This is a genomic window from Faecalibacterium langellae (assembly GCF_002549775.1).
GTDB classification, from domain to species: domain Bacteria; phylum Bacillota; class Clostridia; order Oscillospirales; family Ruminococcaceae; genus Faecalibacterium; species Faecalibacterium langellae.
In genome coordinates this window covers 1-101,283 of record NZ_NMTR01000006.1, presented here as the reverse complement: position 1 = coordinate 101,283, position 101,283 = coordinate 1, and the positions used below count along the sequence as shown (strand labels likewise).

101 protein-coding genes, 1 tRNA gene, 1 pseudogene, 1 riboswitch and 1 other annotated feature are annotated in these 101,283 nt (G+C 57.0%); of the genes and pseudogenes, 71 read left to right on the top strand and 32 right to left on the bottom strand.

The annotated features are described in order from the left end of the window. Positions 1-193 (top strand): hypothetical protein (locus CGS49_RS14285; protein WP_207653396.1); only part of this gene is annotated, 193 nt, incomplete at its 5' end. A gap of 106 nt (positions 194-299) precedes the next feature. Here the strand turns inward: CGS49_RS14285 and CGS49_RS03150 are convergent. Together CGS49_RS03150 and CGS49_RS03145 are read right to left on the bottom strand one after the other, a co-directional pair. Then, positions 300-1,568 carry a GHKL domain-containing protein gene (locus CGS49_RS03150; protein WP_097800474.1) on the bottom strand — a complete coding sequence of 423 codons (1,269 nt, stop codon included), beginning with the start codon at positions 1,566-1,568 and terminating at the stop codon, positions 300-302. Beyond that, the gene (locus CGS49_RS03145) at positions 1,565-2,263 is read right to left on the bottom strand and encodes a LytR/AlgR family response regulator transcription factor (RefSeq protein ID WP_097800473.1); all 699 of its coding nucleotides are present in this window, start codon (positions 2,261-2,263) and stop codon (positions 1,565-1,567) included. The genes CGS49_RS03150 and CGS49_RS03145 overlap by 4 nt, the downstream gene beginning before the upstream one ends. A gap of 179 nt (positions 2,264-2,442) precedes the next feature. Between CGS49_RS03145 and CGS49_RS03140 the strand changes: the two genes are divergently transcribed. The 5 genes from CGS49_RS03140 to CGS49_RS03120 all read left to right on the top strand — a co-directional run bounded on the left by CGS49_RS03140 (position 2,443) and on the right by CGS49_RS03120 (position 6,669). Then, the gene (locus tag CGS49_RS03140) at positions 2,443-3,030 is read left to right on the top strand and encodes an accessory gene regulator B family protein (protein ID WP_097800472.1); all 588 of its coding nucleotides are present in this window, start codon (positions 2,443-2,445) and stop codon (positions 3,028-3,030) included. 12 nt (positions 3,031-3,042) lie between these two features. Next, a complete protein-coding gene (locus tag CGS49_RS14120) occupies positions 3,043-3,213 on the top strand; it encodes a hypothetical protein (protein ID WP_179859011.1) in 171 nt (56 codons plus the stop codon). Between the two features lie 131 nt (positions 3,214-3,344). Continuing rightward, a complete protein-coding gene (locus tag CGS49_RS03130; RefSeq protein WP_005943373.1) occupies positions 3,345-3,626 on the top strand; it encodes a hypothetical protein in 282 nt (93 codons plus the stop codon). A gap of 232 nt (positions 3,627-3,858) precedes the next feature. Further along, positions 3,859-4,596, top strand: coding sequence for a DUF3658 domain-containing protein (locus CGS49_RS14400; RefSeq protein ID WP_223387800.1), 738 nt, complete (start codon positions 3,859-3,861; stop codon positions 4,594-4,596). Positions 4,597-4,794: 198 nt separating this feature from the next. Further along, a complete protein-coding gene (locus CGS49_RS03120; protein WP_242975343.1) occupies positions 4,795-6,669 on the top strand; it encodes a recombinase family protein in 1,875 nt (624 codons plus the stop codon). Here the strand turns inward: CGS49_RS03120 and CGS49_RS03115 are convergent. Further along, the gene (locus CGS49_RS03115; protein WP_097800471.1) at positions 6,611-7,315 is read right to left on the bottom strand and encodes a Bax inhibitor-1/YccA family protein; all 705 of its coding nucleotides are present in this window, start codon (positions 7,313-7,315) and stop codon (positions 6,611-6,613) included. The two genes, CGS49_RS03120 and CGS49_RS03115, sit on opposite strands and share 59 nt — an antisense overlap. Before the next feature lie 110 nt (positions 7,316-7,425). On the opposite strand from CGS49_RS03115, the gene hemW reads away from it, so the two are divergent. Next, positions 7,426-8,508 carry a radical SAM family heme chaperone HemW gene (gene hemW, locus CGS49_RS03110; RefSeq protein WP_097800470.1) on the top strand — a complete coding sequence of 361 codons (1,083 nt, stop codon included), beginning with the start codon at positions 7,426-7,428 and terminating at the stop codon, positions 8,506-8,508. A 52-nt stretch (positions 8,509-8,560) separates the two neighbouring features. Here hemW and CGS49_RS03105 read toward each other — a convergent pair whose 3' ends face one another. Next, entirely contained in the window at positions 8,561-9,136 is a 576-nt protein-coding gene (locus CGS49_RS03105) for an ATP-binding cassette domain-containing protein (protein ID WP_097800469.1), read from the bottom strand. Next, positions 9,130-9,903: an ABC transporter permease gene (locus CGS49_RS03100; protein WP_097800468.1), complete on the bottom strand. Its 774-nt coding sequence runs from the start codon at positions 9,901-9,903 to the stop codon at positions 9,130-9,132. The genes CGS49_RS03105 and CGS49_RS03100 overlap by 7 nt, the downstream gene beginning before the upstream one ends. A 672-nt stretch (positions 9,904-10,575) precedes the next feature. Here CGS49_RS03100 and brnQ point away from each other — a divergent pair. The 19 genes from brnQ to CGS49_RS03000 all read left to right on the top strand — a co-directional run bounded on the left by brnQ (position 10,576) and on the right by CGS49_RS03000 (position 30,344). Next, the gene (gene brnQ, locus CGS49_RS03090) at positions 10,576-11,847 is read left to right on the top strand and encodes a branched-chain amino acid transport system II carrier protein (protein WP_097800466.1); all 1,272 of its coding nucleotides are present in this window, start codon (positions 10,576-10,578) and stop codon (positions 11,845-11,847) included. 10 nt (positions 11,848-11,857) lie between these two features. After that, on the top strand, positions 11,858-12,268 hold the full coding sequence (locus tag CGS49_RS03085; RefSeq protein WP_097800465.1) for a peptide deformylase: 411 nt from the start codon (positions 11,858-11,860) through the stop codon (positions 12,266-12,268). A 382-nt stretch (positions 12,269-12,650) separates the two neighbouring features. Continuing rightward, positions 12,651-13,532, top strand: a complete 882-nt coding sequence (locus tag CGS49_RS03080; protein ID WP_097800464.1) for a DUF6017 domain-containing protein — start codon at positions 12,651-12,653, stop codon at positions 13,530-13,532. A gap of 5 nt (positions 13,533-13,537) precedes the next feature. After that, the gene (locus CGS49_RS03075; protein ID WP_097800463.1) at positions 13,538-14,023 is read left to right on the top strand and encodes a PcfB family protein; all 486 of its coding nucleotides are present in this window, start codon (positions 13,538-13,540) and stop codon (positions 14,021-14,023) included. Then, positions 14,020-15,885, top strand: coding sequence for a VirD4-like conjugal transfer protein, CD1115 family (locus tag CGS49_RS03070; RefSeq protein ID WP_097800462.1), 1,866 nt, complete (start codon positions 14,020-14,022; stop codon positions 15,883-15,885). The genes CGS49_RS03075 and CGS49_RS03070 overlap by 4 nt, the downstream gene beginning before the upstream one ends. Positions 15,886-15,888: 3 nt before the next feature. Next, the gene (locus tag CGS49_RS03065) at positions 15,889-16,104 is read left to right on the top strand and encodes a Maff2 family mobile element protein (protein WP_097800461.1); all 216 of its coding nucleotides are present in this window, start codon (positions 15,889-15,891) and stop codon (positions 16,102-16,104) included. 73 nt (positions 16,105-16,177) lie between these two features. Further along, positions 16,178-17,041 (top strand): VirB6/TrbL-like conjugal transfer protein, CD1112 family, encoded by an 864-nt coding sequence (locus CGS49_RS03060; protein WP_242975341.1) that lies wholly within the window; start codon positions 16,178-16,180, stop codon positions 17,039-17,041. Between the two features lie 12 nt (positions 17,042-17,053). Beyond that, entirely contained in the window at positions 17,054-17,608 is a 555-nt protein-coding gene (locus CGS49_RS03055) for an MT-A70 family methyltransferase (RefSeq protein WP_097800459.1), read from the top strand. Between the two features lie 4 nt (positions 17,609-17,612). Beyond that, positions 17,613-20,369 (top strand): VirB4-like conjugal transfer ATPase, CD1110 family, encoded by a 2,757-nt coding sequence (locus tag CGS49_RS03050; RefSeq protein ID WP_097800458.1) that lies wholly within the window; start codon positions 17,613-17,615, stop codon positions 20,367-20,369. A 19-nt stretch (positions 20,370-20,388) separates the two neighbouring features. Further along, on the top strand, positions 20,389-21,066 hold the full coding sequence (locus CGS49_RS03045) for a hypothetical protein (protein WP_097800457.1): 678 nt from the start codon (positions 20,389-20,391) through the stop codon (positions 21,064-21,066). Continuing rightward, positions 21,059-22,081: a DNA cytosine methyltransferase gene (locus CGS49_RS03040; RefSeq protein WP_097800456.1), complete on the top strand. Its 1,023-nt coding sequence runs from the start codon at positions 21,059-21,061 to the stop codon at positions 22,079-22,081. The genes CGS49_RS03045 and CGS49_RS03040 overlap by 8 nt, the downstream gene beginning before the upstream one ends. Then, entirely contained in the window at positions 22,078-24,069 is a 1,992-nt protein-coding gene (locus tag CGS49_RS03035) for a C40 family peptidase (RefSeq protein ID WP_097800455.1), read from the top strand. The genes CGS49_RS03040 and CGS49_RS03035 overlap by 4 nt, the downstream gene beginning before the upstream one ends. 14 nt (positions 24,070-24,083) lie before the next feature. Next, entirely contained in the window at positions 24,084-24,527 is a 444-nt protein-coding gene (locus tag CGS49_RS03030) for an XF1762 family protein (protein ID WP_097800454.1), read from the top strand. Between the two features lie 150 nt (positions 24,528-24,677). After that, entirely contained in the window at positions 24,678-25,277 is a 600-nt protein-coding gene (locus CGS49_RS03025) for a phosphoadenosine phosphosulfate reductase (protein WP_430407816.1), read from the top strand. Beyond that, positions 25,264-25,521 carry a DUF4315 family protein gene (locus tag CGS49_RS03020; protein ID WP_006058365.1) on the top strand — a complete coding sequence of 86 codons (258 nt, stop codon included), beginning with the start codon at positions 25,264-25,266 and terminating at the stop codon, positions 25,519-25,521. Before CGS49_RS03025 ends, CGS49_RS03020 begins: the two co-directional genes overlap by 14 nt. Next, positions 25,511-26,212 (top strand): DUF4366 domain-containing protein, encoded by a 702-nt coding sequence (locus tag CGS49_RS03015; protein WP_097800452.1) that lies wholly within the window; start codon positions 25,511-25,513, stop codon positions 26,210-26,212. The genes CGS49_RS03020 and CGS49_RS03015 overlap by 11 nt, the downstream gene beginning before the upstream one ends. Further along, the gene (locus CGS49_RS03010; RefSeq protein WP_097800451.1) at positions 26,205-28,289 is read left to right on the top strand and encodes a type IA DNA topoisomerase; all 2,085 of its coding nucleotides are present in this window, start codon (positions 26,205-26,207) and stop codon (positions 28,287-28,289) included. Before CGS49_RS03015 ends, CGS49_RS03010 begins: the two co-directional genes overlap by 8 nt. A gap of 13 nt (positions 28,290-28,302) precedes the next feature. Further along, positions 28,303-30,150: an antirestriction protein ArdA gene (locus CGS49_RS03005; RefSeq protein WP_097800450.1), complete on the top strand. Its 1,848-nt coding sequence runs from the start codon at positions 28,303-28,305 to the stop codon at positions 30,148-30,150. Beyond that, entirely contained in the window at positions 30,147-30,344 is a 198-nt protein-coding gene (locus CGS49_RS03000; protein ID WP_097800449.1) for a hypothetical protein, read from the top strand. The genes CGS49_RS03005 and CGS49_RS03000 overlap by 4 nt, the downstream gene beginning before the upstream one ends. A gap of 175 nt (positions 30,345-30,519) precedes the next feature. Here the strand turns inward: CGS49_RS03000 and CGS49_RS02995 are convergent, their stop codons facing one another. The 5 genes from CGS49_RS02995 to CGS49_RS02975 all read right to left on the bottom strand — a co-directional run bounded on the left by CGS49_RS02995 (position 30,520) and on the right by CGS49_RS02975 (position 34,336). Then, positions 30,520-31,395, bottom strand: coding sequence for a BRO-N domain-containing protein (locus CGS49_RS02995; protein WP_097800448.1), 876 nt, complete (start codon positions 31,393-31,395; stop codon positions 30,520-30,522). A gap of 249 nt (positions 31,396-31,644) precedes the next feature. Then, positions 31,645-32,004 (bottom strand): DUF6050 family protein, encoded by a 360-nt coding sequence (locus tag CGS49_RS02990; protein ID WP_097800447.1) that lies wholly within the window; start codon positions 32,002-32,004, stop codon positions 31,645-31,647. A 103-nt stretch (positions 32,005-32,107) separates the two neighbouring features. After that, complete coding sequence (locus CGS49_RS02985; protein ID WP_097800446.1) at positions 32,108-33,454, bottom strand: relaxase/mobilization nuclease domain-containing protein; 1,347 nt, start codon at positions 33,452-33,454, stop codon at positions 32,108-32,110. Continuing rightward, the gene (locus CGS49_RS02980; RefSeq protein WP_097800445.1) at positions 33,415-33,744 is read right to left on the bottom strand and encodes a plasmid mobilization protein; all 330 of its coding nucleotides are present in this window, start codon (positions 33,742-33,744) and stop codon (positions 33,415-33,417) included. Before CGS49_RS02980 ends, CGS49_RS02985 begins: the two co-directional genes overlap by 40 nt. 235 nt (positions 33,745-33,979) lie before the next feature. Continuing rightward, a complete protein-coding gene (locus CGS49_RS02975; protein WP_002584957.1) occupies positions 33,980-34,336 on the bottom strand; it encodes a helix-turn-helix transcriptional regulator in 357 nt (118 codons plus the stop codon). Positions 34,337-34,734: 398 nt separating this feature from the next. Here CGS49_RS02975 and CGS49_RS02970 point away from each other — a divergent pair, with 398 nt between their 5' ends. The 6 genes from CGS49_RS02970 (at position 34,735) to CGS49_RS02940 (ending at position 39,467) form a co-directional block, all read left to right on the top strand. Then, a complete protein-coding gene (locus tag CGS49_RS02970; RefSeq protein WP_003431289.1) occupies positions 34,735-34,920 on the top strand; it encodes a cysteine-rich KTR domain-containing protein in 186 nt (61 codons plus the stop codon). A 16-nt stretch (positions 34,921-34,936) separates the two neighbouring features. Next, entirely contained in the window at positions 34,937-35,920 is a 984-nt protein-coding gene (rlmN, locus tag CGS49_RS02965) for a 23S rRNA (adenine(2503)-C(2))-methyltransferase RlmN (RefSeq protein WP_002584956.1), read from the top strand. A gap of 473 nt (positions 35,921-36,393) precedes the next feature. Next, on the top strand, positions 36,394-36,831 hold the full coding sequence (locus tag CGS49_RS02960; protein ID WP_002604474.1) for a sigma-70 family RNA polymerase sigma factor: 438 nt from the start codon (positions 36,394-36,396) through the stop codon (positions 36,829-36,831). Further along, positions 36,815-37,057 (top strand): helix-turn-helix domain-containing protein, encoded by a 243-nt coding sequence (locus tag CGS49_RS02955; RefSeq protein ID WP_002604473.1) that lies wholly within the window; start codon positions 36,815-36,817, stop codon positions 37,055-37,057. The genes CGS49_RS02960 and CGS49_RS02955 overlap by 17 nt, the downstream gene beginning before the upstream one ends. A 462-nt stretch (positions 37,058-37,519) precedes the next feature. Next, entirely contained in the window at positions 37,520-37,693 is a 174-nt protein-coding gene (locus CGS49_RS02945) for a transposon-encoded TnpW family protein (protein ID WP_158094644.1), read from the top strand. A 91-nt stretch (positions 37,694-37,784) separates the two neighbouring features. After that, positions 37,785-39,467 carry a recombinase family protein gene (locus CGS49_RS02940; protein ID WP_087187166.1) on the top strand — a complete coding sequence of 561 codons (1,683 nt, stop codon included), beginning with the start codon at positions 37,785-37,787 and terminating at the stop codon, positions 39,465-39,467. Between the two features lie 100 nt (positions 39,468-39,567). Here CGS49_RS02940 and CGS49_RS02935 read toward each other — a convergent pair whose 3' ends face one another. From CGS49_RS02935 to CGS49_RS13870, 5 genes are all read right to left on the bottom strand, one after another. Continuing rightward, positions 39,568-40,434, bottom strand: coding sequence for a carbohydrate ABC transporter permease (locus tag CGS49_RS02935; protein WP_097800444.1), 867 nt, complete (start codon positions 40,432-40,434; stop codon positions 39,568-39,570). 1 nt (position 40,435) lies between these two features. Further along, positions 40,436-41,419 carry a carbohydrate ABC transporter permease gene (locus tag CGS49_RS02930; protein ID WP_097800443.1) on the bottom strand — a complete coding sequence of 328 codons (984 nt, stop codon included), beginning with the start codon at positions 41,417-41,419 and terminating at the stop codon, positions 40,436-40,438. Between the two features lie 84 nt (positions 41,420-41,503). After that, on the bottom strand, positions 41,504-42,943 hold the full coding sequence (locus CGS49_RS02925; RefSeq protein WP_097800442.1) for a twin-arginine translocation signal domain-containing protein: 1,440 nt from the start codon (positions 42,941-42,943) through the stop codon (positions 41,504-41,506). Between the two features lie 93 nt (positions 42,944-43,036). Further along, complete coding sequence (locus CGS49_RS02920) at positions 43,037-44,038, bottom strand: LacI family DNA-binding transcriptional regulator (protein ID WP_097800441.1); 1,002 nt, start codon at positions 44,036-44,038, stop codon at positions 43,037-43,039. A 51-nt stretch (positions 44,039-44,089) separates the two neighbouring features. Beyond that, entirely contained in the window at positions 44,090-44,593 is a 504-nt protein-coding gene (locus CGS49_RS13870; RefSeq protein ID WP_143405798.1) for a hypothetical protein, read from the bottom strand. On the opposite strand from CGS49_RS13870, the gene CGS49_RS02915 reads away from it, so the two are divergent. The 7 genes from CGS49_RS02915 (at position 44,564) to CGS49_RS02890 (ending at position 53,050) form a co-directional block, all read left to right on the top strand. Further along, positions 44,564-46,999: a glycoside hydrolase family 94 protein gene (locus CGS49_RS02915; protein WP_097800440.1), complete on the top strand. Its 2,436-nt coding sequence runs from the start codon at positions 44,564-44,566 to the stop codon at positions 46,997-46,999. The genes CGS49_RS13870 and CGS49_RS02915 overlap by 30 nt on opposite strands. A 137-nt stretch (positions 47,000-47,136) precedes the next feature. Continuing rightward, positions 47,137-47,243, top strand: a riboswitch (TPP riboswitch). A gap of 310 nt (positions 47,244-47,553) precedes the next feature. Beyond that, positions 47,554-48,069, top strand: coding sequence for an energy coupling factor transporter S component ThiW (thiW, locus tag CGS49_RS02910; RefSeq protein WP_097800439.1), 516 nt, complete (start codon positions 47,554-47,556; stop codon positions 48,067-48,069). Positions 48,070-48,084: 15 nt separating this feature from the next. Then, complete coding sequence (gene thiM / locus CGS49_RS02905) at positions 48,085-48,906, top strand: hydroxyethylthiazole kinase (RefSeq protein ID WP_097800438.1); 822 nt, start codon at positions 48,085-48,087, stop codon at positions 48,904-48,906. Further along, a complete protein-coding gene (gene thiE / locus CGS49_RS02900; RefSeq protein ID WP_097800437.1) occupies positions 48,893-49,531 on the top strand; it encodes a thiamine phosphate synthase in 639 nt (212 codons plus the stop codon). The genes thiM and thiE overlap by 14 nt, the downstream gene beginning before the upstream one ends. Positions 49,532-49,736: 205 nt before the next feature. Beyond that, positions 49,737-51,047, top strand: a complete 1,311-nt coding sequence (thiC, locus tag CGS49_RS02895; protein ID WP_097800436.1) for a phosphomethylpyrimidine synthase ThiC — start codon at positions 49,737-49,739, stop codon at positions 51,045-51,047. A 250-nt stretch (positions 51,048-51,297) separates the two neighbouring features. Further along, positions 51,298-51,435, top strand: coding sequence for a hypothetical protein (locus CGS49_RS14115; protein WP_179859010.1), 138 nt, complete (start codon positions 51,298-51,300; stop codon positions 51,433-51,435). Positions 51,436-51,667: 232 nt separating this feature from the next. Continuing rightward, positions 51,668-53,050, top strand: a complete 1,383-nt coding sequence (locus CGS49_RS02890; RefSeq protein WP_097800435.1) for an alanine/glycine:cation symporter family protein — start codon at positions 51,668-51,670, stop codon at positions 53,048-53,050. Positions 53,051-53,101: 51 nt separating this feature from the next. Here the strand turns inward: CGS49_RS02890 and CGS49_RS02885 are convergent, their stop codons facing one another. Beyond that, positions 53,102-53,515, bottom strand: a complete 414-nt coding sequence (locus tag CGS49_RS02885) for a hypothetical protein (RefSeq protein WP_097800434.1) — start codon at positions 53,513-53,515, stop codon at positions 53,102-53,104. Between the two features lie 302 nt (positions 53,516-53,817). On the opposite strand from CGS49_RS02885, the gene CGS49_RS02880 reads away from it, so the two are divergent. Together CGS49_RS02880 and CGS49_RS02875 are read left to right on the top strand one after the other, a co-directional pair. Then, a tRNA-Tyr gene (locus tag CGS49_RS02880) sits at positions 53,818-53,902 on the top strand. 152 nt (positions 53,903-54,054) lie between these two features. Beyond that, entirely contained in the window at positions 54,055-54,306 is a 252-nt protein-coding gene (locus tag CGS49_RS02875) for a DUF6061 family protein (protein WP_097800433.1), read from the top strand. Between the two features lie 98 nt (positions 54,307-54,404). Here CGS49_RS02875 and CGS49_RS02870 read toward each other — a convergent pair whose 3' ends face one another. The 4 genes from CGS49_RS02870 to CGS49_RS02855 form a co-directional block, all read right to left on the bottom strand. Then, the gene (locus CGS49_RS02870; protein WP_242965863.1) at positions 54,405-54,581 is read right to left on the bottom strand and encodes a hypothetical protein; all 177 of its coding nucleotides are present in this window, start codon (positions 54,579-54,581) and stop codon (positions 54,405-54,407) included. Between the two features lie 17 nt (positions 54,582-54,598). Beyond that, on the bottom strand, positions 54,599-55,864 hold the full coding sequence (locus CGS49_RS02865) for a plasmid recombination protein (RefSeq protein WP_097800431.1): 1,266 nt from the start codon (positions 55,862-55,864) through the stop codon (positions 54,599-54,601). A gap of 466 nt (positions 55,865-56,330) precedes the next feature. Continuing rightward, a complete protein-coding gene (locus CGS49_RS02860; RefSeq protein ID WP_097800430.1) occupies positions 56,331-57,647 on the bottom strand; it encodes a DNA primase family protein in 1,317 nt (438 codons plus the stop codon). A 73-nt stretch (positions 57,648-57,720) separates the two neighbouring features. Beyond that, entirely contained in the window at positions 57,721-58,329 is a 609-nt protein-coding gene (locus tag CGS49_RS02855; RefSeq protein ID WP_097800429.1) for a CHC2 zinc finger domain-containing protein, read from the bottom strand. Positions 58,330-58,463: 134 nt separating this feature from the next. On the opposite strand from CGS49_RS02855, the gene CGS49_RS02850 reads away from it, so the two are divergent. The 5 genes from CGS49_RS02850 (at position 58,464) to CGS49_RS02830 (ending at position 61,988) form a co-directional block, all read left to right on the top strand. Next, positions 58,464-59,408, top strand: coding sequence for a helix-turn-helix domain-containing protein (locus tag CGS49_RS02850; RefSeq protein WP_242975339.1), 945 nt, complete (start codon positions 58,464-58,466; stop codon positions 59,406-59,408). After that, positions 59,392-60,057, top strand: a complete 666-nt coding sequence (locus CGS49_RS02845) for a sigma-70 family RNA polymerase sigma factor (protein WP_097800427.1) — start codon at positions 59,392-59,394, stop codon at positions 60,055-60,057. Before CGS49_RS02850 ends, CGS49_RS02845 begins: the two co-directional genes overlap by 17 nt. A 64-nt stretch (positions 60,058-60,121) precedes the next feature. Then, complete coding sequence (locus CGS49_RS02840) at positions 60,122-60,652, top strand: RNA polymerase sigma factor (RefSeq protein WP_097800426.1); 531 nt, start codon at positions 60,122-60,124, stop codon at positions 60,650-60,652. Further along, on the top strand, positions 60,645-61,334 hold the full coding sequence (locus CGS49_RS02835; RefSeq protein ID WP_097800425.1) for a DUF4367 domain-containing protein: 690 nt from the start codon (positions 60,645-60,647) through the stop codon (positions 61,332-61,334). Before CGS49_RS02840 ends, CGS49_RS02835 begins: the two co-directional genes overlap by 8 nt. A gap of 180 nt (positions 61,335-61,514) precedes the next feature. Beyond that, positions 61,515-61,988 carry a hypothetical protein gene (locus CGS49_RS02830; RefSeq protein WP_143405797.1) on the top strand — a complete coding sequence of 158 codons (474 nt, stop codon included), beginning with the start codon at positions 61,515-61,517 and terminating at the stop codon, positions 61,986-61,988. A 151-nt stretch (positions 61,989-62,139) separates the two neighbouring features. Here CGS49_RS02830 and CGS49_RS02825 read toward each other — a convergent pair whose 3' ends face one another. Continuing rightward, a complete protein-coding gene (locus CGS49_RS02825; RefSeq protein WP_097779587.1) occupies positions 62,140-62,496 on the bottom strand; it encodes a hypothetical protein in 357 nt (118 codons plus the stop codon). A gap of 233 nt (positions 62,497-62,729) precedes the next feature. Between CGS49_RS02825 and CGS49_RS02820 the strand changes: the two genes are divergently transcribed. The 3 genes from CGS49_RS02820 to CGS49_RS02810 are packed head-to-tail and all read left to right on the top strand — an operon-like array spanning position 62,730 to position 65,297. Further along, positions 62,730-63,035, top strand: coding sequence for a type II toxin-antitoxin system RelB/DinJ family antitoxin (locus CGS49_RS02820; protein WP_097779588.1), 306 nt, complete (start codon positions 62,730-62,732; stop codon positions 63,033-63,035). Beyond that, the gene (locus tag CGS49_RS02815) at positions 63,032-63,352 is read left to right on the top strand and encodes a type II toxin-antitoxin system RelE/ParE family toxin (RefSeq protein WP_055187107.1); all 321 of its coding nucleotides are present in this window, start codon (positions 63,032-63,034) and stop codon (positions 63,350-63,352) included. Before CGS49_RS02820 ends, CGS49_RS02815 begins: the two co-directional genes overlap by 4 nt. Before the next feature lie 13 nt (positions 63,353-63,365). Continuing rightward, the gene (locus CGS49_RS02810) at positions 63,366-65,297 is read left to right on the top strand and encodes a recombinase family protein (RefSeq protein ID WP_343215852.1); all 1,932 of its coding nucleotides are present in this window, start codon (positions 63,366-63,368) and stop codon (positions 65,295-65,297) included. A gap of 13 nt (positions 65,298-65,310) precedes the next feature. Here the strand turns inward: CGS49_RS02810 and CGS49_RS02805 are convergent. From CGS49_RS02805 to CGS49_RS02795, 3 genes and pseudogenes are all read right to left on the bottom strand, one after another. Continuing rightward, positions 65,311-66,456, bottom strand: a pseudogene (locus CGS49_RS02805) (MATE family efflux transporter); the annotation flags it as partial. A 49-nt stretch (positions 66,457-66,505) separates the two neighbouring features. Further along, positions 66,506-66,958, bottom strand: coding sequence for a MarR family winged helix-turn-helix transcriptional regulator (locus CGS49_RS02800; protein WP_097800422.1), 453 nt, complete (start codon positions 66,956-66,958; stop codon positions 66,506-66,508). Between the two features lie 259 nt (positions 66,959-67,217). Next, on the bottom strand, positions 67,218-68,507 hold the full coding sequence (locus tag CGS49_RS02795) for an O-acetylhomoserine aminocarboxypropyltransferase/cysteine synthase family protein (RefSeq protein WP_097800421.1): 1,290 nt from the start codon (positions 68,505-68,507) through the stop codon (positions 67,218-67,220). 1,040 nt (positions 68,508-69,547) lie between these two features. Here CGS49_RS02795 and CGS49_RS02790 point away from each other — a divergent pair. Next, positions 69,548-70,285: a transglycosylase domain-containing protein gene (locus tag CGS49_RS02790; protein WP_097800420.1), complete on the top strand. Its 738-nt coding sequence runs from the start codon at positions 69,548-69,550 to the stop codon at positions 70,283-70,285. A gap of 170 nt (positions 70,286-70,455) precedes the next feature. Here CGS49_RS02790 and CGS49_RS02785 read toward each other — a convergent pair whose 3' ends face one another. The 3 genes from CGS49_RS02785 to CGS49_RS02775 all read right to left on the bottom strand — a co-directional run bounded on the left by CGS49_RS02785 (position 70,456) and on the right by CGS49_RS02775 (position 75,239). After that, positions 70,456-73,719 carry an FtsX-like permease family protein gene (locus CGS49_RS02785; protein WP_097800419.1) on the bottom strand — a complete coding sequence of 1,088 codons (3,264 nt, stop codon included), beginning with the start codon at positions 73,717-73,719 and terminating at the stop codon, positions 70,456-70,458. A gap of 4 nt (positions 73,720-73,723) precedes the next feature. Further along, on the bottom strand, positions 73,724-74,428 hold the full coding sequence (locus tag CGS49_RS02780; protein WP_097800418.1) for an ABC transporter ATP-binding protein: 705 nt from the start codon (positions 74,426-74,428) through the stop codon (positions 73,724-73,726). A 172-nt stretch (positions 74,429-74,600) separates the two neighbouring features. After that, positions 74,601-75,239, bottom strand: a complete 639-nt coding sequence (locus CGS49_RS02775) for a transcriptional regulator, IclR family protein (RefSeq protein WP_097800417.1) — start codon at positions 75,237-75,239, stop codon at positions 74,601-74,603. A 326-nt stretch (positions 75,240-75,565) separates the two neighbouring features. Between CGS49_RS02775 and ftsH the strand changes: the two genes are divergently transcribed. After that, positions 75,566-77,398, top strand: a complete 1,833-nt coding sequence (ftsH, locus tag CGS49_RS02770) for an ATP-dependent zinc metalloprotease FtsH (RefSeq protein ID WP_097800416.1) — start codon at positions 75,566-75,568, stop codon at positions 77,396-77,398. 85 nt (positions 77,399-77,483) lie between these two features. On the opposite strand, the gene leuB is transcribed toward ftsH, so the two are convergent. The 4 genes from leuB to CGS49_RS02750 all read right to left on the bottom strand — a co-directional run bounded on the left by leuB (position 77,484) and on the right by CGS49_RS02750 (position 82,220). Beyond that, positions 77,484-78,557 (bottom strand): 3-isopropylmalate dehydrogenase, encoded by a 1,074-nt coding sequence (leuB, locus tag CGS49_RS02765; RefSeq protein WP_097800415.1) that lies wholly within the window; start codon positions 78,555-78,557, stop codon positions 77,484-77,486. Positions 78,558-78,620: 63 nt separating this feature from the next. After that, entirely contained in the window at positions 78,621-79,109 is a 489-nt protein-coding gene (gene leuD / locus CGS49_RS02760; protein ID WP_097800414.1) for a 3-isopropylmalate dehydratase small subunit, read from the bottom strand. Positions 79,110-79,127: 18 nt separating this feature from the next. After that, the gene (leuC, locus tag CGS49_RS02755; RefSeq protein WP_097800413.1) at positions 79,128-80,387 is read right to left on the bottom strand and encodes a 3-isopropylmalate dehydratase large subunit; all 1,260 of its coding nucleotides are present in this window, start codon (positions 80,385-80,387) and stop codon (positions 79,128-79,130) included. 180 nt (positions 80,388-80,567) lie between these two features. Beyond that, positions 80,568-82,220 carry a 2-isopropylmalate synthase gene (locus tag CGS49_RS02750; RefSeq protein WP_097800412.1) on the bottom strand — a complete coding sequence of 551 codons (1,653 nt, stop codon included), beginning with the start codon at positions 82,218-82,220 and terminating at the stop codon, positions 80,568-80,570. Positions 82,221-82,361: 141 nt separating this feature from the next. Continuing rightward, positions 82,362-82,631: a binding site (T-box leader), on the bottom strand. A 129-nt stretch (positions 82,632-82,760) separates the two neighbouring features. Here CGS49_RS02750 and CGS49_RS02745 point away from each other — a divergent pair. The 20 genes from CGS49_RS02745 to CGS49_RS02650 all read left to right on the top strand — a co-directional run bounded on the left by CGS49_RS02745 (position 82,761) and on the right by CGS49_RS02650 (position 99,451). Continuing rightward, the gene (locus CGS49_RS02745) at positions 82,761-83,390 is read left to right on the top strand and encodes an S-layer homology domain-containing protein (protein WP_097800411.1); all 630 of its coding nucleotides are present in this window, start codon (positions 82,761-82,763) and stop codon (positions 83,388-83,390) included. A gap of 245 nt (positions 83,391-83,635) precedes the next feature. Beyond that, positions 83,636-83,863, top strand: a complete 228-nt coding sequence (gene acpP / locus CGS49_RS02740; RefSeq protein ID WP_097800410.1) for an acyl carrier protein — start codon at positions 83,636-83,638, stop codon at positions 83,861-83,863. Between the two features lie 11 nt (positions 83,864-83,874). Continuing rightward, entirely contained in the window at positions 83,875-84,747 is an 873-nt protein-coding gene (accD, locus tag CGS49_RS02735) for an acetyl-CoA carboxylase, carboxyltransferase subunit beta (RefSeq protein ID WP_097800409.1), read from the top strand. Continuing rightward, positions 84,744-85,697, top strand: a complete 954-nt coding sequence (locus CGS49_RS02730; RefSeq protein ID WP_097800408.1) for an acetyl-CoA carboxylase carboxyltransferase subunit alpha — start codon at positions 84,744-84,746, stop codon at positions 85,695-85,697. Before accD ends, CGS49_RS02730 begins: the two co-directional genes overlap by 4 nt. Beyond that, positions 85,694-86,653, top strand: coding sequence for a beta-ketoacyl-ACP synthase 3 (locus tag CGS49_RS02725; protein ID WP_097800407.1), 960 nt, complete (start codon positions 85,694-85,696; stop codon positions 86,651-86,653). The genes CGS49_RS02730 and CGS49_RS02725 overlap by 4 nt, the downstream gene beginning before the upstream one ends. 153 nt (positions 86,654-86,806) lie before the next feature. Continuing rightward, the gene (locus CGS49_RS02720) at positions 86,807-87,742 is read left to right on the top strand and encodes a DUF561 domain-containing protein (RefSeq protein WP_097800406.1); all 936 of its coding nucleotides are present in this window, start codon (positions 86,807-86,809) and stop codon (positions 87,740-87,742) included. Beyond that, on the top strand, positions 87,736-88,803 hold the full coding sequence (locus CGS49_RS02715; RefSeq protein ID WP_097800405.1) for an NAD(P)H-dependent flavin oxidoreductase: 1,068 nt from the start codon (positions 87,736-87,738) through the stop codon (positions 88,801-88,803). The genes CGS49_RS02720 and CGS49_RS02715 overlap by 7 nt, the downstream gene beginning before the upstream one ends. Continuing rightward, entirely contained in the window at positions 88,800-89,732 is a 933-nt protein-coding gene (gene fabD / locus CGS49_RS02710; protein ID WP_097800404.1) for an ACP S-malonyltransferase, read from the top strand. Before CGS49_RS02715 ends, fabD begins: the two co-directional genes overlap by 4 nt. Beyond that, complete coding sequence (fabG, locus tag CGS49_RS02705) at positions 89,729-90,478, top strand: 3-oxoacyl-[acyl-carrier-protein] reductase (RefSeq protein WP_097800403.1); 750 nt, start codon at positions 89,729-89,731, stop codon at positions 90,476-90,478. Before fabD ends, fabG begins: the two co-directional genes overlap by 4 nt. Before the next feature lie 14 nt (positions 90,479-90,492). Continuing rightward, the gene (gene fabF / locus CGS49_RS02700) at positions 90,493-91,731 is read left to right on the top strand and encodes a beta-ketoacyl-ACP synthase II (RefSeq protein ID WP_097800402.1); all 1,239 of its coding nucleotides are present in this window, start codon (positions 90,493-90,495) and stop codon (positions 91,729-91,731) included. Positions 91,732-91,734: 3 nt separating this feature from the next. Continuing rightward, positions 91,735-92,211 carry a 3-hydroxyacyl-ACP dehydratase FabZ gene (fabZ, locus tag CGS49_RS02695; protein ID WP_097800401.1) on the top strand — a complete coding sequence of 159 codons (477 nt, stop codon included), beginning with the start codon at positions 91,735-91,737 and terminating at the stop codon, positions 92,209-92,211. Between the two features lie 308 nt (positions 92,212-92,519). Continuing rightward, positions 92,520-92,894: a His-Xaa-Ser system protein HxsD gene (gene hxsD, locus CGS49_RS02690; RefSeq protein ID WP_097800400.1), complete on the top strand. Its 375-nt coding sequence runs from the start codon at positions 92,520-92,522 to the stop codon at positions 92,892-92,894. Then, positions 92,884-93,099, top strand: coding sequence for an HxsD-like protein (locus CGS49_RS02685; RefSeq protein ID WP_097800399.1), 216 nt, complete (start codon positions 92,884-92,886; stop codon positions 93,097-93,099). The genes hxsD and CGS49_RS02685 overlap by 11 nt, the downstream gene beginning before the upstream one ends. Positions 93,100-93,224: 125 nt before the next feature. Continuing rightward, a complete protein-coding gene (locus tag CGS49_RS02680; protein WP_143405796.1) occupies positions 93,225-94,154 on the top strand; it encodes a hypothetical protein in 930 nt (309 codons plus the stop codon). Between the two features lie 3 nt (positions 94,155-94,157). Continuing rightward, positions 94,158-95,282 (top strand): His-Xaa-Ser system radical SAM maturase HxsC, encoded by a 1,125-nt coding sequence (gene hxsC, locus CGS49_RS02675; RefSeq protein WP_097800397.1) that lies wholly within the window; start codon positions 94,158-94,160, stop codon positions 95,280-95,282. A gap of 3 nt (positions 95,283-95,285) precedes the next feature. Beyond that, positions 95,286-96,686, top strand: a complete 1,401-nt coding sequence (gene hxsB / locus CGS49_RS02670) for a His-Xaa-Ser system radical SAM maturase HxsB (RefSeq protein ID WP_097800396.1) — start codon at positions 95,286-95,288, stop codon at positions 96,684-96,686. A 20-nt stretch (positions 96,687-96,706) separates the two neighbouring features. Then, the gene (locus tag CGS49_RS02665; protein ID WP_097800395.1) at positions 96,707-97,555 is read left to right on the top strand and encodes an MORN repeat-containing protein; all 849 of its coding nucleotides are present in this window, start codon (positions 96,707-96,709) and stop codon (positions 97,553-97,555) included. 12 nt (positions 97,556-97,567) lie between these two features. Beyond that, positions 97,568-98,074: a His-Xaa-Ser repeat protein HxsA3 gene (gene hxsA3 / locus CGS49_RS13865; RefSeq protein ID WP_143405795.1), complete on the top strand. Its 507-nt coding sequence runs from the start codon at positions 97,568-97,570 to the stop codon at positions 98,072-98,074. Positions 98,075-98,231: 157 nt separating this feature from the next. After that, positions 98,232-98,963: a DUF1295 domain-containing protein gene (locus tag CGS49_RS02655; RefSeq protein WP_097800393.1), complete on the top strand. Its 732-nt coding sequence runs from the start codon at positions 98,232-98,234 to the stop codon at positions 98,961-98,963. Then, positions 98,948-99,451 (top strand): hypothetical protein, encoded by a 504-nt coding sequence (locus CGS49_RS02650; protein WP_097800392.1) that lies wholly within the window; start codon positions 98,948-98,950, stop codon positions 99,449-99,451. The genes CGS49_RS02655 and CGS49_RS02650 overlap by 16 nt, the downstream gene beginning before the upstream one ends. Here the strand turns inward: CGS49_RS02650 and CGS49_RS02645 are convergent. Next, entirely contained in the window at positions 99,402-101,033 is a 1,632-nt protein-coding gene (locus CGS49_RS02645) for a recombinase family protein (RefSeq protein ID WP_242975337.1), read from the bottom strand. The genes CGS49_RS02650 and CGS49_RS02645 overlap by 50 nt on opposite strands. Positions 101,034-101,283: the final 250 nt, after the last annotated feature.

The window sequence follows — 101,283 nt, the reverse complement described above, 5'->3', positions numbered from 1 at the left end:
TCGGCTCATGAGATTTTCAAGGTGCGTTTCCCGTAAAAGAAAAATACCGCCCATGCAGCATAGCGATGGATTTTGTCGGGTGAAACAGCGGCAAAATGAATCGGGTGTGTTGCGGGGCGGTAAATCTTCGCAGGAAATAAAACCGCACAGAATCGTTTCTTTACAGAAATCGCTGTGGATTTGTTGGGAATGATAACATAAGTATTGATGTGTGTCAACACTTCAGGATAATGAATACATCAGATGAATGAAACACACAAAGTACAAGCAAAAGCAAAGCAATGTTTTAGGAGAATGTTTTAATTTTCGCAGTTCAGGCGGACTTGGACGGTAAACACACCGTCCTTCTTCTTTGTGTAGAAGTCGCCATGGTTCTCTTGAACGATACGATTTATATTTTTTAGTCCGTAACCGTGATACTCTCCGATGCGGATTCCGCGAGAAGTATCACTGTATGGGTTTTCCAGCCGATAGAAGAGGCTTCGATACTGCTTGCGCAGCTGTAGATGAATGATTCGCTGTTCTGCTGGCAGGTCGCAGCAGGCTTCAATGGCATTGTCAAATGTGTTTCCGATGATGATGCTCAAAGACAACGATGAGATCGTCAGAACTTCAGGAATCGTCACATCCAGTTTGACTTTGATGTTATTCCTTTCCGCAATTCGTAAGTAATAATTCAAAAGAGCATCAACAACAGGATTTCCGACAGCAGAAATATTTGTGGAACGCTCGAAAACATTCGTGGCGGCCTGTGCGATCTTGTGAAGTTCTTCGGTATCACCGTGTTCTGCAACTGCCTGCATCGCCAGAATGTATTTCTTCACATCATGCTGTAGAGAACGGACTTCTTCCTGACGTTCTTTGAGCTGCTGGTAGTATTCCATTTGAAGGTTGTACTGCTGCTCATTGAACTTGACTTTGAATTTTTCTAGCTCATTTTCCCGGAGAGCTTCCACATAGAACATGATCAGGATGTTTATAAGGAGAAGTACAGCCATAAGGCCGACCATATAATCAGGGAAATAATCATCCGCAGCATGATACTGTGCCACATAACAGACCGCGATACTTGCGATTTGAATCGCAATGATCGGCAGCAGCCATAGGATGCGCAGAGCATTTCCCTTTCGGCTGAAAAAATGTGAAATCAGAACTACGAGTGGAATTTGAATCAGGTTTGAAAAAACAATATAGACCAACCGTGCTGCCCCAGCCTGCATCAGAATGTCGGTATCCGGGATACGCAGCCCAATCAGAAGCATTGCAAGCACTTCCACCAAAGCAATCAGTGTGAAGAAAGCTCCGCTTGCAAAAACCGCCTGCCACGGTCGAACCTCATAGAACAGCAATGCAAGGAAAAATCCGCCAACTAAAAGATAGATCGTGCGCTGCGTCACCCAATCCGGGAATAAACTCAAAGCACACTGCCCAGCAATCAAGAGTGCAACATAGGCATAGAACCACCTTGAGACGGGCTCCTTTTTGGGAAACAGCCGACCGATAAAAAGCAGCAACAGGGCAATGTTGGCAAAGCTCCCTGCAAACTCAACGAAATAATAAAGCATCATCTTCCCAAATAAGCGTTGAAGATCTGATTGAACTCCTGACGCTTCCTCCTGCTGATCGGCAGCTGATGTCCGCTGGAAAGAAAAACAGCGGTTCCCGTAGCGTAAACAATGTGTTCCATGTTGACGAGATAACTTTTGTGTGGTGACACAAAGCACCGTTTGGGAAGCTGCTCCAAGGCTTCAGGAATGCTCATTCGCAATGTAAGGTCTTGCTCCTTGCAGTGAATCAGAACTTTATGTCCGTGGCTTTCCAGAAAGTAAATGTCCGATGTTTCCAAGGACATGGTAACACCATCGTATTCGATCGTGAAATGTTTGGAGTTCAGTTCCTGAAGGACGGCATCCATTGCCGCAGCGAACAGTGTCTGATCCAAAGGTTTGACAAGGTAGCGGAATGCAACGCCATATCCCTGCACAGCGTACTCATGCCGCTTCGTGACAAATACCACCAAAGGATGCTTCTCCATTTGGATCAAAGACTGCGCCAACTGAAAACCGTTGGATGGCATCTCGATATCGAGCAGCAGCAAATCGAAGGATTTTTTCTGCATTTGCAATTCGCTCAGAAGTTCATTCCCATCCATGTAAGTCTCAATGTCAAAGCAGCCTTGCACATCGTACTGCTGGACGCTTTGAACAATGCCATCAAGGTCTGACTTCTCATCATCGCAGACTGCAACGTGGTACTTCAGCATTTCGACAACCTCCACAAAATAATGTCCTGCTACTATTATAGACTGTGCAAAGGCTCCTTACAAGTAGCCTGACCTACCACTTTTGTCACCAGAACGACCAGTTTTGCCAAACCTCTTGATTTTGCTGAAATTTATGATACAGTGAAGCAAAAATCAGAAGATAAGGTGGCGCAACTGCAATGTGGGAACGCACGCTGTCTCAAAAATCAGTCCGTCTTTTCTGCGAGCAAAAAGTGATAGATGAAGCAAAGGCGGATGCGTATGTCTATGGGTACGAGTTGCTCATATCATCTGTTGTGAGCATTCTGCTTGTTATTCTCATCGCTGCTGTGTGTGGTGATGTGCGGTACGCACTTTCATTTTTGATCGGGTTTATCCCACAGCGAATCTACATTGGTGGATATCACGCAACGTCGCACACCAGATGCTATCTGGCGTTTACCGGACTGGCACTTATCTGCATTTTGCTAAGTAATGCAATCGCAGCAAATCACCTTTTTCGTATCCTGACAACAGCAGCTCTTTTGGTCATCTCCATCTTTCTCTCTCCTATCGAAGCAAAGAATAAGTCTTTAGGTGAAAAGAAGAAGTCAAGTTACAAGACAATCGCATCTATTCTTTCATCAATAGATTTCCTGCTTGCCATTTTTAATGTGCTTCCGTATACACGTCATGTAGTTTGCTACTATCTCTCCAAATGGGTATTGATTGTATTCTCAACAATTCCTTTGGTTCAACAAAAATTTAATGCCAACTTTTGTAGATAGGGAGGTGATAACATGAAAAAAAACAAATGGGTACTGCTTCTTATCGCTTTTGTTGCATTTTTGGTATTGATTTATTTTATTGGTGCTTGCCTTAATGCAACGGCAGAGGCATTGACAATTATTTCTCTCTGCATCGGCATACTGGTCATTTATTTAGTCGTAAAAGCAATCAAATCAAAATAAGGAAAGGAAAATATGATCATGAGTAATAGCTACTATACCCATTGCTATCATGATATTTTGTATTCGTATGATTCCGGTGGACACCTTATGGATACTACAAAATCGTACCATCAAGCTGTGGGAGGCTAAGAATGAAAAAAGGCAAAAGCAACTTTTTTCTTATTGCTCCTTTTGCCCTTTGGGGCTGCATTTCAGTATGGACTAGTAATCTTGTCCGATTGACAGATAAAAGCGCAGTACCTTATGCTTGGGCTTCTTTGTTTTTCTCATATGGAATCGTAGCAGTGCATTATATCCAAGTGGCAGTATCCTCCAAAGGCTGTAACAATGCCGAAAACGAAAAAATTGCATGGGTTCAGCTTGGGCTTTCAACTTTGTTCTTGATAGTAGCTGTTGTTCTAGCTATTCAATGAAGGAAAGCAAAGTAATCACCCAAAGCAGTGTAAGGTCACAATATTTTCTATTCCAGCACTAGTTCCAGAACAAAGTATATATAATACAACCTATACATATGACTTCTATGATGTTGGAACTTATCTTGATTGCAGCGTTGGGTGTTATTTTGGAGTGGTTGGCTCAAGCAAACCAATCTATTGGAGTGCAACTACACAAGTTACCATCCCGAAATTATGATTCTGACCAGCTATGGATGAAATTGTTTTTGAACCCAGTGATGTCAATATGTTAGCAGCTTTAGGCATCGTCGAAAGTGTAAAGTTGTTTCCGTTTATGTTATCAATGGGAGAACTTCAATATGCTTGCGATTCAGAATATCGTTGCAAACAATTCGTGAATTGCCTTTCAGAATATTATCCTGACAGCCAAATTGAAGCTAGACAACTGTGGTCGAAATATCATGGTACAGCGAATGCGGTTCAATGTGATATGATAAATCATAAGCCACTGCGTGTTTGGGTCAGGAGTTCTGCCGATTGTTGGTGCGGCATTTATTATATTTGTTACTATGCAGCAAAGTATGGTACAAATAGAATTTTGCTTGCATCCAGAGAAGGTCTGAAAGAATTTATGGAAGGGAAAACCGATAAGATCTCACAAAAGTATTTGACGGAAGAAACTATTACTGAGTATGCCAAAAGATGGGGAAAGCTATTAAACGAAAACACCTCCATGCGTATTTGGCATGCGAACGATGTTAAAAGCGTTAACATAGATTATTTCGACCAGAGAATTATTAGTTTAGTATCGAGAATTCCTATTTCGGTTGGTGAACTTACCGCAGACGTATTAAAAGCGATTTCTGCTCCGGTAAGTGACTGGTATGTCATGAAACGCATAGAAGCACTTTTGAAAAAGGGTGTTCTTCAAGTCGTTATTCCAAACAAAATCTTTTATAATACCATCGTCCAGCTAAACGAAGAATAAAGGAATCCGAGCAAGTCGGCCCAACAGTCACCTCATTTCAACGAGAGGGGTGGCTGTTGGGTCAATTGTTCAAAAAGAAAAACTGAAGATAATAAAAAGTCTTGATTTCTCCATCAAAACATGGTATATACATTATACGAAACAGTGCTTTGAAAGAACGCTCCACCGTTCAATGACGTGTAAAGAGAGGTGCTTGCCATGACCGCTGTGATCTACGCCCGCTATTCCAGTGATAACCAGCGCGAAGAATCCATCGAAGGCCAGATTCGTGAATGCACGGCCTATGCCGAAAAGAATGACATCACTATCGTCAAGCACTACATTGACCGCGCCATCTCTGCCAAGACGGATAATCGCCCTCAATTCCAACAGATGATAAAGGACAGCGACAAGAAGCTGTTTGATATTGTTCTGGTCTGGAAACTTGACCGCTTTGCCCGGAATCGCTACGACAGTGCCCGGTATAAGACCCAGCTGAAGAAGAACGGTGTCAAGCTCATGTCGGCTACGGAGATCATCTCCGAGGGGCCAGAGGGTATCATTCTGGAATCGGTTCTGGAGGGCTATGCAGAATACTACTCTGCCGACCTTGCCGAAAAGGTTGTCCGTGGACAGACAGAGAACATCCTGAAAGGCCGCTGCAACGGTGGTCGTGGAACGTTTGGATATACGCTGGATTCCGAGCGGAAATTTCACATCGACCCGCTTGCCTCCCCTTTCGTGCTGGAATCGTTCACGAAGTATCGGGATGGCCTCACGATGAAAGAGATTCGGGACTGGCTGAATGAAAACGGCATCAAGAACCCGGTCGGAGGCGAATTTACTTACAACAGCGTGGAGCACATGCTCAAAAACCGGCGTTATATCGGAGAACTGAAATTCCGGGATGTGGTCGTGCCGGATGCGATTCCGCCCATCGTGCCGCTGGAACTGTTCGATGATGTGCAGGAAAAGATTGCCAAAAACAAGAAAGCCCCTGCCCGAAGAAAGGCAGAGGACGATTACCTGCTGACAACCAAGCTGCACTGTGGTTGCTGCGGTGCGCTGATGTTTGGCGAAAGCGGCACAAGCCGGACGGGAGAAGTCCACCGCTACTATAAATGTGCCACGGCCAAAAAGAAGAAGGGCTGCAAGAAGAAAACTGTCCGCAAACAGTGGCTGGAAGATCTGGTGGTGAACCAGACCATGCAGCTTGTCCGGGACGATGCCGCCATGGAATCCATTATCGCCAAGGTCATGGAGCTGCAAGACCGAGAGAACACCAACCTTCCTCTCTATGAGAAACAGCTCCGGGATGCAGAATCGGGTATCCAGAATATGCTCAACGCAATTCAAGCCGGAATCCTCACCAGTTCCACCAAGGAACGGTTGGAACAGCTCGAAGAAACCAAGCGTGAGCTTGAAGCCCGCATTGCGGAAGAAAAGCTGGCAAAGCCAAAAATCAAAGAGGAATTTATCCGTTTCTGGCTGATGCGCTTCCGTAAACTGGACATGAGCCTGAAAGACCAGAGGCAAGCGTTGGTGGATACGTTCATCAATTCGATTTATCTGTACGATGATAAGGTTTTGATAACCTTTAACTATAAAGAAGGTACACAGACCATCACGTTTGAGGAAGCGGCCCAAGCCGCATCAAAGGAAAATGGTTCGGATTTGGATTGCTTTACTGCACCAAGAGAGACAGCTTTTTGTAAGCTGTCTTTTTTGTTTTATATGCATAGTTTTCGTCAGCTGCAACAGCGGATAAGAGGACTTGAACAGGGCGGCCCTGCGTTAGCAGGGGAAGCAATCAGCCCAGTGGGCTGTTGCTTAGCCCGCGGTTCCCAACCCGTAGGAAGAACGGCTAACAAGAGGACTACTGTTACGGCAGCTTCAGCAGAGGCTGCTTTTTTGTTTTATCTGTTGCTTCCGGCCGGGCGCAAAACACCGCCTGCTCCCCTGCCGGGCGGGCTGCGCAGCAAAAAAGGCACCCTCCCTTCGCGGGGAGAGCGCCTTTTGCATCGCGGGGAAAAGATCAGCTGCGGCGGCGGTTGTTCATGCCCAGCAGACGCACCACATACAGGAAGATGTTGATGAAGTCCAGGTACAGGGTCAGTGCGCCGTAGATGGAAGCCTTCTCGGCCAGCTCGCTGTCGTAGGCGTAGTAGGCGTACATCTGGCTCAGCTTCTGGGTGTCGTAGGCGGTGAGCAGCATGAACACCACCAGGCCGATGCCGCTGTACAGCACCGTGGCACCGAAGCCCATGCCGAACAGCATCCCGACGAAGCCAGTGGCCAGCAGGGCGATGAGGCCCAGCATCAGCTTCGGGCCCCAGCCGGAGAGGTCTTTGTGGGTGGTGGTGCCGTAGACGGCCATCAGCCCGAAGTAGAGCGCCGTGGCCAGGAAGGCCAGCACCAGGGTGCTCACGTCAAACAGCAGGAAGTAGTAGCTCAGCACCATGCCGTTGAGCACTGCGTAGCCGAAGAAGGTGGCCCGTGCGCCGCCCACCGACATGTTCTGCACCCGGCTGCTGAGCATGAACACCAGCGCCAGCTCGGCGATGGTGAACAGCAGGTAAAGCGAATCCACCACATAGATCAGCGGGGTGGTGGCCGTGACGAACGCGGCCGCAAAGGTGATGAGCAGGCCGCACGCCATCCAGCGGTAGGTGCGGGTCATATAGTCAGCCGAAGTCATGGTGGGCTCGGTGTAGCCGCGATTGTAGTTGTTGTAATCCATCGTGGAATTCCTCCAGTCTATTCTGCCGGGGCACTTGCTCTTGCTCCGGTCTACAGAATATAGTATACTGCATAGAAATGAACGTTTCATGAAAAAGGCTGTGATTTTGTATGTCCCTGGGGCTTTACCTGCACATCCCCTATTGTTTCTCCAAATGCCGCTACTGCGATTTCTACTCCCGCCCCGGCGAGCGCGGCGTGCCGGACGCCTATGTGGACGCCCTGCTGCGGGAGCTTTCCCGCTTTGCGCCAGGCGCGCCCCTGCGGCCGGATACGGTCTATTTCGGCGGCGGCACGCCCAGCCTGCTCACCCCGGCGCAAGCAAAGCGGCTCCTCGACGCTGCCGCGCCGCTGCCCGGGGCCGAGATCACCCTGGAAGCGAACCCCGAGACCGTCACCACCGAGAGCCTTGCGGGCTTCCGGGCGGCGGGGGTGGACCGCATCTCCTTCGGGGTGCAGTCCGCCCGGGACACCCAGCTGCGCACCCTGGGCCGCCCCCACACGGCCAAACAGGCCCGGGCCGCCTTTGCCATGGCGCGGCAGGCGGGGTTTGAGAACATCAGCGGCGACATCATGCTGGCGCTGCCCCACTACACCCAGGCCGAGTTCGACGAGACCCTGGAGCTGATCGAGGGCGGCGGGGCCACCCACATTTCCGCTTACCTTTTAAAGATCGAGCCGGACTCCGCCTTCGGCAAACGCCCGCCGGAAGGCCTGCCCACCGGCGACGAAGCCGCCGACTTCTACCTCTACGCGGTGGAGCAGCTGGAGCACCACGGCTACCGCCAGTATGAGATCTCCAACTTCGCAAAGCCGGGCTTCGAGGGCCGCCACAACCTCATCTACTGGGACTGCGGCGACTACCTGGGCCTTGGCCCGGCGGCCCACTCCTGCATGGGCGGCAAACGGTTCTATTACCCGCCGGACACCGCCGCCTTCCTGCGCGACGAAGCCGCCCCGGTGATGGACGGCAGCTGTGGGGCCGAGGACTACCTCATTTTGCAGCTGCGGCTGCGCAAAGGCCTCTCACTGGACGCCTACAAGCGGCTCTACGGCAAAGAGTTTTCCACCGCCCAGCTGGCCTTTGTGCAAAACTGCGTGAAGGCAGGCTATGCCGAATTCGACGGCCGCACCCTCGCCCTCACTCCGGCCGGACTCATCGTGCAGAACAGCATCCTGGCACAGCTGCTGTGAAACTGGCTGTAAAAAGGAAAGAGCAATGGACGCATGTCCATTGCTCTTTCCTTTACTGTTTCTCCAGCTCGATCACCGGCCAGCCCAAGGCGGCGATGGCGGCACGGTCGTGGGTGGCAAGCAGGGTGGGCCTGCCCGCGCAGCGCTCCTGCAAAAGGGCGGCAGCCGCCGCCAGCGTCTGCGGGTCCATACCGGTGAAGGGCTCGTCCAAAAGCAGGGTGTCGCCCTCGGCCCACAGCGCCCGCAGCAGGGCCGTGCGGCGCTTCTGCCCGCCGGAAAGCTTTGCCACAGGCAGGGCCAGGGCGGCGGCATCCATGCCAAGGCGCGCGAAATCTGCCGTGACCGCCGGGGCATACCGCTCCCCCGCCCCGGGCAGCACCAGCAGCACGTTCTGCAGCGCGGTGAGCTGCGGGCACAGGCGGTCTTCCTGGAACACGGCGCTCACCCGGCCCGCGCCCTGCACCGCGCCTGCGGTGGGCGCTTCCAGCCCCATGAGGATGCGCAGCAGGGTGGTCTTGCCCCAGCCGCTGGGGGCCCACAGCACCGCCGGGCCGTCCACGGTCAAGCTCAGGCTCCGGAACAGCACCTTCTCGCCGAAGCGTTTTTCCAGCCCGTCGATCTTCAGCATGATGGCACCTCCCCCGTCACAGCCTTTGCGGCCCGGTCCAGCAGGGCCAGGAACAGCTTTTCGAACCCCGTGCTCAGCAGGATGATGACAAAGGTCCAGGCGAACAGCTCCCCGGTGGAAAGGGTGATCTTGGCCCGGTAGAGCGCGTCGCCGATGGAGCCGTTGGGCAGGCCGATCACCTCGGCCGCGATGCCGCTTTTCCAGCAGATGCCCAACGCCACGCTGCACCCCTGCCGGAAGGCCGGGAGCACCGCAGGCAGCCAGATGGCCCGCAGGCGGCGGCCAAGCGGCAGCCGGAACACCCGCGCCATCTCCCGCAGCTGCACGTCCGCGCCGCGGATGCCGGTGCGCACCGCGCCGCAGAGCACCGGCAGCACCATGAGAAAGCTGATGAGCACCGAAAGCGACGACCCCCGCACCCACACCAGCGCCAGAATGATGAAGCTTGCCACCGGCGTGGCCTTCACCAGCTGCATCACCGGGGCCAGCAGGGTGTCGGCCAGGGGGGAAAGCTCGGCGGCAGCGGCCAGCAGGGTGCCCGCCGCCGCGCCCAGCCCGAAGCCCAGCAGGATGCGCCCGGAGCTGAAGCCCACCCGCCGCCAGAACGCCGCCTGCGGCAGCAGCTCCAGCAGGGTGCGCAGCGCCTGCACCGGCGACACCAGGAACACCTCCTGCCCAATGGCCATGGCGGCGCACTGCCACACCGCCAGCCAGAACACCACCGCACCCGCGCGGCGGAAAAGCTGTTTCGAACCCGTTCCCGTCATAGAACCCCTCTTGACATCCCTGCAAAAAAACACTATACTACAAACAGAAAAGGTGCTGCCCGCAATGGTCAGCTCCCCTCAGCTAGATAGTCAATAAGAATGACCGCTCAGCGTTTGGAAGACTGTGGGCGGTCATTTCTTATTGTTATGGATCTCCTGAAAGATTGCCCATGAGATTTTGAATGTAAGGCCGACCGTCCCGCCGATGACGAGAAGCAGCTGCATAACATCGTTCCACACCATGAAGCATCCCCCCTTTCGCGTTTGCGAACGGGGGCAGCGGCACTCCAATGCCAGTGGCAGAAGAAATGCCGTTGGGGCCAGGGCCCGTGTTCCTTAACAATAATTCACATCCCCCGACGCTTGCCGGAGGGAGCATGACCACCTGTGATGCAGGCAGCACCTATCCACCACCCCAACCGGGGTGGCTTTTTTATTGTAACATAGTTTTGCGCTGCCCGCAACGATTTTGCACCTATTCCTATTATAAATAAGTATAACACCCCGCGCCGCAAAAGCCAATGACCGCTGCATCACCGCCCATCAGCAGGCGTCATGCCCGTCATTACATTTCTTCATGTTTTCTTTCCTTGACATGAAAGCCGTAAAACGATACACTGGAAAGTATCCACCGCAGTGCCGCGCGCTGCGGAGCAGAAACGAGGGGTGCACATGCAGCAGAAACTTTCCGGCAGGAACCTGTTATTGGTCGGGTTCACGTTGTTTTCCATGTTCTTCGGGGCGGGCAATCTGATCTTCCCGCCGCACCTGGGCGCGCAGGCCGGGGCGAACCTGTGGCCCGCCTTCGCGGGGCTTGCGGTCAGCGCCATCGGCCTGCCCATCGCGGGCGTCGTGGCCGTGGCAAGGGCCGGGGGCCTGGACAAACTGGCCAGCCGGGTGCACCCGCTCTTTGCGCCGGTGTTCACCGTGCTGGTGTATCTCTCCATCGGGCCCTGCCTTGCCATCCCGCGCACGGCCAGCACCTCGTTCCAGATGCTGGTGCCGCTGGTGGGCGGCGGGGCCGGGCTGCAGCTGATCTACTCGGTGTTGTTCTTCACGGCAGCCTTCTGCGTGGCCCTACACCCGGACAAACTCACCGACCTGCTGGGCCGCATCCTCTGCCCCTGCCTGATCGGGCTGATCGTGGTGCTGTTCGCCGGGTGCCTTGCCCACCCGCTGACGGCCCACTATGCCGCGCCCAGCGCGGAATATGTTTCCCTGCCCGCCGCCCAGGGCATCCTGTACGGCTACCAGACCATGGACACCCTGGCCGGGCTGAACTTCGGGGCGGTGATCGCGCTGAACATCCGGGCCCGGGGCATCACCGAAGGCCCGGCCGTGGAGCGGGGCACCATCCGCGCCGGGTTCATCGCGGGCGGGCTGCTGCTGGCCGTCTACGTCATGCTGGGCCACGCCGGTGCCCAGACCGGGGCCGTGCACCCGGGCCTTGCCACCGGTGCCGAGGTGCTCACCGCCCTGGCGCAGGACCTGTTCGGCCGGGCGGGGCTGGTGCTTGTCGCGGCCATCTTCGTCATTGCCTGCTTCAACACCTGCGTGGGGCTCATCGCCTGCGTGGGGCAGTACTTCCACCAGCTGCTGCCCCGCATCCCCTACCCGGCCATCGCGGCCTTTTTCGCGGCGGCCAGCATGCTCATCTCGAACCTGGGGCTGGCGGGCATCATCCGGCTGTCCACCCCGGTGCTGAACGCCATCTACCCCGCAGCCATCGTGCTGATCACCCTTTCCTTCGTGCCGGGGCTGGAGCGCCGCCGGGCGGTCTACCCGCTGTGCGTGGGCTGCACCGCCGTGCAGAGCATCGCCGCCGCCCTGCCCCTGGGCCCGCTGTCGACCCTTGCAAACGCCCTGCCCCTGGCCGGGCTGGGCTTCGGCTGGGTACTGCCCGCAGCGGCGGGATTTATCATTGGCATTTTGTTGAAAAAGTGAGGTATCTTTTATGATTCGACCCATCAACCGCGACCCGCTGTTTCTGGCACAGAAGTCCGCGCCTGCCACGCCGGAGGACGCGCCCATTGCCCGCGACCTGCTGGAGACCCTCACCGCCCATGCGGACGGGTGCGTGGGCATGGCGGCGAACATGATCGGCGAGGCAAAGTGCATCATCGCGGTGGAATCCGAGGACGGATATCTGGTGCTGTTCAACCCGGTCATCCTGAAAAGATCCGGGCCCTATGAAGCCGAGGAGGGCTGCCTCTCGCTGGAAGGCGTGCGCAAAGCGAAGCGCTGGCAGAGCATCAAGGTGCAGTACCAGACGGCGGAGGGCAAGCCGCGCATCAAGACCTTCACCGGCTGGACGGCGCAGATCATCCAGCACGAGATGGACCATTGCGAGGGAATATTGATTTAAACAAAAAGGGAACGGCTTTCCCCGCCTCCTAATAAGAAAACATGAAAAAGTCAGTAAAATCAATGTTTTCAAAGGCAGGGAACACGGTACGAAGTCAAAAAATCTCATACTGACAGGCACGAAGGGCGCTGATGTGAAAATCAGCGCCCTTTTCCTGTCCCCACGCCATAGGCAGCCGCCCTATGGCGTTTTTTCATATCCGTGCCTATACCCACCCGAAAAATGTATCAATTAGGGTGCGAAAACCTCTGTTTTTTCCTCTCAGAGCGCCGCTTGAAGGGCGGCGTGGGTGTTTTCCCATGGGAAGCGTCCGGGAGGCAGGACAGGGGCTTTTTGCGCCAAAATCAACACTTTTCAAAACCAGAGAAAGGAGGCGCCGGATATGGCAGTTTTCCGCATCGAAAAGACCAAAGATTACACGGTCATGTCCAACTACCACCTGCGGGACAGGTCGCTGTCCCTGAAAGCGAAGGGCCTGCTGTCCCTCATGCTGTCGCTGCCGGAGGACTGGGACTACACCATGAAGGGGCTTGCCCGCATCTGCAAGGACGGCATCGACAGCATCAGCGGCGGGATCCGGGAGTTGGAAGCACATGGCTATCTCGTTCGGGCGCGCGTCCGCAACGAGAACGGGCAGCTTGGCTCCATCGAGTACACCATCCTGGAGCAGCCGAAGGAGCCGGCACAGATGCCCGCGCCTATCCGGGAAAAACCTATACGGGAAAATCCAATACAGGTGAAGCCAATGTTGGATGCCCCTATTCAGGAGAACCCCGCCCAATTAAATACTAAAGAACAAAATAAAGAATTATCAATTACGCAAGGATCAAGTCCTATCCCATCAAGTCCCCCTACCCCCAGAGAAAAAAGCAGGATCGGACAGGACAGGATGCGGGAGCGCGAGAGCTATCGGGAGATCATTTTGGAGAATATCGACTACGATATCCTCACCCAGGATGAAAAGCTGGATAGGGACCGTCTGGACGAGCTGGTGGAGCTCATGGTGGATACCGTCTGCTCCAACCGGGAGATGATCCGTATCGCCGGGGACGACTACCCCGCCGAGGTGGTGAAGTCCCGGTTCTTGAAGATCGACAGCTCCCACATCGAGTATGTGCTGGAACGGATGCGGGAGAACACCACCTATGTCCGCAATATCAAGAAATATCTGCTGGCGGCGCTGTATAACGCGCCGGTCACGATGGACAGCTACTACACATCCCTTGTCAGCCATGACCTGTACGGCAGCGGAGATCGGAGGTGAGCGCCTTGCAGGAAGAAATCACGCAGAAAACCCTTGCGCTTTGTGTGCAGACCGGTAAAATGACCGCCCAGCTTTTGCAGCAGGCCATGAAGAAGGTGCTGGCGGATATGGAAAAGCACAAGACGAATCCCCAGCTCCATCACGGAAAGCAGACCATCCGGCAGCTTATGAAGCATGGGGCCGGCGTGTCCAATATCGAGATCACAGACCAGAATATCAAGGCGTTCTCCGCTACGGCAAAAAAGTACGGCATTGACTTTGCTCTGAAAAAAGATACCACCGGGGAGATCCCCCGGTACCTGGTGTTCTTTAAGGGCAGGGACGCCGACGCGGTGACGGCGGCCTTCCGCGAGTTCTCCGCAAAGAATCTGGCGAAGGAGAAAAAGCCATCCATCCGCAGGCGGCTGACCAAGGCCAAGGAGCAGGCGAAGCGGCAGGAGCTGGAGCGGGGCGAGAAGGTCAAAAACAGGGACCGGGGGCTGGAACGATGACGGGAAAGCTGAAAAAGGTCCTGCTGCCGAACCTTCCGTATCTGCTGTTCGTCTGGCTCTTTGACAAGCTCTGTCAGGCGGTGCGGCTGGCGCCGGGGCTTGACGCTTCGGAAAAGCTGCTTCGTATCGCCCAGGGTTTCACCGAGGCCTTTGCCTCCCTCTGGCTCAGCCTGCATCCTCTGGATCTACTGCTGGGCGTGGCCGGGGCGGCGCTTGTCCGGCTGGCGGTGTATCTGAAAGCAAAAAACGCGAAGAAATATCGCCGTGGTGTTGAGTACGGCAGCGCGAGATGGGGCCGGCCGGAGGATATCGCGCCCTACATAGACCCCGTTCCCGATTGGAACATCCCTTTGACCCGGACGGAAAGCCTCACCATGACCAGCCGCCCGAAGAATCCGAAAACAGCGCGGAATAAAAATATCCTGGTCATCGGCGGCTCCGGCAGCGGTAAAACAAGGTTCTTTGTCAAGCCGTCCCTGCTCCAAATGCACAGCTCCTATGTGGTCACCGATCCCAAAGGGCAGCTCCTTCGGGAGACGGGAAAGCTCCTGGCGCACGGCGGGCCGAAGCGGGACGAGAACGGAAAGCCGGTGCGGGATAAGCACGGCAAGGTCGTCTATGAGCCATACCGCATCAAGGTCCTGAACACCATCAACTTTTCCAAGAGCATGAAATATAACCCGCTGGCCTATGTGCGCTCGGAGAAGGATATCCTCAAGCTGGTCAATGTCATCATCGCCAACACGAAGGGCGACGGTGAAAAATCCTCCGAGGATTTTTGGATCAAGGCCGAGCGCCTTTTATACTGCGCCCTGATCGGCTATATCTGGTATGAGGCGGAGCCGGAGGAAAAAAACTTCATCACCCTGCTGGAGCTTATCAACGCCTGCGAGGCCAGAGAGGACGACGAGACCTATAAAAGCCCCGTGGATATCCTCTTTGACGAGCTGGCGCAGGCACAGCCGGAGCACTTCGCCGTCAAGCAATATGTCAAGTTCAAAATGGCGGCCGGCAAAACTCTCAAAAGTATTTTGGTGAGCTGCGGCGCCCGCCTGTCTCCCTTCGATATCAAGGAGCTGCGGGACATTATGACGGAGGACGAATTGGAGCTTGACACGATGGGCGACCGGAAAACGGCGCTGTTCCTCATTATGAGCGATACCGATACCACCTTCAATTTCGTCATCGCCATGCTGCAAAGCCAGCTTTTCAACCTGCTCTGCGACAAGGCGGACGATCTCTATAACGGGCGGCTGCCTGTCCATGTGCGGTGCCTTTTGGACGAGTTTGCCAATATCGGCCAGATACCAAACTTTGATAAGCTGATCGCCACCATCCGAAGCCGTGAGATATCGGCTTCTATTATTTTGCAGAGCCAGTCGCAATTAAAGACCATCTACAAGGACGCCGCGGATACCATTGTCGGCAACTGCGACGTCACCTTGTTTTTGGGAGGCAAGGAGAAGTCAACGCTGAAAGAGATTTCGGAGCTGCTGGGCAAGGAGACCATCGACAGCCTGAGCCAGTCCGAAAATCGCGGGGCGCAGACCTCTCATGGCCTCAGTTATCAGAAATTGGGAAAGGAGTTGATGACCCAGGACGAGATTGCGGTCATGGACGGCGGCAAGTGTATTTTGCAGCTTCGGGGCGTGCGCCCGTTTTTCAGCGACAAGTACGACCTGACAAAGCACCCCCGCTACAAATACCTGTCCGACGCCGACAAGAAGAACGTCTTTGATGTAGAACGGTACATGAAGCGCAGACCGGCCATCGTGAAGCCGGACGAGCCTTTCGATATGTACGAATTGAGCGCAAAAGAACTGGAACCCGACAACAATTCTACAAAACGAAAGGAAACATGATTTATGGATTTCTTCAACAGTGCCATCGACGTATTGCAGACCCTGGTCATCGCCCTGGGCGGCGGCCTTTGCGTGTGGGGCGGCATCAACCTTCTGGAAGGCTACGGCCAGGACAACCCCGCGGCCAAAAGCCAGGGCGTCAAGCAGCTTGTCGCGGGCGGCGGCGTCGCCCTGATCGGCGTGACCCTGATCCCTCTGCTGTCCGGCCTGCTTGGCTGAGCGGCGGCAGGACCATCCCACCCGGAGGCTCCCGTTTCACGGCGGGAGCCCCCGAAAGGAGGTGTGACCACCCGTGATAATTGAAATGATCCAGGAGTGGTTCAAGGAGCTGCTGATCGACGGCATCATCTCCAACCTCTCCGGGACCTTTGACACCGTGAATACGAAGGTGGGCGAGATCGCCGGCGAGGTGGGCATGACGCCGGCCGGCTGGAACGGCGGCATCTTCAACATGATCCGCGGCCTCTCTGAAACGGTCATCGTCCCCATCGCCGGCATCATCCTCACCTTCGTCATGTGCTATGAGCTGATCCAGCTCATCGTGGAAAAGAATAATCTCCACGATTTTGACACCTGGCTTTTCTGGAAGTGGATCTTCAAGACCTTCTGCGCGGTGCTCATCGTCACTAACACTTGGAACATCGTCATGGCGGTATTCGATATGGCGCAGAGCGTGGTCAATCAGAGCGCCGGCGTCATCATCTCTGACGCGGGGATCGACATTTCCGGCGTGGTCGGCAATTTGGAAACGACCCTGGCGGACTGGAGCATCGGTTCTTTGCTGGGCCTGTGGTTTCAGAGCATTTTTGTGGGCCTCTGCTCCCATATCCTCACCATCGCCATCTTCCTTGTGATCTACGGAAGAATGATCGAGGTGTATTTGACCGTATCCGTGGGGCCGATCCCCTTTGCCACGATGGCCAACCGTGAGTGGGGCCAGACGGGGCAGAACTATTTGAAGTCCCTGCTGGCCCTGGGCTTTCAGGCGTTTCTTATCATGGTCTGCGTCGGCATCTACGCGGTGCTGGTGCAGAATATCGCCGTGGGGGACGATATCACCGTAGCCATCTGGGAGTGTCTGGGCTATACGGTGCTGCTGTGCTACACGCTGTTCCGCACCGGCAGCCTCGCAAAGAGCCTGTTCGGGGCGCATTGACGGGAGGCGGCCATGAAAAAATACAAGGTCATCTACGCGGATCCGCCCTGGGCCTATAAGGTCTGGAGCAAGAAGGGCGCGGGGCGCAGCGCCGAGAGCCATTACCCCACCATGGACATAGCGGCCATCAAGGCCCTGCCGGTGGGGGAGCTGGCGGACAAGGACTGCGCCCTGTTCCTCTGGATCACCTTCCCCATGCTGCGGGAGGCCTGGGGCGTCATGGACGCCTGGGGCTTCACCTTCAAGACCGTGGCCTTCGTCTGGATCAAGCAGAACCGGAAGTCGGACGGCCTGTTCACCGGCATGGGCTACTGGACGCGGGCCAACGCGGAGATCTGCCTGCTGGCGACCCGCGGACGCCCGAAGCGGGCGGCGCGGGATGTGAAGCAGGTCATCCTCTCCCATGTGGAGCGGCACAGCCAGAAGCCGGAGGAGGCGCGGCGGCGGATCGAAGCCCTCATGGGGGACGTGCCCCGTATTGAGCTGTTCGCAAGAGCCTCACCGCCCGGCTGGGATGTGTGGGGAAATGAAGTTGCAAGCGATATCCGGCTTGCGGAAAGGATGTGAACCATTGGCATACGTAACGGTCCCGAAGGACCTGACAAAAATCAAGAGCAAGATGCTGTTCGGCCTGACGAAGCGGCAGCTTGTGTGTTTCGGATCGGCGGCGCTTGTTGGAGTGCCGCTTTTCTTTTTGAGCAAGGGCAGCATGGGAACGACGCCGGCGGCGCTGTGCATGATCCTTGTGATGCTGCCTTTTTTCCTGTTCGCCCTGTATGAGAAGAACGGGCAGACCCCGGAGGCGCTGCTGGGCAATCTGATCCAGTGCAAATTCACCCGTCCGAAAAAGCGTGTCTATCAGACAAACAACGCCTATTCCGCTTTGGAAAAGCAGGCGGAGCTGGAGCGGACGGTGGGGCGGATCGCCTCCGGCGCGGGGAAAAGAGGCAAGGGCCGGCGCAGGCTCACCCGGCAGGAGCGAAAGCAGATCGAGGCCGTCATCCGGCAGGCCAAGGGGGATGGCAAGAATCACACCGTACAGGCAAGCCTCCCCTTCCGCAATATGCACCCGGACGGTCTGTGCCGTCTGGATGACCGGCATTTTTCCAAAACCATCGCCTACGCCGACGTCAGCTACCGTCTGGCGGGACCGGACGATCAGCGGGATATCTTTGAACGCCTCTGCGACTTCTATAACGGCTATGACCCCTCCATCGGCGTGCAAATGACCCTGAGCAGCAGCCACAAGGCCGGCGGCGGGGACCTGTTCCGCATGGCGGCCCAGGGGGACGATTTGGATGGGATCCGCGCCGAGGCCTCCGGCATCCTGCAAACGCAGTATGAGCGCGGCAGCAACGGCTATGTGAAAAGCAAGTATGTCACGCTGACCATCGAGGCGGAGAGCGTCCAGGCGGCGCGGGCAAGGTTTTCCCGCATCGAGGCGGACACCCTGAACCGCTTCAAGGTCATGGGCGCGGCGGCAAAGGTGCTGGACGGCAAGGAGCGGCTGGCGCTGCTGCACGGCCTTCTCCATCCCAGAGGGGAGCCCTTCGCCTTTGAATGGGACTGGCTGGCACCCTCCGGCCTGTCCGTGAAGGATTTTATCGCGCCTTCTTCCTTCGAGTTTGGGGAGACGCGGCGCTTCCGCATGGGCGAAATGTACGGCGCGGTGTCCTTCTTGCAGATTTTGGCCCCGGAGATCCAGGACCGTATCCTCACGGATTTCATGGATGTGGAGGGAAACCTTCTCGTCACCATGCACGTCCGCGGCATCAATCAGAACGAGGCCATCAAGATGGTCAAGCGCAAGATCACCGATCTGGACGCCATGAAGATCCAGGAGCAGAAGAAGGCCGCCCGCAGCGGCTACGATCTGGATATCCTCCCCTCTGACCTCTCCACCTACGGCGGCGCGGCGAAAAATCTTTTGCAGGATTTACAGAGCCGCAACGAACGAATGTTCAATATGACCTTCCTCATGCTGCATCTGGCGCCCACGAAGCAAAAGCTGGAGATCGCCGTTTCCCAGTCGGCCAGCGTCGCCCAGACCCACAACTGCATCCTGACCCGGCTGGACTTCCAGCAGGAGGACGGGCTTATGTCCTCGCTGCCGCTGGGCCTTAACCGTATCAGGATCGAACGCAGCCTCACCACCTCGGCGCTGGCGGTGTTCGTGCCCTTTGTGACCCAGGAGCTTTTCATGGGCGGGGACGCCATGTATTACGGGCTCAACGCCCTGTCCGGCAACATGATCCTCTTAGACCGCAAGCAGTCCCGATGCCCCAATGGCCTTGTGTTCGGCACGCCGGGCAGCGGCAAATCCATGAGCTGCAAGCGGGAGATCACCTATGTCATGCTGACCACAAAGGATAATGTCATCATCTGCGACCCGGAGGATGAATACTCCCCTCTGGTGAACCGGCTGGGCGGCCAGGTGATCTGTCTCTCGCCCAACAGCCGCGACTATGTGAATCCCCTGGATATTAACCTCAATTACAGCGAGGAAGAAAACCCGCTGGCGCTGAAAAGCGATTTCGTGCTGTCCTTCTGTGAGCTTATCATGGGCAGCAAGACAGGGCTGGAGGCCATCGAGAAAACCGTCATCGACCGTGCCGTGCAGAAGATCTATCAGCCGTACTTCGCAGACCCCCGGCCGGAGAATATGCCGATCCTCTCCGACCTCATGGCAGCCCTCACCGCCCAGCATATCCCGGAGGCGGACCGTGTGGCCCAGGCGCTTGACCTGTATGTGAACGGCTCTCTCAACTTCTTCAACCACCGTACCACCGTGGATATCCGAAACCGCCTTGTCTGCTTCGATATCAAGGGCCTCGGCAAGAATCTGAAAAAGCCGGGGATGCTCATTGTCCAGGACGCGGTGTGGAACACCGTCACGGTGAACCGCTCCATTGGACGGGCCACCTGGTATTTTGTGGACGAATTTCATCTGCTCTTGAAGGAGGAGCAGACGGCGGCATACAGCGCCGAGATCTGGAAGCGTTTCAGAAAGTGGGGCGGCGTCCCGACCGGGGCGACACAGAACCCCAAAGACCTGCTTTCCTCGCCGGAGATCGAAAACATTCTGGAAAACAGTGATTTTATCTATCTGCTGAACCTCTCCGCGGGCGACCGCAAGCTGATGACGGAGCGGCTGAATATCTCCGCCGAGCAGCTTGCCTATGTGACCAACGCGGACCCCGGCAGCGGCCTTCTGTTCTTCCAAAATGTGATCCTGCCCTTCAAGGACGAGTTCCCCAAGACCACCGAGCTATACAGACTTCTCACGACAAAGCCCAGCGAGGTTTCCCATGGCGGGGAAACCGGATAAGGAAAGGATGGGACAAGATATGAAATATGTGATCGACAGCAAGACCTATGAAAACCATATCAATGATGAGGTGCATCTGTACGGACTTCTCCATCAGCTCGCCTTCCTCGCCGAAAAGGCGAAGGACGAGAAGGATCTGGAAAATCTGGCCGAAACGGCAAAGCGCTACGGCGAGATCGCGGAGGAAAAGTTTTCCGCTTGGCGTATCCCCGGCCGCTATCTGGTGTTTGGGGACAGGAAGGACCTTGCGGAGCTGAAAGTGGCGGAGCTCACGCCCTTGACCGCCGTGCTGAAAGAGCACGACGCAAAAATCAGGGAAAAGCAGCGTGCCGCCACCGCCCACGATCCCGCCTACATCATCTCCGGCGGCGCCTTTCGTCTGCTGGTGGGCGATCTCTTTGACCTGCTGGCGCAGTACAACTTTCTCCGCAACCGTGTTGTAGAAGTGAAAACAGAAAAACGGCTTGCGCGGCTGCAAAAGAATCTCTCCGGCGAGAATCCGAGCATCCGGAGAATGTACCGCAGGTGGGGCTTTGCGGAGGATCAGGGTGTCACCTGCTATGACATTCTGGAGGCAACGCTACGGCGCAGGCACCTGACGCCCTATGACCCGGAGGAAGCGGCGGAGGACGGCATCGGCTGCGGCCGCTGCTGCGCCCTCTGCGGAGATCATTCCTGCGAGGACGACTATGACTGAGCTGACCCATGTGAGCCTGTTTTCCGGCATCGGCGGGCTGGATCTGGCGGCGGAGGCGGCGGGCTTCCGCACTGTCTGCCAATGCGAGTGGGCGGACTATCCCTATTCCGTTCTGGAAAAGCACTGGCCGGAGGTGCCGAGATTCCGGGACATTACGACTTTTACAAAGGAGGCGTTTTTTGAAAAAACAGGACTTGAAACCGTTACCGTCCTCTCCGGCGGCTTTCCCTGCCAGCCCTTCTCCACCGCAGGACAGCGGAGGGGCTTTGCGGATGAGCGCTACCTGTGGCCGGAAATGTGCCGCGTTATTACCGAGCTGCGGCCCCGTTGGGTGCTTGGGGAAAATGTTGCTGGCTTCATCAATCTGGGCCTCGACAAAACGATCTTTGACCTGGCAAAAGCGGGATACGCTGTTCTCCCATTCGTATTTCCGGCTTGCGGCGTCGGCGCATGGCATGAGCGCCAGCGAACTTTTATCGTCGCGGCTGATGTTTCCCACGCCCCTTGCCTCCGACAAGAACACCTGCAGGGACGCGGCCAACCTGGATGTGTACCTCTCCGACAACGGGATCTTCCGCAAGGTGAACCGGAACGGGGCCATCTGGAGCCTGAGCCTGTCGGCGGCGGTGTTCTATCTGACCCCGGCAGCGTCGGAGGGCTACCGCTCTACGCTGAAACCGGCGGCGTTTCGGAACAGCGCCCCGTCTGCCAACCTGTCATCCCAGGTGATCCGGCAGGAGCGGCCGGTATCCGAGACGGCGGCGCTGAACCCGGATTGGGTGGAATGGCTCATGGGATTCCCCCGGAAATGGACGGACGTATCCTCTGGGCCGCCGAGCCGGAGGGAGTCCCCCGTATCACAGAAAACACCGCAGACCGCGCCCTACGGCTGAAAACCCTGGGCAACGCGGTCTGCCCGCCCCAGGCATATCCCATTTTCAAGTATATCTCCATGATCGAGACGGGCGAGTGCGTGAGCATTTGCCCCTACGGAAAGGCAGGTGGTGACGCATGAAGGAATGGAAAGCCTCCGAGAAGGAGGCGCAGAAGATGACCCGCGACGGAGCCATTTCCGTCAACATGGTCACAGGCGAGGCGAGCCATGTTTCAGATCGTGCGCCGGAGCAGGACTATTCCCCCGCCGGCGATTCCACGGTGCTGGCGAGGACTGCCCTCCACCATCTGGACGACCGGCGCGTCCGGAAGTCTCAGAAGAAAAAGCGGCGGAACCGCCGCAAAGCCTACCGGGAGGGTACGGTGGCAAATAGCCGCCCATCCTCCCGTTTGCAATTCACCGAGGAGGAACGTGCTGCGCCGGAGCTGCAAAAAGCGATCCGCAAGTCCGACAAGGCGGCGGATAAACTGGACGCGGCAAGGGCCGCCATCCCCAAAAAGCGCGTCCTGGGCACGGAGCGTGTCTTTGACGAGGCTTCCGGCGCCGGGCGTACAAGGCTGGTATTCCATGAGACGGATAAGCCGGCTTCGATCCGGCAGCCGGGGCCGAACCCGCTGGCGCGGCCTTTGCAGGAGGTCGCCCACGCCGCCCATGCCAAGGTGCGGGAGGTGGAGCAGGAGAACTCCGGCGTGGCCGCGGGCCATCTCACCGAGCGCGGCATGGAAAAGGCCGTGGGCTATGGGAACCGCAAGCTGCAAAACTGGCGGGCGGAGCGGCAGGTGAAGCCCTGGCGGGACGCGGCAAAGGCGGAGCAGGCGGCGGTCAGGGCCAACGCAGAGGCGCTTTACCAAAAGGCGCTCCATGATAACCCCCAGCTTGCGTCCGGCAGCCCCATCTCCCGCATCTGGCAGAAGAAGCGGATGCAGCGGCAGTACGCGGCGGCCTACCGGGCGTCGCGCGGCGCGGAGGGTGCAAAGGCGGCGGCACAGACGGCAGCCAGGAGCGCAAAGAAAGGCGCGGAGGCGGCGAAGAAGGCCGGCGAGTTCATAGCCCGGCACAAAAAGGCGTTCCTTATCATCGGCGGGATCGGCCTTGTGCTGGTGCTGCTGTTGGGCCTGCTGCAATCCTGCTCCTCCATGTTCGGCGGAGGCGTATCCAACATTGTGGCCTCCTCCTATCTCTCCGAGGATGCTGACCTGCTGGCGGCAGAGGCCGCCTACTGCGCCAAGGAGGACGAGCTGCGGCGGTATCTGGATACCTATGAGCAGGCCCACGACTATGACGAGTATCACTACGATCTGGACGAGATCGAGCACGATCCCTATGTGCTGCTGTCCATCCTGTCGGCGCTCCATGAGGGGGCCTTCACCATAGACCAGGTGCAGGGCGACCTTCAAATGCTGTTTGACCGGCAATACATCCTCACCGAGACGGTGGAGGTGGAACGGCGGTACTACATTGAGACGGATACCTGGACGGACGAGGAGGGCAACACCCATACGGAGAGCTACCGGGTCTATTACGATTATTATATCTGCACCGTGAAGCTGGAAAACTTCGACCTCTCCCATCTGCCGGTCTACATGATGGATCAGGAGACGCTTTCCATGTACGCCGTGTATATGTCCACCCTGGGCAACCGCCCAGACCTGTTCCCGTCCTCCGGCTATGTTCCCAAGTATGTGACCAACCCGCCCGCCAAGTACGAGATCCCAGCGGAGTATCTGTCCGACGAGCGCTTTGCCACGCTGATTACGGAGGCGGAGAAGTATCTGGGCTTTCCCTATGTCTGGGGCGGCAGCAGCCCGTCCACCTCCTTTGATTGCAGCGGCTTTGTCAGCTATGTCCTGACCAACAGCGGCCTGTGCGATACCGGGCGGCTGGGGGCGCAGGGCCTCTACAACATGTCCACGCCGGTATCCGAGCCGCGGCCGGGGGATCTGGTGTTCTTTGTGGGCACCTACGACACGCCGGGGGTCAGCCATGTGGGCTTTTATGTGGGGGACGGGATGCTCCTGCACTGCGGGGATCCCATCCAGTACACCAGTCTCAACTCGAATTACTGGCAGTCCCACCTTTATGCCTACGGCAGACCGCCGTACAACTGATGGAGGCGGAGCCGATGCTGACTGTAAAACCGATGTCTCTTGCCGACGCAAACAGGTTTGTCGCAGAGCACCACCGCCACCATAAGCCGGTGCGAGGGCATAAGTTCTCCCTGGGCTGCATAGCGAACGGCCATCTGGCGGGCGTCGCCATCGTGGGGCGGCCGGTGAGCCGATACCTGGACGATGGGCTGACTCTGGAGGTCAACCGCCTCTGCACGGACGGGACAAAAAACGCTTGCAGCTTCCTCTATGGCGCGGCGGCGCGGGCGGCGAAGGTCCTGGGCTACCATAGGATCGTCACCTACATTCTGGACACGGAGAGCGGCGTCAGCCTTCGTGCCTCCGGCTGGCAGTGCGCGGGGCTGGCGGGCGGACGGGAGTGGACCGGCAAGCGCCGCCCGTCCGAACCGCTGTATCCGGCGCAGATGAAATACCGATACGAAAAGGCTTTGAGATGAGGTGAGCATATCAATATTGTTTCCTATGGCGGCGGTGCGAACAGCACCGCCCTTCTTGTTGGGCTGCACCAGCACCGTATCCCTGTTGACCTGATCCTGTTTGCGGATACGGGCGGTGAGCATCCCCATACCTACGCCTATCTGGATATCATGGATCGCTGGCTGAAGGATCACGGTATGCCGGAGATCACGCGGGTCTATAAGACCACGAAGGACGGCAGGCGGCTGACCTTGGAGGATGAATGTCTGAAAAGCGGTACGCTGCCCTCCATCGCCTACGGCTTCAAGCGGTGTTCTCTGAAACACAAGATCGGACCGCAGGAAAAGTTCTGTAACAACCATCCTCCATGCCGTGAGGTCTGGAACAGCGGGAAAAAGGTGGTCAAGTTCATCGGCTATGACGCTGGCGAACACTATCGCAGCGACAAGGTCCTTCTGCGTGATCTGGCAGACCCAAAGTACAGCAAATGGTATCCCCTGATGGAATGGGGCTGGGACCGGGAGGCGTGTATCCGGGCAATCGAGGCGGCGGGCCTGCCGCAGCCGGGAAAGTCCTCCTGCTTTTTCTGCCCCAGTATGCGGGCGGAGGAGATCATCGACCTGCGGGAGTGTTACCCGGACCTGTTCCGGCGCGCGCTGGCATTGGAGGATAACGCACGGGCCAACCTAAAAACCGTTCGGGGGCTTGGGCGCAATTATTCATGGAAAGAACGATTTGGAAAGGAGCAATGCAATCATGGCAACGACTGAGAAGATCCGCAAGGATATTGAGAAAACGAGGGAAAAGATCGCGGAGCAGCAGAAGCGTCTCCGCGCGCTGGAAGCCCAGCTCACGGAGGAGGAGAACCTGGAGATCGTCCGCATGGTGAAGGCTGTCCGCATGGACAACAGGGAACTCACTGCCTTCCTGCGCGCCTACGCCAGCGGCATGATCTCCCTGCCGGACGGGCTGATGGAGACGGAGGAAAGCGAGGGTGCGGAAGATGAAGCGTAACAGAGCTTTTCGCCGTTTCGCCGCCGTGTTCCTGGCGCTTTTCTGCATGGCGGCCACCTCCACCGTGGCCTTCGCAGGCGGCGGGGACGGCGAGCCCTACTACACCGGGGAGGAGACCACGGGCGGCTATGAGCCCCAGCCCCTGACCCCGGAGGGCAACATGACCCTGGTGGACGATATCGCCGGTGAGAGCGCTGGGGACAAGCAGTTCATCACCGTGGTCACAAAAGGCGGCAACTATTTCTACATCATCATCGACCGGGCGGAGGACGGCGAGAACACCGTCCACTTTCTCAACCAGGTAGACGAGCGCGACCTGCTGGCCCTGATGGACGAGGAGACGCCTGCCGCCCCTGTGTGTACCTGTAAGGAAAAATGCACGGCCGGCGCGGTGGATACATCCTGCTCTGTCTGCAAGACCAACCTCTCCGAGTGCGCGGGCAGGGAGAAGGCCAGGGAGCCGGAACCGGAACCGGAGCAGCCGAAGAAAAAGAGCGGCAGCGGCCTTCTGGCCGTGGTGGCGCTGCTGGTGCTGGCAGGCGGCGGAGCCTTCGCCTATGTGAAGTTCATCAAGCCGAACCGCAGCAGCGTGAAGGTCAGCGCCGATCCCGACGAGTACGATTTCCCTGACGAGGAGTATATCAACGAGGATGAGCCTGCGGAGGCTGAAACGGAGGCGGAGCATGAGTAAGCTGATCATCGCGGAAAAACCGAGCGTGGCAAAATCCATCGCGTCGGCCCTGGGTGCTTCATCCAGGGCCGATGGCTTTTATGAGGGCAGCGGCCTGATCGTTTCCTGGTGCGTGGGGCACCTGGTATCCCCGCTGGACGCGGGCGACTATGACGAACGCTTCAAAAAATGGCGCTATGAGGATCTGCCCATCCTGCCGGAGCCCTTCCGCTACGCCCCCATCCCCGGCAAGGAGACGGCTTTGGACAATGTGAAGCGCCTCATGGCGCGGGAGGACGTAACGGAGATTGTCAACGCCTGCGACGCCGGACGGGAGGGCGAGCTGATCTTCCGTCTGGTGTATGAACTGGCCGGCTGCCGCAAGCCGGTCCTCCGGCTTTGGATCTCGTCCATGGAGGACAGCGCCATCCGGGAGGGCTTTTCCGAGCTGCGCCCCGGCGCCGAGTATGAAGCCCTGTATCAATCAGCCCTCTGCCGCCAGAGGGCGGACTGGCTGGTGGGGATCAACGCCACCCGCCTTTTCTCCGTCCTCTATCACCGTACCCTGAACGTGGGCCGCGTCCAAACGCCCACCTTGTCCCTGCTGGCGGCGCGGGACGCGAAGATCGCGCTGTTCCAGAAGGAGAAGTATCATCATGTGCGCCTGACCCTGGCCGGCGCGGAGGCGGTATCGGAGAGATTCACCGATCCGGCGGAGGCGGAGCAGGCGGCGGCTATGTGCAAGGGCGCGGCCGTCATCTGTACTTCCGTCACGAAGGAGCAGAAGAAGGAACAGCCTCCGAAGCTCTATGACCTCACCACCTTGCAGCGTGAGGCAAACCGGCTGCTTGGCTACACGGCGAAGCAGACCCTTGACTACGCTCAGAGCCTCTACGAAAAAAAGCTGCTGACCTATCCCCGCACGGACAGCCGGCATCTGACCTCCGATATGGCGGAAACGGCCTCCTGTGTGATCCACCTGGCGGCGAAGCTGCCGCCCTTTGATGGCTGCACAAACTTCTTCCCGCTGGTGGAGGCCATGGTCTCCGACAAGGACGTATCCGACCACCACGCCATTATCCCCACGATGGAGATCGAGAAAGCGGATATCCCCGCCCTGCCCCTGGGCGAGCGTGAGCTGATTCTTCTGATCTGCTGCCGTCTGCTGTGCGCGTCGGCGGAGTCCTATGTGTATGAGACGGTCACGGCTGCCTTTGACTGCGGCGGCCATTCCTTCACCGCAAAAGGCAGGCGCGTCCTCTCCGAAGGCTGGCGGGAGATCGACCGCATTTTCCGCGCCTCCCTGAAAGAAAAGCCCGCGGACGGGGACGGCGGCGCGCTCCCGGACTTCACCGAAGGGCAGACCTTTGACGGCGCGGAGGTTTCCGTCACCGAGCATTTCACCCAGCCGCCGAAGCCTTACACCGAAGATACCCTCCTGTCCGCTATGGAGAACGCGGGCAAGGATGATATCCCCGACGAGGCGGAGCGAAAAGGTCTTGGCACGCCTGCGACCAGGGCGGCTATCATCGAAAAACTGGTGGCGGCCGGATTTGTGGAGCGCAAGGGCAAGAGCCTGATCCCCACGAAAGCCGGTATCAACCTTGTCACGGTCCTGCCGGAGCCGCTGACCTCTCCCATGCTGACGGCGGAATGGGAACAGAAATTGACGGAGATCGCAAAGGGCGGCGCTGACCCGGATACCTTCATGGACGGCATCCGCACGATGGTTCAGGAGATCGTGTCCACCTATTCCTGTATTTCCGAGGATGGCAAAAAGCTGTTTGCCCCGGAGAAGGAGAGCATCGGCGCCTGCCCCCGCTGCGGCCAGCCGGTCTATGAGGGGAAGAAAAACTTCGCCTGTTCGGATCGGTCCTGCGGCTTTGTCCTCTGGAAAAATGACCGCTTCTGGACGAGCCGCAAGAAGGAACTGACAAAGAAGATGGCGGCGGACCTTCTGAAAAAGGGCCGCACCAACGTCAAGGGAATGTGGTCTGAAAAGAAACAGACCGCCTATGACGCCGCCGTGATCCTCTGCGACACGGGCGGCAGGTACATCGATTTCAAGCTGGAATTTCCCAAAAATAAGCGAAGCTGAAGGAGGAGCGTATATGCCGGATTACAGTTACAACAAGGACTATCCCTTTGCCGCCTTTATCACCAATCTTGGCAAGTACAACGAGGGCGAGCTTGTGGGCGAGTGGGTGAAGTTTCCCACCAGCGCCGAGGAACTGAAGGAGGTATTCAAGCGTATCGGCATCGGCCAGAGGGATGACTTCGGCCAGCCCTATGAGGAATGGTTCATCACGGACTATGACTGCTATGTGGACGGCCTCTATGACAAGCTGGGCGAATACGAAAGTCTGGACGAGCTCAATTATCTGGCGTCGAAGCTGGATGAAATGAGCAACAGCGAATACGCACAGTTTCAGGCCGGTATGGAAATGGGCGACCATTGCGGCAGCCTGCAGGAGATCATCAACCTGACGGAAAATCTGGACTGCTATGAGGTCTATCCCCATATTGAGGACTATGGCGATCTGGGCCGGTACTATATCGAGGAGCTGGAGGTCATGCAGGTGCCGGAGCACCTGCAAAATTACATCGACTATGAGGCCTACGGCCGGGACGTGGCGATGGACGAAAGCGGCAGCTTTACGGATCAGGGCTATGTGCGGGATACGGGGGACCGCTTCTGCGAGTATTACGATGGCGAGCGCGGCAGTATCCCCGATGAATACCGGGTGATGACCTTCCAGGACGATCTTCCCGAAGAAGAAAAGTCTGAGTGGGCTATGGATATCGCCTTTGATATGGACGAGTTTTTCCGTCAGAACGATCCGCAGTACGCGGCGGAGCACCCGGAGGCGCACGCCGCAAAGGAAGCGATTTACGAAAATCTGATGGCCGGACGCATCTCCGCTCTGGATGAAAAGCTGGCGGCGCTGGGTCAGACGCAGGAGGACTATCTTCCTTCCGAGATCGAAAAGTTCAAGGACGCCACGGGATACGAGGAGTTTCTTGATTTCGACCCTGCCGAGGTCAAGGCGGCTTTGGAGGATCCGAACAGATCCCGCGTGGATGAAATGCTGGCCGCCGCGGAAAAGGCGGAACGGGAGTACGCGGCGGAGGCGGCCGCCTATGCGCAGATCCCGGCAGATATCGTGGCACAGGCGCGTGCGGCGCAGGGCGACACCTTCTCCATCTATCAGCTGAAACCGGGAGATAGTACGCGGGACTACCGCTTCGAGCCGCTGGACGCCATCCGCAACAACGGCCTTTCCGTAAAGCCGGAAAACTATAAACTGGTCTATACCGCCCCGCTGACGGCGAAGGACGATCTGGAAAGCATCTACACCCGGTTTAATGTGGATCGTCCGGCAGACTTCACCGGGCACTCCCTGTCCGTATCGGATATCGTGGTGCTGCATCAGGACGGGAAAGACACCGCCCATTACTGCGACCGCTTCGGCTTTTCTCAGGTGCCGGAGTTTTTGGAGCCGGAACGGGCGGCGGAGGTCACGATCCCCACGCCGGATCAGATGGCGACGCAGGAGCGGGTCAGCACGCCCAGAGGCAGTTTTTGTGTGACGGCCATGAGCCGGGGGCAGATGGAGGCGGCCGGGTATGGGGTTCACCATCAGTCCGAGGACGGAAAATACCTTATCATGGGCAACGGCACGCGGGCCTTTGCCGTGGCGGCGGAGCAGCCGGAAAAGGACAATCCCCTCCGTACCGCTGAAATGACGCTGGAGGATGACTACGGCATGATCGACGGCGTTATCAACAACGGCCGGCGGGGCGAGGAGCTGGAGAAGGCCAAGGAGCACGCGGAGCGGACGCAGCCGGAGAAAAAGCCCTCCATCCGGGAACGGCTGGCGGCGGCAAAGCAGGAGTGCGCAAAGCAGCAGCCCAGGCCTGCCCCGGAGAAAAAGCCCCCGGAGCTGGGGGAGCTGTGAGCCGGGGCGTGAAGTGGCGGCTGGAATGGGCCTTCTTCCTGGGGGAGAACGGCAGGCGGCAGTACAACCGGCTCTGCAAGGGCTGTATCCATCCCTGCAAGCAGAGCTTCCGGGCGGTGGTGTTGGACTGCCCGCACTTCCAGTCCCAGCGTGTGAAAAAAGGCATGGATAAGGGTGGGAAACGGGCAAAATAGTCCCCCGTGGCGGCGTTTTCAGACCATGCCCTTATGATTTCCCATCCGCGCTTTTCTCCGCGCTCCTGCGGCGAGAAAACAGACGTTTTTGACACTTTCCAATATGTACCCATAGCAAAAGCGGGGACGCGGCCTGCGGTATATCCGTTGGCTGCGTCCCCGCTTCTTTTTTTGCTTATTTCTCGTCCTCGTTGGGCTTGTCCGCTTCCGCCACGCCCTGGATCACATCCGTCACCACGGCGTTGAGCTGGGCGGCGTTCTCCGCTGTGACGGCGGGCCGCCCTGTGTCCGCTTCGATGGCGCGCCGTGCGTCTCCCGCCACCTTGCCGCCGCGCCGGGCGACGATCCGGCTTTCCTCAAAGCCCTCCGGCCGGTGGGCCTTGGAAAGCTCCGTGGTCGTGGTTTCGGCCAGCATGTTCAGCACGATCTCCAATGTGCTCATGTTGTCCCGGAGGTTTTCCTTTTTGAGCCCTTTCAGGTTTTTGTATTGCCGGGTGGTCATGCCGGACCAGGCCTTTGTGATCTCGTCGGTGAGGATGGCGTATTCCCGGCCCTGCTCCACGCCCCGCGCCTGCCATTCGGCGGTGAGCTCGTTGCGGACGCGGATGGAGAGGATGCGCTGGTGGATCCAGTCGGCATCATAGCCCTTCTTCTGGTAGGTCTCCAGTGCCCGGTCGATGGCCTGCTCCGGGTCGATGGTCTCCTCGATGCGCTCCCGGCCTACGGCGGCGAGCCAGAGCCGGAAGGGTTCAGCCTTGGGCGAGGGGATGGACTGGATGATGCGCAGGATGCCCTCGGTATTGGCGGCAAGCACCTTTCGCTTTTTGCCTGTGGAGCCGGTCATTTCTACCTGGGGACAATTTGTCCCCAGGTAGCTTGCGAGCTGTTCATCCCGCTTGCGCATTTTTTTGAGATAATCCGTGGGATTGGCGCTGTCCGACAGCACCGCCACCACATCCACCACGGAGAAATACCATTCTTCCTTTTCCTCGTCCCAGGCGGTACGGATCTTTCTATCTTCAAAAAGCTGTATGGAGTTATTTTCGTCCATGGGCTTTTCCCTCCTTCGATGGGCTGTCCCCATTCTACCATGAAATGATGATTTTTTCTATCAGGGAACGCGATTTTTGCGGCAGCAGCAGTCGTAGGCGCTGTGGGACTGTGGGCAAACGGCCAAGCCGGGCGGCGCTGTGGGAAAGCGGTTTGCCGTCCTGTGGGAAAGGCCTGTCCTTTTCCATTAGGCGGTGAATGACTTTTCCATCGGCAAAGCGGCCGTTTTCCACATTTCCATGGCGCGGGCCTAATCCTCGGTGATGATACACGCACAGCCCGCCGTCAGCAGGCGGTACAGCGTCAGCGGCACATACCACGCCGCCACCAGCAGCCGCCAGACAAGGACGCAGCCGCCGATAAGGCCGGCAAAGACGAAGTTCAGAAGGAACAGGGCGATCCCGCCGCCCAGAGAGCCGCCGCCCGGTATGATCCAGAGCCGCAGCCGCCAGATCCCAAACGGCAGCCCGCAGAGGATCCAGAGCCAGAGATAATCCAGCTCCCCGTTCTTTACGCAGGCGGAGCGGAAGATGCAGTACAGCAGCGCGGCCGACGCCACCGGCAGGATGGTCTTGCGGAAAAAGTCTTTTAAGGCCTCGCCTCTTGTCATGGGGTTCGCCTCCTTCAAAATCGTTTGTATCTTCATTATATCTGACATTTCGGCAAAAGCCCAGGGGAAAACGCAGATTGCGGCAAAAAGTTTGCCCCAGGGGTCATTCCAGCTCCATATCCTTCTGCCGTGCCGGCGCCTGCCGGGGCGGGGATAGGAACTCCTCCACGTTCCGGCGCACGGCGGCGTAGTCCTGCTCCTCCCGCTGCGCCTTCTGACGCTCGGCGGTCAGCGCCGCCCTTCGGGCGGTGAGCGCGTCCATTTCGGCCTGCATCCGCTCCGTGGATGGCAGCGGAACCGCGCCCAGACGCTTGCACTCCCTAGCGGCGGCCTCAAAGAGAATGATCTCCCTCTCATAGCCCCGCAGGAACTTCTCTTTGTCCTTCGACGCCTGATAGCGGTCATAGATGGGCTTGAGCTGACGGTAGGCGGCGACGTGCTTCATTTTCAGCGTCAGCTCCTCGATCCGCACCCCGGTCTCCCGCAGCTCCGCTTTCAGCCGGGCGGCGGAGGCGGAAGCCGCCTCGCAGCACTCCGTCAGCTCCTTCATGCTGCCGATGCCGTGTTCCGTCAGGAAGTTGCTGGTCTCGGCGATGCGTTTCAGATTCTCGATGGTCGCCCAATGGCGGTAGCCCGCGCTCTGCTGGGCCTTGATGTTGTTCTGAATATCTATGAGCAGGCTGACCCTGCCTCCGCGCTGCTTTGGTTGGCGGGAGGGTCTGGCGCGTCCGGCCATCCGTGCGGTCAGGGCGTCCTCGGCGTAGTCCGCGCCCAGGGTCTTTAGCCTTGTGAACCGCTCCTGTCCCGGCGCTCTGGCGGAAATGTATTTGCCCCGCTTGAGCGCATAGCCCTCCCGCTGCAACCGCACCAGCAGCTCCTCTAAATCATGGCAGCCGGGCAGCAGCCGGTCGATGGCGGCGCGCAGCTTCGCCTTATAGCTGGTGCCGGTCCGCTCCGCCTGATGCTCGATGTAGCTTTTGCCCTTGTCCCTGCCGGGAACGATGACGGACAGGCCGTGCTCCTTGCAGAGCCGGTCTGAGGTGCGGCGGATGAAGTGATAGCTGCGCTTGTTGGAATGGTAGTGCTTATGATCCGCAAAGCTGACGGCGTTGAAGATCAGGTGGTTATGGACGTGATCCCGGTCTATGTGGGTGGTCAGGACGAACTCATACCTGCCGCCCAGGATCTCTTTTGCAAGCTCCATGCCGATCTCATGGGCCTGCTCCGGCGTGACCTCCCCAGGCTGAAAGGCTTGGATCAGGTGGCGGCCCAGGTTCGTTCCCTTGTCGATGGCATGGCGGCGGGTCCAGGCAAATTCGATATCCGCAGTCTCGGCGGCGCAGCCATAGGAGGATACAAGCAGCTTTCCGTCCGTCTTTTCCGGGTTGCAGATATAGTCAATGGCCGCTTTCAGCGTTGACTTGATAGGATGCGTCTTTGTAACTGCCATATCTCATCCAGCCTCTCCTGTATCTCCCGCATATCCGCTTTGTACGCGCCGCCTCCGGCGTTGACACGCTTGGCGATCTGATTGACGTTCCGACCAATGGCGGACAGGGCGGCGTTCATCCGCTTGATATCCGTGGTGTCAAGCTGGATGATATACCCGTCTATCGCCATCTTCCGCAGATACGCGCCGTACCGCCGTGTGGGGAGCTGCGCCATCTTTTCATCTATGAGCCGTTTTTCCTCCTCCGTCACATAGAATTTCATCTGAATATTCCGCTTTCGGTTCGCCATGGGCAGCCTCCGTTTCTCATAAGGGTCTGGGATATCCCAGCAAGCAATTTTGACTGTTCGGGCAAGGGACCTGAACAGCGCAAAATCCGCAAGCGGGTACTCGCTTGCTGTGCTTGCTATCTACTCCATACCCCCACCGAAAGGCGGTATTTGTTGCGCGTTCCTTTGATTTTGGACGCAAAAAAAGATTGCAGCCGCCATGCGCTGCAATCTCCCGATTTCTCATATTGTGAGGTTAATCCTCTGCTTTTTCGACTTCCGTTATCTCCCTTGCTGTTGCGGTTACAATCCGTATGCCTTTATCGCTCATACCGTCCAGCAGCGCGTCAAGCTGCCGCCGCCCGGTGGATTTCTCCGCATTGCTGTTCGGGAAGAAAAATTGATCTACCGAAATATGATACCGGGTTACAAGGTCATAGAATACCTGTAAACTCGGCTGTTGTCCCTTGTTCTCGATATTCGCAAGGTAGCGCGGGGAAATATATAACTCGTCGCTTACCTTTTTGCGGCTCTCGCCGTATTCATTTCTCGCGGCTTTTATAGCTGCCCCGAAAGCCTTAAAGTCGTACAATGGTACGGGTCTTTTTGCCATTTTAATTCACCCTGTTACATTTTACAGTTCACCTTTCTTTTTGGATATGTCCACACAATTCATATCATTAGGTTAAATACTTCCTGTTGTGTATTGACAGTAGACTGATTTTCTGATAAAATAAAATTTATGTAAAAGGAGGCGGCGTTTATGTTGCATAGCATGCGTATTAGATAAGCATTGAAAAAAAGGATTTTCCCATTTTCAACATGGGCTTTTTTGTCATGCTTATTTTGCGGATGCTATACAAAAAACTAACGACGTATAGATATAGTATAGACATAGTGCAAGCTATGCCTTAGTTTTGTTGTACTGCTCTGTGCATTATAAATGCAGGTCAATGCTCATGTTGAGGATTGACCTGCATTTTTTTGTGTAAAAAGGACGAGTGAAATATAATGCTTAAAAAATATTGGATAAAATGTCCGATTTGTAACGGAAAGACGAGAGTTCAAGTATTTCATAATACTGTATTAAAAGATTTTCCTCTTTTCTGCCCTAAATGCAAATTGACGCATATCATTGATGTAGAAAAATTAGAGATTGTAATCAAAAATACAGAAAAACAAACTTTTATTATTTAGAAGAAAGGATATAAAAATGAAACGTTTACCTAAATATACGCCTGCGGAAGTACGGAATGATCCATACGGATTTACTTACAAAGAAATGTCGGAAGTTATTGGCGAGAATGAAGCAAAAGCCTTATATGAAGAATTATATAAGCAATTACCACGCAAAAAAAATCTATCAATGTTGGTAAAAAATATTTGCAAAAGCAGTGATACTGAAAAGTATGTTTACGAACTGAAAGACAACAAATACATTGAAACGGTTTTTATCAAGCGGCGAGATGGTGGAACTGTTTGCGTGAGCACACAAGTCGGTTGTCCTGTTGGTTGTATTTTTTGTGAGTCCGGGCGAAATGGCTTTGTTCGTAATCTAACATCGTCAGAAATCGTACAACAGATTATATTGTTGCGTCGAAAAGTAAACCGTATCGTTTTTATGGGTATGGGAGAGCCTTTATTCAATTATGACAACTTGATAAAAGCAATCCATATTCTCCGAGATAGATATGGGCTCAACTTTCCAACCGACGGCATTACCATATCAACAGTTGGTCCGGTTGATCAATTAAAAAAATTGCGCGAGGAACATCTTAAAATTCAGTTGACAATATCTTTACACGCAGCAACACAATCTGCAAGAAATCGTATTATTCCTCACATGCGCATATATGCTATTGAAGATGTTGTTAAGCAAGCCTTATCCTATTCTGAAAGGCATAATCGCAAAATTGTCTTTGCGTATTTGCTTTTACCGGGTATAAATGACCGGCCCTCAGATGTAAGACAACTTGCAAAATGGTTTCGGGGCAAAAAAGTTATGATTAACGTGTTACAATACAACCCAACAAGCAATTCAAGAATTAAAGCACCACAGAAACGGGAAATAGTTGCATTCAAACATCAATTAGAGCAAGCAGGACTTGAAGTTACTATGAGAGTTTCTCATGGCAGAGAGATTAACGCGGCTTGTGGACAGTTAGCTAACACATATAATAAATTCAAAAAAAAATGATTAAAAGTGCCAGACGCATAGACGCAGAGCCGATAACGCATTAGGTCAAAAAACCTATGTGTTATCGGCTTTTTTATTTAATATTGCGCAAAAGCCGCTGTTCCCTATTATAGAATGGATTGCGGGTAGTGTATTAAAGTCGCCCTTTTTTAAGGATACGGCGGTATCGGGGAGGTATCGCCGTGTCCATTTTTATTTACTGTAACCCGCCTAATGCTTTGCGGTCAAAAAAAGCTATGCTCCGCAAGCGGGATATTCCGGCTATGAATGTGAACTGTCAATACATTTAGCTACTGCTTACATTTCCTTTGCGCCCGTCCGCGTCTTGCGGACGGGCGCATTTTGCTTTTTTCAACTTTTTTCTGAAAAGCGCACTCAAGAGCCATCTCCCGAACGGGTACGGAGCGAAAGGGGCAGAGAGGACAAGCCCTTAACTCCCGTCCTCTACTCCACGCGGGAAGGAGGTGAACTCTATGGAGCTATCTTCTTCCGACAAGGAAAGAATACAACATCAGTACGACGCATTAGCAAAGAAAACTTTGGTCGGCGAAGCGAAAAGCCACCGCCGCACTCTTGCGAAACGCGCAGCACGCGAAGTTACTTTTTCGGATTTGAGCGAAAGCGAACTCGCGCAGCTTTTCACAACGGACGAATACGAAAGCGATTATTTCCGTTTTCAAGTGTCCGGCTTTGATGTACTCGTCAAAAATGAACTGCTTGCCGAAGCCCTTAACGCTTTGCCCGAAAGGAAACGCGACATTATCCTTTTGTCCTACTTCTTGGATATGAGCGACGCGGAAATTGGCGAACTGCTGAATGTTGTACGCACGACGGTTTTCCGGCACAGGAAATCCGCGCTTGCGAAAATCAAACAGTATTTGGAGGGAAAAGCAGATGATGAATACCGTTAGGAAGTCTGAAAATCTGTTGCCGTTCCCTGTCATTTCCGCAGCGGCAAACGGCGACACAACCGCCATGTGCGCGATCTTGAAGCACTACGAGGGTTACATAGCGAAACTTTGTACCCGCACGCTGAAAGACGACGCGGGCAATACCTATTCCTATGTGGACGAGGAAATGCGTAACAGGCTGCAAGTGCGCCTTATTACCCGCACCCTTGCTTTTCATGTAGGATAATCTTTTAGCCCATGCGGGGAGCGTGTCCCCTTTCCACGCTTCCCGTTATGGGCTATTTGTCGTTCCGCAAAAGCATATCCGCTGTTGATGTGCTTTTGCAGGCCGACAAAGCCTTATTGTTCCTTGACAAAGAAAGCCTTCGGGCAGCATAAGGCAGACGGATACGATCTGTCTGTGTGGAGCCGATCGGCCGGTGCGCCATGACCCTGTTGCAAGTCCGCAGGACGGGACCCCTACCAAACAGGCGAGCGACAAAACCAGGCCGCGAAACAGGTGTGGCAACCTGTGGGCGAAGATGCACAGACAGGACAATGAGACTCCCGCGTTGAACGCCCTCAAAGCATTGCGCGGCGCACCCATCAGCATGGGCCGGGGTGAAATTCCCGTGGAGCTGCGGCCAGCAGCCATCCGTTTTCTGCCTCTTTTATGGTTTTAATGAAATGGCATGAAAGGGGCTTTATCATGCAGAAAAATCAATCTGAAAATAAATATGCCCCGCCTATGCGGAGCAAAAAGAAGATCGGCAACACGACCTTTATCGTCAATTCTTTCTTTCCTCAAAAGGGAAATCAAACGATCGCCTCCAAACTGGAGAACTTGATAAAAGCCGATGTCCAGAAAGAAACTGTGACTTGAAATCCTCCTAACAGGCAGACAGGAAAAAGAAAGCGCGGTATAATGAAGTTGGACTTCAATATCGTGTTTGACTGCCAGATGGGAGGTATTTATGTATTATCAGTCAAACACCGCTGCCGCGCTTCAATTCCCTTACACAGCTATGAGTTCCGAAGAACTTACTGCTCTGTATTGTCGCTTATCCCGTGACGATGAATTGCAGGGTGACAGCAATAGCATTGTAAACCAGAAAAAAATCCTGGAAAAGTATGCCCGTGAGCATGGATATAGCAATTTCAAATTCTATGTTGATGACGGCATCTCAGGTACGACCTTCAACCGCCCAGGCTTTCAGCAGATGATTGCAGATATTGAGGCAGGTCTTGTCAAGCGTGTTATCATTAAGGATATGTCGCGTTTCGGACGTGATTATCTGCAAGTCGGCATGTATACGGAGATCATGTTTCCCGAACATGATATTCACTTTATTGCGGTGAATGATGGTGTAGACAGTACCCAGGGCGACAACGAGTTTACGCCCTTCCGCAATATCATCAATGAATGGTACGCCAAAGACACCAGCAAAAAAATCCGTGCCGTTATGAAAGTGAAAGGCAATGCAGGGGAACATTTGACTGTCTTGCCTCCGTATGGATACATAAAATCGTCTGATGACAAAAAGCAATGGGTGAAGGATGAAGAAGCCGCCCAGGTAGTTTATGAAATTGGTCTCTATATCATGGACGGTTTGGGACCCTCGCAGATCGCAAGAAAACTGACGGAAAGAAAAATCCTTACTCCGGCTGCTTACTATGCGAGTAAAGGCAGGACAACCAATGTCACAAAGAAAGGTTCTCCTTACGCTTGGGATTCTTCTACGATTGCCGACATCATGGATCGCTGGCGTGAATACCTGGGGCACACGGTTAATTTCAAAACCCGTAAAAAATCCTACAAGAGCAAAAAGACTCTGCTCAATCCAGAAAGCGAATGGAAGATTTTTGAGAATACCCACGAAGCTATCTGGACAGAGGCGATTGCCGATGCAGCAAGGCTCGCAAGGCAGACGCGGCGCCGACCAACAAAGATGGGAGAAATGGGGATGTTCTCCGGCATGATGTTCTGTGCCGACTGCGGTTCCATCATGTATCAATGCAGGGCAACCAATTTTCGGCGCGATCAGGAATACTACCTGTGTTCGGGCTATCGGAAAAGCCGTGATGTATGTGGGCAGACACATTCTATCCGAACTGTTATCCTGGAGGAATTGGTTCTGCAAAATCTGCGCGAGATCGTTTCCTTCGCATCACAGCGCAAAGACGATTTTGTGAAGATGGTGATGGATGCGGATATGCGCCAGCGTAACCGAGGTTTGGCAAAACGGCAGAAAACATTGGCTGATGCCGAAAAACGGATCACAGAGCTGGACACCATTTTCAAGCGGCTCTATGAGGATACTATTTCGGGAAAACTTTCTGACGAGCGTTTCCAAAAGCTCTCCGCTGACTACGAGAAAGAGCAGCATCAGCTTCAAGAGGTAGCGGCTGTCCTCCGTGGTGAAATCGAAGCAGAGGAACAAAAAAGCGCCAATGTAGAAAGGTTTCTCTCCGTTGTAGAACGGTATACGGAAATTCCTGAATTGACGCCATGTATCTTACATGAGTTTGTCGAAAAGATCGTTGTCCATGCTGCCAGCGATCCAAAGGGTAAGAACCGCACCCAGGAAATTGACATCTACTATAAGGGCATTGGAGCCCTGGAAGTATCCAAAGTCACTTCATCAAGGCAAGAATGAGAAAAACGGCATAGCCGAAGCTATACCGTTTCTCTCTTGCCTCACGATGTTTTCTTATCGGGAGGCACCTTTCGCCGTTCCCTTTTTCGTTTGAATCACATTAGCCTTTGACACCACCCAGTGCCACGCCGCGGACGATGAATTTCGACAGCAGCAGGTACACGACGATGACGGGCAGGATGGCGATGGCCACCATCATATACACCTTGCCCATATCAAACTTCAGGAAGTCTGCGCTGCGCAGCTGTGCGATGAGGATGGGCAGGGTCTTTTTGTCGGCACTGTCCAGCACCAGCGCGGGGATGAAGTAGTTGTTCCAGCTGGCCACGAAGGAGAAGATGGCCTGCACGGCCAGGGCCGGTTTCATGATGGGCAGCACGATCTTATTAAAGGTGTAGAACTCGCCTGCGCCGTCAATGCGGGCCGCTTCCACGATCTCCATGGGCAGGGACGCATCCAGGTACTGCTTCATGAAGAAGAAGACGGTGGGCGCTGCGATGCTGGGCACGATCAGCGGGATGAAGCTGTTCTTCAGGCCCATCTTGGTGATCAGCTGCAAAAAGCCCAGGGCCGACACCTGCGTGGGCATGGTCATAATCAGCAGGATGAGGGCAAAGGCGGCCTTCTTGAACTTGAAGTTATAGGCGTAGATGCCGTAAGCCGTCAGGGCCGAGAAGTAGACGCTGAACGCCGCCGAGAAGGCGGACACGATCAGGCTGTTGCGGATGCCGGTGAGCACCGGGATGTTGGCGTCGGCCAGCACGTTCTTCAGGTTGGTGACGAACGCGCCGCCCGGCAGCAGCGAGAAGCCTTTCTGGATCTCGAAGTGGTTGCGGGTGGAGTTGATCACCAGCACGTAGAAGAAGAACAGGCACAGAAAGCTGATGACCACCAGCACCAGATAGCACCATGCACGGCGTGCCGCCAGCGTAGCTTTTTCAGACTGAGATTTAGGAGCGTGTGCCATATCAGTTCCCTCCTTTTGCTGCCTTGGCAGCTGCTTTTCTGGCCGCTTTCAGCTCTTTGCGCTGGGCGCGGGTCAGGCCGTCGTCTTCCTTGGTGAGGGAGAAGTAGACCACCACGCACAGCACAGCACACACGAGGAACAGCACCACGGAAACGGCACCGGCCATGCCATAGTTCTTGCTGAACAGGTGGTTGTTCAGATACATGATCATGGTGGTGGAGGTGCGGTTGGGGCCGCCCTTGCCGTTGGTCAAGATCTGCGGCACATCGAACATCTGCAGGCCGCCGATCATGGAAGTGATCATGACATAGATCAGGATGGGCCGGATGAGCGGGATGGTGATCTTCCAGAACATCTGGTTCGGGGTGCAGCCGTCCAGCTCGGCGGCCTCATACAGGGTGGGGTCCACACCCATGATGGCAGCCATCAGCATGATGGTGGTGTTGCCGAACCACATCAGAAAGTTCATCAGGCCCACAAGGCCGCGGTTGCCCCACACCGAGTTCATGAAGCTGAAGGGCTCGTCCAGGATGCCCATGCTCAGCAGCACCGAGTTCACCGGGCCGTTGTCCGAGAACAGCGCGAAGAACAGCATGGCAAAGGCCGAGGCCATGATCAGGTTGGGCATGTAGATGACCGTCTTAAAGAAGGTCTGGCCCTTGAGCTTGAGCCGCAGGTCGGTGAACCAGGCCGCCAGCAGCAGCGAGACGGCGATCTGCGGGATGAAGCCGATGATCCACAAAATCAGCGTGTTGCCGAAATACTTGGGCAGATCGGTGGCGAACAGGGTGATGTAGTTCTTCAGGCCCACGAAGTTCGGGCCAATGACCTTCAGGCCGCTGCGGTAATATTCAAAGAAGCTGTAGTAGATGGTGGATACCAGAGGGATCAGCTGAAATACCGCGAAGATGATGAAGAACGGCGCAATGAAGATGTAGCCCCACTTCGCGTAGCTGATCGACCCTTTCTTTTTCTTTTCTCCCATAGGATCGCCTCCCAAAGAAAAGGGGCGGGCGAGATATGCCGCCCGCCCCTTTTGATTCAGTTTTCAGTCAAACGTCGGAAGCCGTTATGCGGGCCAGACCACGTCGGTCAGCTCGGGGTACTTCTCCTGGATAGCGGTCTGGAAGTTCGCCTTGGCGGTGTCTTCGTCCACGTTGCCGGTGAAGTAATCCTTGAATGCGGCCTGGAAGCTCTCGGTGATGCCCTGATCGTAGGGGCCCGCGTTGGACATGTCGATCTTGCCTGCAGCCTCGGCGAACAGAGCGATGTGGTTCTGGCCGCCCAGGAAGTCGGAGCTGTAATCGCTGTTGGCGATCTCGTTCATGGCCTTTTCGTTGTTGGTGTAGTCCTGAGTATCCAGGGTGATCTGCTTCATGATGGCTTCGTCGCAGGTCAGCTTCTGCATGATGTCGCGGATGAGCTCAATGTTGTCGCTGCCCGCTGCGCCGCAGATCCAGGTGCCGCCCCAGTAGTAGGGCTGAGGGCCTTCGCACACAGCGTAGTCGCCGTAGATGCCGTTGCCTACCTGCGGGGTCTCACCGTCGGCCACCGGGGTCTCCAGCGAGTTGCCCAGCAGGGTGAAGTTGATGCCCCAGGTGGAGTAGAAGAAGCCGAACACCTTGCCGGTGGGGCCCTGGTCGGCGGCCCACTGGCTGTCCCACAGGCTGGACTTGTTGTTGTAGCCCTTATCGGTGTACTCCTTGGTCTGGTCCACCCACTTCATCATATTGGGGTCCACGTTGATGGTGGTGCCGTCCACCCAGGGTGCACTGATGTTGTTGGAGAAGGTGCGGAAGGAATCGTCGAAGCCGGAGAGCATCTTGTAGCCCTTGGCGTAGGCCTGGGCTGCCACATCGTTGAACTTATCCCAGTCGGACAGGTAGCTCTGCACTTCGGTGGGGTCGTCGGTGCCCAGAACATCCTTTGCGATGCTGCGGCGGTAAGCGAACAGACCCGGGGTAGCCTGCCAGGTGGTGCCGCGCTGGCTGCCGTCCACGGTGACGATGTCCTTGGTGTACTGGTACTGGCCGGACAGGTCGTCGTCGGTCAGGCCGATGTCGGCCTTCACGTCCAGCGCGTAATCGGAGTCCACATACTTCAGAGCGTAGTCGGCCTCGATCAGGAAGATGTCGATCTTGTCGTCATCGGCGGCGGAATCCTGGCTCAGCAGGGCTTCGTCCAGCTTGTTCTGGTAGTTGTTGTTCTCGTTGGGGTTGATGGTCCACTTGACGACGGTGCCGTCCTTCAGGGTGGTGGTGGACTTATCCTCTGCCACCTCGGAGACCTCGGGGTAGTAGGCGTTGAAGCGGCTCTGGAACTCATCGTTCCAGCACCAGATGTTCAGCACCTTGCCCTGTGCGGCGGGGGCTTCGGAAGCGGCAGAAGAAGCAGCGGCCGAGGAAGCGGTGCTGGTGGAGGCGGAACTGCCGCCGCAGGCAGCCAGAGCTGCACCAATGGTCACGGCACCGGAAGCGAGCAGGAAATTACGGCGAGAGATCTTTTTCATAAGGGTAAACCTCCTTCATGGTTTTCCATACTTATTCTTATTTGTTGTTCAGAAAAGGTCCTTTGCACGGGAGCCTTTGGAGCCAAAAGTGTTTTACAGCCCGCGCACCGAGCCACCGTCCAGCAGCCTGCCGGAGACCCGGATCTGTTCGGGCAGCGTCACGCGGGGGTGTTCGATCAGCTCAATGAGCTTTTCGGCTGCGGTGCGGCCCAAAGCCGCGGTGTTCTGCTGGTAGGTCACCAGCTGGGGCTTGACCACCCGGGAGAGGTAGATGCCGTCGTAGCCCATCACCGAGATGTCCTCCGGGATGGAAAGACCTTTCTCGCTGATGGCGTTGTAGCCGCCCAGAGCGGAGAAGTCGTCGGGGAAGATGATGCAGGTGGGCGGCTCGTGCAGTTCCAGCAGGGCCCGGGTCTCGGCGGCGCAGCGGTCTGCGTCGTGGTAGACGCCGCTGCGGACGTACTCCTCCGGCACCTGCAGGCCCAACTCCTCGCACACCTGATAGAAGCCCGCCAGACGGTTCTCGGTGACGGCGGTCTTTTCGCCGTGGATGAAGGCGATGCGCCGGTGGCCGCAGGCCCATGCCTGCCGCACCAGAGCTTTCAGACCGGCGACGTTGTCGGAGAGCACCGCCATGCGGTTGTTGAACACATGGTCGATGGTCACCACCGGCACCTCGCTGTTCACCAGCTCCACCACCTGCGGGTCGTAGAAGTTCACGCAGGCGATCACCACGCCGTCCACATTGCGGTAGCGGCAATGTTCGAGGTAGCTCATGCTCTTGCCGCTGTGGTTGATGAAGGTGATGTCGTAGCCGCGCTTTTCCGCTTCCACCTTGAAGCTGTCCAGCACAGCGGAGAAGTATTCGTGGGTCAGGCCGCTCTGCCGTTCGTCCACGAACAGAACGCCCAGGTTGTAAGTTCGGTTGGTCTTCAGGGCGCGGGCGGCGGCGTTGGGCAGGTAGCCCATGCGGTGCGCTGCGGCGCGTACCCGCTCCCGTGTGGCAGGCGAGATATCCGGCTGGTCGTTCAGTGCCTTGCTGACCGTTGCCACCGACACGCCGCATTCCTTTGCCAGATCTTTCAGGGATGGCATCGCCTGCTCGCCTCCTTCCCGAAGAACGGTTTCGCGGGTGGATGTTCTTCGTCATGTCCTTAATCGTTTTCGCAAGTTCATGATAGCGCACTCTGCACGAAAAATCAAGCGCAAACGCAAAAGTTTTGGGCTTTTAGCATCACTTTTGGCGTTTTGTTCGGTTCCGGCGGGCCGGAATTGTGCATCTCGAATGGTTTTCGTTACATTTCGGTTAAAATCGAAACTTTTTTCGCTGTCGTTTTCGTCCCATCTAATATTACTTTTAAATGGGCTTCCGGCCCCTTCGTTTTGCTGCGCGCCGCTCTGCCCTGACGGGCCCGCCGGAAAAAGTTTCCGCAAAAACCGTGCATCCACGCCCGTTTTGTGAAAAAATCTTTCCAAAGTTTTTTCGCAAAAGCTCTTGCATTTTGTGTGCGGTTCGGCTATTCTAAAAGCAAAGAGAATGCTCCCGCCGTCATGCTTAATCGTTTTCGCAAACGCGAAGCAGCCGGGCCTTCCCGGCAGCTGTACAAGGAGGAAGCATTTATGAGATTCGGTCACTTCGATGATGAACACAAGGAATACGTCATCACCACCCCGCGCACGCCCCTGCCCTGGATCAACTACCTGGGCAGCGAGGATTTCTTCAGCCTTGTCTCCAACACGGCGGGCGGCTACAGCTTCTACCGCGACGCCCGGATGCGCCGCCTGACCCGCTACCGCTACAACAGCTCCCCGCTGGACATGGACGGCCACCACATCTACATCAAGGACGGCGATACCGTCTGGAACCCCGGCTGGCAGCCCACCAAGACCCCGCTGGACCGCTACACCTGCCGCCACGGCCTGGGCTACACCGTGATCGAGGGCGAGAAGAACGGCGTGGCCGCCGCGCAGGAGCTGTTCGTACCCAAAGGCGACGCCTGCGAGCTGGACCGCCTGACCCTGCAGAACCACACCGACGCCGTGAAGGAGCTGGACGTCTTCGGCTATGTGGAGTTCTGCCTGTGGGACGCCATCGACGACAGCTCCAACTTCCAGCGCAACTTCTCCACCGGCGAAGTGGAGGTGGAGCCCGGCGTCATCTACCACAAGACCGAGTACCGCGAACGCCGCGACCACTACGCGGTGTTCTGGTCCGACACGCCGGTCACCAGCTTCGACACCACCCGCGACGCATTCTGCGGGGTGTACGGCGGCCCGGCAGACCCCGAGGCCGTCCGCGCCGGGCACTGCTCCGGCTCCATCGCCCACGGGTGGGCCCCGGTGGGCGCGCTGCACATCCACGTCACCCTGGCCCCGGGCGAGGAAAAGAAGATTTTGTTCGGTCTCGGCTACATCGAGAACCCCCAGGACGAGAAGTTCACCGCCCCGGGCGTCATCAATAAAGCGCGTGCCCACGCCATGATCAGCCGCTACGCCACCAGCGCCCAGGTGGATGCCGCCCGCAAAGCCCTGGCCGACCATTGGGAAGCACTGCTCTCCACCTACCACCTGGAATCCAGCGAGGAAAAGCTGGACCGCATGGTGAACATCTGGCACCAGTACCAGTGCATGGTCACCTTCAACATGAGCCGCTCCGCCAGCTACTTTGAGAGCGGCACCGGCCGCGGCATGGGCTTCCGCGACAGCTGTCAGGACCTGCTGGGCTTCGTGCACATCATCCCCTCCCGCGCCCGGGAGCGCATCCTGGACATCGCCGCCACCCAGTTTGAGGACGGCAGCGCCTACCACCAGTACCAGCCCCTGACCAAGAAGGGCAACCGCGACATCGGCACCGGCTTCAACGATGACCCGCTGTGGCTCATTGCGGGCACCGCCGCCTACCTGCGCGAGACCGGCGACTGGTCCATTCTGGACGAGCAGGTGCCCTTTGACAACGACGAAAGCAAGGCCCAGCCCCTGATGGAGCACCTGCGCCGCAGCTTCAACTTCACCTGCACCCACCTGGGCCCCCACGGCCTGCCCCTCATCGGCCGCGCCGACTGGAACGACTGCCTGAACCTGAACTGCTTCTCGGAGCACCCGGGCGAGAGCTTCCAGATCACCGGCCCCAGCGAGGGCCCCGTGGCCGAGAGCGTGTTCATCGCGGGCATGTTCGTCAAGTACGGCCATGAGTACGCCGAACTGTGCGATCACCTGCACCTCACCGACGAGGCCGCCGCGGCCCGCAAGAGCATCGACGCGGTGGAGCAGGCCACCCTCACCGCGGGCTGGGACGGCGCGTGGTTCCGCCGCGCCTACGACGCCTTTGGCAAGCCGGTGGGCAGCAAGGAGTGCACCGAGGGCCAGATCTTCATCGAGCCCCAGGGCATGTGCGTCATGGCGGGCATCGGCAAAGAGACCGGCCAGGCCGCCGCTGCCCTTAGGAGCGTGGAGGAACGGCTGGACACCAAGTACGGCGTGGTGCTGCACCAGCCCGCCTACACCAGTTACCAGCTGAACCTGGGCGAAATTTCCAGCTATCCCCCGGGCTACAAGGAGAACGCGGGCATCTTCTGCCACAACAACCCCTGGATCAGCTGCGCCGAGGCGGTGCTCGGCCACGGCGACCGGGCCTTTGAGGTCTACCGCAAGACCTGCCCGGCCTACATTGAGGACATTTCCGAGATCCACCGCACCGAGCCCTACGTCTACAGCCAGATGGTGGCGGGCAGGGACGCCCCCACCTTCGGCGAAGCGAAGAACAGCTGGCTGACCGGCACGGCGGCGTGGACCTTCTTCAACGTGAGCCAGTACATTCTGGGCATCCAGCCCACGCTGGACGGCCTGAAGGTGGACCCCTGCATTCCCCACACGCTGGGCAGCTTTACAGTCACCCGCCGCTTCCGGGGCGCGGTGTACCACATCACGGTGGACAATGCCGCCGCCGTCCAGCACGGCGTGAAGGTCGTCACTGTGGACGGCAGGGCCATCGCGGGCAATGTGCTGCCGCTGGCCCCGGCAGGCACCGAAGTGGCCGTGCGGGTCACCATGGGATAAGCGTTTCGCAAAGCATTTTCATAATTTCTCCTTCCTAACAAAAACAGCCGGGCACGAAAACCGTGTCCGGCTGTTTTTGCGGGGGGTAAGCCTTCCCCCTTGCAATTTTGGGGAAAGAGGTGTAGAATACAAGGCACAAGCAAATACAGGGGAGCTCGTGCGCGGGCTGAGAGGAAGTACCCGAACTTCGACCCTTTTACCTGATGCGGATAATGCCGCCGTAGGAAGTCAGCATGTGCGTGATTTTTTGCAGGAGGCTCCGCCGGGGCCCCCTGTTTTTTTTTTTGTTGCATTTTTTCTTAAGGAGGAAGACCCAGCCGCGCCGGATGTAAAAGGGGCGGCTTCTGCGGGAGGGCCGCAGCGGGCTGAGGGGGAGCGCCCTGAGCCTGGAAAACCGTCAGCGATGGGAAGCCGTGTTCCGGCGTGAGAGGAGGCCAGCAAGCCTCGACCGCTTCCGTATATCCCCTGCCCCCGGTGCGCCCGTCTGCGCCCGGTGCGGGGGTGTTCTGCGGGGGCGCTGGCTGTGCCCCTGCCGCCTTGAAAGGAGCGTCCCTATGAAAAACATCTCTGTGAAAAAGCTGGCTCTGGCCGGTATGCTGTGCGCTTTGTGCGTGGTGGGCAGCGTGTTCAGCTTCCCCATGTTCGGCAGCAAGTGCGCCCCCATCCAGCACATGGTCAACGTGACCTGTGCCGTGCTGCTGGGCCCCTGGTGGGGCCTCGGCGTGGCCTTTGTGGCTTCCCTGCTGCGCAATCTGCTGGGCCTGGGCAGCCTGATGGCCTTCCCCGGCAGCATGTTCGGTGCGCTGCTGTGCGGCCTGGTGTACCACAAGACCAAAAACATCTTTGCCACCATGGTGGGTGAGGTGTTCGGCACCAGCATCCTGGGCGGCCTGTGCGCTTACCCCGTAGCCATCTTCCTCATGGGCAAGAGCGCCGGCGACATCGCCTTCTACGCCTACATCGTGCCCTTCCTGATCTCCACCGCCGTGGGTTCCATCATTGCAGGCGTGCTGGTGTACAGCCTGCAGCGTTCCGGTGCCCTGCGCTCCATGCAGCAGAGCCTTTCTTAACGGAGGTGCTTCGAAATGTTTAAAACGGAGTTCGAGAATGTGCGCACCAAGTGCCCGCTCATCCACAACATCACAAATTACGTCACCGTGAACGACTGCGCCAACATGGTGCTGGCCTGCGGTGCTTCGCCCATCATGGCCGACGATGCCGCCGAGGTGGAGGACATCACCACCATCTGCGGCGGGCTGAACATCAACATCGGCACCCTGAACAGCCGCACCATCACCAGCATGCTGCTGGCGGGCAAAAAGGCGAACGCCCTGGGCCACCCCGTGGTGCTGGACCCGGTGGGCGCGGGCGCTTCCAAGCTGCGCACCGACACCGCCTTCCGCCTGCTGCGGGAGGTGAAGTTCACGGTCATCCGCGGCAACATCTCGGAGGTGAAGACCCTGGCTTCCGGCGCGGGCACCACCAAGGGCGTGGACGCCGATGTGGCTGATAAAGTCACCGAAGAAAACCTCGACGCCGCCGTGGCCTTTGCCAAAAAGTTTGCCGCCGAGACCGGGGCCGTGGTCGCCATCACCGGGGCCATCGACATCGTGGCCGACGGGGAGAAGGCCTACTGCATCCGCAACGGCCACCCCATGATGAGCAGCATCACCGGCACCGGCTGCCAGCTCTCGGCCCTGACGGCGGCCTTCGTCACCGCGAACCCGGGCCATGCGCTGGACGCTGCTGCGGCCGCCGTGTGCGCCATGGGCCTTGCAGGCGAGATTGCCCACAAGCGCCTGACCGCGCTGGACGGCAATTCTTCCTACCGCAATTACATCATCGACGCCATCTACAACATGACCCCGGAACAGCTGGAAAAAGGAGCAAACTATGAAGTGCGATAAGCAGACCATGCTTTTGTACGCCGTCACCGACCGCGCATGGGTGGGCAAACAGACCCTGTATGAGCAGGTGGAAAGTGCCCTGAAAGGTGGTGCCACCTGCGTGCAGCTGCGGGAAAAGCACCTGGGCGATGAAGATTTCCTGCGCGAAGCCATCGAAATTCATGCCCTGTGCCAGCGCTACGGCGTGCCGCTGTTCATCAACGACAATGTGGAGGTGGCCATCCGGTGCCACGCCGAGGGCGTGCATGTGGGCCAGAGCGACATGGAAGCAGCCCAGGTGCGCCAGCGCGTGGGCGAGAACATGATGATCGGCGTTTCCGCCCACACGGTGGAGGAGGCGCGCCGCGCCGTGGCCCACGGTGCCGACTGCCTGGGCGTGGGGGCGGTGTTCGCCACCAGCACCAAGACCGACGTGGACGTTCTGCCCCGCCAGACCCTCATCGACATCTGCAATGCCGTGGACGTGCCGGTGGTGGCCATCGGCGGTATCCACAAAGAGAACATCCTCCAGCTGAAGGGCACCGGCGTGGACGGCGTGGCCCTTGTGAGCGCCATCTTTGCCGCAAAGGACATTGAGGCCGAGTGCCGGAAGCTGCGCGCCCTTTCGGAGCAGATCATAAAGTAAGCTATCAACCCGCGGCAAACCGGGGGCACCACCTTGGGCCGCGTTACAAAATTCATGGAGAAAACCAACATGAAAAGCGTATTTTGCGCAGGTGTCGGCATCCAGAGCGTACTGTTTTTTCTGAATGACGGCTATCTGCAACTCCCTTTGTATGACCAGCACCCTGCTGTTCAGAGATAAACTGTCATTTGGAGGAACACAGCGTATGCAGACTTATACCACCCAGATGGATGCCGCCCGCAAGGGCATCGTTACCCCGGAGATGGAGATCGTAGCCAAAAAGGAATGCCGCACCACCGAGGAGATCCGCCAGTGGGTCGCCGAGGGCAAGGTAGCCATCCCCGCCAACAAGCACCACAAGTGCCTGAACCCCGAGGGCGTGGGTTCCATGCTGCGCACCAAGATCAACGTGAACCTTGGCGTCTCCCGCGACTGCAAGGACTACAACATTGAGATGCAGAAGGTGATGAGCGCCGTGAACATGGGCGCAGAAGCCATTATGGACCTGTCCAGCCACGGCAACACCCAGCCCTTCCGCCAGAAGCTGACCCACGAGTGCCCGGTGATGATCGGCACTGTGCCGGTGTACGACTCGGTCATCCACTACCAGCGCGACCTAGCCGAGCTGACGGCCCAGGACTTCATCGACGTGGTGCGTCTGCACGCCGAGGACGGCGTGGACTTTGTCACCCTGCACTGCGGCATCACCCGCAAGACCATCGAGCAGATCCGCAAGCACAAGCGTAAGATGAACATCGTCAGCCGCGGCGGCTCTCTGGTGTTTGCGTGGATGAGCATGACCGGCAACGAGAACCCTTTCTACGAGCACTTTGATGAAATCTGCGACATCTGCGCCGAGCACGACGTGACCATCTCGCTGGGCGACGCCTGCCGCCCCGGCTGCCTTGCCGATGCCACCGATGTGTGCCAGATCGAAGAACTGGTGCGTCTGGGCGAGCTGACCAAGCGTGCATGGGCCCACAACGTGCAGGTCATGGTGGAAGGCCCCGGCCATGTGCCTCTGAATCAGGTGGCCGCTAACATGGAGGTGCAGAAGTCCATCTGCATGGGTGCACCCTTCTACGTGCTGGGACCCCTGGTCACTGATATTGCCCCCGGCTACGACCACATCACCGCTGCCATCGGCGGTGCCGTGGCGGCCATGAGCGGCGCGGCCTTCCTGTGCTATGTGACCCCCGCCGAACATCTGGCACTGCCCAATGTGGAGGACGTGAAGCAGGGCATCGTGGCCTCCAAGATCGCGGCCCACGCCGCCGACATCGCCAAGGGCATCCCCCATGCCCGGGATATCGACGACAAAATGGGAGACGCCCGCCGCGTACTGGACTGGGATGCACAGTTCGCCTGCGCGCTGGACCCGGAGACCGCCAAGGCCATCCGCGACGCCCGCCTGCCTGAGGACGACCACAGCGACACCTGCAGCATGTGCGGCAAGTTCTGCGCCGTGCGCAGCATGAACAAAGCGCTGGCCGGTGAGTACATCGACATTTTGTAACTGCTATTTTCAAACGCGCTGAAACGCGCTTCTTCCTCCGCCGCCCGGCATAACCGGGCGGCTTTTATGTTGTAATCTATAAAAGATTATGTTAAAATAACAATAAGGCGCTGATTGCAAAATTGGTGGTCATGCTTTCTATCCCGCGTCGCTGTTTTTCTATTTTTACATAGAACAAGCAGAGGTTCCGGGAAGAAACTTTTTTGAAGTGCCCTGCCCGGAGCCTTGAAGGCGAAGGGAGGGATATCGAATGACTCTGTTGGAGACTCTCGCACTTCTCACGTTCATCCTCGCATTGCTGAGTTTGATCGTGGATGTGATCCATTTGACCCTTGAGGTCATGGCAAAGTTTTCCCAGATGAAAAACGATGATAACAAAAAAGATTGACCGCCTAACAGTTCCCCAACTCGAGCGGTCAATCTTTTTGACTAGCGGGATGGAAAGCTGACCCTTGCAGTCAGCGCCCCTTCTGTTTGTAGTATAATCGAAGCTATGTGATTTGTCAAGCCATCCCGTTCTATCGATTCTTTCTATCAATATTTTAGATTTTACAATTCTTCTGTGCTGTACTATAATGAAGTAGCAACTTTATTTCTCAAAAGTACAGGAGGCTGTTTTCTTGATAGTTGATCTGATCGAAGCGCTTTACCGCCTGCTGTGGGGCGATCTGTTCACCCTGCCGGTGGCGGGCGGCATTGGCATCTCCTTTATGGTGGTGCTGCTGTTTGCAGCCGGTATCGGCTTTACCCTGCGCACAAGGCTGCTGCCGGTGCGGCTGTTCCGGGATATGATCGGCGCAGTGTGCGAAAAAAAGCAGGCTGCGGGCGGGCTTTCCTCCTTCCAGACACTGGTCATCTCTACTGCCACCCGCGTGGGCATGGGCAACCTGGTGGGCGTGGTGGCGGCCGTGTCTGCAGGCGGCGCAGGCGCGGTGTTCTGGATGTGGGTCACGGCCCTGCTGGGGGCTTCCACCTCGTTCGTGGAGTCCACGCTGGCGCAGAAATACCGCCAGCCGGACCCGCTGTACGGCGGCTGGCGGGGCGGCCCGGCCTACTACCTCCATGTGCTGGCCGAGCGCAAGCGGGGCAAAAAGCTCAAGCGGTCTGTTGTGGCGGCGCTGTTCGCGGTGTCCGGCCTCATCTGCTGGTGCGGCATCAGTCAGGTCATCTCCAACTCGGTGAGCTCGGCGTTCCAGAACGCCTTCCACGTCCCGCCGCTTGCCACCACGCTGGTGCTCACGGCCATCGCGGCGGTGATCGTGCTGCGCAAGAACGCTACCGTGAAAAGCCTGGACGTGATGGTGCCCATCATGGCGGTGTGCTACTTCGTGCTCACGGTGGGGGTGGTGCTGTTCAACCTGCCCAAGCTCCCGGCCGTGTTCGGGCGCATCTTTGCCGAGGCCTTCGGGCTGCGGCAGGCAGCGGCAGGCGGCTTTGGCGCCGTGCTGATGAACGGCGTCAAGCGCGGGCTGTTCTCCAACGAGGCGGGCAGCGGCTCGGCCCCCTGCGCGGCGGCCGCCGCCGAATGCGACGACCCGGTGAAGATGGGCTTCGTGCAGGCGCTGGGCGTGCTGATCGACACGGTGGTCATCTGCAGTTGCACGGCCTTTCTGATGCTGCTGGTGCCGGAATCGCTCACCGCAGACCTTGCGGGCATGGACCTTTTGCAGGCCGCCATGCAGTACCACCTGGGCAGCTTTGGCATCGTGTTCATTGCGGTGATCTTAGCGCTGTTCAGCTTCTCCACCTTTTTGGGGGTGCTGTACTACGCCCGGGGCAACGTGGCCTACCTGTGCGGCGACAACTGGTGGAGCCAGACCGCCTACAAGCTGCTGGCGCTGGCTATGCTGCTGGTGGGCGGCACACAGGCCTACACCGTGGTGTGGGATCTGGGCGACGTGGGCATCGGGCTGATGACCATCTTCAACATGCTTGCGCTGGTGCCCATGGCCCCGGAATCGCTGGACGCCCTGCGCACCTACGAGCGGCAGCGCAGGCTCTGACACGCAGACAAAAAGGAGCGGCTCCCTTGCGCGGGGAGCCGCTCCTTTGTTTTACAACCGATTCCGCGGGATGAAGTATCGTCCCGTGCCGTAGTCCTCTTTGGGTTTGAGTTCGTCCACATCCTTGAGGAGCTTGCAGGTGAAATTATACTGCCGCGTAACCCGCCGCAGCTGATGCTGCGCTTCCTCTATGTCGCCGTCCTCCAGCGCATCGACCAGCAGCTCCATCACCTTGCTCAGGTTGGCGTAGCCCGCGTTCAGGCACAGACCATAGAATTTGTGCGCCGCGCGCATGGTCAGCTCTATGTTTCCCTCTGGTTGGTCCATCATGGCCTTCATCCGGTTGTAGCTTTCGTCCTGCGGGAACATCTCGGCGATCTTCACGAGCAGCGACTCTTTGCCCAATCGCCGGAGCACCCTGTGATAATTGGCCCCCATCTGGGTGTAGCATTCTTCCATCGTCATCGAGCGATCACCGTGCCTTTCTTTCGCCCGGTGCGTTCCGGGAACGTTATAACTTCGTGATACCTTTTATAATAGCATGTTCGCCCGCAATTTGCAATGCGGGCAGGGAAAGTCTGCGCTTTGTACAATTCCCGCAGCCGTTTTTCACGCTTTGCCGATGCATTGCCCCGCCCCACAGCCGCCGCACCGGGTGGCGGGAAAAATTTCTTTGTCCAAAATGCAGAAAACCCGTTGACAAAATCGACCTTTCATGCTAAAATAAGCAAGTCGTCCGGCTTAACGGATGCACAGGAAGTGAATATGGGCGTGTTCCCGAGTGGCCAATGGGGACAGACTGTAAATCTGCTGCTTTCAGCTTCGGTGGTTCGAATCCACCCGCGCCCACCAAACAAGAAAAATCCGAACCTGTTTCCGATTGGAGAAGGGTTCGGATTTTTCGTTTTCTTCGGGTACAACAACGAAGGTTCCTGTGGACGGCACAAAACTCCGATACCTTGTCATAGACCGTAAGCCGATAACAAGATTTGGAGGATGCGATTATGAAGTACGATGCAAAAGCTTACCATTTCAACATGGATACCGGGTGCGTGGAACTGCTGCTCCGGGATGGGAGAATGATCTCCATTGACTGCACCGGGGTCGAGGATGCACTGGACGTGACCATGGCGCAGAGGTCGGAGTTGGATTACCTCATCTATAATGACCCGCTGGGATATGCGGATTTGATTTTGAATGGTGACCCGGAGAAATATTTGAAAAATGCAGCCGGGAGCCATGGGCTAGAAGATTAAGGACAAAAAAATAAGAGGTGTGCCCAGCTGGACACACCTCGGTGAGATACATCTATATAAGGCAGGGCGTTCCCTTTACTGGGAGCGTCCTGCTGTTTTTATGCTGCAACAGGCAAGGCTTGTAGAGTTTCCTGCTCTTTCAGCCATTCCTCGTATTCACGCTGGCCTTCCTCGCTGTTGAAAAACTCAACCATGGAGGGATAAAAGCAACGTGCAAGGGTCTTGATTGCTTCATCCGGGTAGCCGGATTTGTTTGACTTTTTCTTTTTGTTCAAATGGTATCCTCCGAGAATCAAAGTTCCATATCTTGACTACGCCTGCGGTTTCGCTGCTGCACATTCATGGTGAGCTCCTGCTTGGGGGCAAGAATCTTTTCCAGAAAGCCGCGCACCAGTTCGGGCGCACGGTGGAGCGCGTCCAGATAGGGCTTCACTTCATACCAGAGTTCATGATACTTTTGACCCCAATGAGCAGCTTCCTTCTTGGCGGTGGAAAGTTCTTCTTTCAAGCGGCGGTTCTCCACGTCCATCATATAGCCGTGGTCGGCTTGCTTTTTCAGCTTGGAAAATTCTTCTTCGGTCAGTGAGTAGTTACCGAGAAAGGTGCGCTTGCCGATATAATCTAGATCGCGCGCATGAATGAGGGCTTCTTTTGTGAGCGTGGCCTTTTTCTGCACAGCGGCAAGTTCCTTTTCGGTCTTGGAGAGGGTTTTGTTGGTTTGGGTGAGGTGCTGCTCTTTCTGGTCAATCTGGGCGGTCAGGCTGTCCAGCCGTTCCTGCTCCCGTTGAACTTTGAACTGGGTGACGGTCAGGTGTTCTTCAGTGCTGCCACGCTCACCGCGCTCTACATCCGTGTACCCGGCATTGCGCATATAGTTGAAGAAATCGTCTTGCAGGACACTGTACGACTTCTTCAGGACTGGCTTGCCGTTCTTTTGCAGGACAGGCTTTCCGGCATCGTCCAGCAGGGGCTTGGAAGCCCACTTCTTGCTCCGGCTGACCTGCATGACGGTCTCCTTGATTGTGCCCACCAGTGCCTTGTCCTTGCAGTGTTTCGACCACAGGATTTGCTTTTCCACGACAGGTACATAGACCACATGGAGATGGTAGTGGTAGACCTCCCGGCCTAGTGCTTCGGTCATGGCACGGTTGATCTCGTCGGCGTGCATGACTGCCGAGAGGATATACTGCTCACCACCCACGATCTGAACGGCTGCTTTGTAGGCATTCTCATAGAACTGCTTGGCGAACTCGTAGCCGCCGTGGTTGTCAAAGTAGGCCGAGTTGACATCAAAGACAAGCTCGCAGTAATGGGTGGCATCCGGCTTCAAGCCGCGCGTTGAAATCGTGCCAGCGGTTTCCAGTTGGGAGAACAGGTCGGTGTAGCTGGCGGTTGGCTTTTTGAAGTGGATGTTCCATGCAGTGCGCTGGGGGATGATGTCGGGGTTCCGGTAGCTGTCCTTTTCGCGCTCGTTGTGCTGCTGAGTGTTGCCAACGGCCTTGTCCGAAACGGCGAGATTTCGAACACTGGTGCGGTCAATGCCATCATTTCTTGCCAAAGGGCATCCCTCCTTTCAAGGTTCATCGAGAGGTGACGGGGAACGGAGATGCACTTCTGCGGAAGTGTAATAACCCACTATAACACTTTCATCCCTATGGGCTGCAAAGTGTAGTGGGCTCTTCGAGGACTCTCCGAGGGGGAACGTCTCCTGCGGGAGAGTTAATCGAGTTCACGTTTGCGAAGCAATGAAAGCCCCAGTGGGGCTTTTAAGTGACCGAACGGTCTTGCGCCAGCAAGATGGAGGGGCCTCGCCCCGACAAGTTCGCACAATGCGAACTTGATTGCTCCGTACACATCTGAAAAAATCGCGTACGGAGTTCAAATAACCTGTACGGTTCGTACGACGTACGGAAATTCGAAATATAAACGATAACACGTTTTAATTTGTTTCAATTCGCTGTACAGGTGCGTACAAGTACAGACCGTACAGGTTGTACGAACTTCTTCCGTGAAAAATGCACTTTTTACGGACAGGGGTGGACAAGCGGCTCAATGCCCACGAAACCCCGCACCCTGCGGCCACCGGGCAGATAAATGTTGTTGGTTGCTTCAAGGTTGTAACGGCGGTCATTCTGGCGCAGCTCTGCGCTGAAACGGATCGCCGATACGCTGTGGCAGGCGTTGTCCTCACACCACTGCTTATAAATGTCGTAGAACTCCTTGGAGCTGATGGAGTAGTCCGCCTTGAAGCGGAAATAGCCCTCGGACTCCATGAAGTCGATGACATTGTTGCTGCTGCGTTTGATGGTGTCCACGTTGGCAGCGGCTCGTTCGCTGACCGTGAAGCGGAAATCGTTCTGCACCAGCCGGTGCAGCCCTTCCAGACACCAGAGCAGGATGCCTTCCAACTCGGCGCACATCTTCTCCACAAGGAAGGGGTCATCCGTGCGGTCGGCAGGCTTGTCCTTAGTGGTCAGGATAAGCTGGCGGCGAAAGAAACCGTCCGAATGGTCATACAGCGAGGTCAACGCGCCGTTGCCGAAGCAGAGGAACCGGGCGTAAATGTCCCGCTGGTAGCTCTGGACACCCTTGCGCTCCAAGTCCAGCTTGGCTTCGGCGGTCACGATGGTCTTAATATAATTCGTCTTAGGCAGGGCGTTCATGTCCATGTCATCGTCGATCATCAGCAGGCGGCGTTCCAGATCGGCACGGGCAAAGCGGTTGTTCTCGACTTTCTGGACGCTGCCGTTGCTGGCGGCATCTCCCATGAGCCGCTTGAGCACCAGCCCGATGCGGGATTTGCCCTCGCCGCCTTTGCCGACAATGAGCATCATCTTCTGCCCTTTGGTGCTGGGGATCAGGCAGTAGCCCAGATATTCCTGCAAGGTGGGGATATCGGCATCGTCCAGCAGCTCGTGCAGAAAGGTCAGCCAGCGTTCCGGGCTGGGGGCCTTGGGGTCGTATTTCACCGGGAGGCGGTTCTGACAGAACAGGCGGCTCTCCTGAAAAGAGCCGTCCGGCAGATGGTACACGCCGTTCTGGAGGTGGATGCAGTCCTGCTCGATGGGGAACGGGTCGGAAAAGGCCAGCAGCTTGATGGTCTCCAGAATGTTGGTGACCTTTTTTGACAGGCCGGAGGTGACATATTCCTCAATGTTCTCCAAGATGCGCTGCTTGATCTCGCTCTCATCCTCTACCGGGCCGTCCAGCGTGTACAGCGTTCCGTTGACGCATTTCAGCGGCCACTGTTCCAGAAAGGCACGGCCAAACTGGACTTCATCGATCTTCTTGCCGTTGTACCAGTCCGGCCATAAGGGGTTGCGGGAAATGTTTTTCTTCATGTGGTGGTTCTCCTTTAAAAAAGTAAAGTGGTGTTTATCATAATGATAAGCACCACTTTAGGTGAATGAATCGTCAGGCGCACTTTGCCAGAGCAATGCGGTCGGTGCGCTCCTCCAGCATCAGCAGGTACGACCCGGACAGCAGCCGTGCGGCGGCATCAGCCTTCTGCTGGGGTGTTCCAAATGCAACGCAGTCCGTCAGGTGCTCGATGGTCTCGGTCATGTAGAGGGCTTCTTCAAACCGTGGGTCATGCGGTTCCTCCGGGGTGGCGGGCTTGTAGCGCTCCTGCCAGTCGTGCAGCAGGTCGAGATAATCGGTCAGCACCCGCAGGTAGTAGGCGATGTCTGCCCACTGCTCGTCTGCCAGGCCACGCTTGGGCGGCGGCAGGGCGATGGCATTGGCGGGCGGCTTATCCGGGTCAAGCCCGAAGTCACTTGCGAGCTTCTCGGCGGCTTGCCGGGGGTTCAGGTCAAACAGCTTGGCGGTGAGGTCGATGGCATCGCCGTTGGCTCCGCAGCCAAAGCAGTAATAATAGGTGTCGTTCAGCTTCATGCTGGGGTCGCTGTCAGAATGGAACGGACAGCACACCATGCCATGGCGGTCTGGCTCCATACCATACATTTCTCCCACCTGCCGAACGGTGATGGCGGACTTGACAGTTTGATACAGGCTCAAGGGCATTCCTCCTTTATTTCGTGCGTTGCACCAGAGTACCCCAAAGTGGGAACTCTGGTGTTTTTTGCCTTGTGCCTGAATATACGGGGAATTTTGCGGAAAGAGCAAAAAAGCGGCAGAACTGCAACGGAAAAAGAAAAATGCCCTCACTGGTTGCAGGACTGCAACAGCAAGGGCGGAGAGGTAACCGTATATTGAACAAAACGGCAGAGCGTATTATAATGAGAAAAAACGCCAAAAGGAGGGCCGACCACGTGGCACAGGAATATCTGCCCGCACCATCCAACGTCCGTCTTGCGGACTTGATGAAAGAGCACAACATAAGCCAACCGGAGCTTGCCAAGGAAATCGGCTGCTCCAAAAGCACCATCAGCCGCTTCATAAGCGGTGCAAAAGGGACGCTGACCCATGAGCAGGTGCTGAAGATCGCAAGGCTGTTCAACGTATCTACGGATTTCCTGCTGGGAGAAACCAACATCCCCGATCGCAAGAACTACGACATTGCCGAACTGGGCTTGTCCGTAGAAGCTGCAAAGAACCTCTACACAGGGCGTGTCAATACAGAGGTGGTCAATCTACTGCTGGAAAATGCCCGCTTTGCAGAGCTTACTTACCGCATAGCGCAGTATTTTGATGATACGTTTGCATCCGGCATTGCAGCACAGAACGCCATGCTCACGACATTGAGCACCCTGCTGCGCACAAAGGTCAAGACCTCGGCAGCAACTAAAGCCGCAAAGGACATCAGCCTTCGGAGAAAGCCGGTGTATCAAGGCGATCTTGATGACATTGAAATGTACTTCATGGCGGCGGTCAAGGAAATCAAAAAGGGGATCGGGAGCCATTACGCCAAACAGGAAGCCATGAGCAAGAAAGTGGCAGAGAAGATGTTCACCGAATTGACCAAAGGGCAGGATGTGCAGCACCCAACGATTACGGCAGAGCAGCTGACAGACGCAATGTTGGGTAGCGTTTCGGGCATGGAGGGAGCCACGCCAGAAACACTGGAACAGCTGCGGAACGGTCTGCTGGGAATCTTGCAGTCTGCCGCAGAGCAGGAAAACGCCCATGAAGCAGACGAATGAACGGCTTTGTGCGCTGGCACAGAAAGGCGATGCTGCCGCACTGGACAGCCTGATCGACAACAACAAGTCCTTTATTGGCAAGGTGGAAAATGACCTTTTCCGCAGCATGAATCTGGCACAGTCCGGCCTGAACCTTGACACGGACGATTTGAAACAGGCGGGCAATCTGGGCTTATGGAAAGCTGTGCCGAAGTTCGATGCAGCGCGCGGCATGAAGTTCCTGACCTATGCGGCTCCTGCCATTCATAACGCCATGATGGACATGGTGCGGGATGCCTTTGCCGCTTTTGAGCAGCGGATGGTAACGGAGGACAAGGACGGTATCTGCTACCAGCGCGTTTCGCTGGACGATGTTCTGCCGGGAGAGGAACAACTGCGGCGCATCGAAGCCATAGCCGACCCTTATGCCATGCAGCCGCAGAGTATTATGGAAGAGCAGGAATCGCGCCGGGAACTGTACGATGGTCTGAAACGGCTGACCCAGCGGGAACAGACCTATCTGCTGTACCGCTATGGCTTTACCGATGGCGAGGAACATCCGCTGATCGGCACGGCGATATACTTTCACCTGACGAAAGGCCGCGCCAAAAAGACCGAAGAACAGGCCATGGATAACCTGTGGCTGGAACTGCCGTGGTGGTTTTTATGAATGGGCAGAGAGGAATTGTGTCAAATTGACATAATTCCTCCCGATAAGAGGGATGTGAGCGAAAATGCTGGCAATGTATCTGGCAGTTCTGGATGACCGGAGCAGCGAAGAACAGTTTATAGATGTATATAATACCTACAAACGGCTGGTCTACCATACCGCTTACAAAATTATGGGCGATTCGTATCTGGCAGAAGATGTACTGCAAGAGGTGTTTTTGTACGTTGCCAAAAATTTTTCTAAAATTCATCGAGAAAACTGTCACGAACTCGCTGCTTATCTCGTTAGTTGTAGTAGAAGCCGTGCATACGATATGCTTCGCAAGCAGCGGGAAGAACCGCTGGAAGAAATCCCGGACGCACCAGATGATGCCCCAGTGCCAGATGATGCAGCAGTCAGCACCGATAACATCCAACATCTGACAGAACTGATCGGACAGATGAAACCGATGTACCGTGATCCTCTTCGCCTTTTGGCAATGGGCTATACCAACCGGGAGATTGCCGAATCGCTTGGTCTGACGGACGAAGTGGTTCGGATGCGGCTTTTCCGTGGAAGAAAACTATTGTGGAAGGAGTTGAACCACCATGAGTGAGCAGACAGAAGTTTCTTTTGACACTGCGTTGGTGATGGCACTCCATGCAGATGCACAGAAAGAACTGAACGAGCTACCAACTCCGGCGCAGCTTAAAGAACGCTACCCGGACACTTCCCGATGGGATGCCCGCCTGCAAGCGGCGTTGCATAAACGCCGCCCTGTGCTGAAGCGAGTGCTTGTTGCGGTCCTGACGCTGGTAATTTTAACTCTCGGCGCACTTGCGGTAAGCGCAGACTTCCGCAAGGCAGTCTATACGATGATTCAGAAGTTCTTTCCTATTGAGATGCAGCTGACGTATCAAGTGGACGGCGAACCGTTGGAACAGCTTCCGAATGGATACAGCGACCATTATGTGCTGGATGGCTTTGAACGAGATCGTGAGCAGGAATTTGAAAGAGCAGAAAACTTTTTGCACGTTTACTCGTCAAAAGAAAGCGGTAAAGGATATACTGTTCGCTGCTCCATTATACAGCCGGGGCAACAGTCCTCGTTTGACAATGAGCATACAACTTATGAGAATGTAAAAGTTGGAGATGTAGACGCAACTTTGGGAACGAGCGTAGGAGAAAACGGAGACACCGTTTATATTTTAAGCTGGGAGCGAGGAGGCGTTTCAAACACGATTATGGGAAACATTTCACGAGATGAGATTATGAAAATTGCTGAAAACGTATTTTAATATGAAACTCCATGCTATTTGTTGGAATTCACAAATAGCATGGAGTTTTTTGTACAAGTATACAAATATAACAAAAAGCAGAAATTTTTTCAAAAAAGTTGTCACAAACACACGGCAAACCACGTTAACTAAACAAATGCTCCTATTGGGAGCAAAAAATTGGAGGTGTATTGTCTATTTATGATGAGAAAAAAAGAAAAAGTAATCACAATGACTGTGACCTTGATTTTGGTGGTCATACTGATTTGTATAAAAGTCACTCACTTTGTGATAATAGAACGTCCATTGAAACAATGCAGGATAGTATCAGCATACCATCTTACAGTAGACACTAATGGTGCTCAAATTGACCAGTCTTGGCTATTTGAAAAGGATCACCTGACATATATAGATATTGCCAAAACTTTTGAGCAGACATATTTTGTCACTGATTATGCTGGTGGTTCTGGTGATAGCGGTGCACTCAATGAACTCACGATAGCTTTTGGTGAAACAATGGACGGAATGCCAGATATTCGCATAACGGTTTCTGAAAATGGCTACATTCAAATCAATGGTAAAAGAGCATATCCGCTTTCTCTTAAATATGCAGGCAATAGGCTTTATGGACATCTTTTGGAGTGCTTGCAGGATGGAGCTGATCGGCAGCAATAAGAATGACTAAGCAAAAGTTCATGTATAAAGCAGTATATAGTATAAAGTGAACCCCATCTGCAACAGGCATTTCAATTAAAAGAGTCTGTTTCAGGTGGGGTTTTAGAATGAGCATGATTCCTCAGGCTACCTTTAAGAACTGAAGACTTTTTTACAATTGATGACTTTCTTGTTCAGCCAACCAAGCGAGTTTATTCCATCCGTTTGCATGACACTGTTTATTGATAAATTCCAAGATTTTTTTGTGATTTTCTTTTGATAGAGTATCGCCATTATGACATGCAAGAAATGTAAAAGGCTTCGGAATATCTTCTTTTTTGTCGGCTAGTAATAAAATATATCCGATATATTTCCCGTTTTCAGATATTACATAAAATTCAGGCAAGGTTCCTTCTTTGCTGCTCCGAACGAATTTTTCAAAAGTATCAAGTGGTATTTGTTTAGGAACCGCATAATCGTAGACGTAATGGATAGCGTCAACTTCCGTATTTAACCATACAATCTCCATAATTATCCCCTTTGTGTTTTTATAAATATTGGTAAAGCGACAAATATATAATCTAATGAATATACGGAAAATGCGTTTTATTTGTTGCAAATAAAATAGCAGCTTGAAAATGTTTGGTACTTTAACCAATATATCACGAGAAATATTGTGCAACTGAGAGAACTTTGATTGAGGTTGCGCACTCGGTTGACTTGTAAAGCAAAAAGCATTACAATAATTTCGAGGTGATAACCATGGAAAAAACGATGATGCTGAACGTCCGAGTCAGCCCCAGCGTTAAACAGCAAGCCGAGGATGTGCTGAAGCAGCTCGGCATCCCAATGGCAACAGCCATTGATATGTACCTGCGCCAGATTACCCTGACTGGCGGCATTCCGTTCTCGCTGTCCCTGCCGAAGGCTCCGGCTGCGCTGAACGCTGACACTATGACCGATGACCAGCTCCATGCAGACTTGCAGGTGGGCATCAAAGAAATACAGAACGGTGACACCGTGGATGCCGCAAGCGCATTCGCCCAGTTCAGGGAACAGCACAGATGAAACAGTATGATGTGAAAATTTCCCGGATGGCACTCAGCGATATGGAGCAGATCTACAGCTACATTGCCGACCGTCTGTTGGAATCTGACACCGCAATGCGACAGTATGACCGCATTGCAGAAGCAATCCAGTCGCTGAACATCCTGCCGGAACGCTGTGCGCTAGTGGAAAGCGAGCCGGAGCGCACCCAAGGGCTGCGGCAGATGCTGGTGGACAACTACTCGGTGTTCTACATCGTGAGCGAGGATGCGGTGTCGGTAGCCCGTGTGCTGTACAGTGCATCCGACCTTGTGCGCCGCCTGCGGAGAATGAAGTGAAAGGGGTGTTTGCATGACCGCCGTGATTTATGCTCGCTATTCCAGCGATAACCAGCGCGAAGAATCCATCGAAGGTCAGATTCGCGAGTGTACGGCCTACGCCGAAAAGAACGGCATTACCGTGGTCAAGCACTACATTGACCGCGCCCTTTCCGCCAAAACCGATAACCGCCCGGACTTCCAGCAGATGATCAAGGACAGCGAGAAACGGTTGTTTGACATTGTGCTGGTCTGGAAGCTTGACCGTTTTGCCCGAAACCGCTATGATTCGGCCCACTATGAGTATCAGCTGGAACGAAATCATGTCAAGCTGGTATCTGCCACGGAGCCTATCTCTGACAGCCCTGCAGGTATCATGGTCAAGAGCATGCTCACCGGCATGGCTGAATACTATTCCGCAGAACTTTCTGAAAAAGTCGTGCGCGGCATGACCGAGAATGTTCTGAAGGGGAAGTACAACGGCGGCACGATTCCCATTGGTTTTAAGGTGGATGAGGAGAAGTTCTTTCAAGTCGACCCGCTGAAAGCTCCCTTTGTGGTAGAAGCCTTTCAGCGGTACAACGATGGCGCGACCATGAAAGAATTGATGAACTGGCTGAACGACAGCGGCGTGACCACCAACCGCAACCAGAAGTTTACCTACAACAGTGTTCAGACGCTGCTGACGAACAAACGGTACATCGGAGAAAACCACTTCAAGGACATTGTGATGCCCGACAGCATCCCGGCCATCGTGGACAAGGACTTGTTTGAAGAAGTGCAGCAAAAAATCAAGAAGAACAGCCGCGCTCCTGCCCGTCACAAGGCCGAGGACGATTACTTGCTCACCACCAAGCTGTTCTGCGGAATGTGCGGCGCGATGATGTTCGGCGAGTGCGGTACGGGTAGAAACAAGGTAGTTCATCATTATTATAAGTGTGCCACTGCGAAGCGTTTCAAGACCTGCAAGAAAAAGACCGTCCGTAAAGAGTGGCTGGAAGATTTGGTCATAGCTGAAACCATGAAGCTGATTCAGGACGATGCCGTGATTGATGCCATCGTTGCGGAAGTGATGGAGTTGCAGGATCAGGAAAACACCACGATCCCATTGCTGGAAAAGCAGATGCGTGAGGTAGAGAATGGCATCGAGAATATGTTGAACGCTATTCAAGCAGGTGTGCTGACCAGCTCCACCAAGGCACGTCTGGAAAAGCTGGAAGCCCAGCAGAAAGAACTTGAGGTTCGGATTGCCGAAGAAAAAATCGCTCGGCCACGGTTAAGCGAAAATCAGGTTCGGTTCTGGCTGACCCGGTTCCGCAAACTCGACCCGAATGTGAAAAGCCACCGTGAAACGCTCATCAATACATTCGTGAACGCCGTTTATCTCTATGATGAAAAAGTTTTGATCACATTCAACTACAAAGACGGCACAAAAACCATCACTTTCGATGAAATCGCCGCCAAAGATGCCCCAGAGGGCAATGGTTCGGATTTGGGTTGCTTCACTCCACCAAGAAAACGCTTGTGTAGAAATACACAGGCGTTTTTCTTATGTAACCCCGCTGCGGCCATAGACGCGGGTGGATTCGAACAGCATCGGCCCGCCGAACAGTCCGGCGGGCAAAAAGGCCCCTGCGGGGCCTTTTTAGATGCGCGGCTCGCGAATCCACAGTTGTCCCACAACTGCCTCGTCTCTCCCAATGGGGACGATCGCGTTGAGCTTTTTGTTATATGTTCGTTTCCAATAGGGCACGCGGGTGGATTCGAACCAAAAAACCGAGGCACTCCCCACGCGGGGCACGCCTCGGTTTTTCTCATGTTTCTATTCTGTTATCTCACGCTGCCTTGCGCTCCTGCCGCTGCAGGTACAAATAGAACCCGATGTTCAGCACGACGCCCACCAGAGTGGAAGTGGGGGCCGCCAGGCCGATCATGGTCAGGCTGGCGTTCGGCTGGATGCTCATGAAATAGGCCATGGGCAGGCGCACCAGCAGCGTCTGGATAAGGCCCTGCACCATGACCCAGACGGTTTTGTCGTTGCCGTTGAAGTAGCCCACCATGCTGAACAGCACCGCCGTGGCGATGGTCTCCGGTGCAAAGCCCTTCAGATAGGCAAAGCCGCTGGCGATGACCCCCGCTTCGGTGGTGAAGGCGCTGCACAGCACGTCGCCCTTGCACCACACCAGCGCAAACACCGCGCAGCCGAAGGCAAGGCCGACGCCGATGCCGGTGAGCATAGACTGCCGTGCCCGCTTTTTGTTGCCCGCGCCGATGTTCTGAGAGACAAAGGACGCCATGGACTGCATGAGAGCGCTGGGGATGAGCATGGCGAAGTTGACGATCTTGCTGGCTACACCGTAGCCGGAGGAGGCTTCCAGACCCAGCCGATTCACGAAGGCACACAGGGCCAGAAAAGACATCTGGGTCAGAAATTCCTGCAGGGCCAGCGGCAGGCCGATGGCCAGGAACTTGCGGCACTGGGCATTCAGCCGGAAATCACTCTTTTGCAGTTTGAACTGCAGCTCTTTTTTCTTTTTGAGCAGCATGGCCACCGCGCACACCACACTGACGGCCTGTGCCGCCACGGTGGCGATGGCCGCACCAGCGGCATCCAGGTGCAGCCCGGCCACCAGAAGCAGATCGCCGAAGACATTCACGATGCAGGCTACCAGCACGAACAGCAGCGGCGACTTGCTGTCACCAAGGCCGCGGAAGATGGCCGAAAGCACATTATAGGCCACAATGAAGAAGATGCCTGCACCGCAGATGCGCACATAGCTGGCCGTCAGGTCCAGCGCTTCCGCCGGGGCCTGCATCAGCACCGAGATGCCCCGGGCAAACCCCACCAGCGCCACGAACAGCACGGCTGCCATCAGGGCAAACACCACCGCGCCGCCGCCGATGACCTGCCCGATATACTGGGGCCGCTTTTCGCCCAGATAGCGGGCGATGAGCACCGTGATGCCCATGGCGAACTGGGTGACCACAAAGGTGACGAGGTTGAGCACCTGGCTGCCGGTGGACACCGCCGACAGGCCCGAGGTGCTGCCAAAGCGGCCCACCACCAGCAGGTCCACTGCGCCGTAGGCGGCCTGCAGCACCAGTGCGCCTAGAATGGGCAGCATGAACAGGGCCAGCTTTTTCAGGATGCTGCCCTGCGTGAAATCCGAACGATCATTTTTCAAGGGTATTTCTCCTTTCATACATCACCTGATAAAAGGCTTCGAGGGTGCGGACGGTGCACACGGCGTCTGCATCCGAGATGCCGTCCAGCGCCGGGGCCAGCGCCCGGAAATAGTCGGCGTCGTACTCGCGGGAGAGCTGCTCCCCCGCTGCGGTGAGCTGCAGGTAGGTCACCCGGCCATCCTCGGCCGAGACCTGCTTTTGCAGGTAGCCCTGCGCTTCCATCTCCTTTACGGTGCGGGTCACGCCCGGGCGCGGCAGACCCAGCGCGTCGCTCAGATCCGACACGCGCACCCGCCTGCCCTGAGACTGCAGCTTCTGGATGGTGTCCAGATACCGGATGTAGGAGGGCTGCACCCCGTCCGGCAGCGGCGGCAGCATGTCCCGCGCGCGCTTGGCCAGGTAGCAGGCATCCATCAGCTGCTTGATGTGTTCAACGGTCATGAGGAACTCCTTTTTGAGACAAAGATTACCAAAGATAATTACCATCGATAATTATATGAGGATATTTTTATTTGTCAAGAGGCAGACAGCAAAAACCTGAGAGGGCGCGCCGCACATTCCCTACAACACAAAACGCCCCGGCCTTGTTCAGGCGGGGCATTCTGCGTGTTTTGGAATCAGGAATTCAGGAGAGTTTATTTTTCAGGAGACAAGGCAAAAGGTACATGTTCCGCCGGAGTTCGGGAGACGGGCGGAAGATTTATTCGCCGCGGACGGCTGCGAAACCGGCTTCCAGGTCGGCAATGATGTCGTCGATGTGCTCGGTGCCGATGGACAGGCGGATGGTATTCTGATAGATCTGCTGATCGGCCAGCTCCTCATCGTTCAGCTGGCTGTGGGTGGTGGAAGCCGGGTGGATGACCAGGCTCTTGACGTCGGCCACATTTGCCAGCAGGGAGAAGACCTTCAGGTTGTCGATGAACTTAAAGGCTTCCTCACGGCCGCCCTTGATGTTGAAGGTAAAGATGGAAGCACCGCCGTTGGGGAAGTACTTCTCATACAGGGCATGGTCCGGGTGATCCGGCAGAGAGGGGTGGTTGACTTTCTCGACCTGCGGATGGTTGGCCAGGAACTCCACGACCTTCTTGGTGTTCTCCACATGGCGCTCAATGCGCAGGCTCAGGGTCTCGGTGCCCTGCAGCAGCAGGAAGGCGTTGAACGGAGAGATGGTCGCGCCGGTATCACGCAGCAGGATGGCGCGGATGTAGGTGACGAAAGCGGCGGGGCCTGCAGCCTCGGCAAAGGAAACGCCGTGGTAGCTGGGGTTCGGGGCAGCGATGTTGGGGTAGTTGCCGCTGGCCTTCCAGTCGAACTTGCCGCTGTCCACGATGATGCCGCCCAGGGTGGTGCCGTGGCCGCCGATGAACTTGGTGGCGGAGTGCACCACGATGTCTGCGCCGTGCTCGATGGGACGGATCAGGTACGGGGTGCCGAAGGTGTTATCAATGACCAGCGGCAGGCCGTGCTTATGAGCGATGGCTGCGATAGCGTCGATGTCGGGGATATCGCTGTTGGGGTTGCCCAGGGTCTCCAGATAGACGGCCTTGGTGTTGGGCTGGATGGCGTTCTCCACCTCGGCCAGGTCGTGGGCGTTCACGAAGGTGGTCTTGACGCCGAACTGGGTCAGGGTGTGCTCCAGCAGGTTGTAGCTGCCGCCGTAGATGGTCTTCTGAGCCACGATGTGGTCACCGGCCTGTGCCAGAGCCTCGATGGTGTAGGTGATGGCAGCAGCACCGGAAGCGGTAGCCAGAGCAGCCACGCCGCCTTCCAGAGCAGCGATGCGCTTCTCGAAGACGTCCTGGGTGGAGTTGGTCAGGCGGCCGTAGATGTTGCCTGCGTCGGCCAGACCGAAGCGGTCAGCAGCGTGCTGGCTGTTGCGGAAGACGTAAGAAGTGGTCTGGTAGATGGGCACTGCGCGGGAATCGGTTGCGGGATCGGCCTGCTCCTGGCCAACGTGAAGCTGCAGGGTCTCAAATTTATAGTTAGACATAGTATTTTACCTCTCTATTTCAACATTTAGTATAATTTTCTGATACAAAAAATCCCGATGCGTGATACAAGGCGCACCGGGCAAACACAATTCAAGGCTAAGGGCTGTTCCAATGTCACATTTGGGTACACATTCGTGCACAACAAGAGGGCATCGTACAGTTCACAGCCAGATGTTCTGCCCGGTCACCGCACATTCGCCCACAGCGGAAGTTTGCATGCAGCAGGTTGTTCCAAATCAGCTTCATTTTTCGTGCCCTCCTTTCAAAAAATTTCTTTCCCACTCATCTACAAACCGGATGCTCGGGAAATCTCGATTTCAATTCCCCACTAGGTTTGTGGATTTGTTGTTTGCATTATATTCCCTCTTACCCAGTTTGTCAATAGGTTAATTCCACTTTTTTGCAGATTGCATTTTCTGCACGATGGCTTTCCCATTTTGCACTGCCCGGGTTGTGCAGTTCTGTTAAAAGTAGGACTATAGGGAGAGACAGGCCCCCAGTTGTATTCCGCGCAAAAGTATGCTAAACTAAAAACACCACCCCGTATGGAGTGGTGGATAGGTGCTGCCTGCATCACAGGTGGTCATGCTTCCATGCCCAGCTTGTGCAGTTCGTTCTTCGGAGCGGTCTGTGCCGCCGGGAAAGGAACTTTTTTGAAGTGTAAATCTTCCCGAGCCTGCTGGCAAAGGGGGGATGCCAAATGACGCTGCTGGAAACTCTGGCTCTGCTGACGCTCATCATCACCGTGATCCACGGGACGGTGGACATTACGCTGCAGGTGTTACAGTACATCGAAGGCAAACATGACAAAAGAGATTGACCGCCCAGCCTCGCAAACTCGCGCAGTCAATCTCTTTTGATTTTGATGATCGGGTATGGGAGCTGACCCTTGCGGGCAGCGCCTTTTCTAGTTGTAGTATAGTGAAATCTTAAGCTTTTGTCAAGCTGCCCTACACAGAACCTTCAAAAACGCCCGTTATAATAGGTGCGTAACGTTCCTACCGCATGGTGATTTTCCAAAAAACAAAGGAGTTCCCCGATGTTCCACCGGTTTTTCTGTTTTCTCAAGCGCTCTCTGCTCACGGTACTGCTGGTTTTGCTGCTGTTGCTGCTGGCGGCGGGCGGGTGGTTCGTGTATCAGGGCCGTCAGCTTTATCAGAGCGCGGCCAGCGTCACGCCCATTGCCACGCTGTATGATACCATCAGCAGCCGCACCCACTATGCGGCCTACGACCAGCTGCCCCAGACCTTCGTGCAGGCGGTGATCTGCACTGAGGACGAGCACTTCATGACCCATAAAGGCATCGACCCCGGGGCCATCTTCCGGGCGCTGCTGTACGATCTGCGCACCCGGTCGCTGGCCGAGGGCGGCAGCACCCTCACCCAGCAGCTGGCCAAGAACGCCCTGTTCACGCAGGAAAAGCGACTGACCCGCAAGGCTGCCGAAGCCTTTGCGGCCATCGACATGGAAAAGGCCTACTCAAAACAGCAGATCTTCGAGATGTACGCCAACACGATCTATTTCGGCAACGGCTGCTATGGCATCGAGGAAGCCGCCGAGGGCTACTTCGGCAAGACGGCTGCCGAGCTCACCGACGCCGAAGCGGTCTATCTGGCAGGTCTGCCCAACGCCCCCTCTGCCTACGCCAGCAACCCGGAACTGGCCCTCAAGCGGGCGCAGGTGGTGCTGAAGCGGATGGTCAAGTGCCGGGTGTTCACCCAGCAGCAGGCTGACGAAGTGGCGGCAGAAGTGGCCGCACTGCCGATCTTACAGTAACAAACCCTCTCAGTCATCGCTGCGCGATGCCAGCTCCCCCGAAGGGGGAGCCAAGGGCATAACGGGAGCGCTTCTTGCCTCCCCCTTTGAAAGCCTTCGTCTAAGCACCCTCTCCATAGCAAAAAAGTCATCTGCAGCCGACCGGCTGCAGATGACTTTTTCTTTTCTCGTTATTCCGGTGCCTTCATGCTTTCCACCATGCTGATGCGCTTGACATGGCGGCGCATGCCAAGGCAGACGACAACGGTGAACAGCATGGTCAGTGCCACCGACAGCAGATAGCTGTGGGGGGCGATGGTGCGGATGAACATCAGCTGGTCCATCTCCACCGTCAGGATGATGAACCGGTGCAGCGGTACACCCAGCAGCAGGCCCACGCCGGAGCCGATGAGCGCCAGCAGCTCGATCTCGCGGAAGATATAGCGGTAGACCTCTTTGTCGTAGAAGCCCAGCACCTTGATGGTGGCAAGCTCCTTCTTGCGCTCGGCAAGGTTGACGCTGATGAGGTTGTACAGCACCACGGCTGCCAGCGCCGCCGCGCAGACGATGATCAGCACCACCACCGAGTTCAGGCTGACGATGAGGTTGTCGAACATCGAGTTGGTGTCCTCGGTAAAGCTGACGCCGCTGACATAGCTGCACTCCAGCAGCCTTGCCCGCAGGGCGTTGTACTCGGCATCGTTTTTGCAGTGGGTCAGGCCGTAGACGGTGTTCCACGCCGGTTCGCCGTCCAGATAGCTCTTCAGCTGGGCGTTGGACAGATACAGCCGGGTGAACATGTAGTTTTCGGTGATGCCGGTCAGGGTCACCGGCACCCGCCGCCCATCGGTGCCTTCCACATACAGGGTGTCCCCCACCTTCACGCCCAGATTCAGGGCGGTCTTTTCGGTCAGGATGACGCTGCTGTCGTCAAAGGGGATCTCCTCGTGGTCCTTCCGGGTGCGGAAGGTGAAGCAGCTGGTCATGTCGGCGTCCTTCTGCGCGCCCACCACGCTGATCTCGGCGCTGTCGCCGGCCTCGTTGTACAGGGTGGTGGACTTGACGTAGAACACACCCCAGCTGTCCACCGTTCCCGCCTGCTTCAGCGCATCGGCAAGCCCGCCCTCATTGATCAGGGCCTTTTCGTCGCGGAAGGAAACGGTCATGTCGTTGTGGGTCAGCTGCGAGGTCTGCTTGTCCACGATGGGCAGCAGCGAGTCCTGCAGGCCAAAGCCGATGAGCAGCAATGCTGTGCAGCCCGCCACGCCCAGCACCGTCATAAAGAAGCGCTTTTTATAGCGGAACAGGTTGCGGGCGGTGGTCTTTTGCGAAAAGCTCATGTGCTTCCACAGCGGGGTGATGTACTCCAGAAAGATGCGCTTGCCCGCCACCGGGGCCCGGGGCAGCAGCAGCGCGGCGGTGCGCTCCTTCAGGCTGGAGCGGCAGGCGCTCCATGTGGCAAGGCCGATGACCGCAGCGCTGAGCGCCACGCTGGCTGCCGCCATGCCCGGGTAGAAGCGCAGGGTGAAGGTGGGCAGGTCAAAGATCAGCTGATAGGCGTTCCAGATGATGAAGGGGAACACCACAAAGCCGATGACCATGCCCACGATGCTGCCCAGCACTGTGGCACTGAGGGCATAGAACAGATACTTGCCCGCAATGGCAGCCTTGGTGTAACCCAGCGCCTTCAGGGTGCCCATCTGCAGACGGTTCTCGTCCACCATGCGGGTCATGGTGGTGGTGGCCACCAGCGCCGCCACCAGGAAGAAGAACACCGGGAACACCCGGGCGATGGCGTCCATGCGGTCGGCGTACTGCTCAAAGGTGACAAAGCTGAGGGTGGACCCCCGGTCCAGCACATACCACTCGCCGCTTTTGATCTGGCTGACCTGCTCCTCGGCATCGTTCAGCTGGGCAAGGCCCTGCGCCAGTTTTTCTTCGGCATCGGCTTTCTGGCTCTGGTACTCCGCGCGGGAGTCCGCCAGCTGCTGCACACCGTCATTGTATTCCTGCCAGCCCGCATCCAGCTGCTGCCGGGCGGCGTCAAACTGGGTGTAGGCGGTGGCGGTGCCGGTGGTCAGCTGCAGCTGTCCCTGCAGAAGCTGCAGCTTCATCTTGCGCAGCGCCGCCTTCGCCTCGGTGATGAGCCGGTCATTGTCCAGCGTGGGGGAAGAGATCAGTCCCTGCTGGTACATCTGCTGTTTGCCTGCGTCCAGCTGTGCCTGATAGCCCTGCAGCTGTCCGTTGATGTTGTCGTAGCCGTCCTGCGCCTTCTGCAGGGCGTCCCGCAGCTCTGTGTATTCCTCGTCCTCCGGCTCGGCCTCGTCCAGCGCCTTGCGGGCGTTGTTCAGGGCGGTCTCGGCGTAGCCCAGAAGGGGATCTGCCACCTTTTTCAGGTTCACCAGCAGCTCCATCTGCTGCAGCTGCTCCTCAAATTCCAGCACCTGCGCCTCGCTGGTCACCAGCGTGTCGGCACCGCTCTGCATGGTATCGGGCAGGGCCTTTTTGTTGGCGGCAAGCTCCGCTTCGCCCGCATCCAGCCGGGCTTTGGCGCTGTCCAGCTGCGCCTGCGCGTCCGCCAGCTGCTGTTCCGCTTCGGCAAACTTCTGCTCGGCCTGCGCCTTCTGGCTGTCGTACTCTGCCCGGGCATCGGTCAGCTTTGCGTTGGCATCCTCGATCAGTTCCGCCCGCCGGATGTCGCACCGCTGGGACTGGATGGCCTTGATGTTTTCTGCCACGGCATCCACTGCCGCCTGATATTCCTCGGAGTAGTTGTCGTACAGGTCGGCATTTTCCGCCTTGATATAACACACTGTGTAATAATCCGTGGTCAGGCTGCCCTCGGGCAGGAACACGATGGCGTTCAGCTGTCCGCTGCCTGCGGTGCTGCTCTCCTTATCGGTGGAGATGTGCTGGGGGTCCTGCACGGTGCCCACCACGGTGTACTGCTTTTTGCGGACGTTTTCGGTGTCCTCCGGCAGGGTCAGCACCGTGCCCAGCTCCACCGGGTCCTCGTAGCCCATGACATGCACCACGCACTCATCGTCTGCCTGCGGCATCCGTCCGCTGCGCAGCACAAGGCGGTTCATGTTGGCGGCAGTGTCGGCTTCCGGGTCGGCAGGCAGCTGCTGCAGCCGCACCACGATGGTGTCCTCGCGGCCCTGCCAGTGGGCTTCCACGTCCTGATACTTCACCGGCTGCACGGCTTCCACCCCGTCCACCGCTGCGATGGCGGCGATGTCCTGTTCCGTCAGGCCCAGCGTGGACAGCACCCGCAGGTCGAACACGTTCTGCTGCACATAGTATTCCTGCCCGGCGCTGCGCATATCGGGCGCAATGCACATCAGGCCGGTCAGCATCATCACGCCCAGCGCCGCGATGCCGAACAGCGAGACCATGCGGCTCAGGTTGCCCTTCATCTCCCGCAGGATGTTTTTGCGATAACTCTTCAGCATGATATCACCACTCGATCTCCTGCACCGGAACCGGGTGCTCGTTCACCTGATTGGACACGATCTGACCGCTGCGCACCTGAATGATGCGGTCTGCCATGCCGGTCAGGGCGGTGTTGTGGGTAATGACGATGACAGTGCGTCCGGTGCGGCGGCAGGTGTCCTGCAGCAGGGCCAGCACCTGCTTGCCGGTCTTGTAGTCCAGCGCGCCGGTGGGCTCGTCGCACAGCAGCAGCTTCGGGTTCTTGGCGAGCGCGCGGGCGATGGACACACGCTGCTGCTCGCCGCCGGACAGCTGTGCAGGGAAGTTGTTCAGCCGCTCGCCCAGCCCCACGCTGCGCAGCGTCTCGGCGGGGTCCAGCGGGTCACGGCAGATCTCGCTGGCAAGCTCCACATTTTCCAGCGCGGTCAGGTTCTGCACCAGATTGTAGAACTGGAACACGAACCCCACGTCGTAGCGGCGGTAGGTGGTCAGCTCCTTGGGGGTAAAGCGTGCCACGTTCCGCCCGTCCAGCCAGACGCTGCCCTCATCGCAGCTGTCCATGCCGCCCAGAATGTTCAGCAGGGTGGTCTTGCCCGCGCCGGAGGGGCCCACGATGATGCAGAACTCCCCCTTGTCCACATAAAAGCTCATGTGGTCGGCGGCGGCGATCTTCACGCTGCCGGTCTGGTAATATTTGCAGACATCCTCAAACTCCACAAAATGTTCCATGGCGTTTTTTCCTTTCTGTCGGGAATGCATAGTGTTTCAATTTAACTATAACATCTCCCGTCAGACTTTGCAAAGACATCTGCGCAAATTTTCAAAAACTTAACAGAAAAAGCAAAAAGGCTGCTGCACCTTCCTGGTGCAGCAGCCTTTCGAGGCAGTTCCGGTCCCGCGCTCAGCGGCCGATCAGCAGATCGCGGCGGCAGCGCAGGCCCACGCTCAGGGTGGTGGTGCTGCCCATGCGGCGCAGCACCACGCGGTCGGTGCCCTTCTGGCCCTCCACCAGCAGGGACAGGTTCAGGGTGGTGGAACCCTTCTCGGTCTGGACCACCAGCGTGCTCACACCCTCGTTCAGCAGGGTCTGCATGTCCGCCACGGTGGTGCGGAAGGTGGCGCAGCCGGCGGGCACATCCAGCGTCAGCACGCTGTCCTTCTGGCGGGCAGTGTACAGCACTTCCCTGCCGAACAGGCCCTTAACGGTGTAGCGGGCCTCGCTCTTTTTCGCCGCTGCATCTGCGGACGGGGCGGCCAGCTCATCGCCGGAGATCAGCATGATGTTGCCCTGAATGGGGTTCCCCTCCGGTGCGCCGTAGCCGCCGTAGGTGGGGTCCTTTTCGCCGATCGCCACATCGGCGCTGTGCAGGGCGATGTCCCCCTGCACCATCTGCTCCTGCGGGGGCAGATAGCCTGCCGCCACGGGGTCGGCAAGGTCGGCAGTCTCGGCGGCAAAGGCACCCACACTGAGCATGGCGGCGGCTCCCAGCACCACGACGGTGCCGGTGAGGGTACGGACGATCTTGTTGTTGCACTTCATAAGAAAAACCTCCAATGATGGCGGCCTTGCGGGCCGCGCAAATTTCAGCTTGATGTTCCGGATCAGGGTTTGGCGGCGGTGCTAGTGTTCCGCCGTTCTGTCTTGTAAACGGATGGGCAGCAGGGATTATTGCACCCGCCCGGAAAATTTTATTTTTTTCGTCCTTTGTTAAGGAATTGATAAGTTTTTGCAAAGTCATCCTCGAATCGCTGTTCGGGTCCGGGCGGCTGTGCTATACTACACTCAGCAGCCTTTCCCGGACGAGGGTCGGACAAAACGCCCCGGCTGCCCGGACGGATACATTATTATAAAAGAGGAGGACCCCCATGAAAGAAGTCAAGCCTTCCCGCAAGCCGCTGGCGATCTACTACGCCTTTGTGCTTGTGGTGCTGCTGGTGCTGAACTTTGTGCTGGTGCCATGGCTCACCGAGCGTCAGGTCAAAGAGGTGGACTACGGCACCTTTATGAGCATGACCGAAGAAAAGAACATCGGCCGGGTGGATATCGAATCCAACCAGATCATCTTCACCGATAAGGACGAGACCCAGGTCTACAAGACCGGCCTGATGAACGACCCGAACCTCACCGAGCGGCTGTATGCCGCCGGTGCCACCTTCTCCAGCGAGATCGTGGAGCAGGGTTCGCCGTTGGTCAGCTTCCTGGTGTGGTTCGTGCTGCCCATCCTGCTGTTCAGCTTCATCGGCAACCAGATGAACAAAAAGCTGATGGAGAAAGCCGGCGGCGGCCCCGGTGCCATGATGTTCGGCGGCGCGGGCAAATCCAACGCCAAAGTGTATGTGCAGTCCACCCACGGCATCCGTTTTACGGATGTGGCCGGTGAGGACGAAGCGAAAGAGAACCTGCAGGAGATCGTGAACTACCTCCACGACCCCAAGCAGTATGAGGAGATCGGTGCTTCCATGCCCAAGGGCATCCTGCTGGTGGGCCCTCCGGGCACCGGCAAGACCATGCTGGCCAAGGCCGTGGCAGGCGAATCCAACGTGCCCTTCTTCTCCATCTCCGGTTCGGAGTTCGTGGAGATGTTCGTGGGCATGGGCGCGTCCAAGGTGCGCGACCTGTTCAAGCAGGCCAAGGAAAAAGCCCCCTGCATCGTGTTCATTGACGAGATCGACGCCATCGGCCAGAAGCGCAACAGCGGCAATCTCGGCGGCAACGATGAGCGCGAGCAGACCCTGAACCAGCTGCTCACCGAGATGGACGGCTTCGAGGGCAACACCGGCGTCATCATTCTGGCAGCCACCAACCGTCCGGATTCGCTGGACCCGGCCCTCACCCGCCCCGGCCGCTTTGACCGCCGGGTGCCCGTGGAGCTGCCGGACCTGAAGGGCCGCGAGGAGATCTTGAAGGTACACACCAAAAAGGTCAAGATCGCCCCGGGGGTGGACTTCAACACGGTGGCGCGCATGGCCTCCGGTGCCTCTGGCGCAGAGCTGGCCAACATCGTCAACGAAGCCGCCCTGCGGGCCGTGCGGGCGGGCCGCAAGAGCGTGACCCAGGCGGACCTGGAGGAGAGCATCGAGGTGGTCATTGCAGGCTACCAGAAGAAGAACTCCATCCTCACGGATAAGGAAAAGTGCATCGTGGCCTACCACGAGATCGGCCACGCGCTGGTGGCAGCCAAGCAGACCAACTCCGCCCCGGTGCAGAAGATCACCATCATCCCCCGCACCTCGGGTGCGCTGGGCTACACCATGCAGGTGGACGAGGGCAACCACTACCTGATGGACAAGACCGAGCTGGAAAACAAGATCGCCACCCTGACCGGCGGCAGAGCCGCTGAGGAAGTGGTGTTCGGTTCCATCACCACCGGCGCTTCCAACGATATCGAGCAGGCCACCAAGCTGGCCCGCGCCATGATCACCCGCTACGGCATGAGCAGCGACTTTGACATGGTGGCGCTGGAAACGGTCACGAACCAGTACCTGGGCGGCGACACCTCGCTGGCCTGCTCTGCCCAGACCCAGCGCGAGATCGACCAGAAGGTGGTGGAGCTGGTGAAGGCCCAGCACGAAAAGGCCGTGAAGATCCTCACCGATAACCGCGCCAAGCTGGACGAGCTGGCCCAGTACCTGTACCAGAAAGAGACCATCACCGGCGAAGAATTCATGGAAATCCTGAACAGGGACGACGCAGAGTAACGCCCCCGTTCCCCTGCCGCCTGAAACCGAAAAAACGCCCCCAGCTTCTGTTCCTCGAAGCCGGGGGCGTTCGCTGTTTTATCGTTTAAATTTCGGCCAGGATGGCGTCGCCCATGGCGGTGCAGCCCAGGCAGGTGCAGCCTTCGCTCATGTTGTCGGCAGTGCGCAGGCCCTTGTCCAGCACCTTGTTCACGGCGTTCTCAATGGCGTCGGCTTCCTCGGCCATGCCGAAGGAGTAGCGCAGCATCATGGCAGCGGACAGGATGCAGGCGGTGGGGTTGACGATATCCTTGCCCGCAATGTCGGGGGCGGAGCCGTGGATGGGCTCGTACAGGCCGCGGGTGCCGTCACCCAGAGAGGAGGACGGGATCATGCCGATGGAGCCGGTGATCATGGAAGCCTCGTCGGAGAGGATGTCGCCGAACATGTTCTCGGTAACGATGACGTCAAACTGAGCGGGGTTCTTCACGATCTGCATGGCGCAGTTGTCCACGAACATCTCGCTGTACTCCACGTCCGGGTACTCGGCCTGCAGGCGGTGCATCACGCTGCGCCACAGGCGGCTGGTATCCAGCACGTTTGCTTTGTCCACGCAGCAGAGCTTCTTGCGGCGCTTCTGCGCGGTCTCAAAGCCGATGCGGCCAATGCGCTCGATCTCGTGCTCGGAGTAGGGCATGGAGTCGATGGCCTGCTTCTCACCATTCTCGAGGGTGTGGGTCTCGTGATTGCCGAAGTACACGCCGCCAATGAGCTCACGAACAATGATGAAATCAATGCCCTGGGCCACGATCTCGGGCTTCAGGGGGCTGGCCGGGGCCAGCTGCGGCCAGATCTTGGCCGGGCGGTTGTTGGAGTACAGGCCCATGCCCGCACGCAGGCGCAGCAGGCCCTTCTCCGGGCGCTGCTCACCGGGCAGGCCCTCCCACTTGGGACCGCCCACGGCACCCAGCAGCACGCTGTCGGCAGCCAGGCACTTGTCCAGCTCGTGCTGGGGCAGCGGGTCGCCGTATTTGTCAATGGCTTCGCCGCCCATGGCAGCGTCGGTGTAGTGGAAGGTGTGGCCGTACTTTTCAGCCACCTTGTCAAGCACGCGGATGGTCTGCTTGACGATCTCCGGGCTGGAGCAGTCGCCCCAGATGACAGCAATGTTTTTTTCCATGGAAAGCTCCTTCTATTTTGGATAAGGCAGTTTTGTCGCGGCGCAGCCGCGACAAAACCTGCGTTACTGCTTATTCTTGATGGACTTCATCAAACCGCCTGCCGAAATGATCTCCTGAATGAACGGCGGGAATGGTTCGGCGTGGAACACCTTGCCGTTGGTCTCGTCGGTGATGATGCCGGTGTCAAAATCCACGCTGACGGTGTCGCCTGCGCTGATGGCATCCACAGCCTCCGGGCACTCCATGATAGGCAGACCGATGTTGATGCTGTTGCGGTAGAAGATGCGGGCAAAGCTCTTGGCGATGACGACGGAAATACCGGCGGTCTTGATGCACAGAGGGGCGTGCTCACGGGAGGAGCCGCAGCCGAAGTTCCAGCCGCCCACCATGATGTCTCCGTCCTTCACATTCTTGACGAAGTCCTTGTCGATGTCCTCCATGCAGTGGCTGGCCAGCTCCTTGGCGTCCTGGGTGTTCAGGTGGCGGGCCGGGATGATGACATCGGTATCCACGTTATCCGGATATTTGAAAACAGAACCTTTTGCGTTCATTGTTGTGCTCCTTTCCGATCAGACCGTGCGGGGGTCGGTGATGTAGCCGGTCAGTGCGCTGGCGGCGGCGGTGGCGGGGGAAGCCAGATACACTTCGCTCTTGACATGGCCCATGCGGCCCACAAAGTTGCGGTTGGTGGTGGAAACGCAGCGCTCGCCCTCGGCCAGAATGCCCATGTAGCCGCCCAGGCACGGGCCGCAGGTGGGGGTGGACACGATGCAGCCCGCGTCGATGAAGGCGGTGGTCCAGCCGCGCAGGATGCACTCCTTGTACACGGCCATGGTGGCGGGGATGATGATGCCGCGCATGCCCTTGGCGATGTGCTTGCCCTTCAGCACGTTGTAGGCGGCTTCCATGTCCTCCAGCCGTCCGTTGGTGCAGCTGCCGATGACCACCTGGTCGATCTTGATGTCCTTGCCCTCGCTGGCAAGGTGGGTGTTCTCCGGCAGGTGCGGGTAGCTGACGGTGGGTTCCAGCTTGGAGAGGTCGATCTCGATGGTCTTTTCGTACTCGGCATCCGGGTCGGCTTCGTAGTACACGGGGGTGCGCTGGCTGCGGCCGTTCAGATACGCCTTGGTCACCTCGTCCACTGGGAAGATGCCGTTCTTGGCACCGGCCTCGATGGCCATATTGCAGATGCACAGGCGGTCGTCCATGGTCAGGGACGCAACGCCCGGGCCGGTGAACTCCATGGATTTGTACAGCGCACCGTCCACGCCGATCATGCCGATGATGTGCAGGATCAGGTCTTTGCCGGACACCCGGGGGCCCAGCTTGCCAGTGAGCACGAACTTGATAGCCGAGGGCACCTTGAACCATGCCATGCCGGTGGCCATGCCAGCGGCCATGTCGGTGGAGCCAACGCCGGTGGAGAAAGCGCCCAGTGCACCGTAGGTGCAGGTGTGGCTGTCCGCACCAATGACGCAGTCGCCTGCGGTCACGATGCCTTTTTCCGGCAGCAGAGCGTGCTCAATGCCCATCTGGCCCACATCGTAGAAGTTGAGGATGTCGTATTTGTTGGCAAACTCGCGGCACTGCTTGGACTGGGTGGCACTCTTGATGTCCTTGTTGGGCACAAAGTGGTCCAGCACGATGGCAATGTGCTCTTTGTCGAACACGCCGTCAAAACCGGCCTTTTCAAACTCGTTGATGGCGACGGGGGTGGTGATATCGTTGCCCAGCACGATGTCCAGCTTTGCGTTGATGAGCTGGCCTGCCTTGACCTCGGCAAGCCCGGCATGTGCGGCAAGGATCTTCTGCGTCAGGGTCATTCCCATGGTGGTACTCTCCTTTTGATACTCTCTATTGCTGAGCAGCTCGCCCTCTCCGTCAATGCTTGCGCATTGCCACCTCTCCCAAAGGGAGAGGCAAGAAGCGCTCCCGTCATGCTCTTGGCTCTCCCTTTGGGAGAGCTGTCACCGCAGGTGACTGAGAGGGCGCGGACACTGCCCTTTTAATTATTTATTATTGATCGCGCTCACCAGAGCCTTGATACCGGCCACGATGATATCGGTGTCGGTACCGGCACCCCAGGTGACGGTGTTATCGCCCCAGACAAGGCCGACGTAGGAGGCGGCGCGGGAGGTAGAGCCTTCGTCCAGGCTGTGCTCGGAGTAGGTCTCCAGGTGGAAGTCCATGCCGGTAGCGCTCTGGATGGCATTTGCCACAGCGTCCAGACGGCCATTGCCCACCGAGGTGACCACCTTGCGCTGACCGTTCAGCTCCAGCGTGACGGTGGCGGTGATGCCGCCCACCTGTGCAAAGTGTGCTTCGATGACGTTGAGCGGCTTGCAGCGGTTGAGGAAGGTATCCTCGAAGATGTGCAGCACTTCGCCTGCGCTCAGCTCCTTGTGGTTGTGGTCGGATACGTTCTTGACCTTGTAGCCCAGGGCCTCGCGCATCTTGGGCGGCAGGTTGTAGCCGTAGTTCTGCTCCAGCACAAAGCCGATGCCGCCCTTGCCGCTCTGGCTGTTGATGCGGATGACGTCGGCGTCGTAGGTACGGCCGATGTCGTGGGGGTCCACCGGGATGTAGGGGCAGGTCCAGCGGTGTTCGCCGTGCTCCTTGCGGTAGGCCATGCCCTTTGCAATGGCGTCCTGATGGCTGCCGGAGAAGGCAGCGAACACCAGCTGGCCTGCATAGGGGCTGCGCTCGTAGATGTGCATCCGGGTCACGCGCTCGTAGGTGGCACAAATTTCCGGCATATCGGAGAAGTCCAGCTTCGGGTCCACGCCGTGGCTGTACATGTTCATGGCGAGGGTGACGGCGTCCACGTTGCCGGTGCGCTCGCCATTGCCGAACAGGCAGCACTCCACGCGCTGGGCACCGGCCAGAACAGCCAGCTCGGCGCAGGCCACGCCGGTGCCGCGGTCGTTGTGGGGGTGGGTGGAGATGATCACGCTGTCACGGTACTTGAGGTGCTTGTCGCAGTACTCGATCTGGTTTGCGTAGACATGCGGCATGCTCATTTCCACGGTGACGGGCAGGTTGATGATCATGGGGCGCTCCGGGGTGGGCTGCATGATGTCCAGCACGGCGTTGCACACATCCACGGCATAATCCACTTCGGTGCCGGTGAAGCTTTCGGGGCTGTACTCGAACAGGAAGTTGCCCTCGTACTCCTCGCTGAGCTGCTTGACCAGCTTTGCACCGTCGGTGGCGATCTTCTTGATCTCCTCTTTGCTCTTGTGGAACACCTGCTCGCGCTGGGCCACGGAGGTGGAGTTATAGAAGTGGATGACCGCGCGGGGTGCGCCCTTGACGGCCTCAAAAGTCTTGCGAATGATGTGGTCGCGGCACTGGGTCAGCACCTGCACGGTGACATCGGCGGGGATCATGTCCTTCTCGATCAGGGTGCGCAGGAACTCGTACTCGGTCTCGCTGGCGGCGGGGAAGCCGACTTCGATCTCCTTAAAGCCGATTTTCACCAGCATCTGGAAGAACTCCAGCTTTTCCTCCAAGCTCATGGGCACGATCAGGGCCTGGTTGCCGTCGCGCAGGTCCACACTGCACCATGCCGGTGCTTTTTCAATGTGGTCTTTCTTGACCCAGCTGTCATAACCGGCGGGAACCGGGTAGTAACCCGGAGCGTACTTGGTTGCGTCCATCATCTTGCGTGTCCTCCTAAGCAAATGCACTTTTTGTTTCGCCATGCAAACGGGAATGTGTGTATTTCCCCGCTGCGCGGGGAAATACATCACTCAGCACATGGCATACATACGAAAAGGCTCCCGTCTTTCAAGGCGAAAACCTTGAGAGACGAGAGCCTGTAAAGTTCAAACTACAGGGCACCCGTGGTACCACTCTCTTTGCTGCACCTTTTGTGGATACAGCCACTTTGCACGATCGGCTTTTTGCAGCGAATCGCTGCCCTTGTAACGGTGGGCGTCCGTCAGAGCCTACTTCCCGTTCAGCCCTGCCGCTCAGGGGCCAGTAACCGAAGCCCTCTGCACCCGCCTTGCACCAACCGGCGGCTCTCTGCACGCAGAAGAAAATCGTTTTTTCCCCGTCAACGCATTTGTGCTTTTTTCAAAGTGGATTCAGTTTAGCATGATTCGGGGGCCCTGTCAAGAAGTTTGGGCCTTTGTCAGAATGAAACAATTTCACAAAAGAAAGGGCAGAATTATCCAAAATTGTGCACAGGTCGATTCGTGTCGAACCGCGTCGGCGGGCCGCGCGGGGACGCTATTATAAAGGTAAAGAACGAGAGCGGCCGTGCTCTGAGCGGCCAGCTCACCTATACCCCGTCCCCCGCCGGGGCCTATGAGGTGCGCGCCGGTGCGAACCGGTCCGCTGCCGAAGCCGCTGAGGTCGTTCGCACAGACGACGAGGGCAAAACCTACGGCCCCGCATCCCACACCGAAGCTTACATCCGCATCGTCCCGGCGGCGGCAGTCATTCCCGACGTGCCCGACACCGACGCTTCCTCCGGCGCCGTGGGTGCTGTGATCGTGGGCACCGCCATCGGCGGCGCAGCGGCCTTCGTGGGCTATGAGATTGCCACCGACATTATCCTGCGCGATCTGCTGCCCGCCGGGGCCGACATCCCCGTGAACCGCGGCCAGCTGGCCTGGCTCATCTGGGGCGCAAAGGGCGCACCGGAACCCGAGAACCAGCCCGCCTTCACCGACGTGTCCGAGCCCGAAATGGCCAAGGCCGCCCAGTGGTGCGTGGAGCAGGGCATCCTGACCGCTCCCGGCGAGACCACCTTCCGCCCCAACGGTTGGGTGACCCGCGTCAAGGTGATCCAGACCTGGAACACCGCCTTCCCCAAGCAGTGACCCCCCCCCCCCCCCCCAGCAAAAACCAATAACACCTGAACCGCGCCGTCGGCGTGCGAGATTTCTCGTGCACCGGCGGCGCTTTGTTTTGCCGTCAGCCGCAATGCAAAGTGTGTCAGAATTGTAAAAGATAAAATATTTTAACTATTTTTCTTGACTTATCCAACGGTTCGGGTATAATGGTCGTGTTCGAAAGAAACCTCAAACTTTTTAGATAATAACAAGATTCAAAGGAGAACATTACCATGACGTTTGAAGAAATGAAAAAGATCGTTGTCGATACCCTGAACTGCGACGAGGACAAAGTGACCATGGAAGCCAGCCTGACCGAGGATCTGGAAGCCGACAGCCTGGATGCCGTGGAGCTGAACATGGCGCTGGAAGATGCCTGCGGCGTGTCCATCCCGGACGAGGAGCTGGCAAAGCTCAAGACCGTGGGTGACATCTACAACTACATCACCGCACACGTCTGAGGCGAACGGCCATGAACGATATCCGAGACCTGTTCCCCGGCCGGATGCGGGAGCGCACCTTCCAGCTGAAGGCCCGGCGGGATGCCGGGGCCGTCTGGCACGAGCCCCAGTTCGTAGAGTGCAAACAGTGCGGCCGCCGCGCCGCCCGCACCCTCTGGGCCAAAAGCCTTTTCGTCTGCCCCAACTGCGGCTACCACATGCCCATTGGCGGCTACTACCGGCTCAGTCTGGTGCTGGACCACGGCAGCTTCCGCGAGCTTGACGCCGACCTTGCCCCGCAGGATGTGCTGCACTTCCCCGGCTACGACGAAAAGCTTGCCGCCGCCCAAAGCAAGACCGGCCTGCACGAAGCCGCTGTCACGGCCGTCGGCCGCATCGGCGGGGTGGCCTGCGTGGCCGCCGTGCTGGACAGCCGCTTTTTCATGGGCAGCATGAGCACTGCCGTGGGCGACAAGATCACCCGCGCCGTGGAGTACGCCGCCGCCAAGCGCCTGCCTCTGGTCATCTTTTCGGCCAGCGGCGGTGCCCGGATGCAGGAGGGCATTTTCAGCCTGATGCAAATGGCAAAAACGTCCGCTGCCATCCAGCGTTTTTCCGCCAAAGGTGGGCTGTACGTCAGCGTGCTCACCCACCCCACCACCGGCGGCGTCACCGCCAGCTTTGCCAGCCTTGGCGACATCATGCTGGCCGAGCCCGGGGCGCTGATCGGTTTTGCCGGACCCCGCGTCATCGAGCAGACCATCGGTGAAAAACTGCCCGCCGGGTTCCAGCGCAGCGAGTTCCAGATGGAGCACGGCTTTGTGGATCAGGTGGTGCCCCGCAGCCAGCTGCGGGATACGCTCATTCAGGTCTTGCAGCTTCACGCCGGAGGGAAACGCCCATGATTAAGGAAATTTTAGAGCAGCTGGCCCCGCTGGACGCCCAGATCGCCGCGCTGAAAGGCAGCGGCAATGATATGGACGCCATCACGGCCCATGCGTCCGAACTGGCAGAGCTGGCTGTCGAGGAAGACGAAATTCTGCGCTCCTGCGGCCCGCTGACCGCCGAGGACCGGGTCTTTCTGGCTCGGCACCCGGAGCGCCCTCACATCGACGAGATGGTTTCTGCCCTGTTCACCGACTTTTTTGAGCAGCGCGGCGACCGCCAGTGCAAAGAGGATGCCGCCATCCTGGGCGGTGTGGCCCGGTTCCACGGGATGCCGGTGACCGTCATCGGCCACCGCAAGGGCTCCACACTGGAAGAAAATCTCGCCTGCAACTTCGGCATGCCCGGGCCGGAAGGCTACCGCAAGGCCCTGCGCCTGATGCAGCAGGCCGAAAAGTTTGGCCGGCCCATCATCACCTTCATCGACACGCCGGGCGCGTACCCCGGCAAGGACGCCGAGGAGCGCGGCCAGGGCGAAGCCATTGCCCGCAATCTGATGGAGATGAGCGGCCTGACCGTACCGGTCATTGCCGTCGTCACCGGCGAAGGTTCCTCCGGCGGTGCGCTGGCGCTGGGCGTGGCGAACCATATCCTCATGCTGGAAAATGCCGTCTACTCGGTGCTGAGTCCCGAGGGCTTTGCCAGCATTCTGTGGAAGGACTCCTCCCGCAGCGGCGAGGCCTGCGAGCTGATGAAGCTGACGGCACAGGACTTGTACAACGATGGCATTGTGGAAGAAGTGATCCCGGAGCCGCTGGGTGGTGCCCAGCGCGGCCACGCGGCCCTGTTTGAGCGCATGGACGCCGCACTGCGCGCCCACCTGAAAGAGCTGTGCCGCATGAGCGGGAAGCAGTTGGCTGACCAGCGCTACAAAAAATACCGCCAGATCGGAGAAACGAGGAACACATGAACGGTTTCCAGTTACTTGCCACCGGCGGGGCCCTGCCGGGCCGGACGGTCACGAACGACGATCTGAGCCGCATGGTGGACACCAGCGATGACTGGATCATCAGCCGCACTGGCATCCGCACCCGGCACTGGTGCACCGAAGGCGAATCCGCCGCCACACTGGCCATTGCCGCCGCAAAGCAGGCACTGGCACGCAGCGGCCTTGCCCCGGCGGACATCGCCTGCTGCATCTGTGCCACCCTCTCGGCCCCGGACGCGACCCCCAGCGTGGCCTGTCAGGTACAGGCGGCACTGGGCCTGCCCGAGACCTGCCCTGCGCTGGACATCAACGCAGCCTGTTCCGGCTTTTTGTACGGCACCGCCGTGGCCCGGGGCCTGCTTGCCACTCTGGGCGGGCAGTACGCCCTCGTCATCGGGTGCGAGGCCCTTTCCCGCCTGATGGACCCGGCCGACCGCTCCACCTGTGTGCTGTTCGGCGACGGGGCCGGGGCCGCCATCTTTGAACTGGCGGCAGACCCGACGCCCTTTGCCGTGATGCTGGGTGCCCGCGGCGATGCCGCCATCCACGCGGGCGGGCCCAGCCGCGCAGGCTCCGCGCCCATCACCATGGACGGCCGGGCGGTATTCCGCTTTGCAGTGGACGCCCTGCCGAAGTGTCTGCACGCCGTGCTGGACGAAACGCAGCTGACCCTCGATGATTTATCGTGGGTGGTCTGCCATCAGGCCAACAGCCGCATCATCGACCACTGCGTGAAAGCACTGCAGGCCGACCCGGCGAAATTCTACAAGAACATGGACCGCCACGGCAACACCAGCGCCGCCAGCATCCCGGTCGCCCTCAATGAGCTGGCCGAGAGCGGCCAGCTGCAGCCGGGCCAGCTGCTGGCCTGCATCGGCTTCGGCGGCGGCCTGACCTGGGGCGGCATGATCGTGGAATATGACCCTGCAAGATTTTAACAGGCTCGCCCTCTCCGTCACGGCTTACGCCGTGCCACCTCTCCCAAAGGGAGAGGCAAGAGCCTTACCGCAACGTTCTTGGCTCTCCCCTTGGGAGAGCTGGCGCGACAGCGCCTGAGAGGGCGAGGACGTTGAACAATAAGAGTCACTTTTATGAAACTTTTAAATGAAATTTTAGGGACCAGATACCCCATCATTCAGGGCGGCATGGCGAACATCGCCACCGGCGAGTTTGCCGCCGCCTGCTCCAACGCGGGAGCTCTCGGCATCATCGGGGCTGGCGGCATGAACGCCGACACCCTGCGCCAGAACATCCGCCGCTGCAAAGCATTGACAAACAAGCCTTTCGGCGTGAACATCATGCTCATGCACCCGCAGGCAGATGAATTTGCAAAGATCGTCGTGGAAGAAGGCGTGCCCGTCGTCACCACCGGCGCGGGCAACCCCGGCAAGTATGTTCCCATGTGGAAGGCTGCAGGCATCAAAGTCATCCCGGTGGTGGCCGCTGCTGTGCTGGCAAAGCATCTGGAACCGCTGGGCATCGACGCCGTCATTGCCGAGGGCACCGAGAGCGGCGGCCATGTGGGCGAAATGACCACCATGGCGCTGGTGCCGCAGGTAGTGGATGCGGTCAGCGTGCCCGTCATCGCGGCGGGCGGCATTGCGGATGGCCGTCAGATGGCGGCCGCGCTGGCCCTGGGTGCCTGCGGCGTACAGGTGGGCACCTGCCTGCTGGTGAGCGAAGAATGCCCCATCCACGAAAACTACAAAGCCGCCCTGCTCAAGGCCAAGGACAGTGACACCATCGTCACCGGCCGCATCGGCGGCTCGCCCGTCCGCGTGCTGAAAAACCGCATGAGCCGTGAGTATGTCCGGCAGGAAAAGGCCGGTGCCGACAAGATGGAGCTGGAAAAATTCACCCTCGGCAGTCTGCGCCGGGCCGTGTTTGAGGGCGATACCGCCACCGGCAGCCTGATGGCCGGTCAGGTGGCGGGCATGCTGCACGAGGTACGCCCGGTAGCCGACATCCTTGCCGACCTGTACGAAAGCGGGAGGCAGCGCATCGCCGCGCTGAACGCCGAATGCTGACCCTCGGCCAAAAGCAGCTGCAGGTGCCCATCCTGCAGGGCGGCATGGGCGTGGGCGTTTCCCTCGGCGGGCTGGCCGGGGCCGTGGCGGCCTGCGGCGGCATGGGGTGCATCTCCACCGCCGATGCAGGCTACCGGGAGCCGGATTTTGCCCGCGACCCGGTCAGCGCCAACCACCGCGCGCTGGCTGCGGAGATCCAAAAAGCAAAAGCGATCGCCAAAGGCGCAGGCATGGTAGCCATCAACGCCATGGTCGCCACGCAGGACTACGCCGCCGCCATCCGCACCGCCGTAGAAGCGGGCGTGGATGCGGTGGTGTCCGGCGCGGGCCTGCCGCTGGAACTGCCCGGCCTTGTAAACACGCCGGAAGTGGCCATTGCGCCCATCGTTTCCAGCGGGCGGGCCGCAAAGCTCATCCTGCGCCGCTGGGCCAAGGAGTTTGGCCGCACCGCCGATTTTGTGGTCATTGAGGGCTGCAAAGCGGGTGGACATCTCGGCTTTGCCGAAGCCGACCTACTGGCAGACAAATGCCAGACCCTCGACGAAATTCTGCCCGAGGTTCTGGCCGAAGTGCAGCCCTTTGAAGTGCAGTTCGGCCACCCCATCCCCGTGTTCGTGGCGGGCGGCGTGTACACCGGAGCCGACATGGCCCACTTTACAAAGATGGGCGCGGCGGGTGTCCAGCTTGCCACCCGCTTTATCCCCACTTACGAGTGCGATGCATCCCAAACCTACAAGGACGTTCTGCTGCACGCAAAGCCCGAGGATGTGCGCATCATCCATAGCCCGGTGGGGATGCCGGGCCGGGCGCTGAACACCCCGCTGGTGCAGGCACTGGCCGAGGGAACGCGCTTCCCGCCAAAGCACTGCGCCCGCTGCCTGAAGACCTGTGACCCCGCCAGAGTGCCCTATTGCATCACCCACGCGCTCATCGAAGCCGTGAAGGGCAATGTGGAGGAAGGGCTTTTCTTCTGCGGGGCCAATGTGGGCAGGCTCAGCCGGATGTACACCGTCCGCGAACTGATGGACGAACTTGTGACCGAATGGAGGCAAAACCAATGAAACTTGCCGTTTTATACGCCGGTCAGGGTGCCCAGCACCCCGGCATGGGCAAAGAATTTTACGAAGAATCTCCCGCCTTCCGGGCAGCATTCGATAGCGCGGCGCTGGATTTTGACCTGCACCGCGTCTGCTTCGAAGACCCGGACGGCGTTCTGAACCAGACCGAATACACTCAGCCCTGCATGGTGGCTTTTGCCTGCGGCGTGACCGCCGTGCTGGCCGAAAAGGGCGTAAAGCCCGCATATCTGGCAGGGCTTTCGCTGGGCGAATACTCCGCGCTGCAGGCAGCCGGGGTGTTCACCGCCAAGCAGGCCATTGAGCTGACTGCCTTCCGGGGCAAGGCCATGGCTGAGGCTGCAAAAGGCCTTGACTGCGGCATGACCGCCGTACTGGGGCTGGACAGAGAAAAGCTGTCCGCTTGTTGCGAACAGGCAGCAGAGACGGGCTGTGTGCAGATCTGCAACTACAACTGCCCGGGGCAGCTGGTCATCGGCGGCGAGAAAGCCGCTGTGGAGCAGGCTGCCGCGCTGGCAAAGGAAGCCGGCGCCCGCCGCTGCCTTCCGCTGAAAGTGAGCGGCCCCTTCCACACCCGGCTGATGGCCCCCGCCGGAGATGCCCTCGCCGAACGGTTCAAGACCGATCGGTTCAGTGAGATGCAGATCCCGGTGCTGTTCAACTGTCTGGGCCGCGAAAAGGCCGACGCGGACACCATCCCGGCCCTGCTGGTGAAGCAGGTGCAGAGCAGTGTGTATATGGAAGACACCCTGCGTCGTCTGGGTGATCTGGGCGTGGACCACATTCTGGAAGTCGGCCCCGGCAGCGCCCTGAGCGGTTTTGTGAAAAAGACCCTGCCCGGCGTGGCCTGCGCCGCCGTGGAAACTCCGGCAGAACTGGAGATCGTGCTGACCGCATGGAAGGAAGAACAATGAGTGAAGAAAAGATCATCCGCACTGCCGTCGTCACCGGCGGCAGCCGCGGCATTGGACGGGCGGTGTGCGTACAGCTTGCCAGGCAGGGCTGCAATGTTGTGGTGAACTACTGCCACGGCGAAGCCGCTGCCGCTGAAACGGTTGCCCTGTGCAGCGCTGCGGGCGCAAATGCCGTGGCCGTGCAGGCCGATGTCTCCACTGCCGAGGGCTGCAAAGCGCTGTTTGAGCAGGCGGTAAACACCTTTGGCCAGGTGGATATTTTGGTAAACAACGCGGGCATCACCCGGGATAATCTCATCCTGCGCATGACCGAAGCGGACTTTGACGCCGTGCTGAACGCGAACCTGAAGGGCGCGTTCCTCTGCTGCAAGGAAGCCGCCCGCCGCATGGTGCGTCAGCGGTGGGGCCGCATCATCAATCTGAGCAGTGTGGTGGCCCTGCGGGGCAACGCGGGTCAGGCAAATTATGCCGCCAGCAAGGCAGGGCTGATCGGCCTGACCAAGAGCCTTGCCCGGGAGCTGGCCAGCCGGAACGTGACCGTGAACGCGGTGGCCCCGGGCTTTATCGAGACCGATATGACCGCCGCCCTGCCGGAAGCTGTCCGTGCCGAAATGGCAAAGGGCATCCCGGCAGGCCGCGCAGGCAGGCCGGAAGATGTGGCAAACGCGGTGGCGTTCTTTGCCGCAGAACAAAGCAGCTATCTCACCGGGCAGGTGCTCTGTGCAGACGGCGGCATGGCAATGTAAAAGGAGAATTTCGCATGGAAAAACGCAGAGTCGTCATCACCGGCCTCGGCACCGTGAACCCGCTGGGCAATAACGTTTCCGAAAGCTGGGCCGCCGCCAAGGCCGGCCAATGCGGCATCGGGCCCATTACCCAGTTCGACACCACCGACTTCAAGTGCAAGCTGGCCGGTGAGGTAAAGGATTTTGACCCCGAGACCGTGGTGGACAAAAAGGAAGTCCGCAAGATGGCACGCTTCACCCTGCTGGCACTGGGCGCTGCCGCCGAGGCCCTTGCAGACAGCGGCCTGGACACCGAAGCGGAAGCAAAAAGCATCGGCGTCATCCTGTCCAGCGGCATCGGCGGCCTGCCCACCATTGAGGAGCAGCACACCCGGGGCGAAGAAAAGGGCATGGAGAAGGTCAGCCCCTACTTTGTGCCCATGTCCATTGCCAACATGGCGGCGGCACAGGTGGCCATCCGCTTTGGCCTGAAGGGCATGTGCACCTGCCCGGTCACGGCCTGCGCGGGCGGCACCAATGCCGTGGGCGACGCCTTCCACCGCATCCGCGACGGCTACGAGACGGCCATGGTCTGCGGCGGCGCGGAAAGCTGCATCAGCCCCTTGGGCATCGGCGGCTTCACCAGCATGAAGGCGCTTTCCACCGCCGCCGACCCGGACGCCGCCAGCCTGCCCTTTGACGCGCGGCGCGGCGGTTTCGTCATGGGCGAGGGCAGCGGCGTGCTGGTACTGGAAGAACTGGAGCATGCCCGCGCCCGCGGTGCACACATCTACGCCGAGGTGGTGGGCTACGGTGCCAACTGCGACGCCTACCACTTCACCGCACCGGCTCCCGGCGGCGCGGGAGCTATTGACTGCATGAAGCTGACGCTGGCCGATGCCGGCATCACGCCGGAGCAGGTAGATCACATCAACGCCCACGGCACCGGCACTCACATGAACGATGCCTGTGAGACCGCCGCCATCCATGCCGTGTTCGGGGAACACGCAAAGCAGCTGACGGTCGTCAGCACCAAGAGCATGACCGGCCATCTGCTGGGCGGTGCGGGCGGCATCGAGGCAGTGTTTACGGCTCTGGCCCTGCGGGACCAGTTTGCGCCGCCCACCATCCACTACCAGCAGCCGGACCCGGAGTGTGACCTCGATTATGTCCCGAACACCGGCCGCGCACAGGCCATGACCTATGCGCTGAGCAACAGCCTGGGCTTTGGCGGCCACAACGCCTGCATCGCCCTGCGCAGATGGGAGGGCTGACCCATGGCAGAGCCCCGTACCGTGCGTGAAAACGCCAACACCCTGAGCAGTGTGCAGATCGCGGAGATTTTGCCACACCGCTACCCCTTTGCCCTCGTGGACCGCATTCTGGATTACGAACCGGGGCAGTGGGCCATTGGCCGCAAGTGTGTCTCCCGCAACGAGGAATTTTTTAACGGCCACTTCCCCGGCCAGCCGGTCATGCCCGGAGTGCTCATTCTGGAAGCACTGGCCCAGACCGGGGCCGTCGCGGCGCTGAGCCTGCCCGAAAACAAAGGCAGGCTGGCCCTTTTCGGCGGCATCAAAAACGCCCGCTTCCGCAAACAGGTCATCCCCGGCGATGTACTCACCCTCCACTGCGAGCTGGTGGAACAGCGCGGCCCGGTGGGCATCGGCAAAGCGTCGGCTTATGTGGACGGCAAATGCGTCGCCACCGCCGAGCTGACCTTTGTGCTGACGGAAGCGGACGCAGAGACTTAACGTTCCCTGTCCCCCAGCCGCCACCGTAAAATGCGCCGCATCGCGCCCAATCATACAAAAAGGCAGGTTGTCACCGCCACGGTGATACCCTGCCTTTTGTGTTGTCTTTTCCCGCAAAACAGAATGCAAAAACCTTTAACCATCGGGAGAAACGAGTCGATACAGAAGTTTCGTCCCCTTTTTTTCGGACCTTCATACCGTCACCAATGTGTCGGAGTTCTATCCATTCTGACACAAAATGGTAAGTGAAACGGCATCCGCAAAGCGTTAGAATTAGGATGTAATATTATAAGTTTGGTGAGGGTATTATGAGGATCCGATACGATAAAACACTCTACTCCAAAGAGGCACTCTTGAAAGCGGCATACCATTTTACAGACAAGGCATACGTTTACCTTGGCGTGGAAGGTGGTTGTTTCTTTGTAGACTTTACCGCAAAAGACGGCACACCGTTTGAGAAAGAAAAACTGGGAAATGCGTTCAAGAACGAGCTACTGGCACAGATGATCCACCAGACCGTTTCCAAAGAAACCACGGTTCTGCGGGAGCTGCTCGTGGCTCGTGCGCTGTCCTCTACGATGGTAGATGAAGGTGCATCCTCCGATGTGGCTGAAAGCCCCATGACAGAGGACGCGCTGGATGAGCTGGATGCGATTGCAAAGGACTGGTTCGATGAAAAATAAGAATACACTTTTGGTCAGTTCTGAAATTTTTTCGGAGGATGTTCTTCGGTCTGCAATCCAGGCGTACTGCGGGCTGGCAAAGATTCATGTGGAGCGCGCTGCGGAAAACTGGGTGCTGACCTTTCAGAACTGCCAATACGATACAGCACTCACCGCGCATGAATTTTTCAATTATCTGATCGACCTTGCGAGCGTAGCACTATGATTTTATGTGAGATATTCCTCCTATGCTGTGCATTTATACTGTGCGGCTTGAGCGTCTGGACGGATCTGCGGCATGGGCAGATCAAAAACAAACACCTTATCATTGCGTTTACGGCGGGACTCGTCTTGAACGTCATCTACTATGCTGTGTACTGTCAGGACTGTCTTGGCATCACCGCTTTGAATCTGCTGATTTCGGCGTTGCTTTCGATCGGCTTCTATTTTGTCCACATCTGGTCAGCCGGGGACAGCAAGTTGATGATCGTCCTGATCTCGCTTTTGCCGGGGCGGCTGTTCTGGGCAAACACAGACACGATCGTTCCGGCGGCGTATCTGTTCCTTCTGGTGTTCAGCATCGGGTATCTCTATCTGATCGGGGAAGCCGTCTATCTGGACTTCCACCGCCACACGGTCAAACTCCCGACCGTGACCAAAGCAGGCGCATGGGCTGCAATCAAATCCTATCTTCATGCGTTTGTTGTTTTATATGCATGGAACAGTGTTCTTTCCATTGCACTCCCTTCTTTCGTCGAGAACAACGTTCTCCTGCTTTCGCTGATCAGCTACTTCCTGATTACAATTCTTCGAGAAAAGCCGGTCTATCATTCCAAAGTTCTGGTCGGCAGCTGCGCGGTGCTTGATGCCGCAGTGCTGCTTCTTACAAGAAACACCATTGCCGCTGCTGGAGTTCTTCGGATGGTACAGACCTACCTGCTGGTGCTCCTTGTGATGTGGACAACATGGATCGCAGGAAAGTACGTTTATGAATCGGTCCCGACCGAAGACGTCAAGGCCGGAATGATCTTAAGCAGGTCCACGGTCGTCTGCTTTGCGCCCTCCAAGGTAAAAGGACTGCCGCAAATCAGCTATGAAGATATGCGAAGCCGTCTGACCGAGGAGGAAGCTGCAGCCGTCCGGCGCTGGAAAGACTCCAAATACGGCAAAGCCACGGTGGTTTCTGTTCGCAAAATACCGTTTGCTTCCTTCATTGCGGTGGGCGTTATCTTATTTGCGGCCTATCATATTGTAACAACTTTGGGATCGTGGGGAATCTGAACCATGACATTTTACCTTTCGGCTTACCGCTCACAGCCGGCCGCAGTGTACTTGCTTGCACGGGTCCGCCTTGCTCGGAAAGAAATTGAGAGTGACTTGCAAATCGGGCTGAATGTTGCTTATGTGGAGCAGGAAAGCCAGACAGTCACATTATACCCCTTCGAGAAACGCTATTCCATTTCGGATGCAGAGTGGCTGCGCTGGAAAGAATTGCAGGATGCCGATGCAATTTCTTTCGAGAACACCGGCATCTGCTATCGGTTCTATCAGGCCGATGCGGGGGATGCAGCCATCGTAACGGGCCTGGCCTGTAACACGAACTGTGTGATGTGCCCTGTGAGCGAAAGCTCTCGCCGCCATGCACAGCTAACACCTGTGGATGAACTCAAAATGCAGCTCCGATATTTCGGCACCGACATCCCGCATATTACGATCACCGGCGGTGAACCCACCCTGCTGAAACAAGGGCTTTTGGAAGTGGTCCAATATGCAAAAGAACAATGCCCCAGTGCTGAAATTCTGATCCTGACCAACGGGCGGACTTTTTCCGTTGCCCCTTATGCGCAGGCGTTCAACCGGATTTTGATTGCCCAGGATCAGATTGCGATCCCGATCCATGGCTCGAATGCTGAACGGCACGATGCGATAACGCAAGCGCAAGGCTCTTTTGCACAGACGATCCAGGGATTGAGAACACTGGCCCAAGGCACAATGCGGATCGAAATCCGCATCGTGGTTTCCAAGTTGAACAACAGGGACATTTCCAATATTGTGGAGTTGCTTCTGACCCTGCCGCGTATCACCGTCGTGAATTTTATCGCACTGGAGATGTGCGGCAATGCAATTAAGAACCGTGAGCAGGTGTGGATCGACTATCTGCAGGCGGCTGCGGCGTGTGAAGATGGAATCGAGAAGCTGGTTTCAGCCGGCATCGACATCGGCCTTTACAATTTCCCGCTCTGTGCAGTGAAGCATAAATATTGGACGTTATGCCGTGACAGTATTTCAGATTACAAGATTCGCTACACACCCGTGTGTGAATCCTGCAAGGTCAAAAGCATCTGTTACGGTGTGTTCAACAGCACGATCTCGACCGGGTGTTTCGTTGCCCGACCGATTGCGGAGTAAAAAATGAAGTATACCTATTTTAATTTCAAAAAATGGAACGATCAGCAGATCCTGCTGACGAATGATCTGGGGCGATGGGCGTTTGTATCACTTCCAACCTTTCAAGCGATGCTGCTGCACAGACTTGACAGCACAGACCCATCTTATGCCGAGCTTTTGGAAAAGGGCTTTCTCTATGAGGACGATGCGGATGTTTATCTGGAGCGTCACAGCCGTGCCTTCCGAGAAGCAAAAGGCTATTTGATGGATGCCACCAGCTTGCATATTTTTGTTCTGACAAATGCGTGCAACGCAAGATGTATTTACTGCCAGGCACAGTCCACTGCTTCCCATAAGAAAGGGCTGATGAGCGCAGAAACCGCAAAGAAGGCTGTGAATCTGGCGTTTCAATCCCCAGAACCGTTCCTGTCCATTGAGTTTCAGGGCGGTGAGCCACTTTTGAATTTTGATACGCTTCAAGTCATCGTATCCGAAGCCGAGAAAAAAGCCGCAGAAACGAGAAAGAAAGTGGAGTTTTCCCTGGTCAGCAACCTGAATCTGCTCACAGAAGAAATGGTGCGCTTTTTTCAGGAGCATCATGTCAGCGTTTCAACATCCATTGATGGCCCGATGCGTTTGCACAATACGAATCGCCCGCTCTGTCAGGGTGGCGGAACCTATGAGGGTACGATTCGTGGATTGAAGCGGCTGCAAGAAGCGGACGTATGTGTTGGCGCGATCGAAACCACAACACGGTACAGCCTGAACCACTGGAAAGAGTTGGTGGACGAATACCGTGCGCTTGGGCTGCACAGCATCTTCCTTCGCCCGTTGACGCCGTTGGGCTTTGCAAATGCAGACTGGAATCAGGTTGGCTATACTGCGGACGAGTTTATTGCATTCTATCAAAAAGCGCTGGCCTATGTTGTGGAGATCAACCGGCAGGGCTATTTCCTGTCGGAAGGGCACGCCGCGACCTTCTTGTCTAAAATCCTGCTTGGACAGGGAAAGAACTACATGGAACTGCGTTCGCCCTGCGGTGCAGCCGTTGGACAGATGGCCTATTACTATGATGGCAACGTTTACACCTGTGATGAGGGTCGGATGCTTGCCGAAATGGGAGATCGTGCATTTCAACTGGGAACGGTTGAGGACACCTATGATTCTTTGATGAACAGCAATGTCTGTAAGGCCTGCTGTGTTGCATCTACATTGGAAGCAGCTCCCACCTGCAGTGACTGCGTATACCAGCCCTACTGTGGGACCTGCCCGGTGCTGAACTACGCATTGGATGGTGACGTGTTCTCTAAGATACCGAACCATTACAAATGTCAGACTTATAAAGGAATGTTGGATGCCGTGTTTGGGCTGCTGAATCAAAAGAATCCTGAAATCGACAACATATTGGACCGCTGGGTTCGATAAAACATTGAGGAGGTCGTATCATGAAAAAGAGTACGCAAAGACAAAAGAAAAAATCCGGCACTGCCAAAAAGGTACTGATCGGTTTTCTGGCGGTTGGGCTGATCGGCAGCTTTGGCAAAACACCGGAGGTTTCAACGGCATCAGCCAGTTCGGCAGCAGCATTCTCGGAAGTAAGCGTTGCATCCGTTGACCTTCAGAACGGGTTGGCTGAAGGCATGGCCCATCTGGATTTTCCCGATGTCGGCACCTATGAGGGAAATCTTCAGGATGGAAAGCGTTCTGGCAATGGTACGTTTGTGTGGGCAGACGGAACCAGCTATGCGGGTGCATGGGCAAACGACCAAATCAACGGCGATGGTGTGGTCACCGCGCCAAATGGAACGACCTGGACCGGTTCTTTTGCGGGTAATGCGTTCCAAAACGCTGCTTATTCGGTCAAAGGCAGCAACTTTCGTGGTACTGTGACGCTTGCGGACGAAAAGAATCAGGCGAATTTGACGTTTACTTACCCGGACCATCTTGATGCAAAGAAAACAGTAGATGTCACCTATTCCGGTGATCTGACGAAGGCCGGTGAATTTTCCGGAAATGCAGCTATCGGCTATCCGAATGGAGATTCCTATGCGGGCTCTGTGAGCAATGGTCAGAAAGTAAACGGCAAATATGTCTTTCAGAATGGCGATACCTATACCGGAACCTTTAAGTCTGACAAAATGTGCGACGGCTCTTATGTTTTTGCAACGGGGCAAATCTTAACCGGTCATTTTGAAAATGGTGTTCCGAACGGCGAACTGACCTATACCGTTAACGGCGTGAAGTACAAAACGACTTGGCAAAATGGTGCCTGCGTCAGCATTGTGAAAGCATAAAGGAGAAAGATCATGGCACAGTTTCCTGAGATCAAAAAATCTATTCAGAATTATTTGTATGAAGAAGAAGGCAATATCACCCGGAACAAACTGCTGATGGTAGGCTCTTTGGCCGTTATCATGAGTGTTCTTTTCGCTTTGGATGCAGAGGCCGGGCACCGGTCGCACAGTTCCCATAGTTCACACCGCTCCAGCAGCCATGGTTCCGGTCATGGAAGTCATGTGAGCCACCAGAGTCATCAAAGCCATCAGAGCGGCAGCGGCCATAGCAGCCATAGCAGCAGCACCCATAGTAACCATAGCAGTCACAGCAATGTCAGTGCCGCACACAGCAATACGAGCGCGGCCGTGACGACACCTACTTATCCAGAAGTGCTTGTGCCGCAGCAGACCCATGATACTCCTGCCATGGGCACGCTCCCGGTCCCTGCAATTCCTGCATTGCCTGATACGGCATCCGGGTCCACCAATGGTGTTGCAGCGGCGGTGACTGTCGATGATGCTCTTACCCAAATCTAATCATCCGGCCCATACCTTGTTCATCTGCCTTATGTAATCAAATTTCATCCAGACATAACAATCCTGCTCCGCAGCCTCTGAGCCGAAAGACTCAGGGGCTTTTTATGTCTGCCCGCAAAGCACATTGACAATCCCCCGAAAAAGCGTTGTTCTTTTTATGAACACGTTCACAAAAAGGAGACCTTATGCCAAAAGTCATCGAAGATCTGGAGTTTCGCCTGTCAGAAGAAGCACGGCGGCAAGTGGAGCGATCCGGCTGTGCTGCGTACTGTTCATCCTTTACGGCTGCCGCCTGGGTGGATACCTGGCCTACCGTGAGATCAAGAGTTCCTCTTATAAAAAGAACATGACCGGTGAGATCAAGGAAGGCAAGACCGTTTCCTTTGGTGCCAAGTGCGCCATCTGGCTCAGCTGCGCCTGCCTGTATGTCACGCAGGTGACGCCGGTGTTCTACCGCCTTGCAAATGGTACCGGCGCCGGTACGGCAAGCTACATCGGTGCAGTCATCATGCTGTGCGGCATGGTGTTGGAATCTGCTGCTGACCTGCAGAAAAATGCTGCTAAAAAGAAAAATTCCCACCGCTTTGTGGATACCGGCCTTTATCGCCTTGTGCGCTGCCCCAACTACCTGGGTGAAATGGTGTTCTGGACCGGCGTGCTGGTGTCCGGCATTGGCGCTCTGCAGGGGATCGGTCAGTGGATCATGGCTCTGATCGGCTATGTCGGCATCGTGTTCGTCATGTTCAGCGGCGCACGCCGTCTGGAGATCCGCCAGAACAAGAACTACGGCAAAGACCCGGAGTATCAGCAGTATGTAAAGACCGTTCCCATCCTGCTGCCCTTCATTCCTCTGTACAGCGTGGAGAAGTACAAATGGCTGATCGCATGAAAAACCGCAATTTCATTCCCGAAGATTTCACCCTGTCACTGGCTCTTGTGGATGCGCTCCCGGTTCTGTTCTTTTCCTGCAGCATGGTACTAATCGCAGGCCGTTTTGCAAGCATCCTGTTTTGCCTCGGTGCAGCTGTGATCGTTCTGGCTTCCTGCGGAAAAGTTCTGTGGAAGCTGCTGCTCAGCCTGCGCAAGCAGAACGTTCCCTGGCTCAACCGTTACTTTATCCCCTGTCAAATCAGCGGTTTTGTGCTGATCCTGCTTTCCCTTGTGCTGCATCTCCGTACCATCCGCTGGAGCAGCGTGCTTGCGCGGCTGACCCATTTCCCCAGTGTGATCTTTTTTCTGCTGTGGTTGTGCGGCATGGGCTGCATGAGCTGGTACCGAAAGAACCGGTTCGACAACTCGCTCAAAGCCAACTGGACCGCACAGCTTATCAACACTGCTGCGCAGGGTGCACTTCTGCTGGGGATCCTGTTTTTATAACGGGTTTTCCCATACGCAAGCAAAGCTCTCCTGCTTGACTCAATTTAGCACTTTCATTTCCGCCTGCTTTGCAGCAAAAAAGCCGCTTACCTGAAAAGGTAAACGGCTTTCCATTTGGTGGAGCATTGTCCACGGCACTCGAACCCAACACTTCCTCACGGGTGACCGTTTTGGCATCATCCGTGAAGTTGAAATTGAGTACGACCCGGTCATCAAAGACGTAGACCGAGTTGACAAAGGTATCAATGATCTGCCGCTGGTGTTCCGTGCTGCCCACGTCACCCTTGCGGAATTTTTCAAGCCAGAACCGAATCCACTCACGGGTCAGGACGGGCTTTTTCAGCTCTTCTTCCAGAATGCTGGTGTTCAGGGCTTCTTTCCGGGCTTCCAGCTCGTCCAAACGCTGCTTGGTGGTCGGGGTCAGGATGCCCTGTTCAATGGCTTCCAGAAGATTTGCCAGCCGCTTCTCTGTGTCCCTGAGCTGGTCTTTCAGGATAGGCAATCGGGTGTTCTCCTTCTGCTGGGCTTCCATGACCAAATCTATTAGCTGTTCGATGATTTCATCGCTGAAAATCACCTTAATGGCGGTGTCCACCACGAACCGTTCCAGCGGCTCCTTGCGGATGGCTTTCAGGTCGCAATGCGCCTTGCCGTGGCGTTTGGCGTTGCCGCACTTGTAGTAATAGTAGGTGTTTCCCATGTGGCTGGTGCCGCTTTCACCGCCCATCAGGGTGCCGCACTTGCCACAGAACAGCTTGGTGGTCAGCAGATAGCTCACATCCTCTTTTGCAGGCCGACCGTGGGCAATCCTGTTCTGCTCGAAACGCTGCTGCACCCGGTCGAACAAATCCTGGTCAACAATAGCCGGAACGCCGCCCGGCGTCACAATGTCCTTGTAGCGGTATTCGCCGATGTAGCGGCGGTTGCGGAAGATCTGGAAGAAGCTGTTCTTTACGAACGGCTTCCCGGTGCGGGTACGCAGACCGCGCTCATTCAGGGAGGCTGCGATCTTCTCCGCCGGTTCGCCGTCGGCATACCGGCTGAAGATCTCCTGCACGATGGGAGCTGTTTCCGGGTCGATATGGTACAGCCTGTCCTCCTTACCAATGGTGAAGCCCAGCGGCACCACACCGCCGTTGTACTTGCACTGGAGGGCGTTTTCGCGCTCACCGCGCGCCACTTTCAGGGCGAGTTCGGCGGAATAGTATTCCGCCATGCCAATCAGCATACTCTCCACCATAATGCCTTCAGGCCCCTGCGAGATGGGTTCCATAGCAGACACCAGATGGACACTGTTCTTTTCCAGCTGGTACTTGTAGTTCACGGCATCGAATCGGTTCCGGGCAAAGCGGTCCAGCTTCCAGACCAGAACCACATCGAAGATTTTCTTCGCGCTGTCCTTAATCATCCGCTGAAAGTCCGGGCGGTCATCCGTTTTGGCAGAGTAGGCACGGTCAATGTAGGTGCCGACCACGGTGATGCCGTTCTTCTCGGCGTAGTCCTTGCAGTCGCGCAGCTGTCCCTCAATGGACGCTTCACGCTGGCTGTCGGATGAATAGCGGGCGTAGATCACGGCGGTCATGGTTGCACCTCCTTGGCGCGTATTCGACTTGCCTTTATAGTATCGGGTCAAGCGCAGCTTGTCAACAATCTGCGAGCAGATTGAAATGTGAAAATTGCGAAACGCAGCGAAAAAGGTGAGAGCAAGAATCGTCCCGTGGCCACAAATTTTCAATTCTTGAAAATTCTTGCCCCTTTGGGACAGCTTCTTGTTGGGGCGTGCCTGCCCCAAACCCTGCTTCTTACTATTTGGAAATCACACAATTATGCAC

Excerpts from the sequence above, each read along its gene's own strand:
- CGS49_RS03150 (WP_097800474.1), bottom strand. The coding sequence starts at position 1,568 with ATGATGCTTTATTATTTCGTTGAGTTTGCAGGGAGCTTTGCCAACATT.
- CGS49_RS03145 (WP_097800473.1), bottom strand. The coding sequence starts at position 2,263 with ATGCTGAAGTACCACGTTGCAGTCTGCGATGATGAGAAGTCAGACCTT.
- CGS49_RS03140 (WP_097800472.1), top strand. The coding sequence starts at position 2,443 with ATGTGGGAACGCACGCTGTCTCAAAAATCAGTCCGTCTTTTCTGCGAG.
- CGS49_RS14120 (WP_179859011.1), top strand. The coding sequence starts at position 3,043 with ATGAAAAAAAACAAATGGGTACTGCTTCTTATCGCTTTTGTTGCATTT.
- CGS49_RS03130 (WP_005943373.1), top strand. The coding sequence starts at position 3,345 with ATGAAAAAAGGCAAAAGCAACTTTTTTCTTATTGCTCCTTTTGCCCTT.
- CGS49_RS14400 (WP_223387800.1), top strand. The coding sequence starts at position 3,859 with ATGGATGAAATTGTTTTTGAACCCAGTGATGTCAATATGTTAGCAGCT.
- CGS49_RS03120 (WP_242975343.1), top strand. The coding sequence starts at position 4,795 with ATGACCGCTGTGATCTACGCCCGCTATTCCAGTGATAACCAGCGCGAA.
- CGS49_RS03115 (WP_097800471.1), bottom strand. The coding sequence starts at position 7,315 with ATGGATTACAACAACTACAATCGCGGCTACACCGAGCCCACCATGACT.
- hemW (WP_097800470.1), top strand. The coding sequence starts at position 7,426 with ATGTCCCTGGGGCTTTACCTGCACATCCCCTATTGTTTCTCCAAATGC.
- CGS49_RS03105 (WP_097800469.1), bottom strand. The coding sequence starts at position 9,136 with ATGCTGAAGATCGACGGGCTGGAAAAACGCTTCGGCGAGAAGGTGCTG.
- CGS49_RS03100 (WP_097800468.1), bottom strand. The coding sequence starts at position 9,903 with ATGACGGGAACGGGTTCGAAACAGCTTTTCCGCCGCGCGGGTGCGGTG.
- brnQ (WP_097800466.1), top strand. The coding sequence starts at position 10,576 with ATGCAGCAGAAACTTTCCGGCAGGAACCTGTTATTGGTCGGGTTCACG.
- CGS49_RS03085 (WP_097800465.1), top strand. The coding sequence starts at position 11,858 with ATGATTCGACCCATCAACCGCGACCCGCTGTTTCTGGCACAGAAGTCC.
- CGS49_RS03080 (WP_097800464.1), top strand. The coding sequence starts at position 12,651 with ATGGCAGTTTTCCGCATCGAAAAGACCAAAGATTACACGGTCATGTCC.
- CGS49_RS03070 (WP_097800462.1), top strand. The coding sequence starts at position 14,020 with ATGACGGGAAAGCTGAAAAAGGTCCTGCTGCCGAACCTTCCGTATCTG.
- CGS49_RS03065 (WP_097800461.1), top strand. The coding sequence starts at position 15,889 with ATGGATTTCTTCAACAGTGCCATCGACGTATTGCAGACCCTGGTCATC.
- CGS49_RS03055 (WP_097800459.1), top strand. The coding sequence starts at position 17,054 with ATGAAAAAATACAAGGTCATCTACGCGGATCCGCCCTGGGCCTATAAG.
- CGS49_RS03045 (WP_097800457.1), top strand. The coding sequence starts at position 20,389 with ATGAAATATGTGATCGACAGCAAGACCTATGAAAACCATATCAATGAT.
- CGS49_RS03040 (WP_097800456.1), top strand. The coding sequence starts at position 21,059 with ATGACTGAGCTGACCCATGTGAGCCTGTTTTCCGGCATCGGCGGGCTG.
- CGS49_RS03035 (WP_097800455.1), top strand. The coding sequence starts at position 22,078 with ATGAAGGAATGGAAAGCCTCCGAGAAGGAGGCGCAGAAGATGACCCGC.
- CGS49_RS03030 (WP_097800454.1), top strand. The coding sequence starts at position 24,084 with ATGCTGACTGTAAAACCGATGTCTCTTGCCGACGCAAACAGGTTTGTC.
- CGS49_RS03025 (WP_430407816.1), top strand. The coding sequence starts at position 24,678 with ATGGATCGCTGGCTGAAGGATCACGGTATGCCGGAGATCACGCGGGTC.
- CGS49_RS03020 (WP_006058365.1), top strand. The coding sequence starts at position 25,264 with ATGGCAACGACTGAGAAGATCCGCAAGGATATTGAGAAAACGAGGGAA.
- CGS49_RS03015 (WP_097800452.1), top strand. The coding sequence starts at position 25,511 with ATGAAGCGTAACAGAGCTTTTCGCCGTTTCGCCGCCGTGTTCCTGGCG.
- CGS49_RS03010 (WP_097800451.1), top strand. The coding sequence starts at position 26,205 with ATGAGTAAGCTGATCATCGCGGAAAAACCGAGCGTGGCAAAATCCATC.
- CGS49_RS03005 (WP_097800450.1), top strand. The coding sequence starts at position 28,303 with ATGCCGGATTACAGTTACAACAAGGACTATCCCTTTGCCGCCTTTATC.
- CGS49_RS02995 (WP_097800448.1), bottom strand. The coding sequence starts at position 31,395 with ATGGACGAAAATAACTCCATACAGCTTTTTGAAGATAGAAAGATCCGT.
- CGS49_RS02990 (WP_097800447.1), bottom strand. The coding sequence starts at position 32,004 with ATGACAAGAGGCGAGGCCTTAAAAGACTTTTTCCGCAAGACCATCCTG.
- CGS49_RS02985 (WP_097800446.1), bottom strand. The coding sequence starts at position 33,454 with ATGGCAGTTACAAAGACGCATCCTATCAAGTCAACGCTGAAAGCGGCC.
- CGS49_RS02980 (WP_097800445.1), bottom strand. The coding sequence starts at position 33,744 with ATGGCGAACCGAAAGCGGAATATTCAGATGAAATTCTATGTGACGGAG.
- CGS49_RS02975 (WP_002584957.1), bottom strand. The coding sequence starts at position 34,336 with ATGGCAAAAAGACCCGTACCATTGTACGACTTTAAGGCTTTCGGGGCA.
- CGS49_RS02970 (WP_003431289.1), top strand. The coding sequence starts at position 34,735 with ATGCTTAAAAAATATTGGATAAAATGTCCGATTTGTAACGGAAAGACG.
- rlmN (WP_002584956.1), top strand. The coding sequence starts at position 34,937 with ATGAAACGTTTACCTAAATATACGCCTGCGGAAGTACGGAATGATCCA.
- CGS49_RS02960 (WP_002604474.1), top strand. The coding sequence starts at position 36,394 with ATGGAGCTATCTTCTTCCGACAAGGAAAGAATACAACATCAGTACGAC.
- CGS49_RS02955 (WP_002604473.1), top strand. The coding sequence starts at position 36,815 with ATGATGAATACCGTTAGGAAGTCTGAAAATCTGTTGCCGTTCCCTGTC.
- CGS49_RS02945 (WP_158094644.1), top strand. The coding sequence starts at position 37,520 with ATGCAGAAAAATCAATCTGAAAATAAATATGCCCCGCCTATGCGGAGC.
- CGS49_RS02940 (WP_087187166.1), top strand. The coding sequence starts at position 37,785 with ATGTATTATCAGTCAAACACCGCTGCCGCGCTTCAATTCCCTTACACA.
- CGS49_RS02935 (WP_097800444.1), bottom strand. The coding sequence starts at position 40,434 with ATGGCACACGCTCCTAAATCTCAGTCTGAAAAAGCTACGCTGGCGGCA.
- CGS49_RS02930 (WP_097800443.1), bottom strand. The coding sequence starts at position 41,419 with ATGGGAGAAAAGAAAAAGAAAGGGTCGATCAGCTACGCGAAGTGGGGC.
- CGS49_RS02925 (WP_097800442.1), bottom strand. The coding sequence starts at position 42,943 with ATGAAAAAGATCTCTCGCCGTAATTTCCTGCTCGCTTCCGGTGCCGTG.
- CGS49_RS02920 (WP_097800441.1), bottom strand. The coding sequence starts at position 44,038 with ATGCCATCCCTGAAAGATCTGGCAAAGGAATGCGGCGTGTCGGTGGCA.
- CGS49_RS02915 (WP_097800440.1), top strand. The coding sequence starts at position 44,564 with ATGAGATTCGGTCACTTCGATGATGAACACAAGGAATACGTCATCACC.
- thiW (WP_097800439.1), top strand. The coding sequence starts at position 47,554 with ATGAAAAACATCTCTGTGAAAAAGCTGGCTCTGGCCGGTATGCTGTGC.
- thiM (WP_097800438.1), top strand. The coding sequence starts at position 48,085 with ATGTTTAAAACGGAGTTCGAGAATGTGCGCACCAAGTGCCCGCTCATC.
- thiE (WP_097800437.1), top strand. The coding sequence starts at position 48,893 with ATGAAGTGCGATAAGCAGACCATGCTTTTGTACGCCGTCACCGACCGC.
- thiC (WP_097800436.1), top strand. The coding sequence starts at position 49,737 with ATGCAGACTTATACCACCCAGATGGATGCCGCCCGCAAGGGCATCGTT.
- CGS49_RS14115 (WP_179859010.1), top strand. The coding sequence starts at position 51,298 with ATGACTCTGTTGGAGACTCTCGCACTTCTCACGTTCATCCTCGCATTG.
- CGS49_RS02885 (WP_097800434.1), bottom strand. The coding sequence starts at position 53,515 with ATGACGATGGAAGAATGCTACACCCAGATGGGGGCCAATTATCACAGG.
- CGS49_RS02875 (WP_097800433.1), top strand. The coding sequence starts at position 54,055 with ATGAAGTACGATGCAAAAGCTTACCATTTCAACATGGATACCGGGTGC.
- CGS49_RS02860 (WP_097800430.1), bottom strand. The coding sequence starts at position 57,647 with ATGAAGAAAAACATTTCCCGCAACCCCTTATGGCCGGACTGGTACAAC.
- CGS49_RS02855 (WP_097800429.1), bottom strand. The coding sequence starts at position 58,329 with ATGCCCTTGAGCCTGTATCAAACTGTCAAGTCCGCCATCACCGTTCGG.
- CGS49_RS02850 (WP_242975339.1), top strand. The coding sequence starts at position 58,464 with ATGCCCTCACTGGTTGCAGGACTGCAACAGCAAGGGCGGAGAGGTAAC.
- CGS49_RS02845 (WP_097800427.1), top strand. The coding sequence starts at position 59,392 with ATGAAGCAGACGAATGAACGGCTTTGTGCGCTGGCACAGAAAGGCGAT.
- CGS49_RS02840 (WP_097800426.1), top strand. The coding sequence starts at position 60,122 with ATGCTGGCAATGTATCTGGCAGTTCTGGATGACCGGAGCAGCGAAGAA.
- CGS49_RS02835 (WP_097800425.1), top strand. The coding sequence starts at position 60,645 with ATGAGTGAGCAGACAGAAGTTTCTTTTGACACTGCGTTGGTGATGGCA.
- CGS49_RS02830 (WP_143405797.1), top strand. The coding sequence starts at position 61,515 with ATGATGAGAAAAAAAGAAAAAGTAATCACAATGACTGTGACCTTGATT.
- CGS49_RS02825 (WP_097779587.1), bottom strand. The coding sequence starts at position 62,496 with ATGGAGATTGTATGGTTAAATACGGAAGTTGACGCTATCCATTACGTC.
- CGS49_RS02820 (WP_097779588.1), top strand. The coding sequence starts at position 62,730 with ATGGAAAAAACGATGATGCTGAACGTCCGAGTCAGCCCCAGCGTTAAA.
- CGS49_RS02815 (WP_055187107.1), top strand. The coding sequence starts at position 63,032 with ATGAAACAGTATGATGTGAAAATTTCCCGGATGGCACTCAGCGATATG.
- CGS49_RS02810 (WP_343215852.1), top strand. The coding sequence starts at position 63,366 with ATGACCGCCGTGATTTATGCTCGCTATTCCAGCGATAACCAGCGCGAA.
- CGS49_RS02800 (WP_097800422.1), bottom strand. The coding sequence starts at position 66,958 with ATGACCGTTGAACACATCAAGCAGCTGATGGATGCCTGCTACCTGGCC.
- CGS49_RS02795 (WP_097800421.1), bottom strand. The coding sequence starts at position 68,507 with ATGTCTAACTATAAATTTGAGACCCTGCAGCTTCACGTTGGCCAGGAG.
- CGS49_RS02790 (WP_097800420.1), top strand. The coding sequence starts at position 69,548 with ATGTTCCACCGGTTTTTCTGTTTTCTCAAGCGCTCTCTGCTCACGGTA.
- CGS49_RS02785 (WP_097800419.1), bottom strand. The coding sequence starts at position 73,719 with ATGCTGAAGAGTTATCGCAAAAACATCCTGCGGGAGATGAAGGGCAAC.
- CGS49_RS02780 (WP_097800418.1), bottom strand. The coding sequence starts at position 74,428 with ATGGAACATTTTGTGGAGTTTGAGGATGTCTGCAAATATTACCAGACC.
- CGS49_RS02775 (WP_097800417.1), bottom strand. The coding sequence starts at position 75,239 with ATGAAGTGCAACAACAAGATCGTCCGTACCCTCACCGGCACCGTCGTG.
- ftsH (WP_097800416.1), top strand. The coding sequence starts at position 75,566 with ATGAAAGAAGTCAAGCCTTCCCGCAAGCCGCTGGCGATCTACTACGCC.
- leuB (WP_097800415.1), bottom strand. The coding sequence starts at position 78,557 with ATGGAAAAAAACATTGCTGTCATCTGGGGCGACTGCTCCAGCCCGGAG.
- leuD (WP_097800414.1), bottom strand. The coding sequence starts at position 79,109 with ATGAACGCAAAAGGTTCTGTTTTCAAATATCCGGATAACGTGGATACC.
- leuC (WP_097800413.1), bottom strand. The coding sequence starts at position 80,387 with ATGGGAATGACCCTGACGCAGAAGATCCTTGCCGCACATGCCGGGCTT.
- CGS49_RS02750 (WP_097800412.1), bottom strand. The coding sequence starts at position 82,220 with ATGATGGACGCAACCAAGTACGCTCCGGGTTACTACCCGGTTCCCGCC.
- acpP (WP_097800410.1), top strand. The coding sequence starts at position 83,636 with ATGACGTTTGAAGAAATGAAAAAGATCGTTGTCGATACCCTGAACTGC.
- accD (WP_097800409.1), top strand. The coding sequence starts at position 83,875 with ATGAACGATATCCGAGACCTGTTCCCCGGCCGGATGCGGGAGCGCACC.
- CGS49_RS02730 (WP_097800408.1), top strand. The coding sequence starts at position 84,744 with ATGATTAAGGAAATTTTAGAGCAGCTGGCCCCGCTGGACGCCCAGATC.
- CGS49_RS02725 (WP_097800407.1), top strand. The coding sequence starts at position 85,694 with ATGAACGGTTTCCAGTTACTTGCCACCGGCGGGGCCCTGCCGGGCCGG.
- CGS49_RS02720 (WP_097800406.1), top strand. The coding sequence starts at position 86,807 with ATGAAACTTTTAAATGAAATTTTAGGGACCAGATACCCCATCATTCAG.
- CGS49_RS02715 (WP_097800405.1), top strand. The coding sequence starts at position 87,736 with ATGCTGACCCTCGGCCAAAAGCAGCTGCAGGTGCCCATCCTGCAGGGC.
- fabD (WP_097800404.1), top strand. The coding sequence starts at position 88,800 with ATGAAACTTGCCGTTTTATACGCCGGTCAGGGTGCCCAGCACCCCGGC.
- fabG (WP_097800403.1), top strand. The coding sequence starts at position 89,729 with ATGAGTGAAGAAAAGATCATCCGCACTGCCGTCGTCACCGGCGGCAGC.
- fabF (WP_097800402.1), top strand. The coding sequence starts at position 90,493 with ATGGAAAAACGCAGAGTCGTCATCACCGGCCTCGGCACCGTGAACCCG.
- fabZ (WP_097800401.1), top strand. The coding sequence starts at position 91,735 with ATGGCAGAGCCCCGTACCGTGCGTGAAAACGCCAACACCCTGAGCAGT.
- hxsD (WP_097800400.1), top strand. The coding sequence starts at position 92,520 with ATGAGGATCCGATACGATAAAACACTCTACTCCAAAGAGGCACTCTTG.
- CGS49_RS02685 (WP_097800399.1), top strand. The coding sequence starts at position 92,884 with ATGAAAAATAAGAATACACTTTTGGTCAGTTCTGAAATTTTTTCGGAG.
- hxsC (WP_097800397.1), top strand. The coding sequence starts at position 94,158 with ATGACATTTTACCTTTCGGCTTACCGCTCACAGCCGGCCGCAGTGTAC.
- hxsB (WP_097800396.1), top strand. The coding sequence starts at position 95,286 with ATGAAGTATACCTATTTTAATTTCAAAAAATGGAACGATCAGCAGATC.
- CGS49_RS02665 (WP_097800395.1), top strand. The coding sequence starts at position 96,707 with ATGAAAAAGAGTACGCAAAGACAAAAGAAAAAATCCGGCACTGCCAAA.
- hxsA3 (WP_143405795.1), top strand. The coding sequence starts at position 97,568 with ATGGCACAGTTTCCTGAGATCAAAAAATCTATTCAGAATTATTTGTAT.
- CGS49_RS02655 (WP_097800393.1), top strand. The coding sequence starts at position 98,232 with ATGAACACGTTCACAAAAAGGAGACCTTATGCCAAAAGTCATCGAAGA.
- CGS49_RS02650 (WP_097800392.1), top strand. The coding sequence starts at position 98,948 with ATGGCTGATCGCATGAAAAACCGCAATTTCATTCCCGAAGATTTCACC.
- CGS49_RS02645 (WP_242975337.1), bottom strand. The coding sequence starts at position 101,033 with ATGACCGCCGTGATCTACGCCCGCTATTCATCCGACAGCCAGCGTGAA.